Below are 96,400 nucleotides of genomic sequence, written 5' to 3'. Positions count from 1 at the left end.
CCGGGGGCCGGAAGCGAGTGGGCCGGTCACGGAACCTGGGCCGGGCAGGACGGACCGGGGGCCGGGGACGAGCGGGCCGGGCACCGGGCCGGAACCGGGGAGGACGGACACGGGACCTGGGCCGCGCAGGCCGGGGGCGGGACGGCTGGAGCCTGGGGTGTCTCCGGGGCAGCAGGCCCGCGCGAGGGGCCCGGGCAGGGGCGGCAGGGGGCCGGTGACACGATGCGGCCCGGATACGACGCCGGGACCGGACGGGCCGAGAAGCGAGGTGAGGGGGCACCGCGGGGTGCGGAGACCGGGCCGTACGCACCCGGTACGCCGTACCGGCCGCCCGACCCCGGCACCAATCCCTACCTCCGGGTTCCGGACGAGCTGCGCGAGCCGCAGGACGCACGGCCCCCAGGAGAGGAACGGCCCTGCGGCCCTGCGCCCGGGCCCGAGCAGGACGCCGGCCGGGACGACGAGCCACCCGCCCCGGGCGACGTCTACAGCGCCCCCACCGTCGTACGGCCGGTCGGGCCGCCCCCGCGTGGCCCGCGGCAGGCGCCCGGGCCGCGGAACGGGAACGGGCCGCCCGCACGCCCGGACGACGGTCCGCCGCCTCCCCCGCCGCCACCGCCGCCGAGACCGCGGGGCGGGAGGTGACCGGTGAAGGCGCCGGGCACCGTACCGGTACGCAGGATTCACTTCATCCACGCGACATCCGCTGTTCGCTGTCCGCCAGACGGACCTCGGGGGCAACGGGTCGCGCACGCCGGATACGGTGGAACCACCATGAGCGCTTCACAGACCTCGTCTTCCGACGTCCCCGCCGACGTCCCCACCCTCCTTGTGAAGATCTTCGGCAAGGACAGGCCGGGCATCACCGCCGGCCTCTTCGACACCCTCGCCGCCTACTCCGTCGACGTCGTCGACATCGAGCAGGTCGTCACCCGTGGCCGGATGGTGCTGTGCGCGCTCGTGACCGAGCCGCCGCCGGGCATCGAGGGAGATCTGCGGGCGACCGTCCACAGCTGGGCCGAGTCGATGAAGATGCAGGCGGAGATCATCTCCGGCCTCGGCGACAACCGGCCGCGCGGCCTGGGCCGCTCCCTGGTCACCGTGCTCGGGCATCCGCTCACCGCCGAGGCGACGGCCGCGATCGCCGCGCGGATCACGAAGACCGGCGGCAACATCGACCGTATCTTCCGGCTCGCCAAATACCCCGTGACCGCCGTCGAGTTCGCCGTCTCCGGCGTGGAGACCGAGCCGCTGCGCACCGCCCTGGTGACCGATGCCGCCCGGCTCGGTATCGACGTGGCGGTCGTCGCCGCCGGGCTGTACCGGCGTGCGCAGCGCCTGGTCGTCATGGACGTCGACTCGACGCTCATCCAGGACGAGGTCATCGAGCTGTTCGCGGCGCACGCCGGCTGCGAGGACAAGGTCGCCGAGGTGACGACGGCCGCGATGCGCGGGGAACTGGACTTCGAGCAGTCCCTGCACGCGCGCGTGGCGCTGCTGGAGGGGCTGGACGCCTCGGTCGTGGACAAGGTGCGCAGCGAGGTGCGGCTGACGCCGGGCGCCCGCACTCTGATCCGTACGCTGAAGCGGCTCGGCTACCAAGTGGGCGTCGTGTCGGGTGGATTCACCCAGGTCACGGACGATCTGAAGGAGCGGCTCGGGTTGGACTTCGCCCACGCCAACACCCTGGAGATCGTCGACGGCAGGCTGACGGGCAAGGTCACCGGCGAGATCGTCGACCGCGCGGGCAAGGCCAGGCTGCTGCGCCGGTTCGCGGCGGAGGCGGGTGTGCCGCTGTCGCAGACGGTGGCGATCGGTGACGGGGCCAACGATCTGGACATGCTGAACGCGGCGGGGCTCGGGGTCGCCTTCAACGCCAAGCCGGTGGTGCGCGAGGCCGCGCACGCCGCGGTGAACTTCCCGTTCCTGGACACGGTCCTGTACCTGCTGGGCGTCACGCGTGAGGAGGTCGAGGCGGCGGACATCCTCGACGTCGGCTGATCCACCCGCTCGCCACCTCGATCCGACCAGGTGGGGCCCGGCGCCGCACCGGCGCCGGGCCCCACTGTCACGTGGTCAGGCGGAGGCCGTCACTCGGCCGGTGCCCAGTAGTCCCGCAGCGTGGCCACGCCCGGCTCGAGGCTCTTCCACGTGCCGCCGAACGACAGCACGGCGAAGGCGGCGGCCGGGAAGCCGCGCCGGGTCATACGCTCCCTGGCGTCGTCCTCGCCCGAGCCCGCCAGGACGTCGGCGAGTCCCTGGATGCCCGGGTTGTGCCCGATCATGAGGACGTTCTGCGCGTCGTCGGGGGTCTCGTTGAGGAGTGCGATCAGCTCGCCCGGCGAGGCCTCGTAGATCCGCTCCTCGTAGACGGTTTTCGGCCGCTGCGGGAACTCCTGGACGGCGAGCTTCCATGTCTCCCGGGTCCGGACCGCGGTGGAGCACAGCGCCAGGTCGAAGGCGATACCGGTGTCGGTCAGCCTGCGCCCGGCCTCGGCCGCGTCCATGCGGCCCCGGTCGGCGAGGGGACGCTCGTGGTCGGTGACCTGTGGCCAGTCGGCTTTCGCATGGCGGAAGAGGACAATCCTGCGGGATTCTGCGACGCTCATGAGATCCAGCTTCGCATGAAACACGCCACCTGGCGCAGGGAGTTGACCACCGGCCTCCACCGTGATCAGCGGGCTGTCAGCTGCTGGATACGCTCGAAGAGGTGGGTGATCACCGGCTCACCGGCGGCCGCGTGCGCCTCGGACGGGTTCAGGATGAGGGCGAGCAGTGCGGTGAAGGCGAGCACCGGCAGGGCGAGAGCCCACCAGGGCAGCCGGCCGGCGGCACCGGCCCGGGTCGCCGGGTGGGGCCGGGTGTGCGTAGGGGCCGACATGGGTGCCTCCGCTCTTCGAGTGGTCGGTGACCGTCTCGCGGTCACACACTGAAGCTACGGAATCAGCGGCCACCGGCCCATCCGGTGATCCACCCACTCGACCCTGACCCTCGCCCCCTAGGGGACAGGGGGGTTACCCCCACCACGGGCCGCGCGAGCGCCGGTCACGGCGAGGCGATGGTCGCGATGACGGCGATGACGATGAAGATCGCGAAGAAGGCGCCGAAGACGAGCAGCATCTTCTTCTGACCGTGCTGGGGATTCGGGTCGAGCACTGGCATGGGGAAAGTGTCCCACCCCCCGTGCGTGCCGGACGCCCCGGGGTGTCCCCTCCCCGGGGGACGGATCAGCGGGCCGCCTCGTCCTCCACCGTGCGGTCGCGGCCGGCCAGGAAACCGACGGCCATCTGCGGGATCATCAGGGCGCTCATCAGCGCGATCGGCAGGCCCCAGCCGCCGCTGTGCTGGTAGAGGACGCCCACCAGGAGCGGTCCGGGGATGGAGATCAAATAGCCGGTGCTCTGCGCGAACGCCGACAGCTGGACCACGCCCGGCCCGGTCCTGGCCCGCATGCCGACCATGGTCAGGGCGAGCGGGAAGGCGCAGTTGGCGACGCCGAGCAGCAGGGCCCAGGCCCAGGCCCCGGCTGCGGGCGCGAGGTACAGCCCCGCATAGCCGGCGAGCCCGCACAGGCCCAGCGCGAGCACGATCGGGCCCTGGTGGGGCAGCCGGGTGGCCAGGCGGGGTATGACGAACGCGAGGGGCACGCCCATCACCATGGTGACCGCCAGCAGCAGCCCCGCGGTGCCGGCGGGCACACCGGCGTCCCGGAAGATCTGCGCCATCCAGCCCATGGTGATGTAGGCGGCGGTGGCCTGGAGCCCGAAGAAGACGGCCAGTGCCCAGGCGGTGCGGCTGCGTGTCATCCGCAGCCGGGGCGCCTCCACGCGCGCGTGCTCCGCGGAGGCCGGGGCCGGGCCCTGCGCGGGCGTCGCCGACTCCGCGGCGCTCTCCCCCGGCCCGGGCGGCGTGATGCGGCCCCGGACGAAGGGCAGCCACGGCAGGACGGCCGCCACGGCGAGCCCCGCCCACAGGGCCAGGCCGGTCTGCCAGCGGCCGCCGAGGGCGTCGGTCAGGGGCACCGTGACGGCGGCCGCGAGGGCCGTGCCGAGGGCGAGGGCCATCGAGTACAGGCCGGTCATGGACCCCACACGGTCGGGGAAGAACCGCTTGACGATGACCGGCATCAGGACGTTGCTGACCGCGATGCCCATGAGGGCCAGGGCGCTCCCGGCCAGGAAGCCGGGCGTGCCGCCCGCGAACGGGCGCAGCAGCAGGCCGGTGGCGATGGCGGCCATGCCGGCGCACACCACCGCGCCGGGTCCGAAGCGGCGGGCGAGCCGCGGGGCCGTGACGCCGAAGACGGCGAAGCACAGCGGCGGCACCGAGGTGAGCAGCCCGGCGACGCTGCCGCTCATGCCGAGCCCGTCGCGGACCTCCTCCAGGAGGGCGCCGAGGCTGGTGATGGCGGGACGGAGGTTCAGCGCGGACAGCACGATGCCGAGGACGAGCAGTCGCATCGTCCACGCGCGCGGGCAGGCGCCACCCGGCGTCCCGGGCTCGTGCGCGGCCGGGCTGCGTACGGTCGGGGGTGTCGTCGTCCGGGTTTCCTCACGAGGCATGAGACCCATCATAGAATCATAGGATGATTGACTGTCCACTCCCCGGCTGCCCACGGGCGCCCCGGTCGTGCGAAGGTGTGCCATGCCCCTGAGCCATCCCCGTCGCTCGGCCCTGTCCGAGCAGGTCATCGCCGCGCTGCGGGCCCAGATCACCTCGGGCGAGTGGCCGGTCGGCTCGCGGATCCCGACCGAGCCGGAACTGGTCGAGCAGCTCGGTGTCGCCCGTAACACGGTCCGTGAAGCCGTACGCGCCCTGTCGCACAACGGTCTGCTGGACATCCGCCAGGGCTCCGGCACGTACGTGGTGGCGACGAGCGAGCTGGCGGGCGTGATGCAGCGGCGGTTCGCCGAGGCCGACCCCCGGCACATCGCCGAGCTGCGCTCCACGCTGGAGTCGGCCGCCGCCCGGCTGGCCGCCGGACGTCGTACGGAGAAGGACCTCAAGCAGCTCGACGCGCTGCTGCGGCGGCGCGAGGAGGCCTGGGGATCGGGCGACAAGGAGGCGTTCGTGGCCGCGGACGCGACCTTCCACCTGGCCGTCGTGTCGGCCTCCCACAACGACGTCATGACGGCCATGTACGCGGACCTCGGCGAGGTACTGCGGGACTGGCTGCGCGAGGACGTCGGCGAGAGGCTGACGCCGGAGACCTACATGGACCACGGGCGGCTGCTGGAGGCGATCCGCGCGGGCGAGGCGGACACGGCCGCCACGGAGGCCGCCCGCTACCCCTTCCTGTGCCGCCCGGGCAGGATCAGCTCACCCGCCGGTGACTGACCCACACGTCGCCGACCTCTTTCCAGCACCGTCCCGTCAGCCGCACGGTCTGCGCGGGACCTGCCTCGATCGGTGAGCTGTCGGTGTCGATGTCCCACCAGCGGGCGCACTCCACGTGCAGGCTCACACGGTCGGGCTCCGGGTAGGGATTGTGGCAGTACGCGGTCGCCGCGGAGCCGGTCACACGGATCCGGCACGCGGCGCCGAAGAGATCCGCGGACTCGCGCTCGCCGACGGGCACGCGCGCGTGGGGCACCGCCTCGTACGCCAGGACCAGCACGAGCGCGACGGCGAGGGACACTGAGGCCGTTCGGCGGGACAAGCGCACAAGGGGACCTCCTCGGCCGTGCTGGGGAGGGGCTCGCGTGGTGAACGCGTACTCAAAGAGTGCCTGGTCGCGAGGCCCGCCCGCCCGGCCGGCAGAGCCGAACGGGTGACGCCCCGTCCCCCGCGCGCTGCGGGGGACGGGGCGTCGGGGAGTGCGGGAGATCAGGCTCCGATGGCGTGCAGACCGCCGTCCACGTGGACGATCTCGCCGGTGGTCTTCGGGAACCAGTCGCTCAGCAGGGCGACGACACCGCGGCCGGCCGGCTCGGGGTCCTTCAGGTCCCACTCCAGCGGGGAGCGGTCGTCCCACACGGAGGCCAGCTCGCTGAAGCCCGGGATGGACTTGGCGGCCATGGAACCGAGCGGACCCGCCGAGACGAGGTTGCAGCGGATGTTCTGCTTGCCCAGGTCGCGGGCCATGTAGCGGCTGGTGGCCTCCAGGGCCGCCTTGGCCGGGCCCATCCAGTCGTACTGCGGCCAGGCGAACTGCGCGTCGAACGTCAGACCGACGACCGAGCCGCCGTTCTGCATCAGCGGCAGGCAGGCCATGGTCAGCGACTTCAGGGAGTACGCCGAGACGTGCATGGCCGTGGCGACCGACTCGAACGGCGTGTTGAGGAAGTTGCCGCCCAGGGCGTCCTGGGGGGCGAAGCCGATGGAGTGCACGACACCGTCGAGAGTGCCGAGCTCCTCGCCGACGACGTCGGCCAGCCGCGCGAGGTGCTCGTCGTTGGTGACGTCGAGCTCGATGACCTTGGTGGGCTTAGGGAGCTTCCTGGCGATGCGCTCGGTCAGCGTGGGCCGCGGGAAGGCGGTGAGGATGACCTCGGCGCCCTGCTCCTGCGCCAGCTTGGCGGTGTGGAAGGCGATGGACGCCTCCGTCAGCACACCGGTGATCAGGACGCGCTTGCCCTCGAGAATTCCGCTCATGGTGATCAGTGACCCATTCCCAGTCCGCCGTCTACGGGGATGACGGCTCCAGTGATGTACGAGGCGTCGTCGGAGGCGAGGAACCGCACCGTCGCGGCGACCTCCTCGGGCTGGGCGTACCGGCCGAGCGGGACCTGCTTCACGATGTTCTCGCGCTGCTCGTCGGTGAGCGCCTTGGTCATGTCCGTGTCGACGAAGCCGGGTGCGACGACGTTGAAGGTGAGGTTGCGCGAGCCCAGCTCACGGGCGAGGGAGCGCGCGAAGCCGACCAGGGCGGCCTTGGAGGCGGCGTAGTTCGCCTGGCCGGGGCCGCCGTACAGACCCACGACCGACGAGATGAGGACCACGCGGCCCTTCTTGGCCCGCAGCATGCCGCGGTTGGCGCGCTTGACGACCCGGAAGGTGCCCGTGAGGTTGGTGTCGATGACCGAGGTGAAGTCCTCCTCGGACATGCGCATCAGGAGCTGGTCCTTGGTGATGCCGGCGTTGGCGACGAGTACCTCGACGGGGCCGTGCGCCTCCTCGATCTCCTTGTAGGCCTGCTCCACCTGCTCGGCGTCGGTGATGTCGCACTTGACGGCCAGGCAGCCCAGGTCCGTCAGGGCGGCCGGCGGCTCACCCGAGCGGTATGTGATGGCGACCTTGTCGCCGGCATCGGCGAAAGCGCGGGCGATGGCGAGGCCGATGCCCCGGTTGCCTCCGGTGACGAGAACCGAGCGGCTCAACGGATCACCCTTTCGATAGCGGTCTTGGTACTCCGCCCGGGCGCCTGGACGACAGGCGGTGATGACAGGCGGCTTCCTCGAAAACCTATCGGTCCGGGCAGGCCCGCGGACAATCGGGCACCGACAGTGGCGTAGGGGACTACCTGTCGGGTCCCTACAGAAAGCCGCGAACCCGGCTCGGAAACTCGTGGCCCGCGCGAGGGATGGGCGACATGATCGGAGCAGTCACGACGCATGGCAACCACGGTCACCTCGACAGAAAGAGACGGCGGTGCCTCATACCATCGACGAGGCCTTCACGGCCCTCCCCCTACGCCCCCTCGCCGACGCGGCCCTCGCACGCGCGCGTGCGCTGGGCGCCGAGCACGCGGACTTCCGGTTCGAGCGGGTGCGGGGCGCCTCCTGGCGATTCCGGGACGCCAAACCCGCCGGGTCGTCGGACACCACCGACCTCGGGTACGCGGTGCGGGTGGTGCACGGCGGTACGTGGGGCTTCGCTTCCGGCGTGGACCTCACCCTGGACGCCGCCGCCAGGGTCGCCGGGCAGGCGGTGGCCATGGCGAAGCTCTCCGCCCAGGTGATCAAGGCGGCGGGGTCGGATGAGCGCGTGGAGCTGGCCGCCGAGCCGGTGCACGCGGACAGGACGTGGATCTCGTCGTACGAGATCGACCCCTTCTCCGTTCCCGACGAGGAGAAGGCCGGGCTGATCGCGGAGTGGAGCGCGCGGCTGCTGGCGGCCGACGGGGTCGACCACGTGGACTCCTCGCTTCTGACCGTCCACGAGAACAAGTTCTACGCCGACACCGCCGGAACCGTGACCACGCAGCAGCGGGTGCGGCTGCACCCGGTGTTCAACGCGGTGTCGGTGGACGAGTCGAGCGGAGAGTTCGACTCCATGCGCACCCTCGCGCCACCGGTGGGACGCGGCTGGGAGTATCTGACGGGCACGGGCTGGGACTGGGAGGGCGAGCTGGAGCGGATTCCGGAGCTGCTCGCCGAGAAGATGCGCGCGCCGAGCGTGCGCCCGGGCCTGTACGACCTGGTCGTCGACCCGTCCAACCTGTGGCTGACCATCCACGAGTCGATCGGGCACGCCACCGAGCTGGACCGGGCGCTCGGCTACGAGGCCGCCTACGCCGGCACCTCCTTCGCCACGTTCGACCAGCTGGGCAAGCTGCGCTACGGCTCCGAGCTGATGAACGTCACCGGGGACCGCACCGCCGAGCACGGCCTGGCCACCATCGGGTACGACGACGAGGGCGTCGCCGGCCAGTCCTGGGACCTGGTCAAGGACGGCACGCTCGTCGGCTACCAGCTGGACCGGCGGATCGCGAAGCTGACCGGTTTCGAACGGTCCAACGGCTGCGCCTACGCCGACTCCCCCGGGCACGTGCCGGTGCAGCGCATGGCCAACGTGTCGCTGCAGCCGGACCCGGCGGGGATGTCGACCGAGGACCTGATCGGCGGCGTGGAGCGCGGCATCTACGTCGTCGGCGACCGTTCCTGGTCGATCGACATGCAGCGCTACAACTTCCAGTTCACCGGGCAGCGCTTCTACCGCATCGAGAACGGGCGGCTCGCCGGGCAGCTGCGCGATGTCGCCTACCAGGCGACGACCACCGACTTCTGGGGGTCGATGTCCGCGGTGGGCGGGCCGCAGACCTATGTGCTCGGCGGTGCCTTCAACTGCGGCAAGGCCCAGCCGGGCCAGGTCGCGGCCGTCTCGCACGGCTGCCCCTCGGCCCTCTTCAAGGGCGTCAACATTCTGAACACCACGCAGGAGGCCGGTCGATGAGCCCTCGTACCAGCAAGCCGCACGAGGTGGTCGAGCGGGCCCTGGAGCTCTCGCGGGCGGACGGCTGTGTCGTCATCGCCGACGAGCAGTCCACCGCCAACCTGCGCTGGGCGGGCAACGCGCTGACCACGAACGGCGTCACGCGCGGGCGCACGCTCACCGTCGTCGCCACCGTCGACGGCAAGGAGGGCACCGCCTCCGGGGTCGTCTCACGCTCCGCCGTCACCCCCGACGAGCTGGAGCCTCTGGTGCGGGCCGCCGAGGCCGCCGCGCGCGGCGCCGGCCCCGCCGAGGACGCGCAGCCGCTGGTCACCGGTGTGACGCAGTCGCCGGAGTTCACGGAGGCACCCGTCGAGACCTCCTCCGCCGTGTTCGCCGACTTCGCTCCGGCGCTCGGCGAGGCCTTCGCCCGCGCGCGTGCCGGCGGCCGGGAGCTGTACGGCTTCGCCAACCACGAGCTGGTGTCCTCGTACGTCGGCACGTCCACGGGGCTGCGGCTGCGGCACGACCAGCCGAACGGGACGCTGGAGCTGAACGCCAAGTCGCCGGACCGGACCCGGTCCGCGTGGGCCGGCCGCTCCACGCGGGACTTCAAGGACGTCGACCCGGCGGCCCTGGACGCGGAGCTGGCGGTGCGCCTGGGGTGGGCCGAGCGGCGCGTGGAGCTGCCCGCCGGGCGCTACGAGACGCTGCTGCCGCCGACGGCCGTGGCGGACCTGCTGATCTACCAGATGTGGTCGGCGTCGGGCCGGGACGCGGTCGAGGGCCGCACCGTCTTCTCCAAACCGGGCGGGGGCACGCGGGTCGGTGAGAGGCTGACCGACCTGCCGCTGACCCTGCGCAGCGACCCGAACGAGCCGGGCCTGGAGTCGGCGCCCTTCGTGATCGCGCACTCCTCCGGGGGCGACCAGTCGGTGTTCGACAACGGGCTGCCGCTCGCGCCCACCGAGTGGATGCGCGAGGGCGTGCTGCAGCACCTGACGACCAGCCGGCACAGCGCGGGCCTGACCGGCCTGCCGGTGGCGCCGGGCATCGACAACATCGTCCTGGACGGCGGCGAGGACCGTTCCCTGGAGGAGATGGTCGCGAACACCGGGCGCGGGCTGCTGCTGACCTGCCTGTGGTACATCCGCGAGGTCGACCCGGCGACACTGCTGCTGACCGGTCTGACCCGGGACGGCGTCTACCTGGTCGAGAACGGCGAGGTGACGGGCGAGGTGAACAACTTCCGGTTCAACGAGTCGCCGGTCGGGGTGCTGGGCCGGGCCACGGAGGCCGGGCGGACGGAGAAGACACTGCCCCGGGAGTGGAGCGACTGGTTCACCAGGGCGGCGATGCCCGCGCTGCGCGTCCCCGATTTCAATATGAGCTCTGTCAGTCAGGGCGTATAACCTCGTAGGCGGCTGTCACCCGACTGCCCGAGGATCATCCGAGGAGATACGAGAACCGTGACGGACATCGTCGACGAGCTGAAGTGGCGCGGGCTGTTCGCCCTGTCCACCGACGAGGACGCTTTGCGCAAGGCGCTCGCGGACGGTCCCGTCACGTTCTATTGCGGCTTCGACCCGACCGCGCCGTCGCTGCACGTGGGGCATCTGGTGCAGGTGCTCACCGTGCGCCGGCTCCAGCAGGCCGGTCACCGGCCGCTGGCGCTGGTCGGCGGTGCCACGGGCCTGATCGGCGATCCGCGCCCGACCGCGGAGCGCACGCTGAACGACCCGGAGACGGTCACCGGCTGGGTCGCCAAGCTGCGCGCCCAGATCGAGCCCTTCCTGGACTTCGAGGGCGAGAACGCGGCCGTCATGGTCAACAACCTCGACTGGACGGAGAACCTCTCCGCGATCGAGTTCCTCCGCGACATCGGCAAGCACTTCCGTGTCAACAAGATGCTGACGAAGGACTCCGTGGCCCGGCGCCTGGAGTCCTCCGAGGGCATCAGCTACACGGAGTTCAGCTACCAGCTCCTGCAGGGCATGGACTTCCTGCAGCTCTACCGGCGCTACGGCTGCACGCTCCAGCAGGGCGGCAGCGACCAGTGGGGCAACCTCACGGCGGGTCTGGACCTGATCCACCGCCTGGAGCCCGACGCCACCGCGCACGCGCTGGCCACGCCGCTGATGACCAAGGCGGACGGCACCAAGTTCGGCAAGACCGAGGGCGGCGCCGTCTGGCTCGACCCGGAGATGACGACGCCGTACGCGTTCTACCAGTTCTGGCTGAACGTGGACGACCGGGACATCTCCCGGTACATGCGCATCCTGTCCTTCCGCTCCCGCGAGGAGCTGGAGGAGCTGGAGCGGCAGACCGAGGAGCGTCCGCAGGCCCGGGCCGCGCAGCGGGCGCTGGCCGAGGAGCTGACGACGCTGGTGCACGGCGCCGACCAGACGGCCGCCGTCATCGCCGCGTCCAAGGCCCTCTTCGGGCAGGGCGACCTGACGGAGCTCGACGCCCGGACGCTGGCCGCGGCCCTCTCGGAGGTGCCGCACATCCAGGTCGCCGAGCTCGGTCCGACCGTGGACCTGTTCGCCGAGGTCGGTCTGGTGGCGAGCAAATCGGCCGCGCGCCGCACGGTCAAGGAGGGCGGCGCCTACGTGAACAACGTCAAGGTGACCGGCGAGGACGCCGTCCCCGCCAAGGAGGACCTGCTGCACGGCCGCTGGCTGGTACTGCGCCGGGGCAAGAAGAACCTGGCAGCCGTCGAGGTCACGGGCGGCTGAACATCCCGGTGAGGGGGTGGTCTCCGGTCTCGGAGGCCGCCCCCTTCGCCGTACCGGTCATGCCCTGCGTTGTTCTCCCCTGGCGGCGGTCCAGGCCCTGTCGCCCAGGCCGACCAGGATGATCGCCATCACCAGCTGGAAGACGTGCCGCCACCAGTCGATCCCCGATGTGGCGTCGACACCGGCCGCCCGAGCGATGGCGTTGCCGGCGATGCCGCCGATGATGCCCAGGATGACGGTCAGCCACAGGGGGAGGTGCTGCTTGCCCGGGATGATCGCCTTCGCGAGCAGGCCGAGCACCAGTCCCACGATGATCGCCCACAACCAGCCCATCACTGCCTCCTCGCACGGCTCGACGTGAGCACTACGGCCAGTGTCGGCCCAGGTGCCCTACGCCGCATGCCGACGGGCGCCGTACGCGGGACGGCGCAGACGCCTCGTCCGGGCGGTGCGCGCCCCGCTCTCGTGGCCCTGCCGGCCGCGGCGTAACGTAAGAGCTGTCCCGGCCGGGTTCCCCGGTCGGCCGGGGACGGCTACGGGGCGGGGAGAGTCCGAACGGGCGGATGGTGGAATGCGATGCGGAAGCAGCATGGCGGCGGCAACGTCCAGGTTTTCCGGATCACCGGCGCCCGGACGGGACTCCAGGAGGACGTGCGCGGGCGGCAGCGCCGGTACGTGATCTCGATGACGGTCCGCACGATCTCCGTGATCCTCGCGGCCACCCTGTGGAACGTCGAACGGCACGTCGCCATCGTGGCGTTGGTGCTCGGGCTGGTGCTGCCGTACATCGCGGTGGTGATCGCCAACGCGGGGCGTGAGAATGCGCCGTCTCTGCCGTCGACGTTCGTCGTGACGCATACGCGTCCCATGATCGGCCCGCCGGGCGCGGGTGACGGGTCGGGGGAATCGGTTGCGGAAGATGCCGTGCCCGGGCCGGGGGCGGGCGCGCGGGGCGAATCGCACGAGCGGTAGATACGCCCCGGGGCGATTCCGCGGGAGATCGCGGCGCAGTGGCAAGGGAAGTCAGCTTCCCGCCAAGCTCAAGAAAAGCTCAGATCAATCATGTTGTTCCAGTGCCGGGGCCGGGGTTACCCGTGACATACTTCGTACGCGCTCCGCATCCCCCGTCGGAGCGACGGACCGACGCCGGGCAGCTCCCCCCGTGGCTGCTCGGCGTCGCCTTTTCTGTGTGCTGTGGTGAGACGAACCTGTGAGTGACGAGACGCCCATCTGTTCCGCGAAGGGCTGCCGTGCCGACGCCGTGTGGGTGCTGGCGTGGAACAACCCGAAGATCCATACGCCGGAGCGGCGCAAGACCTGGCTGGCCTGTGAGGAGCATCGCGAGCATCTGTCGCAGTTCCTCGGGGTGCGGGGGTTCTTGAAGGACGTGGTCCTTCTCGAGGACTGGGAAGCGCAGGACGCCTAACCCCCGATGGCCGACATCGGCCGGTCCGGCTGTACGAACGTCGGGTCGTCCAGGCCCGCTCCCGCCTTCTTGCCCCACATCGCCAGGCGCCAGATGCGGGCGATCTCCTCGTCCGGGGCGCCGGAGCGCAGCGCGGCGCGCAGGTCCGTCTCCTCCTGGGCGAACAGACAGGTGCGGACCTGTCCGTCGGCCGTGAGGCGGGTGCGGTCGCACGCCGAGCAGAAGGGGCGCGTGACGGAGGCGATGACACCCACCACGTGCGGGCCGCCGTCCACCAGCCAGCGCTCGGCCGGGGCCGAACCGCGCTTCTCCTCGCCCTCGGCGGTCAGCTCGAAGCGGGTGCGCAGGGAGGCCAGGATGTCGCCGGCCGTGATCATGCCGTCGCGCTTCCAGCCGTGCTGGGCGTCGAGCGGCATCTGCTCGATGAAGCGCAGCTCGTAGTCGTGCTGCACGGCCCAGGCCAGCAGGTCGGGGGCCTCGTCGTCGTTGAGCCCCGGCATCAGGACCGAGTTGACCTTGACCGGGGTCAGGCCGGCGTCGCGGGCGGCGTACAGGCCCTCGATGACGTCCTTGTGGCGGTCGCGGCGGGTGAGGGTCTTGAAGACGTCAGGGCGGAGCGTGTCCAGGGAGACGTTGACCCGGTCCAGGCCCGCCTCCTTCAGGGCCGCGGCCGTGCGCTTGAGGCCGATGCCGTTGGTGGTCAGCGACATCTGGGGGCGCTTGTCCAGGGCCGCGACGCGCTCGACGATGCCGACCAGGCCCGGGCGCAGCAGCGGCTCGCCGCCGGTGAAGCGCACTTCCTCGATCCCGAGGGACGTGACCGCGATGTCGATCAGGCGCACGATCTCGTCGTCGGTGAGCAGATCGGGCTTGGCCAGCCACTGCAGGCCCTCTTCGGGCATGCAGTACGTACAGCGCAGGTTGCACCGGTCGGTCAGTGAGACCCTCAGGTCGGTGGCCACCCGGCCGTAGGTGTCGATGAGCACGTGGGCCCCCTCCCTCGTCGCGGATCGTGCGTGCGGCACTGTTTCTCCGACACCCGCGAGCCTACGTGACTGCACCGGCAACGCCACAGGCCCGATCCCACGACGCGGGACGCGGCCGGGCCGCAGGAACCTGGAGGTTCCTACGACACGGCCGCGCGGGAGGGGTCGTACTCAGTGGGCTCCGGTGCCGGTCAGGGACCGGACCTCCAGCTCCGCGTACTTCTTGGCGTCGGGCTCCTCCTTGGACAGGACCGTGCCGAGCCAGCCCATGAGGAAGCCGAACGGGATGGAGATGATGCCCGGGTTCTTCAGCGGGAACCAGGCGAAGTCGACCTCGGGGAACATCGCCTTGGGGTCGCCGGAGACGACGGGCGAGAACAGCACCAGGCCGACGGCGACGATGAGACCGCCGTAGATCGACCAGAGCGCACCCTGGGTGGTGAAGCGCTTCCAGAACAGGCTGTAGAGGATCGTGGGCAGGTTGGCGGAGGCGGCGACCGCGAAGGCGAGGGCGACCAGGCCGGCCACGTTCAGGTCGCGGGCCAGGGCGCCCAGGCCGATGGAGACGACACCGATGAAGACGGTCGCCCAGCGGGCCGCGCGGACCTCCTCGGCGCCCGAGGCCTTCCCCTTGCGGATGACGTTGGCGTAGATGTCGTGCGCGAAGGAGGACGACGAGGCGAGGGTGAGGCCGGCGACGACGGCGAGGATCGTCGCGAAGGCCACCGCCGAGATCGTGGCGAGCAGGATCGCGCCCCAGGTCGAGTCGACGCCGCCCAGGTGCAGGGCGAGCAGGGGTGCCGCCGTGTTGCCGGACGGGTTGGAGGCGATGATCTCCTCCTGCGAAATGAGCGCGGCGGCGCCGAAGCCGAGCGCGATCGTCATCAGGTAGAAGCCGCCGATGATGCCGATCGCCCAGTTCACGGACTTACGGGCGGCCTTGGCGTCGGGCACCGTGTAGAAGCGGATCAGGATGTGCGGCAGGCCGGCGGTGCCCAGCACCAGGGCGATGCCCAGGGAGATGAAGTCCAGCTTGGAGGTGCCGGTCGCGCCGTACTGCAGGCCGGGCTCCAGGAAGGCGGCGCCCTTGCCGCTGTTCTCGGCGGCGGTGCCCAGCAGGTCGGAGATGTTGAAGTCGAACTTCAGCAGCACCAGGAAGGTGATCAGGATGGTGCCGCCGATGAGCAGCACGGCCTTGACCATCTGGACCCAGGTGGTGCCCTTCATGCCGCCGATGGAGACGTAGACGATCATCAGAATGCCGACGAGGGCGACGATGAGGATCTTGCCGGCGTCGGAGGTGATGCCGAGCAGCAGGGAGACGAGGACGCCCGCACCGGCCATCTGCGCGAGCAGGTAGAAGATCGACACGACGATCGTGGAGGTGCCGGCGGCGGTGCGCACGGGGCGCTGGCGCATGCGGTACGCGAGGACGTCGCCCATGGTGTAGCGGCCGGAGTTGCGCAGCGGCTCGGCGACCAGGAGCAGGGCGACGAGCCAGGCGACCAGGAAGCCGATGGAGTACAGGAAGCCGTCGTAGCCGAAGATGGCGATCGCGCCCGCGATGCCGAGGAACGAGGCGGCGGACATGTAGTCGCCGGAGACGGCGAGGCCGTTCTGGAAGGCGCTGAACTGGCGGCCGCCGGCGTAGAAGTCGGCGGCGTCCTTGGTCTGGCGGCCCGCCCAGATGGTGATGCCGAGGGTGGCGAGGACGAACAGCGCGAACAGGGTGATGATCAGCGGTCGGTGCTCGCTGGCCTCGTTCGCGGCGAGGAAGTGCTGCTGGGCGAGGACTGTCTGCGGTACGGAGCTCATGCGCCGCCCTCCATCCGGGTCTTGATGGCCTCGGCCTTGGGGTCGAGCTTCGCGGCGGCGTGCCGCGAGTACCACCAGGCGATGAGGAACGTGGTGACGAACTGGGCGACGCCGAGGACGAAGGCGACGTTGATGTTGCCGAACAGCTTGGTGCCCATGAAGCCGCCCGCGTAGTTCGAGAGCAGGACGTACAGCAGGTACCAGGCGATGAAGCCGACGGTCAGCGGGAAGGCGAAGGAGCGGTAGGAGCGGCGCAGTTCACCGAACTCCGCGCTCTCGTGCACCTCGGCGAACTCCTCGGGTGAGGGGAGCCTGTGTTGCTCTTTCGAGGGGGGCGGTGCGTCGGTGGCCACGAAAGTCTCCTCGCAAGGACGGCAGCGGTTGTGAACGTGGGCGGAGGCGGGTGTCCTCGCGCTCCTTGTTCAACGTCACGGCGGCGCGTGAGAACCGGTTCAAACGCCCGGCGTTGTTTCCGAAGTCGTTTCGGCAAAGCGTTGCTGGCCAGCGAGAGGGCGGGATAGCTTCGCACTGCACCACCACGTCATGTACCTGCCCGGGCACCACCTGTGCCCCGGGCCGGTTTCGTTTCCGGAGATGTGGAGACCCCATGTCGCACTCGCGTTCCAGACGCCGGCTCGCTCTCGCCGTGCCCGTCGTGCTGTCCCTGACGGCCTCACTGGGCTTCCTGCCCGCCGCCGCGTCGGCGGCCCCGCAGGCGGAGTCGGCCGTCCGGACGGACGACGCGCCGAAGCTGGCGTACGTCGTCAACACCAAGGCGGACCGCCACACGATCGCCTCGGTGAGGAAGGCGATCGGGAAGGCCGACGGCTCGGTCGTGGCCACCTACGCGCGTATAGGCGTGCTCGTCGTCCACTCCTCCAACCCCGACTTCGCGAAGACGATCCGCACGGCGCGCGGGGTCCAGTCCGCGGGCGCGACGCGGACCACGCCGCTGGCCCCCGCGGGGACGAAGGAGGAGGGCGCGGTCGAGTACCTGACGGGCGCCCAGGCGAAGCGCACCGAGGCCGCCTCGGCGACGACGCCCGAGAGCGAGCCCCTCGAGGCCGACCAGTGGGACCTGCGCGCGATCGGCGCCGACCAGGCCGCGCGGATCAACCCGGGCAGCCGCAAGGTGACCGTCGCCGTGATCGACACCGGCGTGGACGACACCCACCCCGACATAGCCCCGAACTTCTCCGCCTCCCAGTCCGCCAACTGCGCGGGCGGCAAGCCCGACACCAGCGAGGGCGCCTGGCGGCCGTACACCGCCGACGACTACCACGGCACGCACGTCGCGGGTGAGATAGCCGCCGCCCGCAACGGCGTGGGCGTGGCGGGTGTCGCTCCCGGTGTGAAGGTGTCCAGTATCAATGTGACCGACCGGGCGAACGGCCTCTTCTACCCGGAGAGCGTCGTGTGCGCGTTCGTGTTCGCCGCCGACCACGGCGTGGAGATCACGAACAACAGCTACTACGTCGACCCGTGGCTCTACAACTGCATGGACGACCCGGACCAGCGGGCCATCGTCGACGCGGTCAACCGGGCGCAGCTGTACGCCCAGAAGAAGGGCACGCTGAACGTCGCCGCGGCGGGCAACTCCAACCACGACCTGGACTCGGACGCGATCGTCGACGACTCCAGCCCGGACGACTCCACCGCCGTCGAGCGCACCATCGACCCGCACGAGTGCTTCGACGTGCCGAACCAGCTGCCGGGTGTCGTCACGGTGAGCTCGACGGGCGTCGACAGCGTCAAGTCGTACTTCTCGACGTACGGCGAGGGTGTCGTGGACGTCGCCGCGCCCGGTGGCGACCGCCGCTACCAGATCCCGGACACGCCGTCCAAGGACGGCCGCATCCTCTCCACCCTGCCGAACGGCACGTGGGGCTTCCTGCAGGGCACCTCGATGGCCTCGCCGCACGCCTCGGGCGTCGCCGCGCTGCTGAAGTCCAAGCACCCCGGGGCGTCTCCGGCCCAGCTGCAGGCGCTGCTGAAGGCCCAGGCCGACGAGACCGCCTGCCCCACCTCCTACGACCAGGACGGCGACGGCACGCAGGACGCGGTCTGCAAGGGCGGCAAGCGCCTCAACGGCTTCTACGGCCACGGCATCGTCAACGCGCTGCGCGCGGTCAAGTGACCCGGCCCGCCACCGAGACCTCCGCACCATCAGCTCGTACCGTGAACGAACTGGAGACACCATGACTGCGCCGTACGCGCGCTACCGTCGCGCCGTCGCGATCCCGGCCGGGATGGCCGTGGCCACGGCCCTCGCCTTCCTGCCGAACACCGCGGCCACGGCCGCCGAGGACGCCCCGGCCCCCACCGCGGCCGAGGCGACCCCGCTCAGCTACGTCGTCAACGTCAAGCCGGGGCACGGCACTTCCGCGCACGTGAAGAAGGCCGTCGCCAAGGCGGGCGGCACCATCGTGACGTCGTACGACCAGATCGGCGTGATCGTCGTCCACTCCTCGAACCCCGACTTCGCCAAGACGATCCGCACGGTGCGCGGCGTGCAGTCGGCGGGAGCCACCCGCACCGCGCCGCTGCCCTCGGCGTCGACGGGCGACCTGGGTGCGCCGAAGGTGCTGAGCGCGGCCGAGGTCGCCGCGGCCGATGCCCCGGCCGGACAGGACCCGCTGCAGCCCCAGCAGTGGGACCTGCCCGCCATCAAGGCGGACAAGGCCCACGAGAAGACGCTGGGCAGCAAGAAGGTCACGGTCGCCGTGATCGACACCGGTGTGGACGACACCCACCCCGACATCGCGCCCAACTTCGACCGCAAGGCGTCGGTCAACTGCGTGTCGGGCAAGCCGGACACGGCCGACGGCGCCTGGCGGCCGAGCGCCGAGGAGAGCCCGCACGGCACCCACGTCGCCGGTGAGATAGCCGCCGCCAAGAACGGCGTCGGCATGACCGGTGTCGCGCCCGGGGTGAAGGTCTCCGGCATCAAGGTGTCCACCACGGCCGGCTTCTTCTACACGGAGGCCGTGGTCTGCGGCTTCGTGTGGGCGGCCGAGCACGGGGTCGACGTGACGAACAACAGCTATTACACGGACCCCTGGTACTTCAACTGCAAGAACGACCCGGACCAGAAGGCTCTCGTGGAGGCCGTCACCCGGGCCTCGCGGTACGCGGAGAAGAGGGGCGCGGTCAACGTCGCCGCGGCCGGCAACGAGAACTACGACCTCGCCTCCGACGAGATCACCGACCCGTCGTCCCCGAACGACAGCACGCCGGGCGACCGGGTCGTCGACCCCTCGAAGTGCCTCGACATCCCGACCCAGCTGCCGGGTGTCGTCACGGTCGCCTCGACGGGCGCGAAGGGCATCAAGTCGTCGTTCTCGAACTACGGTCTGGGCGTGGCGGACATAGCCGCCCCGGGCGGTGACTCGACCGCCTACCAGAAGCCGGAGGCGCCGGCCACGAGCGGCCTCATCCTGGGCACGCTGCCCGGCGGCAAGTGGGGCTACATGGCCGGTACGTCGATGGCGTCCCCGCACGTCGCGGGTGTCGCCGCCCTCATCAAGTCGACGCACCCGCACGCCTCTCCGGCCCTGGTGAAGGCCCTGCTGTACGCGGAGGCCGACGCCACGCCGTGCACGGACCCGTACGACATCAACGGCGACGGCAAGGTCGACGCGGTGTGCGAGGGCTCCAAGAACCGCAACGGTTTCTACGGCTGGGGCATCGCGGACGCGCTGGACGCGGTGACCAAGTAGAGCTCGTGTGAAGGAAACCCGGGCCGGGCGGGGACTCCCGCCCGGCCCGCTTCGCGTCTGCGGCAGGATTCCTTGTCATGGACGTGTACGAGAATCCGGCGACCTGGACGGCCCGGCCCGTGCGGCCGCGGTGGCAGTTGGCCCTGCGGTTCGCGGGGAGTGTGGTGTGGTTCCCCGTGGTGTGTGTGATGTGGGCGGCTGTGCTGGCCGTCTTTCTCGTACTGAGCCTGTTCGCCGATGCCATCACGCCCTTCAGCGACTCCTTCGAGGGCCGTTTCCTCAAGGCCATGGAGAAGGCGCTCGACGGAGTCATGCGGCTGGCCTCCTGGTGCGTGTCCTGGCCGGAGCTGCGCCATGAGGGCGACATCGCGTACTACAGGGCGCGCGTGGAGAAGGCGGTGGGCAAGTGGACCGCCCGGGCCTCGGCGCCGGCCCGGCCGAAGAAGCCGAAGCCGCCTGTGGAGTGTGCGATACCCCTGCGGGACTACCGAGGAGTCGGCGGGTGGTACGTCGCGGAAGTCGCGCTCGCGCAGGGCTGGGAGCTGAGGCCGACGGACGAGGACAAGGAGGTGCGGCTGTGGTGGTCGGCCGCATCCCGGGTCGGCTGACTTTCGGCTGACTTGCCCGGCCGTGTGAAGGTTGGTGAAGATCCTGGGGTGACCCAGACACAACCCCCGCTCGGGCCGGCCGACCGGCACGGGTCCGTGCGGCGCAGCGGTGCGGGCCGGGCCGTCGCCGTCCTGGTGCTCGTGGCGCTGGCCGCGCTGATCCCGCTGCTCGGCCCGTCCGCCGCGCTGCACGGCACCGGGGAGGCCGAAGCGCCCGGCGCCGGCGGCACAGCCCTGCTGCGCACGGTGCTGTTCGCGGCGCTGTGCATACCCGTCGGCGAACTGTTCGTGAACCGCCTGGCGCGGTCGTCGCCCGGCACGCAGAGCCCCCGCCCTGCCCTGCCCCGCAGCTGGTCCCCGCTCGCGGCCGGTGCCGGCTTCCTGGCCGCCCTCGGGCTCGCCGCGGTCGTGGCCACCGGCAATCTCCTGCCGGGCGCGGGGGCGGACATCGACCTCGGGGGGCTCTACGCCTCCCGGGACGGCAAGCTCGCCCTGCTGGAGGTCAACGCGTTCCTGGTGGCGGGGCTGTGCGCCGCGTCGCGCCGGCCGGTCGCACAGGTCTGGCCGCTGGCCGCCGTGGTCGTCGCCGAGGCGCTGCGCGCACACCCCGCGACCGAGCACACTGCGCTGACCGGCACCGGGCTGACGCTCGTTCATCTGACCTGCGCGGCACTGTGGGCGGGCGGCCTGCTGCACGCGCTGCGCGTCCTGCGGCTGTGGTCCGGCCGGCGCGATCCGGCGGCGGGCGCCGCCCTGCTGGGTCTCTACGCGCGCGTGGCGGTCGTCCTGCTCGCCGCCATCACGGCGACGGGTGTGTGCAGTTCCCTGCGCCGGATGCCGCCGGAGACGATCCTGGGGCAGCTGACCGGGACGGCGTACGGGCGTGCGCTGCTCGCCAAGGTGCTGCTCGTGGCGGTCGCCGCCGCCCTCGCGGTGTGGGCCCGGCGGCGGCTGCGCCGGGCTGCCGACCCGCTGACCGCGTGTGCTCCGGCCCGGGCGGAGGTCGGCGCCCTGGGCCTGGCGGTCGCGGTGTCCGGGGTCCTGACGGCGCTTCCGCTACCCATCCGCTGGTGACGCCGGTGCGTCCGAGGCCTCGGGGAAGAACGTCTCAGACCGCGCGCATCTCGCCGTACGTGGCGGCCGGTGCCCTGCGCGCGTCGAGCGCCCCGAGTGTGCCGACCGTCAGCAGGGTCTGCGCCGCGATGTACGTGAGCATGATCCAGAGGTCCGGCGCGGGCGGCTGCGGCCACTCGGCCACACCGGTGGCGATGAGCGTGTCGGACAGCAGGAACAGCGCCCCGCCGAGCCCGGTGAAGAGACCGAGCCGGATGGCGGACCGGTAGGCCATGGCGGTGAGCAGGAGGCTGTAACCGGCGACGGGCACGCGCAGGTCCGCGGGCAGGTCCGGCCACAGCAGCGCGACGGTCGTCACGAGGGCGGTGGCGTAGCCGAGGGCCAGGGCGCCCGCACGCGCGCGTGGGACCGCGTTCCGGCTGCCGTACGCCGAGAAGAGCACGAGGTAGCAGACGTGGCCCGCCGCGAAGGACGCCATCCCCGCCAGGAAGGCCGGCTCGGCGTCCGACAGCAGCAGGACGTCCCCGCCCCAGCCGAACAGCAGGGCGGCCAGGAGTGGCCGGGGCGCCTTGCGCAGGGCCGCCCACAGAGCCAGGAGCGGCATCAGCAGGGGCTTGGTGACGGTGTGGCCGGCGTCGGCACCGGTCGCGAGGCAGACGAGGTCGACGGCTGCGGCGAGGCCGAAGGCGGCCAGGAGGAGACGCGAGGGGTTCACGCCGGCGTGCCCTTCCCGGCCGGGGCGGTCCCGGCGTCGGCGACCGGCACGGCCTCGGCGAACGGAGCCGGTGCGGAAGCCGCCGGTTTGGGCCCCCAGCCCGGTCCGCGGAACACGCGTCCCGCGCGCTCACTCCAACTGCGGGCCGCCCGCAGGTCCTTGGCGATGGCCACGTACTCGTGCGTGGCCACCTTGAGCAGGTTGTACGTGGTGATGTTCTTGGTGAGCCCGTACCGGGGCCGCTCGGTCTCGGCGACGAACGACCCGAACAGCCGGTCCCAGACGATGAGGATGCCGCCGAAGTTGCGGTCCAGATAGCCGCCCTGGGAGGCGTGGTGGACGCGGTGGTGGGAGGGGGTGTTGAAGACGAACTCGAACCAGCGGGGCATCTTGTCGATGCGCTCGGTGTGGATCCAGAACTGGTAGACGAGGTTCGCCGAGGAGCAGAACGCGAGCGCCGCGGGATGCACGCCGACGGCGACGAGGGGGACGTAGAACGGCCACACGGTCAGGGACGTCCATGGCTGGCGCAGCGCGGTGGTGAGGTTGAACTTCCGGCTGGAGTGGTGGACGACGTGGCAGGCCCACAGGATGCGGATCACGTGGTGGCCGCGGTGGGACCAGTAGTAGAAGAAGTCCTGCCCGAGCAGCATCAGCGGGACGGTCCACCACAGCACCGGCACGCGTAGCGGCGTGAGTTCGTAGAGGGCGGTGTAGATCGCCAGAATCGGGATCTTCCACACGAAGTCGAAGACGAGGCTGCCGAGCCCCATGCCCACGCTCGTCGCGGCGTCCTTCGCCTCGTAGCCCTCCGCGTCCTCGTCGGGATGGAGGCGGTAACTCACCATCTCGACCACGGTGAGCAGCACAAAGGCGGGGACGGACCACAGCACGACATCGGGCAGGTTCGGCATGCAAGCACCGTAGGACCGGCGGCCCGCCCCGGCCAGACGTTGTTACCCACAAGTATTACCGACGGTACGCGCTTGCTTCTTGGTGATCTCCGCCAATCCGGCACGAGGCGGATTCAGACCTCGCGGGACGGGACGCCCGGCTGATCGACTGAGGACCGATCAGGCGTACCCTCCTCGAACGGACAAGCCGGACAACCGGCCTGAGGGGTTGTCGGCAGAGCCCGGGCCGCCCACCTGGCGGACGGCGGTGTCAGTCACGGCCCGTATCCTCAATGACCATGCTGGAAGACCTGACGACCGCAGTGTTCTCGGCCACGCCGTGGCCGACCGCGTATCCCAAGGGGTACGCGGTCGTTGACGTGGAGACCACGGGCCTGGCCCGGGACGACCGCATCATCTCCGCGGCGGTCTACCGGCTGGACGAGCGCGGCGAGGTCGAGGACCACTGGTACACGACGGTCAACCCCGAGCGCGACCCGGGCCCCGTGTGGATCCACGGACTGACGAGCGAGGCACTCGAAGGGGCGCCCCTCTTCCCCGACATCGCCGAGGAGTTCACGGCCCGGCTCGCGGGGCGGGTGCTCGTCGCGCACAACGCCGTCTTCGACTGGCAGATGATCGCCCGGGAGTACGCGCGTGCCGAGCGCGAGGCCCCGGTGCGGCAGCGGCTGTGCACCATCGCACTCTCCAAGGAACTCGGGCTGCCGCTGCCCAACCACAAGCTGGAGTCCCTCGCGGCGCACTTCGGCGTCGTCCAGCAGCGGGCGCACCACGCCCTGGACGACGCGCGTGTACTGGCGGAGGCGTTCCGGCCGAGCCTGCGGGCGGCGGCGGCGAACAACGTACGGCTGCCGCTGCACGAGTGCCGGCCGCTGACGGAGTGGACCGACCGTCCCGCCACGCCCCGCATCGGGCAGCAGGCGGGCCCCGGAGGCTACGGCGGTTACCGGCCGAGCAGTTGGCGCCCCTCCCGCAAGCGCCCCGCCTGCCCCTACCCCAACCCCGGGCGCTACGAGGCGGGCGGGCGGCTCAAGCAGGGCATGCGGGTCGCCTTCTCCGGTGACACCTCCACCGAGCGGGACCTGCTGGAGGACCGTGCGACCGAGGCCGGGCTGCACGTGGCCACGAGCCTGTCCCGCCTCACGAGCCTGCTCGTCACCAACGACCCGGACTCGGGCACCTCCAAGGTCGTCAAGGCCCGGCAGTTCGGCACGCCGGTCGTGGACGAGGCGGCCTTCGGGCAGCTCCTCGCGGATGTGGAGCCGGCGTCGGAAGGGTGAGCCGCGCCGCAGGGGCGGCGGCCCGCGCCGCCGGAGTGGCCCGCCTCGCGGAGTGACCGTACGGACGGGTGATTGCCGGGCGACTCGCCCGGCGCCCGCTCGCTCGCGCGGGGACGACGGCTCACCCTGTGGCGCATGGCGACCTGTGAGGTATGTGGCAATCAGTACGGAATGACCTTCGAGGTGCACGCGCAGGGCGCGGTGCACGTCTTCGACTGCTTCTCCTGCGCGATCCACCGCATGGCCCCCATCTGCGAGCACTGCCGGGTGCAGATCATCGGCCAGGGCGTCGAGGTGGAGGGCCACTGGTACTGCGGCGCCCACTGCGCCCGCGCGGAGGGAAAGGCAGGAATTGTCGACAAGGTCTGAACCCGTACCCGACCGAATGCACCCCACGACCGAGTTGTACGGTCGTGGGGTGTACCGCTTCCTGATGTCCCGGCAGTGGGTGATCCTCACGCTGATCGCCCTGCTCCTCATCCCCACGATGATCAGGCTGGGCATCTGGCAGATGCACCGCTACGAGGAGCGCACCGCCCGGAATCAGCTGGTCACCGACGCGCTGGCGGCCGATCCGGTGCCCGTGGAGCAGCTGACCGCACCCGGGCACACCGTCACCAGCGCCGAGCGCTACCGCACGGTGACCGCGAAGGGCCGTTTCGACACGGAGGACGAGGTCGTCGTCCGGCGCCGTACCAACTCCGACGACGAGGTCGGCTACCACGTCCTGACCCCGTTCGTCCTGGACGACGGCAAGGTGCTGCTGGTCAACCGGGGCTGGATCCCCTCCGACGGCCCGAGCCAGACGACGTTCCCGAAGGTTCCCGCACCGCCGAGCGGCGAGGTCACCGTCAAGGGGCGGCTGATGCCCGACGAGACGACGGCGGCGAGCGGCATCAAGAACCTCCAGGGTCTGCCGGACCGGCAGATCATGCTGATCAACAGCGAACAGCAGGCCCGGCGCCTGGACGCCCGGGTGCTGGGCGGCTACATCGCCCAGACCGCCCCCGAGCCCCGGGGTGACCTCCCCGAGCTGCTGGGCAATCCCGGCAAGGAGGACGCGGCGCTGAACTACGCGTACGCCGTCCAGTGGTGGCTCTTCTCCGCGGCCGTCCCGGTCGGCTGGGTGGTCCTGGCCCGTCGCGAAGCCCGGGAGCGGGCGCAGAAGGCAGCCGAGGAATCCGGCACGACGGAGGCCGAGCCGGCGGCGGTCTAGACGCGGGCAGCGTGGATCCGGCCGCCTCGGCAGCCCGCCGCGCCCCGGTCGGCGACGGCACGTCACTCCCCCGGCCCCCGCCCTGATTGCCGCGGCGACTTGCCGGGAACCCGCACTGGGTGCCCAGCATCGAGGACTACGCGCTCATCGGCGACGAACAGACCGCGGCCCTGGTCGGTACGGACGGATCCGTCGACTGGCTGTGCCTGCCCCGCTTCGACTCGGCCGCATGCTTCGCGAGACTGCTCGGTGACGAGGACAACGGCTTCTGGCGCCTCGCCCCCGTGGGGGCGGACCGCTGCACCCGCCGCGCCTACCGCCGCGACACCCTCGTCCTGGACACCGAGTGGGAGACCGGGCAAGGGGCGGTCCGCGTCACCGATCTGATGCCCCAGCGCGACCGCGCCCCCGACCTGGTCCGCGTCGTCGAGGGCCTCGCGGGCGAGGTGACGCTGCACAGCGTCCTCAAGCTGCGCTTCGACTACGGTTCGATCATCCCCTGGGTGCGCAAGGCCGACGGCCACCGCGTCGCCGTCGCCGGCCCGGACTCGGCCTGGCTGCGCAGCGAGCCGGAGGTGACCAGCTGGGGCGAGGACTTCGGCACGCACGCCGAGTTCACCGTCAAGAAGGGGGAAAAGGTCGCCTTCGTCCTGACCTGGCACCCCTCCCACGAACCGCGCCCGCCGCTCGTCGACCCGTACGATGCACTCCGCCACAGTGTGGAGGACTGGCGGGCCTGGGTGTCGCGCTGCCGCTACGACGGCCCGTACCGGGACGCCGTCGTCCGCTCCCTGATCACTCTCAAGGCGCTCACCTACGCCCCCACGGGCGGCATCGTCGCCGCCCCCACCACCTCGCTGCCCGAGGAACCGGGCGGGGTGCGCAACTGGGACTACCGCTACTGCTGGCTGCGCGACTCCACCCTCACCTTGAACGCGCTGCTCGCAGCGGGCTACCAGGACGAGGCGGAGGCCTGGCGGAACTGGCTGCTGCGCGCGGTCGCGGGTGACCCGGCGGACCTGCAGATCATGTACGGCCTGGCGGGCGAACGCCGGCTGCCCGAGTTCGAACTGCCCTGGCTCTCCGGCTTCGTCGATTCCGCCCCCGTACGTGTCGGCAACGACGCCGTGAACCAGCTCCAGCTGGACGTCTACGGCGAGGTCATGGACTCCCTGTCGCTCGCCCGCGAGTCGGGCCTGTCCCCGCAGCCGGACGTGTGGGCGCTGCAGACGGCCCTGATGGACTTCCTGCGCACCCACTGGCAGCAGCCGGACGAGGGGCTGTGGGAGGTGCGCGGCGGCCGGCGGCAGTTCGTGCACTCGAAGGTGATGGTGTGGGTGGCCGCCGACCGTGCCGTACGCACCCTGGAGCGGCATCCGGAGCTGGACGGGGACCTGGACGGCTGGCGGGCACTGCGCGACGAGGTGCACGAGGAGGTGTGCGAGAAGGGCTACGACGCCGAGCGCAACACCTTCACGCAGTCCTACGGCTCACGCGAACTGGACGCCGCGCTGCTGCTCATCCCCCGCGTCGGATTCCTGCCGCCGGACGATCCGCGGGTGATCGGCACGATCGACGCGGTCCGCGCCGAGCTGGCCCACGGCGGCTTCCTGCGCCGCTACAGCACGGACGACGCCGAGGTCGACGGGCTGCCCGGCGGCGAGGGCGCCTTCCTGGTGTGCTCGTTCTGGCTCGCGGACGCCCTGTACATGACGGGCCGCACGAAGGAGGCCCGGGAGCTGTTCGAGCGGCTGGCGGGACTCGCCAACGACGTCGGGCTGCTGTCCGAGGAGTTCGACCCGCTGACCGGCCGGCACCTCGGCAACTTCCCCCAGGCCTTCAGTCACATCGGGCTGGTGAACACCGCCCTCGCCCTGTTCGGTGAGGACGGGGCAGGATAGGGACCATGGATCTTGGACTGAAGGACCGGGTGTACGTCGTCACCGGGGCCACCCGTGGCCTCGGCAACGCCACCGCGCGCGAGCTCGTCGCGGACGGGGCGAAGGTGGTCGTCTCGGGGCGTGACGAGAAGAGTGTCGCCGAGGCGGCGGCCGAGCTGGGACCGAACGCGGTCGGGGTGGCCGTCGACAACGCCGACCCGGAGGCGGCGGCCCGGCTGATCGGGGCCGCCCGGGAGCACTTCGGCCGTTTCAACGGTGTCCTCGTCAGCGTGGGCGGGCCGCCGGCCGGGTTCGTCGCGGACAACACGGACGAGCAGTGGCAGACGGCGTTCGAGTCCGTGTTCCTCGGTGCGGTACGGCTGGCCCGCGCCGCGGCCGCCGAGATGGAGGCCGGGGGCGTCATCGGGTTCGTGCTGTCCGGGTCCGTGTACGAACCGATCCCGGGGCTGACCATCTCCAACGGGCTGCGGCCGGGACTCGCGGGATTCGCCAAGTCGCTGTCCGACGAACTGGGGCCACGGGGCATCCGCGTGGTCGGTGTCCTGCCCGGGCGCATCGACACCGACCGGGTACGGCAGCTGGACGCGCTGTCGGCGGACCCCGAAGCGACCCGGGCCGCGTCGGAGTCGCGGATTCCGCTGCGGCGGTACGGGACCCCGGAGGAGTTCGGGCGGGTGGCGGCGTTCTTGCTGTCGCCGGCCGCTTCCTACCTGACCGGTGTGATGGTGCCCGTCGACGGGGGCGCACGCCACGGGTTCTGACCATTGCCGCCCGCGCGTCACGGGGCCGCCCGCGCCCACGCGTGTGGAGCGGCACCTCGGTCAGCCCCGCGCCCCTCGCGGCGCGCCCCGGGAGTGCGTCGTCAATTCACTCTCTCCGCGCCGTGCTTGACGCCCCGTAGGCGTACCTCCGCCGGAAGGGACCCGAGACCCGCCGATGTCTTCGCGTGGGCCAGGGCGCCGGTCGTGAAGTCGGTCAAGGCCGTCCCCGGGTCCACGTGCGGCTCCAGTGCGAGACGTACGTGGGCCTCCGGCGTGCTGCGGCGGCCCCTCAGGCGGGCGTGCGCCGCGTCCACACCGTCGACGTGGGCCGCCTCCTGGGTGAGGACGTCCTCCAGGGCCCTGCCCCGCAGCAGCGCGCCGTCGCCGTCACCGGTGTCGACGAGCACCTCGGCGAGGCGGCGCCGGCGCAGGACCGCGACGAGCCACCACAGGGCGAGCAGCAACAGGACGGCGAGAGCGGCGATCACCACCGGCCACCACCAGCCCTCGTCACTCCAGCGGGTGCGCTCGGCGTCGCTCAGCAGCACGTCGTGCTTGCTGTCGTGGATCCACCACGAGGGCACCGGCGCGCCCAGGCCGACGGCCAGGACGGAGCCGCCGAGCACCAGCAGGATCAGGCCCACCAGGCCGAGGAACACACGGTTGACGATCCTGAGCACCTTCGCTCACCCCTTCCGGCCGGGCCGCCGGACGCGCACCGACAGCGCGGGCGGCCGGGACAGCCCCAGTCCCCCGACCGCGTCGGCGAGCACGCCGTCCAGATCGGTCTTCACGTCGTCCACTTCCCGGAAGTGGGCCGTGGCGCGCACGTCGGCCCGCCGCCGGCGGACCCGTACCCGTGCCGACTGCACGCCGGCCACCTCCATGGCCCGGTCCCGCAGCGCGGTGGCGGCGGCGTCCCGGTGCAGTCCGGCACGGACCTCGGTGTGGGTGCGCCGCATCGGGAGGACGTCCCGCAGGCCGGGTGTGGCCGCCAGGATCAGCAGCCAGAGACCCAGGACGGCGGCGACCCCGGCGCCGACGAGCACCCAGGTGTCGTCGAGGGGCCGTTCGGCGAGTTGCTCCGCCAGTTCCCGTCGCCAGTACATGCCGGGCCGGCCGGCGCGCACGGAGACGATGTCGTAGAGGAAGAGCCCGGTCAGACCCACGAGCAGCAGGGCGACGATGCTCGCGGGGACGCGGCGCGCCGACCAGAAGCGGCCCTCGCGGCCGCCGTCGGCCCCGGATCCGGGCGGTGGCTCGTGGGCGTCCGAGGCGTCGGACCGGTCGGGTCCGTCGCCTTTCCTCGTCTCCTGCCCGTTCGTCCCGTGCTCGTCGAGGACGGGCAGGCGCTGTGTGGTGCCCTCGGGCGGCTGTGCGCCCTGGGGTTCGCTCATCGCGTCCTCCCCTGTGCCCCGCCGGACCCGGCGGCCAGGTGCAGCCGCTCCACCTGGACGACGACCTCCGGCACCTGCATGCCCACCAGGTCTCCCACCCGCTCGACCACATGGCGGCGCACCGTGCGGCAGCGGGCGCCGATGTCGCTGGGGTAGTCGAGTTCCACGTGGACCCGGACGTGGGCGACGTCGTGGTGGACGACGACGGACGCGGAGGGCCGGCCGGCGCCGGGCGGCAGGGTGCCGACGGCCTCGCGTGCCGCCTGCGAGGCGATCTTCGCGACGACCCGGTCGGCGATCCGCGTTCCGCCGCGCTCGCCCGGCGGGACGACGCTCAGGGGTCTGTCGAGCTCACCGGCCCCCGTACTCACGGGCGTCACCGCCGCCGTTCACGGACACGGAAGAAGTCGCCGAAGTCCATGTCCCCGTCCAGGAACCGGCCGACGACGAAGCCGACGGCGCCCAGCGCCGCCACCAGCACGAAGGCACCGAATCCGCCGAAATATCCGGCGAAGGCCAGCGCCATGCCGGCGATCATGCCGACCACGGCCATGCTCATGCGCTCCTCAGCTCCTCAGCCGCTGTGTTGTCCGATGGCCCGTGCCTCACTGGATCCGGCGCTCCGGTTCCTCTTCCTCCTCGTCCGGCAGCTTCACATCGCTCACCGCGATGTTGACCTCGACGACTTCGAGGCCGGTCATCCGCTCGACGGCGGTGATGACGTTCTCCCGTACGCCCCGCGCCACGTCGGCGATCGACACGCCGTACTCCACGACGATCTCCAGGTCGAGGGCGGCCTGTACCTCACCGACCTCGGCCTTCACCCCGCGCGTCACCGACTTGGCGCCGCCGGGCACCCGGTCGCGCACGGCACCGAAGGTCCGGGACATGCCGCTGCCCATGGCGTGCACGCCGTCGACGTCACGTGCGGCCAGCCCGGCGATCTTCTCCACGACGCCGTCCGCGATGGTCGTCCGGCCCCGGGAGCCCGGGTCTCCCCCCTCGCGCTTGACCAGCGGGCTCCTGCGTGCCGCCGGCGTGTCGGACTCCCCGCCCCGGGTCTCGGTCGTGTCAGTCATCGCCGTACGTCCCTTCGGTCGTCGTCCTTGGACCACCGTAAGCACGGTTACGCGGGAGCGCGCCTCTGATGCGGCAGGCTGGTGTAATGACGGCCGACCGATGGGCGCAGGTAGTGAGACATCAGCTGGGAATCGGCAGGCTTCTGCCGTTGGGTGACGCGCGCGACGGCGCGTGGATCGCGGAGCGGGCCGCGGAGGAGGTGCTGAGGCGTGCGGCGTGGGACGCGCCGGGTGTGCGCCTCGGCATGCTCCGGATCGCGGTCGCCGACACGGCGGACACCGCCGAGCCGGCCGTACCGGCTCCGCCGAGTGCGCTGCCGCCCGGGCCGATGCGGGTGACGGCGGAGTTCGGCGCGACGGCCTCGCAGCCCCTGCCGGCGACGGCGACCCTGCTGCGGGAGACGCTGGCGACCGCGGCGGAACAGCGGCTGGGCCTGACGGTGACCGAGGTGGACCTGCGGGTGACGGGGCTGCTGGACGAGGGCGAGGAGGGGCCTGCGGAGCGCACCCCGGGCTCTCCCGAACTGCCGGTCGCCGCGCAGGCCAAGGGCTCCGACGAGGCCCGGGCGGCCGCCGCCGCGCTCGGCGTCCCGGGTGTGCTCCATCTGACCGGCACGCTGGGCCACCCGGTGCACATCGAGCTGCTGTTCCCCGAGGGTGCAGCGCTGCCCCACCGCCATGTGCGGCTGGAGTTGGCGGTGGGCTCGGACCGGCGGACCCGGGACGTGGCCCGCGAGGTCCGGACGATGGTCAGGCGGACGCTGTCGGATCACCCGACGGTGGCGGTCGTGGTGAGCGCGATCGGCTGACCGCGTTTCAGGCTCCCACCCGGCCGTGCCGCGCCGATGCGAGCGCGATTCGGCCGACCGCGTTTCAGGCCCCGCCGTGGCGCCTCGCGGGCGCCAAGGCGGCGGCTCGGGTCGCGTTCGGCGGGCTCAGTCCTCGATGCCCGCGAGGTCCCGCAGCCTGCGGGCCTGGGACTGGCGCTCGGCCGCGCGCTGCTCCTCGAAGGTGCGGTCCTGGGCGCCGCGCAGCAGGGCCTTGGTCTCGATGACCGCGTCGCGGGGCGCGGCGAGCACGGCCGAGACGAGGTCGCGGACCGTGTCGTCCAGCTGGCCGGCGGGCACGGCAAGGCTGGCCAGACCGGTGTTCACGGCCTCCTCGGCCGTGACGAAGCGCCCGGTCACGCAGATCTCCAGCGCGCGGGCGTATCCGACGAGTCCCACCAGCGGGTGCGTGCCCGTCAGGTCGGGCACGAGTCCGAGGCTGGTCTCGCGCATGGCGAACTGCACGTCGTCGGCGACGACGCGCAGGTCGCAGGCGAGGGCGAGCTGGAAGCCCGCCCCGATGGCATGTCCCTGGACAGCGGCGACGGAGACGATGTCGCTGCGCCGCCACCAGGTGAACGCCTCCTGGTATTCGGCGATGGTCGCGTCCAACTCGGCGTCGGCGCCGCGTGCGAGGTCGATGAACGACGGTTCGCCGTCGAAGCCCTCGGGCGTGAACGCCTGTCGGTCGAGTCCGGCCGAGAAGGACTTGCCCTCGGCCCGCAGCACCACGACGCGGACGGAGCCCGGCAACTGCCGCCCGGCCTCGGTCAATGCCCGCCACAGAGCGGGGCTCTGCGCGTTGCGCTTGTCCGGGTTGGTCAGCGTCACCGTGGCGATCGCGTCGTCGACGGTGAGCCGTACGCCGTCCTTGTCGAGTACGGGAACGAGGTCCTTGTCGGGCGAAGCCATGGAACGCCTCCGATGTGTGCGGTCAGCTAAGTGACTGCACAGTAACCACCCGGCCGATCAGTCGACCGACCGGGTGGCCACCATCGAAGCCGAGGGGCCACCCGGGGTCAGGCCGTGGCCTTTTTGCCCCGGGTCGCCCCGCCACGCCCTCGCAGCGTGACGCCCGACTCACTGAGCATGCGGTGCACAAAGCCATACGAGCGGCCGGTTTCCTCGGCCAACGCCCGGATGCTCGCACCGGCGTCGTACTTCTTCTTCAGGTCTGCCGCGAGCTTGTCGCGCGCGGCGCCGGTCACCCGGCTGCCCTTCTTCAGAGTCTCGGCCACCCGTGCCTCCTCATGGGAAGTGCGCTCTGGTCTCCTCATGATCACCCCTCCGGGCCTTCCTGGCCACCCATTCGGCAAGGTCCGTGAGACAAGGTTGTGACGACGGGAGCACCTCCCCACATGCGGAATGCGGAATTCCGATGAGTGCTGTCCGTACGGCCGAACGGATGGTGGAGGAAAAGGCCAGGTCAGAAAGGCGGCGCGGTCGAGCCCGGAAGAATCGGGGGCTCGGCCGCGAAATCGATGTAGGACACACCTCGGTACGAGGAGATCTCACACAGATGATGGATCACCGTTGGGCCGAATGATCCATACGCCGTTGATCACGCATTCGATCAAGCGCCGCTGCCGCTCAGGCCAGGGCGACGAGATCCGCGTAGTCGGCGCCCCACAGGTCCTCGACACCGTCCGGCAGCAGGATGATCCGTTCCGGCTGGAGCGCCTCGACCGCGCCCTCGTCGTGCGTGACCAGGACGACCGCGCCCTTGTAGGTGCGCAGCGCGCCGAGGATCTCCTCGCGGCTGGCCGGGTCGAGGTTGTTGGTCGGCTCGTCGAGGAGCAGCACGTTGGCCGACGACACCACGAGGGTGGCCAGCGCGAGACGCGTCTTCTCGCCGCCGGAGAGCACCCCGGCCGGCTTGTCGACGTCGTCGCCGGAGAACAGGAACGAGCCGAGCGTCTTGCGGACCTCGACCAGGTCCAGGTCGGGGGCGGCCGAGCGCATGTTCTCCAGGACCGTGCGCTCGGGGTCGAGGGTCTCGTGCTCCTGGGCGTAGTAGCCGAGCTTGAGGCCGTGGCCCTGGATGACCTTGCCGGTGTCGGGCTCCTCCGCCCCGCCCAGGAGGCGGAGCAGGGTGGTCTTGCCGGCGCCGTTGAGGCCGAGGATGACGACGCGCGAGCCCTTGTCGATGGCCAGATCGACGTCGGTGAAGATCTCCAGCGATCCGTAGGACTTCGACAGGCCCTCGGCCATCAGCGGGGTCTTGCCGCACGGGGAGGGCTCGGGGAAGCGCAGCTTGGCGACCTTGTCGGACTTCCGCTCGGCCTCCAGGCCGGCCAACAGCTTGTCCGCCCGGCGGGCCATGTTCTGCGCGGCGACGGTCTTGGTGGCCTTGGCCCGCATCTTGTCGGCCTGCGAATGCAGCGCGGAGGCCTTCTTCTCGGCGTTCTGCCGCTCGCGCTTGCGGCGCTTCTCGTCGGCCTCGCGCTGCTGCTGGTACAGCCTCCAGCCCATGTTGTAGATGTCGATCTGGGCGCGGTTGGCGTCCAGGTAGAACACCTTGTTGACGACCGTCTCGACGAGGTCGACGTCGTGGGAGATGACGATGAAGCCGCCGCGGTAGGTCTTCAGGTAGTCGCGCAGCCAGACGATCGAGTCGGCGTCGAGGTGGTTGGTGGGCTCGTCGAGCAGCAGGGTGTCCGCGTCGGAGAACAGGATGCGGGCCAGCTCGATACGGCGGCGCTGACCACCGGAGAGGGTGTGCAGGGGCTGGCTCAGCACCCGGTCGGGCAGGTTCAGCGCGGCGGCGATGGTGGCGGCCTCGGCCTCGGCGGCGTACCCGCCCTTGGTGAGGAACTCCGTCTCCTGGCGCTCGTACTGCTTGAGCGCCTTCTCCCGGGTGGCGCCCTGGCCGTTGGCGATGCGCTGCTCGTTGTCGCGCATCTTGCGGATCAGGACGTCCAGGCCGCGCGCGGAGAGGATGCGGTCGCGGGCCAGGACGTCGAGGTCGCCGGTGCGGGGGTCCTGCGGGAGGTAGCCGACCTCGCCGGAGCGGGTGATGCTGCCGCCGGCGGGCATGCCCTCGCCCGCCAGGCACTTGGTGAGGGTGGTCTTCCCCGCGCCGTTGCGGCCGACCAGGCCGATGCGGTCGCCTTTGGCGATGCGGAACGAGGCGTTTTCGATGAGGACGCGGGCACCGGCACGCAGCTCGATACCGGAGGCGGAGATCACGGACAGACTCCAGGGCGGATACGGGGGCGGGATGGACGAATCAGGGGGTGCCGCACGTAGCGCGCCGTTGGAAGGGCGGTGGCGGGCGACGGGCGGGCGTTCCCGCCGTCTAATGCGCGAGGAGAATGGCCATGGGGGACAGTCTAACGGGGGCGTGCAACCACTTTTTCTGTGTGCGGGTGTTCGATCACCGGCGGCCGGACGCGGGGCCGTCGCCGGGGGCCGGTGGAACACTGAGGGCGAGAGCCCCGCGAGACACGAGGAGGTGATCGCCATGGCAGGCACGTCCGGCGGGCGTCCCAGCGTCTACCCGACGCTGTTGTACGCGGACGCCAAGGCGGCGATCCGGCAGCTCACGGAGGCCTTCGGCTTCACGGAGCTGTCGGTGTACGAGGGCGAGGACGGCTCGGTGCTGCACGCCGAGCTGGCGCAGGGCCACGGCGCGGTGATGGTCGGCAGCAAGGGCCGGGGCGGCCTGTTCGACACGGCGATGAAGAACGCGGGCACCACGGGGGTGTACGTGGTGGTGGACGACGTCGACGGGCATCACCGCCACGCCGTGGAGCACGGCGTGGAGGTGCTGATGCCCCCGACGGACCAGGACTACGGTTCGCGGGACTACATGGCCCGCGACCTCGAGGGCAATGTGTGGAGCTTCGGGACGTACGCGCCGGAGATCACGACGGGCTGACGTCCCGCTGCCTCCCGCTGCCCCGGCTCCTCTAGCCGCCGCCGGTGTGCACCTGGAAGGCGGCCCGGCGGACCGCCTTGGCCAGGGCCGGGTCGGGGTGTGCGGCGGCGAGGGCGACCAGCACCTGCACGGTGCGCGGGTGCCCCACGGCGCGTACCTCGTCCAGGAGCCTCGGCACGGTCGGCTGCACCGCCGACTCCAGGTGGCGCACCAGCAGCGGCGCCTCACCGTGGTCGGCGACGGCGGCGGCGGTGTCCACCCACAGCCATGTGGCCTCCTCGCGGGTGAGGACCTCGTGGGCGTCCTCGGGGTCGGCGCCGTCGTGCTCGGCCAGCCACAGCAGCGCGTACGGCCTGAGCGTGGGCTCGTCCAGCGCGCCGCGGACGTCCGGCTCGGCGGGGGCGCCGACCACGCGCAGCGCCTCGAAGGCGAGGCCGCGCAGCAGGGCGTCCTCACCGCGGGCGGCATCGAGGAGTTCGGTGACGGCGCTGCCGACCGGGCGGGCGGCGAGCCAGGCGCGGTACTCGGCGCGCGCCGCGTTCGGGCGCAGCTGGGCGCAGCCGCGGAGCATGTCCTCGGCGGCCTGCTCGATGTTCCCGGCGGGGCTCTGCGCGGCGACGCAGATCTGCTCCAGTTTGACCCAGACGGCCCAGCTGCCGAGCGGGGTGAGGGTGGCCTGGCCGTCGCCGTAGGTGAGGGCGCCGACGGAGGCGAGGGCGCGCAGGGCCCAGTCGAGCAGCGGGGCGAGCGGGGCGTCGGTGTGCTCCGGTTCGGCCTGCGGCTCGGGCTGGGGGCCGTAGGGGATCTCGCAGCGGGCGGTCCGCAGCTCGGTGACCCGCTGCTCCAGCAGGTCCAGGAGCTGCTCCACGGGGACGGGCCCGGCGGACAGCTGGAGGAAGGAGAGCGCCTGCGGCATGGCCGAGACGACCTCGGCGACGGCGGCGGGCTCGTGCCGGGCCGGCTCGGGGTGGGCGAGCGACCAGGCGTCGAAGAGCGCGACCCAGCCGCGCAGCACGGCACTGTCGTCGCGGTTCCAGGCGCGCAGCCGCCACCCGGGGCGGGCGCTGTCGCCGTGCACCTCGACGAGGCCGGCGAGACGCGCTGTGTCCCAGTCGGCTCTGACCTGAGCCGCGGTCAGGCCCAGATCGCGGGCGGCCCGTTCGGCGGTCGCGTCGGAGAGGGTGGCTTTGCCGTCGTCGGTGGCGCTGTCCCGGCCGGGGCCGAGCGCGGCGTCCGCCCAGCGGGCGACGCGGGCCGCGCCGGCAAGGCCTGAGCGAGCCATTCTGGCCAGCTCCGCCGGTGCCGGGGTGCCCTCCGGGGGGCGCGGCGCGGGGCGGCGCGAGCGCCGCTGGTTCATCGCTGGAGGGGCGGCGGCCAGGGGTCGCGGGCGGACGAGTCGAAGCCTGGAGTCGCGCGGGATACGGGACGTCACGGGGGCAGTCTTCCGGTTGACGGTCCGAAAACCCAAACGGAATGTCACGGCGGGCGACGGGGATGGCCAACGCACCGGCTCCCGGGAGTGGTCGAGGGCCGGGAACCGGCCAGTGGTACGACGCTAAACGGAATCGTGGCGACCGGTCCGCGAGGAGCGGGAGGACATGTGGTTGCGAGAGGGCGAAGGGGGGCTGAACGCAGGGTGCACGCAAGTCCGCCGGACGAGGCGCGGCGGCGGGCGCCCCGGAGGCGTCACACCAGGGGCGTCAGGAAGCGCCGCAGCGCCTCCTCGTAGCCGTCCGGGTCGGCGTTCCACATGGCGCCGTGCGGAGCGTCGGCGACGGTGCGCAGGGCGACCAGGTCGGGGCGGGCGGCGGCGAGCCGGCGCGACGGCTGCCAGGGGGCCACGGTGTCACCCGGCCCGTGGAGGACGAGCGCCGGGACGCGCAGCCCGTCGGCCGGGGCCGTGCCCGCGGCGCGGTCGCCGCTCAGACCGGTGCGGCCCTGGGCGGCGCGGACCGCGAGGGGCAGCAGCGGGCCCGGGGTGCGGCGGGCCGAGGCGAGGGCGCGCAGGGTGGTCTCCCAGCTGAGCACCGGGGAGTCCAGGACGAGCCCGCTGACACGGTCGCGCAGCTCCGAGTGCGCTGCGGCGTGCAGGGCCATGGTGGCGCCGGTGGACCAGCCGTGCAGGACGACCTGCCGGGCCCCGTGGCGCACGGCGTGGCGGATCGCCGCGTCGACGTCGCGCCACTCGTTCTGGCCGAGGTGGTTCAGGCCGTCGGGCGGGCGCGGCGCGCCCAGATCGCCGCGGTAGGCCAGGGCGAGCACCGGGAAGTGGCTGCGGTGCAGGAACCCCATGACGTTCAGGGCCAGTTCCCGGGTGGTGCCCAGGCCGTGCACGGCGATCACCCAGGTGGTCCGCTTGCCCGGCACGAACCACGCGGGCAGGGCGCCGAGTTCGCCGGGGACGTCGACGTCGGCGTGTTCGAGTCCGAGGGCCGTGCCGGGGTCGCCGACATGCACGTTCGGCGTGAGCCACACCTTGTCCCCGGACCTCAGCGTGCCGTGCGTGACGCTCTCCAGGCGGCGCACGACGGTGTCGGCGGGGTGCTGGACGCCGGTCAGGACGGGGCCGACGACGGCATGGGAGCCGTCGCCGGAGAGGCCGTAACGGCCGGGGCGCAGGGCGGCGAGGTCCCGGGTGAGGCGGATCTGCCCGGCGGCGGTGCCGTGCACGGTGAGCCGGGGTTCGGTGGGCAGGGGCCTGCCGGGGGGCGCCTTGAGCGCGGCGTCGCTGGCGAGCCGGCCGGCGGCCACCGCGGCGGCACCGGCCCCGATCACGGCGGTGACGGCAGCGGCCGTCGCTTTGGCAGTGCGCACGGCTCCAGTGTCCCGGCGGACGGCGCGGGCGACCAGTGGGAGGGAGCCGGGGGTGAGCTCCGCGGCCGGGTGCCGGAGCGGACCGGGGCGTGGGGACGGCTCAGCCGCGCTGGCCGTAGCCGCGCAGGCGCTCCTCCACCTCCGTCAGCTGCTCCCGGGACAGCAGGCTCGGGGTCAGTCCGGGCACCGAGGAGGCGGTGAGCCACAGGCGGCACATCCACTCCAGCTGGGCGGTGCGGTCGTACGCCTGGGCGAGGGTGCTTCCGTGGGTGAGGGTGCCATGGTTCTGGAGGAGGCACCCGGAGCGGCCGGAGAGGGCCCGGAGCGTGTTCTCGGCCAACTCGTCGCTGCCGTAGGGGGCGTACGGGGCGACCCGGACGGGGCCGCCGAGCGCGGCGGCCATGTAGTGGATCAGCGGGAGCTCGGTCACGAGCGTCGAGACGGCCGTCGCGTGCACGGCGTGGGTGTGCACGACGGCCAGTGCGCCGGTCGTGCGATAGACGGCGAGGTGCATGGGCAGCTCGCTGGTCGGGACGAGGGTGCCGAGGACCTGCCGGCCGTCGAGGTCGACGCCGGTCACGTCGTCGGGCGTCAGCCGGTCGTAGGGGACGCCGGACGGCGTGACCAGGACGGTGTCCCCGACGCGCACCGAGACGTTGCCGGACGTGCCGACGACGAGTCCGTCGGAGACCGTCCGGCGGGCCGTCGTGACGAGGTCGTCCCAGGCGCGGGCCTCCTCGGGTCGCGCGGCCCCGCGGCGTGACTCCCCCGGACCCACGCTCCCCAGTCCCTCGGCGCGCCCCAGCCCCTGTGCGCTCCCCCGCACCCCCGTGCTCCCCCGCACGTCCGCCGTGCTCCGCTCGTCGCCCCGCTGCTCAGCCATGCCGCGATCCTGCCAGGCGGCGCCTCGGTGCGCCGCGGAAGCGGGGTATTTCGTACACAACGACGGCGGCGCCCCCGGCGGGTGACCGGTGCCTCTTCGACGGGTCACCCGAAGGGGTGAAGTGGCTCGCCCCCGGTAGCCGGCCCCCGGGCCCAGGAGGGCCGGTACGGGGCGGAATGCCGGCCCCCTGTTGCGGTCACCCCTGCGCCCCTCCCAGTTCATCTTCCGTTCACCCAGGTTCCCTACGTTCATCGAGCCAACAACCTCGAACGATTGCCTGGGTAAATGGAAAGCTTCTCGCTGATCCTCGCGATTGTGGTGGTAACCGCACTCGCGTTCGATTTCACGAACGGTTTCCACGACACCGCGAACGCGATGGCCACCACCATTTCCACGGGCGCCATGAAGCCCAAGGTTGCGGTGGCCATGTCCGCGGTCCTCAACCTGGTCGGCGCCTTCCTGTCCGTCGAAGTCGCCAACACGATCTCCAAAGGCCTCGTCGACGAGGCCGGCATCCGTCCCGAGGTCATCTTCGCCGCCCTGGTCGGCGCGATCCTCTGGAACCTGCTGACCTGGCTGGTGGGTCTGCCCTCCAGCTCCTCCCACGCCCTCATGGGCGGTCTGATCGGCGCCACGATCGCCTCGGCGGGCGTCGGCGCGGTCCACGGGGACGTGCTGGTCACCAAGGTGCTGATCCCGGCGATCGCCGCCCCGCTGGTCGCGGGCATCGCGGCGATGCTCGCCACGCGGCTGACCTACGCCCTCGGCAGCAAGGCCGAGGACAAGGCGTCCAAGAAGGGCTACCGGGCCGGCCAGATCGCCTCCGCGGGCCTGGTCTCGCTGGCCCACGGCACCAACGACGCGCAGAAGACCATGGGTGTCATCACCCTCGCCCTGGTCGCCGGCGGCGCCGTCGCGCCCGACTCGGACCCGCCCATGTGGGTCATCCTCTCGGCGGGTCTCGCCATCGCGCTCGGCACCTACCTGGGCGGCTGGCGCATCATCCGCACCATGGGCAAGGGACTGACCGACCTCCAGCCGCAGCAGGGCTTCGCCGCCCAGACCTCCGCGGCCACCGTCATCCTGGCCTCCTCGCACCTCGGTTTCTCCCTCTCCACGACGCACTCCGTGTCCGGTTCGGTGATGGGTGCCGGGCTCGGCCGCAAGGGCGGCGTGGTCCGCTGGTCCACCGCGACGCGGATGTTCGTCGCGTGGGGTCTGACGCTGCCGGCGGCGGCCCTGGTGGGCGCTCTCGCCGAGTACGTCACCGGCTTCGGCAGCTGGGGCACCGCCGTGGTGGCCGTCTTCCTCGTCGCCTCCAGCGCGGCGATCTGGAAGCTCTCGCGGCGTGAGGTCGTCGACCACACCAACGTCAACGACACCGAGGACACCGTGGAGGCGGAGCCTGCCGGTGTGGTGACCACGGCGATCGCCGCGGTGACACCGCCGCCGGCGGGAGGTGCGGCCACGGCGCCGGAGGACCCGGTCCCCTCGTTCCCGTCGCAGGCCACCGCCGAGCGCACGCCGACCACGACCACCACGGTCTGACCCGCCACCGGTTACAGGGAAGAGTTACTGAGATGAAGATCGACTGGGCGGCCCTCGGCTCCGTCTTCGGCGTCAGCCTTGTGGTCACCGTGGCCCTCGTCGGCCTGTTCACCCTCGGCATCACCGGCCTGTCGCGCCGCGAGCGGGCGGTGGCGCAGGGCGGGTCCGCGAGCCTCGCCGTCACCGGCGCGTACGCGTGCTTCGCGGCGTGTGCGGCGGCCGTGGGGTACGGGATCTATCTGATCGTGGCCTGACGGCCCGACCGATCGCACGTCGTGTCCGCCGGGCGGTACGGGACTTCGGTCCCGTGCCGCCCGGTCGTCATGTGAGGGCGGGGGCGATGTGGGGTTCTCCACACTCTCCCCGCGCAGGTCAACGGCAAGTTGACGGCGGTTCCCGGCCGTGGTGGACTGCCGGGGCCAGTACGGCGGCAGGAGAGGAAGCCGGTGCGAGTCCGGCGCGGTCCCGCCACTGTCACCGGGGTAGCGATCCCCGGGAGCCAGGAACTCTCACCGCCGGTCTCGTCGAACCAGGGCGTGGACACCCTGAGTGAGGACACACATCGCCATGCGCGGCTGCCGATCGAGGTTCAACACCCCACCCCTGCCCGCCCCCAAGGCCGGCTGAGCCCATGGGTGCCGGTCGCGTCTTCGCGTACGGCGCCGCCGCCGGTCTGATCGGTGACCTGCTGCTCGGTGATCCTCGCCGGGGGCATCCGGTCGCCGCGTTCGGACGGGCCGCGGGTGCCGTGGAACGGGTGCTGTGGCGGGACCACCGCGGGTGGGGCGCGCTGCACACCGCCGTGTGTGCCGGAGGGGCCGTCGCCCTCGGATCCGTCGCCGCGCGTGCCGTGCGGACCTCCCCCGTCGCCTCCGTCGCCCTGACCGGAGCCGCCACCTGGGCCGTCGTCGGGGGGACTTCACTCGCCCGGGAGGCGCGGACCATCGGGCGTGCCCTGGAGGCCGGGGACGTCGAAGCGGCCCGGGCACGGCTGCCGCACCTGTGCGGCCGGGACCCGCAGGCCCTCGGCGCCGACGGCATGGCCCGGGCCGTGGTCGAGTCCGTCGCCGAGAACACCTCCGACGCGGTGGTGGGGGCGCTGGTGTGGGGGGCCGTCGGCGGAGTGCCGGGGCTGCTCGGCTTCCGGGCCGTCAACACCCTGGACGCCATGGTCGGGCACAAGTCGGCCCGTTACCGCCGCTACGGATGGGCCTCCGCGCGGCTGGACGACCTCGCGGGGTGGCCGGGAGCGCGGCTGACCGCAGTGCTCGCCACCCTGGCCGGGCCGGACCCGCGGGGGGCCGTGCGGGCCTGGCGGACCGACGCGGCGAAGCATCCGAGTCCCAACGCCGGGCCCGTGGAGGCCTCGTTCGCGGGGGCGCTCGGGGTGCGGCTCGGCGGGACCCTCTCCTACGGCGGGCGGGTGGAGCACCGGCCCGTGCTGAACACGCAAGGGCGTGCCGTCGGCACGCACGACGTCGAACGGGCCGTGCGGCTGTCGAAGCGCGTCACCTGGCTCGCGCTCGGAGCGTGCGCCGGTCTGCGGTTGCTGATGAGCGCCCGGTCATCGAACAGGGGGACATGACATGAGCGGTGGGCTTCTCGTCGCCGGTACCACCTCCGACGCCGGCAAGAGCGTCGTGACCGCCGGGATCTGCCGGTGGCTGGTGCGCCAAGGCGTCAAGGTCGCGCCCTTCAAGGCGCAGAACATGTCCCTGAACTCCTTCGTGACGACGGAGGGGGCCGAGATCGGCCGGGCGCAGGCCATGCAGGCGCAGGCCTGCCGCATCGAGCCGACCGCGCTGATGAACCCGGTGCTGCTCAAGCCCGGTGGCGAGCAGAGCAGCCAGGTCGTGCTGCTGGGCAAGCCGGTCGGGGAGATGAGCGCGCGTGGCTACCACGGTGGCCGGCAGCAGCGGCTGCTCGGGACGGTGCTGGACTGTCTGGAGCAGTTGCGGGGCACGTATGACGCGGTGATCTGTGAGGGTGCCGGTTCTCCCGCCGAGATCAATCTGCGGCGGACGGACATCGTGAACATGGGGATCGCCCGGAACGCCGGGCTGCCCGTGCTCGTCGTCGGCGACATCGACCGGGGAGGGGTGTTCGCCTCGTTCTTCGGGACGGTGGCGCTGCTGTCGCCCGAGGACCAGGCCTGTGTAGCCGGGTTCCTCGTCAACAAGTTCCGCGGGGACGTCTCCCTGCTGGAGCCGGGTCTGGACATGCTGCACGGCCTCACGGGGCGCAAGACGTACGGCGTGCTGCCGTTCCGGCACGGGCTCGGGATCGACGAGGAGGACGGCCTCAGGGTCTCCCTGCGGGGGGCGGTGCGGGAGTCCGTCGTCGCGCCGCCGGTCGGCGAGGACGTGCTGCGCGTCGCGGTCTGCGCCGTGCCGCTGATGTCCAACTTCACCGACGTGGACGCGCTGGCCGCCGAACCGGGCGTCGTGGTGCGGTTCGTGGACCGGCCGGAGGAACTGGCCGACGCCGACCTCGTCGTCGTGCCCGGCACCCGCGGCACGGTCCGCGCGCTGGACTGGCTGCGGGAGCGCGGGCTCGCCGACGCCCTGGTCCGCAGGGCCGCCGAACAGCGGCCCGTGCTCGGTATCTGCGGCGGCTTCCAGATCCTCGGCGAGCACATCGAGGACGACGTGGAGAGCCGCAGGGGGCACGTCGACGGGCTCGGGATCCTGCCCGTGCGGGTGCGGTTCGCCCGCGAGAAGACCCTCACCAGACCGGCCGGCGAGGCCCTCGGGGAACACGTCGAGGGCTACGAGATCCACCACGGGGTCGCCGACGTCGTCGGCGGACAACCCTTCCTGGACGGCTGCCGGGTCGGCCAGACCTGGGGCACGCACTGGCACGGTTCGCTGGAGTCGGACGGCTTCCGGCGGGCCTTCCTGCGCGAGGTGGCGGCCGCCGCGGGCCGCCGCTTCGTGCCCGCGCCGGACACCTCGTTCGCCGCGCTGCGCGAGGAGCAGCTCGACCGGCTCGGCGACCTGATCGAACAGCACGCGGACACCGACGCGCTGTGGCGGCTCATCGAGTCCGGCGCGCCGCAAGGACTGCCCTTCATTCCACCGGGAGCACCCGCATGAGCACTGTGTTGTTGTTGTCGACCGCCGACACGGACCTGCTGGCGGCCCGGGCCGCCTCCGGTGCCGACTACCGGATCGGCAACCCGACCCGCGTGGACGTCCGGGAGGAGCTGCCGGCCCTGCTGGACGGGGCGTCCGTCGCCGTGGTCCGGCTGCTCGGCGGCAAGCGGGCCTGGGAGGACGGACTCGCCGCGCTGAAGGCCTCCGGCATCCCGACCGTGCTGCTCGGCGGTGAGACCGTGCCGGACGCGGAGCTGATGGCCGAGTCGTCCGTCCCGGCCGGTGTCGTCGCGGAGGCGCTGCGGTACCTCGTGGAGGGCGGGCCGGACAACCTCACCGAGCTCGCCCGCTTCCTCTCGGACACCGTGCTGCTGACGGGCGAGGGGTTCGACGAGCCGCGGAAGATGCCCGAGTACGGCGTCCACGGCGAGCGCGCCCGTGTGGAGGGCCGGCCGACCGTCGGCGTGCTCTTCTACCGGGCGCACGAACTGAGCGGCAACACCGCCTTCGTCGACACCCTGTGCGACGCCATCGAGGCGCGCGGCGCCAACGCGCTGCCCGTGTACTGCGGTTCGTTGCGCGGTGCGGACGCGGGCCTGTACGAGATCCTCGGGCAGGCGGACACCCTGGTCGCCACCGTCCTCGCCGCGGGCGGCACCCACGCCTCGCAGGCGTCGGCGGGCGGCGACGAGGAGGCCTGGGACATCGGCGCGCTCGCCGAGCTGGACATCCCCGTGCTGCAGGGCCTGTGCCTGACGTCCTCGCGGCAGGCCTGGGCCGACTCGGACGCCGCCCTGTCCCCCATGGACGCCGCGATGCAGGTGGCCATCCCGGAGTTCGACGGGCGGCTGATCACCGTGCCGTTCTCCTTCAAGGAGCAGGGCCCCGACGACGTGCCCGTCTACGTCGCCGACCCGGAGCGTGCGGGGCGCGTCGCCGGCATCGCCGTACGGCACGCGCGGTTGCGGCACAAGGAGAACGCCGAGAAGAAGCTGGCGCTGGTCTTCACCGCCTACCCGACCAAGCACTCGCGGGTCGGCAACGCGGTCGGGCTGGACACCCCGGCGTCGGCGGTGCGGGTGCTGGACGCGCTGCGGGACGCCGGGTACGTCGTCGAGGGGCATCCGGACGAGGGTGACGAGCTGATCCACCGGCTCATCAACGCCGGTGGGCACGACGTGGAGTGGCTGACGGAGGAGCAGCTGGCCGCCGCGCCCGCGCGGGTGCCGCTGGCGGACTACCGGGCGTGGTTCGAGAAGCTCGACCCGGAGCTGAAGGACGCCATGACCGAGGCGTGGGGCGAGCCGCCGGGCAGTCTCTACGTCGACGGCGACGACATCGTGCTGGCGTCCCTGCAGTTCGGGAACGTCGTCGTGATGATCCAGCCGCCGCGCGGCTTCGGCGAGAACCCGATCGCGATCTACCACGACCCGGACATGCCGCCGTCCCACCACTACATGGCGGCCTACAGGTGGCTGGAGAACAGTTTCGGCGCCGACGCCATCGTGCACATGGGCAAGCACGGCACCATGGAGTGGCTGCCCGGCAAGGGCCTCGGGCTCAGCGGGGGCTGCGCCCCGGACGCGGTCCTCGGGGACCTGCCGCTGATCTACCCGTTCATCGTCAACGACCCGGGCGAGGGCACCCAGGCCAAACGGCGCGGGCACGCCACGGTCGTCGACCACCTCGTGCCGCCGATGGCCCGCGCCGACACCTATGGCGACCTGGCCAAGCTGGAGCAGCTCCTCGACGAGTACGCCCTCGTCTCCGACCTGGACCCGGCGAAGGCCCCGACCGTGCGCGCCCAGATCTGGACGCTGGTCAAGGCGGCCGAGCTCCACCACGACCTGCACGTCGACGAGCAGCCGGACGACGCGGAGTTCGACGAGTTCGTCATGCACATCGACGGCTATCTGTGCGAGATCAAGGACGTGCAGATCCGCGACGGACTGCACATCCTGGGCGGCGGTCCGGTCGGTGAGCCGCGCGTCAACCTGGTGCTGGCCGTGCTGCGCGCCTCGCAGGTGTGGGGCGGTCAGGCCAACGCGCTGCCGGGCCTGAGGGCGTCGCTGGCGCGGCACTTCGGGCTGGTGGAGAAGGAGCTGCTGGCCGAGCCGGGCGCTCCGGTGAAGGTGCCGGTGGAGCTGACGGACCTGGTGGACGGCCCGGCCCGCAGCGCCGCCGACGCGATCGACCTGCTGGAGCAGCTGTGCCGGCGGATCGCCGAGGGCATGGAGGAGCGCGGCTGGGCGGTTGCCGAGAGCGCGCCGCTGGTCCGGGAGGTCCTCGGCACCGAACTCCCCGACGCGGTCGCCGTGCTGGAGTTCGCCTGCACCGAGGTCGTGCCCCGGCTGGAGAAGACCACCGATGAGATCGGGCACATCCTGCGGGCGCTGAGGGGCGGTTACGTCCCGGCAGGGCCCTCCGGTTCGCCGACCCGCGGGCTGGTCAACGTCCTGCCGACGGGCCGCAACTTCTACTCCGTCGACCCCAAGGCCATTCCGTCCCGGCTGAGCTGGGAGGTCGGGCAGTCGCTCGCGGACTCGCTGGTGCAGCGGTATCTGCAGGACACCGGCGAGTACCCGACGTCCGTCGGCCTGACGGTGTGGGGCACCTCGGCGATGCGCACCCAGGGCGACGACATCGCCGAGATCCTGGCGCTGCTGGGCTGCCGACCGGTGTGGGACGACGCCTCGCGGCGTGTGACCGGGTTCGAGGTGGTCCCGCTGGCGGAGCTCGGCCGGCCGCGCATCGACGTCACGGTCCGCATCTCGGGCTTCTTCCGGGACGCGTTCCCGCACGTCGTGGGGCTGATCGACGACGCGGTGCGCACGGTGGCCGAGCTGGACGAGCCGGCCGAGTCCAACTACGTCCGGGCCCACGCCGACCAGGACACGGCCGAGCACGGCGACCGCCGCCGGGCCACGGCCCGCATCTTCGGCTCCAAGCCGGGGGCGTACGGGGCGGGTCTGCTGCCGCTGATCGACGCCCGCAACTGGCGCTCCGACGCGGACCTCGCCGAGGTGTACGCGGTGTGGGGCGGCTACGCCTACGGGCGGGGGCTCGACGGGCGGGCCGCGCGCGGGGACATGGAGACGGCGTTCAAGCGGATCGCCGTCGCCGCGAAGAACGTCGACACCCGTGAGCACGACCTGGTCGACGCCGACGACTACTTCCAGTACCACGGCGGCATGGTCGCCATGGTGCGGCACCTCACGGGCGAGAGCCCCGAGGCGTACGTCGGCGACTCGGCCACCCCCGACCAGGTGAAGACCCGCACGCTCGGCGAGGAGACGCACCGTGTGTTCCGGGCCCGGGTGGTCAACCCGCGCTGGATGGCGGCCATGCGGCGGCACGGCTACAAGGGCGCCTTCGAGATGGCGGCGACCGTGGACTACCTGTTCGGGTACGACGCCACGGCCGGGGTCGTGGACGACTGGATGTACGAGAAGCTCAGCGCCGAGTACGTCTTCGACCCGGAGAACCGGGACTTCATGAAGAAGTCCAACCCCTGGGCGCTGCGCGGCATCACCGAGCGGCTGCTGGAGGCCGCCGACCGCGGACTGTGGGCCGAGCCGGACGCGGAGACGCTGGAGCGCCTGCGCGCGACCTATCTGGAACTCGAAGGCGACTTGGAGGGCGACGACAAGTGACCACCCCCTTTCCGTTCACGGCCGTCGTCGGTCAGGACGACCTGCGGCTCGCGCTGCTGCTGAACGCGGTGTCCCCGGCGGTCGGCGGTGTGCTGGTGCGCGGCGAGAAGGGCACGGCCAAGTCGACGGCGGTGCGTGCGCTGTCGGCGCTGCTGCCCGAGGTGCCGGTCGTCCCCGGCTGCCGTTTCTCGTGCGACCCCGCCTCCCCCGACCCGGGGTGCCCGGACGGGCCCCACGAGACCGGCGGCGGTGCCGAGCGGCCCGCCCGCATGGTCGAACTGCCCGTCGGCGCCTCCGAGGACCGGCTCGTGGGCGCGCTGGACATCGAGCGGGCCCTGTCGGAGGGCGTGAAGGCCTTCGAGCCGGGCCTGCTGGCCGACGCGCACCGCGGGATCCTCTACGTCGACGAGGTCAACCTCCTCCACGACCATCTGGTCGACCTGCTGCTGGACGCGGCCGCGATGGGCGCCTCGTACGTCGAGCGCGAGGGCGTCTCCGTACGGCACGCCGCCCGTTTCCTGCTGGTGGGCACCATGAACCCCGAGGAGGGCGAGCTGCGGCCGCAGTTGCTCGACCGGTTCGGGCTGACCGTCGAGGTCGCGGCCTCGCGGGAGCCGGACCAGCGGGTGGAGGTCGTCAAGCGGCGACTGGCCTACGACGACGACCCGGCCGCCTTCGCCGCGCGCTGGGCCGACGACGAGGCCGACGTACGGGCGCGGATCGTCGCCGCGCGGGAGCTGCTGCCGTCCGTGCGGCTGGGCGACGGGGCGCTGCGGCAGATCGCGGCGACCTGCGCGGCGTTCGAGGTGGACGGCATGCGCGCCGACATCGTGATGGCGCGGACCGCCACCGCGCTGGCCGCCTGGGCCGGGCGCACGGACGTACTCGCGGAGGACGTCCGGCAGGCGGCGCTGCTCGCGCTGCCGCACCGGCGGCGGCGCAACCCCTTCGACGCGCCGGGGCTTGACGAGGACAAGCTCGACGAGACCCTGGAGGAGTTCGGCGGCTCGGACGACGACGATCCGGATCCGGACCCCGGCCCGGACGGGCCCGGCGGGGGCGGCGGACAGCCGGAACCCGACGACGCGCCCCAGGGCGACGGCGACACCGCGGCCCGGCCCGAGGCCGGCGAGGGCGGTCAGCCGCAGCCGTCGGGCGCCGGCGAGCAGTCGGCCGTACGGGCGTCGGAGCCGTTCCGCACCAAGGTGCTGAGCGTGCCCGGGATCGGCGAAGGTGCCGCCGGGCGGCGTTCGCGGGCGCGGACCGAGCACGGCCGGACGACCGGGGCCCGGCGGCCGCGGGGCGCGCTCACCAGGCTGCACCTGGCGGCGACCGTGCAGGCGGCGGCACCGCACCAGCGGGCCCGCGGCCGGTCCGGGCCGGGCCTGGTGGTGCGCCGGGACGATCTGCGGCAGGCCACCCGCGAGGGGCGCGAGGGCAATCTCGTGCTGTTCGTCGTGGACGCCTCCGGGTCGATGGCGGCACGGCAGCGCATGAGCGCCGTGAAGGGCGCCGTGCTGTCGCTGCTGCTGGACGCCTACCAGCGGCGCGACAAGGTGGGTCTGGTGACCTTCCGCGGCACGGACGCGGAGGTGGCGCTGCCGCCGACCTCGTCGGTGGACGCGGCGGCGGCCCGGCTGGAGACGCTGCCGACCGGCGGGCGTACGCCGCTCGCGGCGGGACTGCTGCGGGCGCACGACGTGCTGCGCGTGGAACGGCTGCGCGATCCGGCGCGGCGGCCGCTGGTCGTGCTGGTCACGGACGGGCGCGCCACCGGGGGCCCCGAGCCGGTCGCCCTGGCCGGGCGTGCGGCGCGGCTGTTCGCGGCCGACGGTCTCGCCTCGGTCGTCGTGGACTGCGAGTCGGGGCCGGTGCGGCTCGGGCTCGCCGGGCAGCTCGCGGGTGAACTGGGCGGTACCGCCGTGACATTGGACGAGCTGCGTGCGGACAGCATCGCCGGGCTCGTGAAGGACGTGCAGAGGAGGGCCGCGTAATGCCGCAGGGACAGCCGAGTGTGGTGCCGGACGACGGACTGACGACCCGGCAGCGCCGGAACCGGCCGCTGGTCGTCGTCCACACGGGCGTCGGCAAGGGCAAGTCCACCGCCGCCTTCGGTCTCGCGCTGCGGGCCTGGAACCAGGGCTGGCCGATCGGGGTGTTCCAGTTCGTCAAGTCGGCGAAGTGGAAAGTCGGCGAGGAGAACGCGCTGCGGGTGCTGGGCGCCTCAGGCGAGGGCGGGTCCGTCGACTGGCACAAGATGGGCGAGGGCTGGTCGTGGGTGCAGCGCGATCAGCAGATGGACAACGAGGAGAAGGCCCGGGAGGGCTGGGAGCAGGTCAAGCGGGACCTGGCTGCCGAGACGTACAAGCTGTACGTGCTCGACGAGTTCGCCTACCCGATGCACTGGGGCTGGGTCGACACGGACGAGGTGATCTCCGTGCTGCGGGACCGGCCCGGGACCCAGCACGTCGTCATCACCGGGCGGAACGCGCCCGGGAAGCTCGTGGACTTCGCCGACCTCGTGACCGACATGTCGAAGGTCAAGCACCCCATGGACGCGGGCCAGAAGGGCCAGAGGGGCATCGAGTGGTGAGTGCTTCCGTCCCACGGCTGGTCGTCGCCGCGCCCTCCTCGGGCAGCGGCAAGACCACCGTTGCCACGGGGTTGATGGCCGCGTTCGCCGCGCGGGGGCTCGCCGTGTCCCCGCACAAGGTCGGACCGGACTACATCGACCCCGGGTACCACGCGCTCGCGACCGGGCGGGTGGGACGGAACCTCGACGCCTACCTGTGCGGGCCCGAGCTGGTCGGGCCGCTGTTCCTGCACGGGGCGCGAGGGTGTGACATCGCCGTCGTCGAGGGTGTGATGGGGCTGTACGACGGGGCCGCGGGCGAGGGGGAACTCGCGTCCACCGCTCATGTCGCGAAGCTGCTCGGGGCGCCGGTGGTGCTGGTCGTGGACGCGTCGTCGCAGTCCCGGTCGGTGGCGGCGCTGGTGCACGGGTTCGCTTCCTGGGACCCGGAGGTGCGGGTCGGAGGCGTGATCCTGAACAAGGTCGCCTCCGACCGGCACGAGGAGTTGCTGCGGGAGGCGTTGGAGCAGGCGGGGGTGCCGGTGCTGGGGGTGTTGCGGCGGGCTGCCCAGGTGGCTACGCCGTCACGGCATCTCGGGCTTGTTCCTGTCGCCGAACGGCAGGAAGCGGCGGTCGAGGCGGTTGCCGCGATGGCTGCGCAGGTCTTGGACGGGTGTGACCTGGAGGCGCTGGAGGCGCTGGCACGTGCAGCCGGTGCCGTGCCAGGGGGCTCCGCCCCTTGGACCCCCGCCTCGCCCACCCACCACCCGACACGGCCGGATGAAGCGGATCAGCAGCGTGCGCCCGTTGTCGCCGTCGCCGGTGGGGCCGCCTTCACCTTCTCCTACGCCGAACACACCGAACTGCTCGCCGCCGCCGGGGCCGAGGTCGTCACCTTCGACCCCCTGCGGGACGAGGAACTGCCCGAGGGGACCGCCGGGTTGGTGATCGGGGGCGGGTTCCCCGAGGTGTACGCCGCCGAGCTGTCCGCCAACCAACCCCTGCGCAAGGCCGTTGCGGAGCTGGCGGCGAGCGGCGCTCCCGTGGCCGCCGAGTGTGCCGGGCTGCTGTATCTGTGCCGGGAGCTGGACGGGCTGCCGATGTGCGGGGTGCTGGACGCCTCGGCACGGATGACCGAGCGGCTCACGCTGGGCTACCGGGACGCCGTGGCCGTGGACGACAGCGTGCTCGCGGCGGCCGGGACGCGGATGCGGGGGCACGAGTTCCACCGGACCGTCGTGGAGCCCGGCTCGGGGGCGCAGCCCGCCTGGGGAGTCCGCAATCCCCGGCCGCGGCTCGAAGGTTTTGTACAGCGCGGTGTGCACGCGAGTTATCTGCACACGCACTGGGCGTCCGAGCCCGGTGTCGCCCGTCGGTTCGTGGAGAGGTGCCGGACGTCATGAGCAGCAGGCTGATCGGGGTCGGGGTCGGGCCCGGGGATCCGGAACTGGTGACCGTCAAGGGCGTCAACGCCCTGCGGGAAGCCGAGGTCGTGGTGGTGCCCGTGATGGCCGCGCCCGACGGGAAGGACGGCGGGGAGCGTGGCAGGGCCGAGGCGACCGTGCTGCACTACGTGCCCGAGGAGAAGGTCGTCCGGGTCGTGTTCGCGCTGAACGAGCGCAGCGACCGGGCCCGGCGCGAGGCGGCCTGGGACGCGGCCGGCGAGCGGGTCGCCGACCTGCTGCGGCGGCACCCGTCGGTGGCCTTCGCGACCATCGGCGACCCCAACGTGTACTCGACGTTCACCTACCTCGCCCAGACCATCGCCGAGCTCGTGCCGGGGACCGTCGTCGAGACGGTGCCCGGCATCACCGCCATGCAGGACCTCGCCGCCCGGTCGGGTGCCGTGCTGACCGAGGGGACCGAGCCGCTCACGCTTGTGCCCGTCACCGCCGGGTCGGCCGTGCTCAAGGACGCGCTGGCGGGGCCCGGGACCGTGGTCGCCTACAAGTTCGGGCGGCAGGCGCACGAGGTCGCCGAGGCGCTGCGGGAGACCGGGCGGCTCGGGGACGCCGTGTGGGGCTCGGCGCTCGGCCTGCCGGAGGAGTCCGTACGCCGGGCCGCCGAGCTCGACGAGGCGCCCCTGCCCTACCTGTCGACGCTCATCGCACCCGCCCGGCGCGAGGGCGGGCGGGGCGGAAAGCTCTGACCCGCCCGTCCCCCGCCGACCCTCCCCCGTTCCACCCCCTGTACGAGAGGACCCATCCCATGGCCGACGCCCCCGCCGGCAAAGTGACCTTCGTCGGTGCCGGCCCCGGCGCCGCCGACCTGCTGACGTTCCGCGCCGCGCGCGCCATCGCCGAGGCCGACGTCGTGATCTGGGCGGCCAGCCTGGTCCAGGAGGAGGTCCTGGAGCACGCCCGCGAGGACGCGGAGATCCTCGACTCGGCGACCATGTCCCTGGAGGACGTCGTCGCCGTATACGAGCGGGCCCGCGGCGAGGGGCTGAAGGTGGCCAGGATCCATTCCGGCGACCCGGCCCTGTGGGGCGGCACGCAGGAGCAGGTCGACCGGTGTGCCGAGATCGGCATCGCGACCGAGATCGTGCCCGGGGTGTCCTCCTTCTCGGCCGTCGCGGCCCTCGCGCAGCGCGAGCTGACCATCCCGGAGGTCGCGCAGTCGGTCGTGCTGACCCGGCTCGGCGGCGGCAAGACGCCCATGCCGCCCGGCGAGGAGGTCCGGGAGTTCGCCAAGCACGGCACCACCATGGCGGTGTTCCTCTCCGCCGCCCGCAGCGGGCAGCTGGTGCGGGAGCTGCTGGAGGGCGGCTACCCGACGACGACGCCGGTCGTGGTGGCCTACCAGGCGACCTGGCCGGAGGAACTGGTCGTGAGGTGCACCATCGGCACGCTGGAGGAGACGGTCAAGGAACACAAGCTCTGGAAGCACACCCTGTTCCTGGTCGGCCCGGCGCTCGACGCGCACGGCACGCGCTCGCACCTGTACCACCCGGGTCACTTCCACGGCTACCGCAAGGCCGACCCGGAGGCCCGGCGGGCGCTGCGCGAGCGGGGGGCGAGTACGTGATCACGGTGGTCGGCACGGGGACGGGGGCGGCGCCTTGTGACGACGTCCTCGCCGGTGCCGGGCTGGTCGTGGGCGGGCGTCGGCATCTCGACGCCGTACGGCTGCCGGAGACGGCGGAGCGGGTCGTGCTCGGGCCTCTGGCGCCGGCCCTCGACACCATCGGCGAGTACGTCGGCAAGGACCGTCCGGTCGTGGTGCTGGCCTCCGGCGACCCCGGGTTCTTCGGGATCGTGCGGGTGCTGGCCGAGCGGTTCGGGCCGGGGCGGCTGGACGTGCGGCCCGGGGTGTCGTCCGTCGCGGCCGCGTTCGCGCGGATCGGGCTGCCGTGGGACGACGCCGTGGTGGTGAGCGCCCATGGGCGGGAGCTGCGGACGGCCGTCCACGTGTGCCGGGCGCAGCCGAAGACGGCCGTGCTGACCGGGCCGGGCGCGGGTCCGGCGGAGCTGGGTGCCGCGCTGCGGGACGCCGCGCGGGTGCTGGTCGTGGCCTCCGGGCTCGGCTCGGACGCGGAGCGCGTGGAGCGGGTGACGCCCGCCGAGGCCGCCGCCCGGGACTGGGGTACGGCGGTGAACGTGGTGCTGTGCCTGGACGAGGCGCGGGCGCTCGGCCCCGTGCGGACGGTCGCGGGGCCCGGGGAGCGGCCGGCCGGCTGGGCCCTGGAGGAGGCGGAGTTCGCCCACCGGGACTCGATGATCACCAAGTTCGAGGTGCGCGCGCTGGCCCTGGCCCGGCTGGGGCCGCGCCCGGGTGACCTGGTGTGGGACGTGGGCGCGGGCTCGGGGTCCGTGGCCGTGGAGTGCGCGCGGCTGGGTGCGGCCGTGACCGCGGTGGAGAAGACCCCCGACGGGGTGGAGCGGGTCCGTGCCAACGCCGCCGCGCACGGTGTGGACGTGCACGTGGTGCGCGGCGCGGCACCGGACGCGCTGACGGAACTCGCCGAGGAACCCGACGCCGTGTTCGTGGGGGGCGGCGGGCGTGAACTGCCCGCGATCGTCGCCGCGTGCGCGCGGCGTGCCCGGCGCACGGTGGTCGTCGCCATGGCGGCGCTCGACCGGGTGCCGGCCGCACGCGAGGCCCTGACGAGCGCCGGTCTCACCTGCGACGGCGTGCTGCTGCAGTCGTCGCGGCTCGCGCCGCTGCCCGGGGACGTGACCCGGCTCGCGGCGACCAACCCCGTTTTCCTGCTGTGGGGCGTCCGGCCTCCGGCAGCCATCGAAGAAGGAGTCGCTCAGTGATCGGCCTCATTTCCGCCACGGCGGCGGGAGCGGCGGCGCGGGACCGGCTGGCCGCCGCGTGGCCGGACCGCACCCGTGTGTACGAAGGTCCCGTCGGGGACGCCGTACGGACCGCGTTCGCGCAGTGCGAGCAGCTCGTGTGCTTCCTGGCGACGGGGGCGGTGGTGCGGCTGGTGGCGCCGCTGCTGTCCGGCAAGACCGAGGACCCGGGCGTGGTGTGCGTCGACGAGAGCGGGCGGTTCGCCGTGTCCCTGCTGGGCGGGCACGCGGGCGGCGCCAACGAACTGGCCCGCGCGGTGGGCGAGGTGCTGGGTGCGGAGCCGGTGGTGACGACGGCCACGGACGCCGTGGACCTGCCCGGCCTGGACACCCTCGGCCTGCCCGTGGAGGGCGATGTCGCCGGGGTGTCGCGGGCGCTGCTGGACGGCGAGGCGGTGGCGCTGCGGGCCGAGGTGGCCTGGCCGCTGCCGCCGCTGCCGGTGACGGACGAGGGGGCGTACACGATCCGGCTCACCGACCGGCTCGTGGCGGCGGCCGAGCGCGAGGTCGTGCTGCGTCCGCCCACGCTGGTCGTCGGCGTCGGGGCGTCCAAGGGCGCCCCCACGGAGGAGGTCCTCGGGCTGGTCGAGGACGTCCTGCGGGAGGCCGGGCTGTCCGGAGCCTCCGTCGCCGAACTCGCCACCGTCGACGCCAAGGCCGAGGAGACCGGCATCGTCGAGGCCGCGCGGCGGCTCGGGGTGCCCCTGGTGACGTACTCCGCCGAGGAGCTGGCCGGGGTGGACGTGCCCAACCCGTCCGACGCGCCGCTGGCCGCCGTCGGCACCCCGTCCGTGGCGGAGGCGGCCGCGCTCGTGGGCGGGGGCGAACTGCTCGTCCCCAAGCGGAAGTCGGCCGCGAGCCCGGCCATGGCGACCTGTGCCGTAGTACGGCGGCCGGGGCGCGGGCGGCTCGCGGTGGTCGGGCTCGGGCCCGGTGCCCGGGACCTGCTGACGCCGCGCGCACAGGCCGAACTGCGGCGCGCTTCCGTGCTCGTGGGGCTCGACCAGTACGTCGACCAGATCCGTGATCTGCTGCGGCCCGGCACCCGGATCCTGGAGTCGGGGCTGGGCGCCGAGGAGGAACGGGCGCGCACGGCGGTCGAGGAGGCCCGCAAGGGGCAGGCCGTCGCGCTGATCGGCAGCGGCGACGCGGGCGTCTACGCCATGGCCTCCCCCGCCCTGGCCGAGGCCTCCGACGACATCGACGTGGTCGGTGTGCCCGGCGTGACGGCGGCGCTCGCGGCCGGTGCCATCCTGGGCGCCCCGCTGGGCCACGACCACGTGTCGATCAGCCTGTCCGACCTGCACACGCCGTGGGAGGTCATCGAGCGGCGGGTGCGGGCGGCGGCCGAGGCGGACATCGTGGTCACCTTCTACAACCCCCGTTCGCGCGGCCGCGACTGGCAGCTCCCCAAGGCGCTGGGCATCCTCGCCGAGCACCGGGCCCCGGGGACGCCGGTCGGTGTCGTGCGCAACGCCTCACGGCCGGACGAGTCCAGCCGGCTCACCACACTGGGCGCCCTCGACCCGGCGACGGTCGACATGATGACGGTCGTGACCGTGGGCAACACCGCGACCCGGGACATCGCGGGGCGCATGGTGACGCCGCGCGGCTACCGCTGGCAGACCGCGCAGGAGGGGGCCGAGTGAACCGCGTCGTCCATCCCATCGAGGTGGAGTCCTACCGGCGCCTGCGCGCCCGGCTGGACACCTCGCACTTCCCGCCGCTGACCCGTGCGGTCGTCGAGCGCGTCATCCACTCCGCCGCCGACCTCGACTACGCCACGGACCTCGTCATGGACGAGGCGGCCCTGGAGAAGGCGCACGCGGCGCTGCACGCCGGGGCGCCCGTGGTCGTGGACGTGGAGATGGTCGGCGCCGGGATCACCCGGCGCGAGACGGTCTGCCGCCTGAAGGACGCCGAGTCCGGGCCCGGTCTGACCCGGTCCGCGCACGCCATCCGGCTCGCCCACGAGCAGGTCGGCCCCGGCGCCCTCTGGGTGATCGGCAACGCGCCGACCGCGCTGGAGGAGCTGCTGACGCTCGACGCCGACCCCGCGCTCGTCATCGGACTGCCCGTCGGCTTCGTCGGCGCCGTCGAGTCGAAGGCCGCGCTGCGCGAGAGCGGACTGCCCGCCGTGAGCAACGTGTCCGAGAAGGGCGGGTCGGCGGTCGCCGCCGCCGCGCTCAACGCCCTGCTGTACCACCCCACTTCCGCCGAGGAGAAACTGTGACCACCCCGCCCGCCCTGCTCATCGCCGGCCACGGCACCCGGGACGACGCCGGAGCCGAGGCGTTCCGCGACTTCGTACGGCGGCTGGGGGCCCGCCACCCCGAACTGCCCGTCGCGGGCGGCTTCATCGAGCTGTCCCCGCCGCCCCTGGGCGAGGCCGTCACCGAACTCGTCGAGCAGGGCGTACGGCGCTTCGCCGCCGTCCCGCTGATGCTGGTGTCCGCCGGGCACGCCAAGGGCGACATCCCGGCGGCCCTGGCCCGCGAGAAGGAGCGGCACCCGGGCATCTCCTACACCTACGGGCGTCCGCTCGGCCCGCACCCGGCGCTGCTGAACGTGCTGGAGCGGCGGCTGGACGAGGCCCTGGGGTCCGCGGGCCGCACGCCGGGTGACCGTTCCGACGTGACGGTGCTGCTGGTGGGGCGCGGCTCCACGGACCCGGACGCCAACGCCGAGGTGCACAAGGCGGCCCGGCTGCTGTGGGAGGGGCGCGGCTACGCGGGCGTGGAGACGGCGTTCGTGTCGCTGGCGGCACCGGACGTGCCGAGCGGTCTTGACCGCTGTGTGCGGCTGGGCGCCCGCCGGATCGTGGTCCTGCCCTACTTCCTGTTCACGGGCATCCTGCCGGACCGGGTGCGGCACCAGACGGAGGGCTGGGCGGCCGCGCACCCGGAGGTCGAGGTGCTGTCGGCCGACGTCATCGGGCCGGAGCCGGAGCTGCTGGACCTGGTGTGGGAGCGGTACGAGGAGGCCGTCAAGGGCGATCTGCGGATGAACTGCGACTCGTGCGTGTACCGCATCGCGCTGCCGGGCTTCGAGGACAAGGTGGGCATGCCGCAGCAGCCGCACTTCCACCCGGACGACGACGACCACCACCACGGTCACGGCCACGGGCACCACCACGGTGCTCACTCGCATGCGCACTGAGAGCGGGCACGATCTGCGTCACCACGGGGACGCGGAGGTCCGCGACGACGGCGGTTCGCTCGTCGACCTCGCCGTGAACGTCCGCGCGGACACGCCGCCCGCCTGGCTGCGGGAGCACATCGCCGCGTCCGTGGGCGGGTTGGCGGCCTACCCGGACGGGCGGGCCGCGCGGGCTGCGGTGGCCGCGCGGCACGGGCTGCCGGTGGAGCGGGTGCTGCTGACGGCGGGCGCGGCGGAGGCGTTCGTGCTGCTGGCGCGGGCGCTGAAGGTGCGGCGGCCGGTCGTCGTGCACCCGCAGTTCACGGAGCCGGAGGCGGCGCTGCGGGACGCCGGGCACACGGTCGGCCGGGTGCTGCTGCGTGAGGAGGACGGCTTCCGGCTCGACCCGGCGGCCGTCCCCGAGGACGCGGACCTCGTGGTGATCGGCAACCCCACGAACCCGACGTCGGTGCTGCACCCTGCGGACGCGATCGCCTCACTCGCCCGGCCCGGGCGGGTGCTGGTGGTGGACGAGGCGTTCATGGACGCCGTGCCGGGCGAGCGCGAGGCCCTGGCCGGGCGGGTCGACGTGCCGGGCCTCGTGGTGCTGCGCAGCCTGACCAAGACGTGGGGGCTGGCCGGGCTGCGGATCGGATACGTGCTGGCGGCGCCGGAGACGATCGAGGACCTCCAGCGGGCGCAGCCGCTGTGGCCGGTGTCGACGCCGGCGCTGGCCGCGGCCGAGGCGTGCGTGGGGCCGCGGGCGGTGGCGGAGGCGGCCCACGCGGCGCACCGCGTCGCCGCGGACCGCGCCCATCTGCTGACCGGCCTCGCCCGTTTCGCCCCGGCCGGGCTGCGGGTCGCCGGGCCCGCCGAGGGTCCCTTCGTCCTGATCCGCCTGCCCCGGGCGGCCACCGTCCGCCGACGGCTGCGCGATCTCGGCTGGGCGGTGCGCCGCGGGGACACGTTCCCCGGCCTGGACGAGGAGTGGCTGCGGCTGGCGGTACGGGACCGCAGGACGACCGACGGGTTCCTGGAGGCACTGGGGCGGGCGCTGGAGGATTGAGCTCGCCTCCCACCCCCTGCCTGCGGGGGGGTCAGCCGCGTCGGCGGGCCAGGACCAGCGCTCCCCCGCCCGCCGCGAGCAGGGCGATCGCGCCGGCCACGAGGTACGGCGTCGTCGAGCCGCCGCCGGTCTCGGCCAGGCCGGCCTCGGCGGGCTCTCCCTGCGGCTTGACGTCGGCCGGTGCGGCGGAGGGCTCGGCCGGGGGCCGTGCGGCGGGCTCGGCCTTCGGCGTGCGGCAGGTCGCCTCGGCCAGGGTGAGCGTGCCGTCGACCTCGGCCACGTTCAGCTTCGACGGGTTGAGGGACACCGTGAGTTCGAGGGCTGTGGCGGCGGCGTCCCGGGTGGTGGTCCGGGTCCGGGCGAGGTCCAGCCGCACCTCGCCGACGCCCGGCACCTCGATGTCCGTCGGTCCGCCGGCGGTCAGGGCCACCCGCTTGCCCAGCACGGTCACCGAGCCGGGCAGACCGGTCGTGGCGGCCGGCATCTCGCCGACCGCGCAGGTGGCCTTGGCGGTGACCTGGTCGACCTCGATGACCGACAGCAGCGGCAGCCCGGGGACGTGCAAACGGGCGTGGGCCAGGGTGCTGCTGCCCTCGGCCTCGGTGGCGGACGTCGTGGCTCTCGCCTCGGCCACCTTCGCGCTGAGCACGTTGAAGGGCCGGCCGCCGTCCACCGCGTCGAGAGTGGCCGTCAGTGAGGTCCTGTCCGCGCTGCGCGGCGCCCGGACGTCGTTGAGGGAGACGGCGAGGGGGACGTTCACCGACTTGTTCAGCAGGGAGACGTCCAGGCCGGTGCGCAGCACGACGGCGCTCGCGCGACCGTGGTCGCCGGTGGCGTGCGCCGGGCTCACGCCGGTCAGGGCCACGGGCCCGGCGGCGAGGGCCGTGGCGGTCGCCACGGTCGCCAGACGGCGGGCGGGCATGCGGAAGGAAGGGCTGTTCACGGTGGGGACTCCAGGGGAGACAGGCTCGGGACCCGGAAAGAATCGCCGCGCCGCGCACGCGACGTCAGCGATCTGACGCCGCTTCACTCCAACGTGGAGGGCCCGTGAATCCATTCGATTCCAGCGGCACAGGCGTTCCCCGCCGTCATCCCCGGGAGGGGCGGCTCCGCGATCGCCGCCCGGGCACGGGCCCTACCCGACCACGCGCCCGTTCAGCACCACCCGGCGCGGTGACGTCAGCACCCGTACGTCGGCCCGTGGGTCCTCGTCGTAGACGACGAGGTCGGCCGGGGCGCCCTCGTCCAGGCCGGGGCGGCCGAGCCAGGTGCGGGCGGTCCAGGTGCCCGCGGCGAGGGCCTCGACGGGCGGGATCCCCGCGGTGACGAGCTCGCCCACCTCGGCCGCGGCCAGACCGTGGGCGAGGCCGCCGCCGGCGTCGGTGCCGACGAAGACCTGGATACCGGCGTCGTAGGCGTTGCGCACGGTGTCGTAGCGGCGTTCGTGGAGCCGTCGCATATGGGCCGACCAGCGGGGGAACTTGCTCTCGCCGCCGTCGGCGAGCTGCGGGAAGGTCGCGATGTTGACCAGGGTCGGGACGATGGCGACGCCGCGCCGCGCGAACAGCGGGATGAGGTCCTCGGTGAGGCCGGTGGCGTGCTCGATGCAGTCGATGCCCGCCTCGACGAGGTCCTGGAGGGAGTCCTCCGAGAAGCAGTGCGCGGTCACGCGCGCTCCCAGCCGGTGGGCTTCGGCGATCGCCGCCTCGACGGCCCCACGGGGCCAGCAGGCCGAGAGGTCGCCGAGGTCGCGGTCGATCCAGTCGCCGACCAGCTTGACCCAGCCGTCGCCGCGGCGGGCCTCCTGGGCGACGTAGGCGACCAGATCCTCCGGCTCGATCTCCCAGGCGTAGTTGCGGATGTACCGGCGGGTGCGGGCGATGTGCCGTCCGGCGCGGATGATCTTCGGCAGGTCCTCGCGGTCGTCGATCCAGCGGGTGTCGGAGGGCGAACCGGCGTCGCGGATGAGCAGGGTGCCCGCGTCCCGGTCGGTCAGGGCCTGCTTCTCGGCCACGTCCGCGGGGACCGGGCCGTGCCGGTCGAGTCCGACGTGGCAGTGCGCGTCGACGAGGCCGGGCAGGGCCCAGCCGACGACCGTGCGGATGTCGCGGGCCCCGGCGGGACGGTCGTAGGAGACGCGGCCGTCGACCACCCACAGCTCGTCCCGGACGTCCTCCGGCCCGACGAGCACCCGCCCCTTCACGTGCAGCACCACCTGATCGCTCATGCACCGCACCTTAATCAGCCGGCCGCGGCACATCGACGGGGGCCGGTGCGCACGGCACTCGCCGCGCGGCGGGCCGGGGGCGGCCGGTTACCCTCGATGCGGCCGAACCTGCTGTGAGTGAAGAGAGCATTGCCGTGACGCATCCGTTTCTGGACCTGGCGCCGCTCGGCGCGGACCGCTTCGCCGCGATCGAGGACCGTGTGGCGCGGCTGCTGAGCACCGGGCAGGACGTCGTGATCATGCAGGGCGAGGCGCTGCTGCCGCTGGAGGGCGCCATCCGTGCCACGGCCGGTCCGGGCACGACGGCGCTGAACGTCATCACGGGACCGTACGGCCAGACCTTCGGCGACTGGCTGCGGGACTGCGGGGCGACGGTGATCGACCTGGCGGTGCCCTTCCACACGGCGGTCACGGCCGAGCAGATCCGGCAGGCCTTCGCCGAGCACCCGGAGATCGACTTCGTGTCCCTGGTGCACGCGGAGGCGGCGACGGGCAACACCAACCCGGTCGCGGAGATCGGCGAGGTCGTGCGGGCGCACGGGGCGCTGTTCTACCTGGACGCCGTGGCGTCGATCGGGGCCGAGCCGGTGCTGCCGGACGCGTGGGGTGTGGACCTGTGCGTGATCGGGGCGCAGAAGGCGATGGGGGGTCCGGCGGGGGTCTCGGCGGTGTCGGTGAGCGAGCGGGCCTGGGCGCGGATGGCGGCCAACCCGAAGGCGCCGCGCCGGTCGTACCTGTCGCTCCTCGACTGGAAGGAGCGCTGGATCGACGGCGGCCGCAAGGCGCTGCTGCACGCGCCGGCGCAGCTGGAGATGCTGGCGCTGGAGGCCTGCGTGGAGCGGATCGAGGCGGCCGGTCTCGACGCGGTGATGGCCCGGCACGCCTCCGCCGCGGCGGCCACCCGGGCCGGGTCGGTCGCGCTCGGCGGCGGTCTGGAGCCGTACGTGTACGAGGCGCGGGACGCGGCGCCCGTCGCCACGACGCTGCGGGCGCCGTCCCAGGTGGTGGCGTCGGAGCTGGTACGGCGGGCGCTGGAGGCGGACCCGGCGGTGCCGCTGGCCGCCGGCGGGGGTGCCCTGGCCAAGGAGATGATCCGGGTCAACCACTACGGCGCGGACGCGACGCCGGGGGCGGTGCGGGCGAGTCTGGCGGCCCTGGGCGCCGCGCTGTCCGAGCAGGGGCTGCCGGTGGATGTGCAGGGCGCGCTGCGCGCCGCCGAGGAGGCGTGGCGGTAGCCGTCGGCCCGGTCGCACCCGGGGCACCGTTGTCGGTGCCCCGTGCCATGCTCCCCGTATGACCACCAACACACCGTCCGACACCCCTGTCCTCCCCGACGGCCGCCCCGTCCCCCGCCTCACGGGCGACGAGCGGGCCATGCTCGAGAGCTGGCTGGACTTCCACCGGGCCACGCTGGAGCTGAAGTGCGCGGGGCTGGACGACACACAGGTGCGGATCGCCGCGGCCGAGCCGTCGTCACTGACCCTGCTCGGGCTGGTGCAGCACCTTGCCGAGGTCGAGCGGAACTGGTTCCAGCGGGTGGCGTGCGGACTCGACGTGCCGCCGGTGTACGAGGACGCGACCGGCTATGCGCTGGATCCGGCGCGCGGGCCGGACGAGGCGCTCGGGATCTGGCGGCGGGAGATCGCGCGGGGGCGGCAGCTGTGCGCCGGGCTGCCGCTGGACCACGTCGGGCGGGTGGCCGAGGGGCCGGTGCCCGGGATGGAGGTCAGCCTGCGCTGGGTGCTCATCCACATGATCGAGGAGTACGCGCGGCACAACGGCCACGCCGATCTCCTGCGGGAGCGCATCGACGGAGTGACCGGGGCCTGAATTGCACGTGCATTCCGTGAGACCCCATATGTAAGCTGGCACACAATTAAGAATTCCCTCAAGAAAAGCTTCCCGTATTCTTCTGCCCGCTTTTCCCAGTCCTAAACGCGCAGATTTTGAGGACACTCGGAGGGGAAATTCTGGCAGGTTTCGCGCGGCTTACACGGCTGTGACGCGTTACACACTGTGACCGCTTTGCCCGGTATTACCCGGGCAATATCGGGCAATCCACCCCCTCTATGCATGATCCCTCGCGCTCGCGCGATAACACAGACGAGGGCCATATGTAACCCCGATCGGCGATGCAATTTTGAATTTCGCTGGGTAAGTTCAATTTGCATGACCGCCGTACAAGCAGATCCGCAAATCGACCGCCCCACCGTGGCCGACGGAGCCGCACTCTGGCGGATGGCGAAGGACTCGAAGGTTCTCGACCTGAACTCGTCCTACAGCTATCTGCTGTGGTGCCGGGACTTCGCCGCCACCTCGGCCGTCGCCCGTGACGAGCAGGGCGAGCCGATGGGTTTCATCACCGGGTACGTGCGGCCGGACAGCCCGCGCACCCTGCTGGTCTGGCAGGTGGCGGTGGACGAGGCCCACCGCGGGCGCGGACTGGCAGCCGCGCTGCTCGACGGCCTGGTCGCGCGGACCGTGGCCGACCTCGGGGTGACGACGGTGGAGACCACCATCACCCCGGACAACACCGCCTCGGAGCGCCTGTTCACGTCGTTCGCCGAGCGTCACGGCGCGCGGCTGGAGCGCGAGGTGCTGTTCGAGACGGCCGTGTTCCCCGACGGGCCGCACGACCCCGAGGTCCTGTACCGCATCGGCCCGCTGCCCCACTGAGACTTCCCTCCCCACCCCACTCCCGTCCCACAGACTTCCCCCACGCACCGAGGAGCGATTCGCCGTGACCATCACCCAGCCCGACCTGAGCGTCTTCGAGACCGTCGAGTCCGAGGTGCGCAGCTACTGCCGCGGCTGGCCCACCGTCTTCGACCGTGCGGTGGGCAGCCGCATGTACGACGAGGACGGCCATGAGTACCTCGACTTCTTCGCCGGAGCCGGGTCACTGAACTACGGGCACAACAACCCGGTCCTGAAACGCGCGCTGATCGACTACCTGGAGCGCGACGGCGTCACGCACGGGCTCGACATGTCGACCACGGCCAAGCGCACGTTCCTGGAGGCCTTCCAGAACCTGCTGCTGCGCCCGCGCGACCTGCCGTACAAGGTCATGTTCCCCGGCCCGACCGGCACCAACGCCGTGGAGTCCGCGCTGAAGCTGGCGCGGAAGGTGAAGGGCCGCGAGGCGATCGTGTCGTTCACCAACGCCTTCCACGGCATGTCGCTGGGCTCGCTGGCCGTGACCGGCAACGCCTTCAAGCGGGCCGGCGCCGGCATCCCGCTGGTGCACGGCACGCCCATGCCGTTCGACAACTACTTCGACGGCACGGTCGAGGACTTCCTGTGGTTCGAGCGGCTGCTGGAGGACCAGGGGTCCGGGCTGAACAAGCCGGCCGCCGTGATCGTCGAGACCGTGCAGGGCGAGGGCGGCATCAACGTGGCCCGGCCCGAGTGGCTGCGCGCCCTGTCCGAGCTGTGCGAACGGCAGGACATGCTGCTGATCGTCGACGACATCCAGATGGGCTGCGGTCGCACCGGCGCGTTCTTCTCCTTCGAAGAGGCGGGCATCACGCCCGACATCGTCACCGTCTCCAAGTCGATCAGCGGCTACGGCCTGCCCATGTCGCTGTGCCTGTTCAAGCCCGAGCTCGACATCTGGGAGCCCGGCGAGCACAACGGCACCTTCCGCGGCAACAACCCCGCGTTCGTCACGGCCACCGCGGCCCTGGAGACCTACTGGGCCGACGGCTCCGCGATGGAGAAGCAGACCCGCAAGCGCGGCGAGCAGGTCGAGCAGGCGATGATCTCCATCACCGAGGAGAACCTGGCCGACGTGAAGGAGTACCGCGGCCGCGGCCTGGTGTGGGGCCTGGAGTTCCACGACAAGGCCCGCGCCGGCAAGGTCGCCAAGCGCGCCTTCGAGCTCGGACTGCTCATCGAGACGTCCGGCCCGGAGAGCGAGGTCGTGAAGCTGCTCCCGGCGCTCACCATCACGCCCGAGGAGCTGGACGAGGGCCTGAGCACGCTGGCCCGCGCCGTCCGCGAGACCGCCTGACACCGAACCGAGCACCACTCACCTAGGAGGCATCGCAGCACCGTGATTGTCCGTTCGTTCAAGGAGATCGAAGGTACCGACCGGCACGTGAAGGCGGCGTCCGGTACGTGGGAGAGCAAGCGCATCGTCCTCGCCAAGGAGAAAGTCGGTTTCTCCCTGCACGAGACGGTCCTCTACGCGGGTACGGAGACGTCGATGTGGTACGCGAACCACATCGAGGCCGTCGTCTGCGTGGAGGGCGAGGCCGAGCTGACCGACCACGAGACCGGGCTGACGCACACGATCACGCCCGGCACGATGTACCTCCTGGACGGGCACGAGAGGCACACGCTGCGGGTCAAGCAGGACTTCCGCTGCCTCTGCGTGTTCAACCCGCCCGTGACCGGACGGGAGGACCACGACGAGAACGGCGTCTACCCGCTGCTCACCGAGGAGGTGTGACGTTTCCATGACCGCCACCACCGACACCACCACCGGTATCCCGGACCTCTATCCCAGTCGCGGTGCCGCCGAGGCACTGACCCCGCGCCAGGACCCGGTCGTCTGGGGCGCACCCGACGCCCCGGGCCCGATCGTCCCGGCCGACCTGCTCTCCTTCGAGCGCGACGGCTTCCTGGCCATCGACGAGCTCATCAGCGACGACGAGGTCGCCGTCTACCGGAACGAGCTGAACCGGCTGGTGAACGACCCGGACATGCGGGCCGACGAGCGGTCGATCGTCGAGCCGAAGTCCAAGGAGATCCGCACGGTCTTCGAGGTGCACAAGATCAGCGAGGTGTTCGCCCGGCTGGTCCGCGACGAGCGGGTGGTCGGACGGGCGCGGCAGATCCTCGGCTCGGACGTGTACGTCCACCAGTCGCGGATCAACGTCAAGCCGGGGTTCGGCGCCAGTGGCTTCTACTGGCACTCGGACTTCGAGACGTGGCACGCCGAGGACGGTCTGCCGCGGATGCGCACGGTGTCGGTCTCGATCGCGCTGACCGAGAACTACGACACCAACGGCGGACTCATGATCATGCCGGGGTCGCACAAGACGTTCCTCGGGTGTGCGGGTGAGACGCCGAAGGACAACTACAAGAAGTCGCTGCAGATGCAGGACGCGGGCACGCCGTCGGACGAGGCGCTGACGCAGATGGCCGCGCAGCACGGCATCAAGCTGTTCACCGGCAAGGCCGGTTCGGCGACCTGGTTCGACTGCAACGCCATGCACGGTTCGGGCGACAACATCACGCCGTTCCCGCGCAGCAACGTGTTCATCGTGTTCAACAGCGTGGAGAACACGGCGGTGGAACCGTTCGCGGCCCCGGTCCGGCGCCCGGAGTTCATTGGGGCGCGGGACTTCACGCCGGTGCGGTGACCGTCGTCAGCGGTTGCCGCTGACGTGACCGCCTCGGCGGTCGGATGACTGCGTGACAGAGCTACCGGGTGGGGCCTCCTCGTGTGGGACGGGAGGCCCCGCCCGGTTCTGTCATGCCGCGAGCACCCGCAGGAGCCGGTCCACGTCCGCGGGCGTGTTGTAGAGGTGGAACGCGGCCCGCAGGTTCCCGGACCGGTCGGACACCTCGATGCCCTGGCGGCTCAGTTCGCCCTGCCGGTGGCCGAGCCCCGGCACCGACACGATCGCCGAGCCGGGCGAGGCGATCGGCTCGTGACCCAGCTCCGCGAGCCCCGCACGGAAGCGGTCGGCGAGGCCGACGTCGTGGGCGTGCACGACGTCGACGCCGATCTCCTCCAGCAGTTCCAGGGAGGCGCGCAGTCCCGCGTAGCTGAAGAGGGCGGGGCTGACGTCGAAGCGCCGCGCGGAGTGGGCTAGTTCCTCGACGGGGCCGTAGCAGCTGTCCCAGGGCCGTTCCCCGGCGACCCAGCCGGCGAGCAGCGGGGTGAGCCCGCCGAAGTCCCGCGGGGCGACGAAGAACGCGGCTCCGTGCGGGCCGAAGAGCCACTTGAATCCGACGGAAGCGACGTAATCGTCGGCGTCGGCCTCCAGCGGCAGCCAGCCGGCCGACTGGGAGGCGTCGACGTAGGTGCGGGCGCCGTGCGCCCGGGCCGCCTCGCGTACCGCGGGCAGGTCGGCGAGACGGCCGTCGGCGGACTGGGCGGCGCTGACCGCGACGAGCGCGGTGCCGGGTCGGACGGACTCGGCGAGCCTCTCCAGGGGCACGGCACGCACCTTGAGGTCGCCGCGGGCGTGGAACGGGTTCACCAGGGAGGAGAAGTCGGCCTCCGCCGTGAGGACCTCGGAGCCGGCGGGCAGCGAGGCGGCGATCAGCCCGCCGTACTCGGCGACCGACGCACCGGTCGCGACCCGCTCGGCCGGAACGCCGGCCAGCCGGGCGAAGGACGCGCGGGCCGCCTCCACGTCCTCGTACAGGGGACCCAGGGGCATGCCCTCGGCACGCATCCGCACCGCCTGCTGTACGGCGCCGACGGTACGGGCGGGCAGAAGCCCGTTGCTCGCGGTGTTGAGGTAGGTGTTCTTCGGGGTGAACTCGGCACGGACGAGGTTCTCGAAGGTCTCCATGGAACCACTCTGCGTCCCCTGGATCTCCCCGTCCATTGCCGATTCCTGCGTGATGTCGCTAAGGAACGCTTATGGATGCGCTCCGAGCTGGCCTTTTCAGTGCTGGGGCACAGCGCAGCCGTCCGGGCCACAGGCGTCCGCGTCCTCGCCGCCGTCGACGATCGTCAGGGGCGCGTGCTCGCCGTACGCCTGGGTCAGGGCCCGGGAGAAGACCTCGGCGGGCTGGGCGCCGGAGACGCCGTACTTCCGGTCGAGCACGAAGAACGGCACGCCGTTCGCCCCGAGCCGCGCGGCCTCGCGCTCGTCGGCGCGGACCTCGTCGGCGTACGCGTCCGGGTCGGCGAGCACCGCGCGCACGGCCTCCGCGTCCAGGCCGGCGGCCGCGGCGAGCTCCACGAGCCGCTCGTCGTCGTTGAAGACGGAGCGCTCCTCGGCGAAGTTGGCCCGGTAGAGCAGGTCGAGCAGCTGCGCCTGGCGGCCCTCCTCCTTGGCGAGGTGAAGCAGGCGGTGCATGTCGAAGGTGCTGCCGTGATCCCGGCCGCGGGTGCGGTAGTCGAGGCCTTCGGCGGCGGCCTGGGACCCGAGGTTGTCCTCTCCGGCCTCGGCCTGCGCGGCACTCATCCCGTACTTCCTGGTGAGCATCGTGATCACGGGCTGGATGTCGTCCTTGGCGCGGCCGGGGTCCAGCTCGAAGGAGCGGTGCACCACCTCGACGTCGTCGCGGTGCGGGAAGTCCCGCAGCGCCTTGTCGAAGCGGGCCTTGCCCACGTAGCACCAGGGGCAGGCGATGTCGCTCCAGATCTCGACGCGCATGTCTCGGCTCTCTCCAGGTCGTACCGTGCGGAGACTCCCTCCGCCGGATCGATGAACGTTCAATCAGTGGCGTTCATTCCCCGGGGACGACGAACCGCATCCGCAGATGGTGATCCCCCGGCCCGACCGGCTCCGGGATCCATCCCTGCCGCCGGTAGAACCCCTGGGCCCGGGCGTTGCCGACGTGCACGTCGAGCACGGCCGTACGCCTGCCGTCGGCCTGCCACTCCTCTACACACGCAGCGTGCAGCGCGCTGCCGGCTCCGAGGCGCCAGTGGCCGGGGTCGACATGGAACTGGAAGAGCTTCACCGTCTCCGCCGGGGCGTCCTCGGGGGTGCGGAAGGAGGCCAGGCCGATGAGGCGGCCCGCCTCCGCCACGCACAGCACCCGCCCGTCCGGCCGGGTGAGGGCACCGCGCCAGGCCTCGGTCCAGTCGGTGCCGTCCCGCGGCACCCCGTCGGGGTAGTACGTCGCCCGGGCCCGCGCGTGCAGCGCGACGACGTCCGCCAGCTCGGCGGGCAGGACGGTACGGATCACACGGCCTGGCGTCACTCGGTCCCTGATCATGGAGATGACGACGTGCCCGGGCCGGGGGCGGTTCCCGGGACGGGCTCAGCTGCCGTCCCGCAGATCGTTCGGCCAGGACGGCCTGAACTCGATGTGGTCGTACGTCACCACGCAGCCCTCCCCCATCGGGCACTGGGCCATGAAGCCGACCAGGGCCGCGTCCGTCTCCTTCTCGTCGCCGAGGGTGAACAGCCGGACGAAGGTCCAGCGTTCGCCGTCGCGCGAGGCGTGGAAGGCGAAGGCGCGGCCGGTGCGGCTCACCCGCAGCCATACGGAACTGCCGTCCACGGTGAAGGAGTTGGCGTCGTCGGAGTGGCCCCGGGTGACCACCGTGCAGACGGTGGGGACGTCCGGGGAGTACTCCAGGCAGAGCTTGGCCCAGGCCCGCTCCCCCACGTGGACGTAGAGCACCCCGGCGTCGAAAGCCGCACCGAACCCGACGGTGACCTTGGCGATCAGCTGGAAGTCGCCCTCCGGCGCCCCGAGCAGCCGGGGCGCGTCGGAAGCGGGGTCAAGACCCTCACCGGTGGGCGGCACGAACCGGTCCTGCCGCGCCCCGGCCCACCCGGTGAGCACACCGTCCTCGTACGACCAGTGACCATCGGGCCCGTACGTGCGCAGGCCGAAGGGAAGTTCAGGAAATTCCAGATCCATTCGACCAAGTGTTTCAGGTCGCACCCTCAGGGGCGCGGGGAACGGCGCGATCAGCCACGACGGAACCGGCAGCCCGCAGTCCACCGCACCCCTACGGCGTCAACGCTCCAAACGCCCGTTGAACCTGCGAGGCAGGCCCAGCGGGTTCTCGTCCCGCAGCTCCGCGGGCAGCAACGCGGACGGCGCGTTCTGATAGGCAACCGGCCGCATCCACCGCTCGATGGCCGTACCACCCACCGACGTGGACGTCGACGTCGTCGCCGGGTAAGGCCCACCGTGATGCTGCGCGGGCGCGACGGCGACCCCCGTCGGCCAGCCGTTCACCAGCACGCGCCCGGCCAGCGGCGTCAGCTCCGCGAGGATCTCCGCGCCGCGGCCCTGGCCCGCCGCCTCCTCCTCGGACAGCTGCACCGTCGCCGTGAGGTTGCCGGGCAGCCGCGACAGCACCGCCTTCACCTCGGTGTCGTCCTCGTAGCGGGCCACCACGGTGACCGGCCCGAAGCACTCCTCCAGGAGCAGGTCGTGCTCGCCCTCGGCGGCCAGCCTGCTCGCCGGCACCGTGAGGAAGCCCGCGCTGACGGTGTGCTCGCCGCCCGCGCCCGGGGTGACCGGGGAGTCGACGTCGGGCAGCCCGGCCCGCTCGGCCACGCCGGCGACGAAGTTGTCGCGCATGCGGTGGTCGAGCAGGACGCCGGCGTCGGTGTCGCTGACGGCGTCCGTCAGGGACTTCAGCAGTGCGTCGCCCGCGGCACCGGCCGGCGCGAGGACGAGGCCCGGCTTCACACAGAACTGGCCGACGCCCAGCGTCATGGAACCGGCGAGACCGGCACCGATGGCCTCGGCCCGCTCGGCGGCGGCGGCCTCGGTGACCACGACCGGGTTCAGGGAGCCCAGCTCACCGTGGAAGGGGATCGGGACCGGGCGGGCCGCCGCGGCGTCGAAGAGCGCCCGGCCGCCGCGCACGGAGCCGGTGAAGCCTGCCGCCGCGACCAGCGGGTGCTTGATCAGCTCGACACCCGCCTCGAAGCCGTGGACCAGGCCCACGACGCCGTCGGGGATGCCGTGCCGGGCGGCGGCCCGGCGCAGCACCTTGGCGACGTACTCGGACAGGGCCGGGTGGTCGGGGTGGGACTTGACGACGACCGGGCAGCCGGCCGCGAGGGCGCTCGCGGTGTCACCGCCCGCGACCGAGAAGGCGAAGGGGAAGTTCGACGCCGAGTAGACGGCGACGACGCCCAGCGGCACCTTGTAGCGGCGCAGGTCCGGGATCGGCGGGGTCGCGGTGTCGTCGGGGTGGTTGATGACGACGTCGAGGAAGGCGCCCTCGTCGACGATGTCGGCGAAGGCGCGCAGCTGGTAGCAGGTGCGGGCGAGCTCGCCGGTCAGCCGGACCGGGCCGAGCGCGGTCTCGGCGTCGGCGGTCTCGACGAGAGACTCCTCGGCCGCCTTGAGCTCGTCGGCGGCGGTGCGCAGGAAGGCCGCGCGGACCGCGCGGTCGGCCAGGGCGCCGCGGGCCTCGTGCGCGGCCCGGACGGCGGCGTCCACCTCCTGGGCTGTGGCCTCCACCGCAACCTGTTCACGCTGCTTCCCGGTTCGGGGGTCGACACTCCAGACTGGTGCTGCTGCCACCGCGGGTCCCTCCACACATGTCATGCCGCAGTATTGGGTCATCCACCAGGGGCGTTCGATATACTGAACGCTGTCTCTGGTGATGAATATGCTGTTGGAGACTATTTCCCGTCCAACGAAGGGGTCAAGGGCGATGTCGGCTGGCGAGTCGGGCGGCGGGGCGCAGGTCAAGTCCGCGGTGCGAACGGTTGAACTGCTCGAATACTTCGCCGGACGCCCCGGCATGCACTCCCTCGCGGCGGTCCAGGAGGCCGTCGGATATCCCAAGTCCAGCCTCTACATGTTGTTGCGCACCCTGGTCGAGCTGGGCTGGGTGGAGACCGACGCGACGGGCACGCGGTACGGCATCGGGGTGCGGGCCCTGCTGGTGGGCACGTCGTACATCGACGGTGACGAGGTCGTCGCCGCGGCCCGCCCGACACTGGACCGGCTCTCGGACGACACGACCGAGACGATCCACCTCGCCCGCCTCGACGGCACGAACGTCGTGTACCTGGCCACCCGCCAGTCGCAGCACTACCTGCGCCCCTTCACCCGGGTCGGCCGCCGGCTGCCCGCGCACTCCACGTCCCTCGGCAAGGCGCTGCTGAGCACGTACTCCGACGAGCAGGTCCGCAAGATGCTCCCGGAGACGCTGCCCGCGCTGACCGAGCACACCATCACCGACCGGGAGAAGCTCATCGAGGAACTGCGCCAGGTGCGGGAGCAGGGCTTCGCGGTCGACCGCGAGGAGAACACGCTGGGGCTGCGCTGCTTCGGCGTGGCGATCCCGTACCGCACCCCGGCGCGGGACGCGATCAGCTGCTCGGTGCCGGTGGCACGGCTGACCCCCGCCCACGAGCAGCTGGTGAAGGACGCCCTCTTCGACGCGCGGGACCGGCTGACACTGGCCACCCGTAGGCTCTGAGGCATGAATGTCGAGCTGCGCGCGGTCCACGACAGCGATCTGCCGGTCTTCTTCCGGCAGATGAACGACCCCGAGTCGCTGACCATGGCGGCCTTCACCCCGGAGGATCCGGCCGACCGGGCCGCCTTCGACACCCGGTGGTCCCGGATGCGCTCCTCGCCCGACGTCGTCGTCCGTACGGTCCTGGCCGACGGGGACGTGGTCGGCAGCGCGGGGGCGTACGGGGAGCCGGGCGAGCGCGAGGTGACGTACTGGGTCGACCGCGCGTACTGGGGCAAGGGCATCGCCACCCAGGCGCTGCGGGCGCTGCTCACCGAGGTGCCCGAGCGCCCGCTGTACGCGCGCGCGGCGTCGGACAACAAGGGGTCGCTGCGCGTGCTGGAGAAGTGCGGGTTCCGGGCGGTCGCGGCGGCCCGGGGGTACGCCCCGGCCAGGGGCGCCGAGATCGACGAGACGGTGCTCGTCCTGGAGGGCTGAGACGCTCCCCTGCGCCCGCGTGCCGGAATTCTGAACGCCGGATGAGAAAACCGGCCCGCGGATGAGAAAACAGGACGGACAGGAACGATCCGCCCGGTGTGGTTCGTCCTCCTGTTCGCAATGAACAAGACGATCAGGCGCGCCTCGGTCTTCTCCATGCTCCTGGTGTTGGCTCTGCTGGTCAGGGCGACCTGGGTGCAGTTCTACGAAGGCCAGGCGCTGGCAGACGACAAGGACAACCGGCGGAACGCGATCGAGACGTACTCGGCGCCGCTCGGGAACATCATCGTGGGCGGCCGGTCGGTCACCGGCTCGACGCCGACGAAGACGGGCGACCTGAAGTACAAGCGGACGTACACGGACGGCCCGCTGTACGCGGCGGTGACGGGTTTCGCGTCGCAGGCGTACGCCCCGACTCAGCTGGAGGGCATCTACACCGATCTGCTGAACGGCACGGACAGCCGGCTCAAGTCCGTGATGGACACGCTGACCAACCAGCGGGCCGAGCCGGGCAACGTGGTGACGACCATCGACCCCGACGTGCAGAAGGCCGCCTACCACGCGCTCGGTGACAAGAAGGGCGGTGCCGTCGCCATCGACCCGAAGACCGGGAAGATCCTCGCGGTCGTGTCGACGCCGTCGTACGACCCCTCCTCGCTGACCGACGCCAACACCGCGGGCGCGGCCTGGGAGAAGCTCACCAAGGACCCGGAGAAGCCGCTGGTGAACCGTGCGCTGCGGCAGCCGCTGCCGCCCGGTTCGACGTTCAAGCTGGTGGTGGCGGCGGCCGCGCTGGAGGACGGGCTGTACTCGTCGGTGGACGAGAAGACGGACAGCCCGGACCCGTACACGCTGCCGGGCACCAGCCGGGACCTGACCAACGAGAACCCGAACGCGCCCTGCACGAACGCGACCATCCGTACGGCGCTGGAGTACTCCTGCAACAACGTCTTCGCCAAGATGGCCGTGAAGCTCGGCCAGGACAAGGTGAAGGCGATGGCCGACAAGTTCGGCTTCGACGACGACAAGCTGGACGTGCCGGTGCGGGCCTACACGAGCGTGTACCCGTCGGACATGTACCCGTCGCAGACGGCCCTGACGGGCATCGGCCAGTTCGACGTCACGGCCACCCCGCTGCAGATGGCCATGGTCTCGGCGGCCCTTGCCAACGGCGGCAAGCTGGTGTCGCCGCACATGGTCTCGCAGATCACCGACAGCGGTGGTGATGTGCTGCAGGACTACGACGACGACGCAGGCACGAAGGAGATCGTCAGCTCCTCGACCGCCCGGCAGCTGCAGTCGGCGATGGAGACGGTCGTGAACAAGGGCACGGGCACGAACGCCCGCATCCCGGGCGCGACCGTCGGCGGCAAGACGGGCACGGCCCAGCACGGCGAGAACAACAGCCAGGTGCCGTACGCCTGGTTCACCTCGTACGGCAAGTCCGACTCGTCGGGCAAGGAGGTCGCCGTGGCGGTCGTCGTGGAGCAGTCGAACGCGGCCCGCTCGGAGGTCAGCGGCAACGGCCTGGCGGCGCCCGTCGCCAAGGCGATGATGCAAGCGGCGCTCGAGGACTGAACCCCGGCCGCCGGTAAACCGTCTTCACGGACGAGACGGGCCGCCCCCTTCCCCCCGGGGGCGGCCCGTCCTCATGTCAGCGCGGGGCCCGGTGTCACTTCGCTCCCAGGAGCTGCTCGATCGGGTCGATGGCGAAGTACACGAGGAACAGCGCCGAGGTCCCCCACAGCAGCCAGTGCACCTCCCTGGCCTTGCCGAGCACGGTCTTGATGACGACGTAGGCGAGGAAACCGGCGCCGATGCCGTTGGTGATGGAGTAGGTGAACGGCATCACCGCGATGGTGAGGAACGCCGGGATGGCGATGTCGTAGCGGTCCCAGTCGATGTGCTTGACCTGGGTCATCATCAGGAAGCCGACGGCGACCAGAGCCGGGGCGGCCGCCTGCAGCGGGACGATGGTGAGCAGCGGGGTCAGGAACAGCGCGAGACCGAACAGGCCGCCGGTGACGAGGTTGGAGAAGCCGGTGCGCGAGCCCTCGCCGACACCGGCCGCGGACTCGATGTAGGAGGTCGCCGAGGAGGCGGAGGCAGCGCCGCCCGCGACCGCGGCCGCACCGTCGATGAGCAGCACCCGGCCGAGGTTCGGGACCTTGCCCTCCTCGTCGAGCAGGCCGGCCTCGGCGCTGATGCCGACGACCGTGCCCATGGTGTCGAAGAAGTCGGACAGGATCAGCGTGAAGATCAGCAGGACGACGGTGATGACGCCGACGCCGGGGGCGCTGAAGGCACCGAGCAGGTCGAAGTGGCCGATGAGTCCGAAGTCGGGGGCGTCGACGAGCTTGTCGGGCCAGGCGGGGGTGGTCAGACCCCAGGACTTGATGTCGGCGAGGGAGTTGATCACCACCGCCAGCGCGGTCATGGTGACGATGCTGATCAGGATGGCGCCCTTGACCTTGCGGGCGAGCAGTCCGATCGTCAGCAGCACCCCGAGGCAGAAGACCAGCATCGGCCAGCCGGCGAGGGTGCCGGTGCCGCCCAGCTGAACGGGCACGGTGGTGTTCGCGGCGTCCGGGATGCGGCTGACGAACCCGGCGTCGACGAAGCCGATGAAGGCGATGAACAGGCCGATGCCGACGCTGATCGCCTGCTTCAGCGGCTGGGGTATCGCGTGCATGACGGCCTCGCGCAGTCCGGTCACCACCAGCACGCAGATCAGCAGGCCTTCGAGGACGATCAGGCCCATCGCGTCGTCCCAGCTCATCAGCGGGGCGATCTGGAAGGCGACCACGGCGTTCAGACCGAGTCCGGCGGCGAGCGCGAGGGGCAAGTTGCCGCCCACGCCCATGACGATCGTCATGACCGCGGCCACCAGGGCGGTGGCGGTGGTGAGTTGGACGGCGTCCAGCTGGTGCCCGAACTTGTCCTTCGCGCTGCCCAGGATGATGGGATTCAGGACGAGGATGTAGGCCATCGTGAAGAAGGTGGCGAAGCCGCCGCGGATCTCCCGGCCGAAGGTCGAGCCCCGCTCGGAGATCCGGAAGAACCGGTCGACGCCGTTCGACGGCGGTGCCGTGACGGGTGGCCGCTCGGTGACCTGCTGGGGTTCGGACATGGCGCGTGCTCCTCGGTGCCTGGGTGATCGGTGTGCGGATGCTGGCCGGATTGTGCCCGGGTCGGACCCGGTTCAGGTTTTCGCCGTGTTACGGATTCCGGGTGCGGCCGGCCATACGCTGTTCGAAGCCCCGTACGAACTGTTCGACGATCGCTGCTACGCTTCCCGGTCTCGTCCGGGCCTCCCCCGGATGGTCACATGTCAACTACATGACACCCACAGGGCGCCCCGTCCGGGAGCGCCCGTAGCCGCTGGGAGGAGAGGTCGCCCGTGGGCACGGTCGTCGACGACGCCGCCTCCGTGGAGTTCCACGCCTTCTTCGAGCGTCATTACGCCGAACTGTCCCGCCTCGCCCACCTGCTGACCGGCGAGTCGGACAGTGCGGACGACCTGGCGGCGGACGCGTTGCTCGCGATGTGGCACCGCTGGGACCGGGTGCGCGCGGCCGACCATCCGGCGGCGTACGCGCGCGGTGTGGTCGCCAACCTGGCCCGTACCCGCATCCGCAGCGCGGTGCGCGAGCGGCGGCGCATCGCCCTGTTCTGGTCGCAGCGCGAGGAGAACACCGAGAACCCGGACGTCGCGGGCGTGGTCGATGTGCGGGAGGCGTTGCGCAGGCTGCCGTTCCGCAAGCGGGCCTGCGTGGTGCTGCGGCACGCGTTCGACCTGTCGGAGAAGGACACCGCGCAGGCGCTCGGTGTCTCGGTGGGTACGGTGAAGAGCCAGACCTCGAAGGGCATGGCCGAACTCCAGCGGCTCCTGGGGACACAGGGCGTACCGCAGCGGATGCACGCGACGCTGGGCACTCCCCGCTGCTCGCCGGCCGTGGAGGGCGTGCGCACCGGCGAGGGCGGAGGGAGGGACCGATGAGCATGCGGCGGGACGTGCACGAGGAGGTGCGCGCCCGGTTGCACGAGGCGGCCGGGGCGCACGAGCCCGACCGGGAGCGCATGCTGGCCCGGATCGAGCGCGGCATGGCCGGTCCGGCCGGTTCCGGCCATCGGACGACGCGTCCGCCGGTCTTCGGCTGGATGCGGGTGGCGGGGGCGACCGCCGCGGTCGCCGGTGTCCTGGCGGTGGGCGGTTATGCGGTGGCGTCCGCGGTGAAGGAGGAGACCGCCCCGCGCCAGCGGGAAGTGGCGACGTCCGCGACCCCGGATCCCACGCCTTCCCCGGAGGCGACGAGCCGGGCCCCCGCACCCCCGGTGCCGGTGAGACCGGCACCGAGCCGGCCGTCCGAGCGCCGTGAGTCCGGGCCCCCGCCGTCGGGAACACCGAGCGCCCCGGCCACCGGGCGGCCGCGCACCGCGGCCGAGGACGGCCCGCTGTGGTCGGACGGCTCGGTCGACCCGCACAGCAACGACTTCTGGGCGCAGAGCGACGTCACGCTCAGGACCCGCGAGCAACTGACCGCGCTGACCGTGCGGCTGGAGGTCGCCCAGACCGGCGGCGTCTCCGATGCGGGTGCCTGGCGCTCCCTGCCCGAGGACGACTTCACCTTCGCGGTCGCCGAGCGGGAGGGGTTCCTCGTCTACACCTGGACCCTCAAGGAGGGCCGCACGGTCCCCGTGGGCGAGTGGGTGTTCGCCGGCCAGTTCGGCCACGCCCGCGGCGGCCGCGACGCGAGCACGGACCGCTACACGGTGACGGCCACGGCCGGTTCGCGGCAGCTGTCGGTGGGCGGTGGTTTCGCCGCCGTGGACGACGGCGACGGCGCCTCGTGAAAATTCACCGAAGAGGCGGCAACCCTTTCCTCACCGGTGGCGACCATGAGGCGCAAGGCCACCCCCACCTGAGGAATCGGTACATGACTGCACCGGCAGAACAGCGCGTCCGCCATCGCCGCAGCGCCACCAAGCGGCGGACGGTGATCGCCGCGGTGTCGGCCTTCGGCATCACGGGCGCGGCGATGGTCACCACGTCGATGCTGTCGACGGCGGGCGCGGCGTCCTCCTGGCCCACCGCCAAGGGAAAGACCCCCGTGTCCGAGACCATCCCGGTCTCCGGTGTGCGCGACGGCGGGATGAGGATGTTCTACGGCACCGGCCCACTCGGCCAGGACAACCAGGACGAGGGCCAGGACCCGATCTTCGAGCTGGCTGACGGGGCCGTCCTCAAGAACGTCGTCATCGGCACCCCGGCGGCCGACGGCGTGCACTGCAAGGGCAGTTGCACCCTGCAGAACGTGTGGTGGACGGACGTCGGCGAGGACGCGGCCAGCTTCAAGGGCACGTCCTCGTCCGCGGTGTACAAGGTGATCGGCGGCGGCGCGAGGAACGCCGACGACAAGGTGCTGCAGTTCAACGGGGCAGGCACGCTGAACGTCTCGGGCTTCCAGGTGGGACACGCCGGCAAGCTGGTCCGCTCCTGCGGCAACTGCAAGACGCAGTACAAGCGCACGATCGTGCTCAGCGACATCGACGTGACCGCCCCGATGAACTCCATCGTCGGGGTGAACGCCAACTACGGCGACACGGCGACGCTGTCGAAGGTCCGCGTCCACGGTGACGGCAAGAAGAAGATCAAGACGTGTGTGCGCTTCGAGGGCAACAACACCGGCAAGGAACCCAAGGAGCTGACGCCGCCCGGCCCGGACGGCAAGAGCTGCAGGTTCGGGGCTTCCGACATCAGCTACCAGTAGGTCCTTGCCCCCAGTGACTCCGGTTGGTCCTCGTCCCCCCTTGGACCGACCGGGACGCCGGGTGTCCGGCCCCCCAGCCGGACGTCCGGCACCTCGGCCCTCCGGAGCCCCCCTCCGGACGGCCGGACGGCACCGGCCGAGCCCCCCTCGGCCGGTCGGCAGGACGCCCCCGTCGCTTCGCACCGACGGGGGCGTCGCTGTACCGGCGACGACGCTCCGGTAGCGCGAAAGTTTCGGAAACGCCGACCTCACGCACACCCGTTGACGCCCTGCGCCCCGCCGGTGACACTCCGAGGGCTGTTATCCAACAGAATCCCCCACACTCCGACAGGAAGTGTCATGCGCCCCCGCATCGCCCGCACGCTCCTGCTCCCCTTCCTGGCCCTGACCGGCCTCCTCCTGACCCTCCTCGCGGCGCCGCCCAGCACCGCAGATCCCGGAGCCCCGCCCGTGAAGCACAGCCCGTACGCCGGCTACCTCTTCGCCTACTTCACCGGTGAGGGCACCGCCGACGGCGAGCAGATCCGCTACGCCCTCAGCCGCGGCAACGACCCGCTGCACTGGCGTGAGCTGAACGCCGGCAAGCCGGTGCTGACGTCCACGACCGGCGAGAAGGGCCTGCGCGATCCGTTCGTCATCCGCTCCCCCGAGGGCGACAAGTTCTACCTGATCGCCACCGACCTGCGGATGTACCAGAACTCCAGCGGCAGCTGGGACGACGTCCAGCGGCACGGCAGCAAGTCGATCATGGTCTGGGAGTCCACGGACCTCGTCCACTGGACCGACCAGCGCCTGGTGAAGGTCTCGCCCGACAGCGCGGGCAACACCTGGGCCCCGGAGGCCTACTGGGACGACGAGCTCGGTGCGTACGTCGTCTTCTGGGCGTCGAAGCTCTACGCCGACGACGACCCGGACCACAAGGGCGACACGTACAACAAGATGCTGTACGCGACCACGAAGGACTTCCGCACCTTCAGCAAGCCGAAGGTCTGGAACGACCCGGGCTACTCGGTGATCGACTCCACGGTCGTGAAGTACAAGGACGAGTACTACCGCTACACCAAGGACGAGCGCGACCCCGGCTCCTCCAGCCCCTGCTCGAAGTTCATCACCGGCGAGAAGTCGACCTCGCTGACATCCACGAAGTACGACCTCGTGGCCGACTGCATCGGCAAGGGCGCCATGGACCGCGGTGAGGGCCCGACGGTGTTCAAGTCGAACACCGAGAAGAAGTGGTACCTGTTCATCGACGAGTACGGCGGCCGCGGCTACGTGCCCTTCGAGACCACCGACCTCGCCTCCGGCAAGTGGACCCCGTCGACGGACTACCAGCTTCCGGCGAGCCCCCGGCACGGCACGGTGCTCCCGGTGACGCAGCAGGAGTACGACCGCCTGCTGGCCGCCTACCCCTCCACCCCCACCTCGGTCGTGGACGCGACGGCGAAGCACCAGAAGGGCTACGCGATCGTCACGGACAGTGCCTCGAAGGTCGTCCTGCCCATGAAGCCGGACGCCGACCTGCGGGGACTCGCCCCGAAGCTGTGGGCCGGTGAGGGAGCGAAGCTCAGCCCGAAGTCCGGCACCCGGCGCGACTTCCGCACACCGCAGAAGTACACGGTCACGGCCGCCGACGGCACCAGGCGCACCTGGACGGTCGAGGCGGTGCCCACCCGCAGTCCGGTGCTGCCCGGCCTGAACGCCGACCCCGACGTGCACTACCTGGACGGCCGTTACTGGATCTACCCGACGACGGACGGCTTCCAGGGCTGGAGCGGCACGAAATTCAAGGCGTACTCGTCGAAGGACCTGGTGAACTGGAAGGACCACGGCGTCATCCTCGACCTCGGTCCCGACGTGAGCTGGGCCGACAAGAACGCCTGGGCACCCGCGATCGCCGAACGCAACGGCAAGTTCTACTACTACTTCTGCGCCGAGCAGCAGATCGGCGTGGCGGTGGCCGACTCCCCCGCCGGCCCCTTCAAGGACGCACTCGGCAAGCCGCTGGTCGCCAAGGGCGGTTCGCTCAAGGGCCAGATGATCGACCCGGCGGTCTTCACGGACGACGACGGCCAGGCCTACCTGTACTGGGGCAACGGCCACGGGTACGTCGTGCCGCTGAACGACGACATGGTGTCCTTCGACGCCTCGAAGGTGAAGGACATCACCCCGGACGACTTCCGCGAGGGCTCCTTCGTGATCAAGCGGAAGGGCACGTACTACTTCATGTGGTCGGAGGACGACACCCGCAGCGAGAACTACCACGTGGCGTACGCGACGGGACCGACCCCGCTCGGCCCGTGGACCAAGCGCGGGACGATCCTTCAGAAGCGGCCCGAGTACGGCATCCTCGGCACCGGCCACCACTCGGTGGTGAACACCCCCGGCACCGACGACTGGTACATGGTCTACCACCGCTTCGCCCTGGGCGGCCCCGGCCTGCCCGGCGGCGACGGCATGCACCGCGAGACGACCGTCGACCGCATGGAGTTCGCGGCCGACGGCAGCATCAAGCCGGTGGTGCCGACGCTGGAAGGGATCAAGCCGGTCAGGCGCTGACGCCCGCTCACACCCGGAGTCCCAGTCGTTGCCGGACGACACCACCGACGAGCCCTTGCTCACCGGCCCGCCGCCCTTGCTCACGGCGAGGTTCCTGAGCCGGGGGGATGGTCCGGGGGCCGGGCCGGGCGCACCTCGTGGTGTGCGCCCGGCCCGGACGGTTCTCGGGGGCGTCAGCAGATGCGGCCGGCGCCCGCACGGTGGTCGACGATTCCGGGGACGGCCTTCGCCGGGTCGACCTTGGTCCGCAGGGTCGGCGTCCAGCCGGCGTCGGACTGGAGGGTCTCCTCGGGGATCTCCGCGTTGTGCACGGCGATCAGGTCGGTCTTCTTGCCGTTGACGTAGTTGTCCGCGGCGGTGACCGGGGCCTCCATCCACTTCTTGAGGATCTTCGCCGGGCTGATCCCCTTCGGCAGCGTGAAGGCGTTGTGCTCGGCGACGAGCCGGGACTCCTTGCCGATGCCGAAGCTGTAGACGTAGTCCTGGCCGGCCACGAAGTGGTTGTTGTACGAGTCGACCTGCCCGAAGCGGACGCGCGGAGCGCGTTCGACGACGTTCCGGAAGAGATTGTGGTGGAGCGTCACCTTGAGCTTGCCCCGGTCGCCCACGGCCGTCGACTCGCTGTCGCTGTTGCCGATCATGAGCGTCTTGTCGTGGTCGGTGAAGACGTTCCAGGAGGCGGTGACGTGGTTGGATCCCCGGACGATGTCCAGTTCGCCGTCGTGCTGCTGGTACAGCGCGCCGAAGTACGTCGGTGCCTCGCTGTCGGGGTGGCCGCCGTCGGTGAAGGTGTTGTGGTCCAGCCAGACGTGGGTGGAGCCGTAGACGACGGCGGTGTCGTACTCGGAGTTCCAGGCACCCGTGGAGGTGTCGGTCGGGTCCCACTGCGGGAAGCAGTCGAGCGGACTCTCGAAGGTGAGGTTGCGGACGATGACGTTGTCCACGCCCTTGATCTGGAGGCTGGCGCCCTTGAAGCCCGCGTTCTTCCCGACCCCGATGATGGTGGTGTTGGCGGGCACATCAGCCTTGATGGTCCGGTCCTGGTTGTCGGCGGAGGCGCGGCGCAGTCCCTCGGGGCTGTCGGCCGGCTCTCCGCTCAGGTCCTTGTCCCGCCCCCACGTCTCGGGGGCGTACTTCTTCAGATAGGCGTCGGAGTCGTAACCGGGCGCGGCGAAGGCGTCGCACCCTTCGGAGACGGCGTCGACGGTCCCCTTCACTTTGATGATCTTCGGCGCGCTGCCGCCCGCGGCGAGGGCGGCCTTGAACTGGGCCCAGGTGGTCACGGTGTACACGTGCGCGGCGTCGGCGGCGGACCCGCCGGTGGTCCCGGTACCGTACGACCCCCACCCGTCCTTGGCCCCGAGCGTCTGCCGGGCCGCATCGCGAGAGTCGGCCTGCGCGGTGGTGCCGGTGAGGGACAGCGCCAGTGCGGTGCAGCCGGCGAGGACGGCGATCTTCCGAGTCGTGGCATGCTCATGCCATCTGCGTGGGTGCATGGTGCGGATCTCCTTTTTCCAGGGACGGGGCTGTTACGCGGCGGCCTTCGGCCAGGTGATCCAGGACTCGGGGATCGTCTCGTCCAGCCGGCGCACCTCACTCGGCGTCAGCACCTTGCTGCGCAGCAGTTCCCGCGCCACGAGCCGCGCCACGGCGATCGCGCCGGGGGGGTTGAAGTGGGTGTTGTCCTGCTCGGTCGCGGTCCAGTTGAAGTACTTCTTCGATTCCTCTGCCCCGAGCCTCTGCCACAGCGCGATCGACAACGCCTGGATGTCGAGCAGGGTCACCTGCTCCTCCTTGGCGAGCGCCCGCATCGCCGCCGGGTAGTCGCGGTGCGTCGGCAGTGCCTTGCCGGCCGCGTCGAACTTGCGCCGCTCGACGGACGTGGCCAGCACGGGCCGCGCCCCACGGGCCCGGGCCCCGTCGATGTACTGCCGCAGGTACTGCTGGTACGTCGACCAGGGCTCGGTGTACCGCGTGGGGTCCTCCGTCTTCTCGTCGTTGTGGCCGAACTGGATGAGCAGGAAGTCGTCCGGCTGGATCTGCCGGAGGATGACGGCGAGCCGCCCCTCGTCGATGAAGCTCTTGGAACTGCGGCCGTTGACGGCATGGTTGGCCACCGGCCGGTCCTTGTGGAGGAAGAACGGCAGCGCCATCCCCCACCCGGTCTCGGGCGCCGCGTCGGCGTACTTCTGTGCGGCGGTGGAGTCACCGGCGATGTAGAGGGCCCGGGCGCGGCGGCCGGTGGCCTGTGCGGTACCGGTCGTGGCGAACGCGAGGGGAACGGTGGCGACAGCGGCCGCGGTGACTTGTCTACGGCTCAGTGACACGACAAACCCTTCTTTCAACGGGCCCGACGCGGGCCCACAGGGGCGCTGGGGGGGGAGGGTGTTTCTCGTTCGGGGTGCCGCCGCGAGTGCGACCGGCCCGGGACGGCCTGCGGCCCGCATGACGCGCAGACCGTCCCCGGGTGGGACCGGCGGCCTCAGCCCTTCTGCTGGTCCCACTCCGCCTGGGCCTCGTTGAGCTGGTCGGCCATCTTGTCCAGGAACTCCTTGGCGCTCATGTCACCGAGCAGGACCTTCTGGAAGGCGGGCTCGTTGTCGGCCTTGGAGATGGTGTTCCAGTCCGGCAGGTAGTACGGCAGCTGGACGATGGTGGTGGAACCGTCGTTGAGAGCCCCCGCGGCGAGCTTGGTCGGCTCGGCCTTGGAGATCCAGGCGTCCTTGGCCGCGTCCGTGTTCGACGGGATGGCGCCGGCCGACTCGTTCCACTTGGAGTTGGACGCGTGCGAGGCGGCGAACTCGATGAACTTCCAGGCGGCCTCCTTGTTCTTGGAACTCTTGAACAGGCCGAGACCGTCGACCGGGTTGGAGACCTGCACACGCTTGCCGCCGGGACCGGTGGGCTGCGGGATGCCGCGGAACTTGCCGGTGCCGAGCGCCTTCACGTGGTCCTGGTAGGAGCCCAGGTTGTGGTTGAGCATCCCGATCGTGCCGGAGTCCCACTGCGCGACCATCTTGGTGAAGTCGTTGTTGAGGTCGGCGGCCGGAGTGACCTTCTTGTACAGCGCCGCGTACTTCTCCAGTGCCGCCACGTTCTTGGGGTCGTTGACCGTGGTCTTCTCACCACTGGAGTCCCAGAAGGACGTGATGCCGGACTGCCCGTACATCGCGTCCAGTGCCTGGGCGATGGAGCCGGCGCCGCCGCGGATCGTGTAGCCGAACTCGTTCTTCCTGGCGTCGGTGAGCTTCTCGGCGGCGGCGTAGAACTTCTCCCAGGTGGTGGGCGCGTCCAGGCCGGCCTTCCGGAACAGGTCGGTCCGGTAGTAGAGGGTGCCGTTGTTCGCGGAGGTCGGGACCGAGTACAGCGCGTCGCCGCCGCCGGCGGACTTCAGCGACTCGACCATGCCCTCGTTGAGCTTGCCCTTGAGCGAGGACTTGCCCAGCCGGCCGTCCAGGGGATCCAGCGCGTTCTGGGCGGCGAACCCGGCGGCCATCGCCGCGCCGACACCCCCGACGTCCGGCAGGCCCCCGCCCTGGATGGCGGTGTCGACCTTGGACTGGTACTCGGTGGCGGAGATACCGACGTACTCGACCTTGACGGACGGGTTCGCCTTCTCGAAGTCGGCGATGATCTGCTTCCAGATGTCCGTGCGGACACCGCCGTTGTTGTCCCAGAAGACGATCTTTCCCTTGCCGCTGCCCTCGGCCCCCTTGTCCCCACCGGCGCCACTGCCGTCGTCACCACAGGCGGTCGCGGTCAGGGCGAGGACGGAGCCCAGGGCGACGGCGGTGGCGGCGCGCCTGCTTCTGCGGATGCTGCTCTTCATCGGTCGGCTCTCTCTTCTGGATCAAACGGAAGATGTGAAGTCGTGGGGGTCAGTGGCGTGTGTGGGGCGCCCAGTCGTCGTCGCCCTTGAGGTAGGCGGTGACGGTGTGCGTCCTCGCGTCCTGGTCGCTCATCTGCGGCCGGTCCGGGGTCACGGCGGCCCCCGGCCCGTAGTTCCGGTACTCCGTGAGGCGCGCGTCCTTCCACGAGAAGCCGCTCATGTCGGTCCATGGCGAGGACTTGATCGCGGCGGGCAGCCGGGTGTCGCGGATCAGCACCTGCGCCACCGCGTTCGGCTCACCGCCCGGATGCCAGGGCCGGCCCAGGTGGAAGCTCCCGTCCGGGGCGTCGCTCACGATCTTCGAGCGGGTGATCAGGAACCCGTACGGGTTGCCCGTCCAGGTCGAAGCGGCGGTGACCCACCCGTTGTTGGTGGTCGACCCGCGGCTGAGCGCCTTGATGACGGACCGTTCGATCACGGTCGTCGCCCGCCCGTAGATGAAGTCGACGTCGCCCTCGATGTACGAGTCGCGGACGTACACCCGGCTGAGCACGTTCAGCTTGGGGCTGTCGGTCATCAGGGTGTCCTGGTTTCCCAGGAAGGCGGTGTTCTCGAAGACGATCCGGTCACCGGTCGTCTTCATGGCGAGGGCCTGCTCGCCCTTCAGCTCTACCGATGCCTCGTCGAAGTCGTTGCTGAAGGTGAGGTTGCGGGCGGTGACGTCGTCGGCGGCGATCCGGACCGTGGCGCTTCCGGTCGAGCCTCCGTACTCGGCGGGCGTGTCGAAGACGATGACCGTGTCGGAGCGGTCCCGCCCGGTGCCCCGCAGCTCGATGTTCGGCTTGCCGGCCGGGATGAACACCTTCTCGCGGTAGGTGCCCGGCGCGACGGCGATCGTCACCGGGACGTCGTTGCCGTCGGGGACGGCGCCGACGGCGGCCTGCACGGTCGGGTAGGCACCCGGGACGTGGAGGGTCACTCCGAGCCGCTGCTGCGGACCGGAGAACTTCTTCACCCGGGCGGGGACGGCCCGGGCGGGGTCGAGCCGGTAGTCGTAGAAGTCCCGCGGGGCGAAGGCGGCGCCCCATTCGTCGGTCCGCCCGCTCGTCTTCCTCAGGATCGACCCCCGCTCCACCAACTCGGCGGTGGCGTCGGCCTGGTAAGGGTGCTGGACCCGGTCGTAGTAACTGTTCTCGATGACCATCTTGGTGCGGCCCCGGGACCAGTTCCCGTACGTCCACACGGGGTCGCCGTCGGCCACCTGTGCGGAGACGTAGTTGTTGTAGAGGTGCGCGTAGGCGCAGTTGTCCGCCGAGGGATTGCGCTGCTTCGTTCCGTTGAACCAGTTGTGGTCGACGGTGATCTGGGTCTGGACGTTGGACGTCCAGCCGATCCCGAAGGCCTTGTTGTGGTTGCTGAACTGGTTGTAGGAGACGGTGACGTACTGACTGTCCTTGCGGATGTCGAGCAGACCGTCGCCCATGTGGGTGAAGCGGTTGTGGTCGATCCAGACGTGGTGGACGGCGTCCATCTGGATGGCGTCGAAGTCGCTGGTCTTGCCGTCCCAGTCGCCCTCGACGTAGGAGTCGCGGATCGTCAGGTTGCGGATGATGACGTTGTGTGTGCCGGGGTTCAGGTGCAGCTCGCCATGGACGATCTCGCCCGTGTCGCCGACACCGATGATCGTCTTGTTCGACGCCACGACGATGTCCGAGCCGAACGGCGCGACGGCGACCGATCCCGCCACCCGGATGACGTACGGCTCTTCGGCGGCCGCGTACTTCGCCAGTGAGGCCTGGTCGGTGACCGTGACGACCTTGCCCCCGGCCCCGCCCGTGGTGCCTCCGGCCAGCGAGGCGAAGCCGTGGGCCTCGTCGGTCCAGCGGATGGCGGCCGGTGCGGACTTCGCGGTGGGGGCGGGTCCGGCGGCCGCCGACTCCCCGGTCGCGCCCAGTCCCAGGGCGGCGACCAGACCGGCAACGGCGGCCAGGGCGAACCCCGGTCTGGGCAAGCGCTTGCTACGGAGGTGCGTCATTGCGGCTCCCAACAGGCGTGAGGGGCTTACACAAATGCGGTGGACTACAGGTCGGTGATCCGGAACTGCGTGAACGTGGCGGCGCCCGCATGCCCCGGCCCGACAGGCGCCGAGGCGAAGAGGCCGAGCAGGGCGCCGACCCAGCGCCATGGGGTGGCTGCGAAGACGGGACCCGAGGGGACCGGTCCGTCGCCGAGGTCGCAGGAGAAGCGGCAGCGGGCTCCGACGCCGATCTCGACGCGGAGCCTGACGCGCCCCTGGGGTGCGAGGCACGGATGGGCCGCCTCGCGCTCCCGCTCCGCGACCCCCTCGGCGAACCGGTGCACGAGGTGGACCGTGCCGTCGGCCCCTCGTTGGAGGCCGATCCAGCTGAACGCGTCCCCCAGGACCGCGAGTCCGGCGCGCGCTCCCGGCTCCTCACTGTGCAGGCGCAGCTCCGCCTCGACGGCGGACGGGACGCCGGGCAGCCGCTGGGTGAGGAGGTTCGGGAGTTTGCGCAGGTCGTGGGTGTCCGTCGAGCGGACGCAGGTGAGCCGCAGTCCGTCCCCGGAGTGGTGGGTGGCCCAGCCGTCCCTGAGGTTGGCCGTCCACTGCCATTGGCGGCCGTACCGTCCGCCGGGGAAATCGTCGTCGGTGGCGGGGGCGGCGGGCGGCTGCGGCGGCAGGTCGGGGCGGCGGTGTTCGGTGACGGGGGCGCCGTCGCCCCCGAGCACCGGCCAGCCGTCCGCGTCCCAGCGCATCGGCTGGAGGTGGACGACCCTGCCGTACGCGCCGCGCTGCTGGAAGTGCAGGAACCAGTCCTCGCCGGACGGGGTGCGCACCCAGCCGCCCTGGTGGGGGCCGTTGACGTCGGTGTCCTTCTGCTCCAGGACGATCCGCTCCTCGTACGGCCCGAAGAAGCCGCGCGAGCGGAAGGCGCCCTGCCAGCCGGTCTCGACGCCGCCGGCGGGGGCGAGGATCCAGAACCAGCCGTCGTGCCGGTAGAGCTTGGGGCCTTCGAGAGTGAACCAGCCGGGTATGCGGTCGCCGTCGACGATCACCTTGCCCTCGTCGAGGAGGCCGGTGCCGTCGGGGCGCATGCGGTGGCCGGTGAGGCGGTTCTTGACGCCCGAGCGGGACTTCGCCCAGGCGTGGACCAGATACGCCTCGCCGGTCTCCTCGTCCCACAGGGGGCAGGGATCGATCAGCCCCTTGCCCGCCTTCAGCAGGTGCGGCCGAGTCCAGGGGCCCCTGATCTGCGGGGCGTTGATCTGGAAGACGCCCTGGTCGGGGTCGCCCCAGAAGATCCAGAAACGCTCGTCGTGATACCGGAGGGACGGGGCCCAGACGCCGCAGTCGTGCCTCGGCGTTGCGAACTCCCCGGCAGGTTCCAGGCGGTCGAGGGCGTGGCCGACCAGGGTCCAGTTGACCAGGTCCCGGGAGTGCAGCAGCGGCAGGCCGGGGACGCGGCCGAAGCTGGAGGCGGTCAGATAGAAGTCGTCACCGACACGGACGACGTCCGGATCGGACCAGTCGGCGTTCAGGATCGGATTGCGGTAGGTCTCGGAGGTCACGGACTCACCGCCTTGCGGACGAGGGCCGCCGCGGCGTCCCGGTCGAGACGGCCGTCGGCGACGACGGTGACCACCCGGCGCACCACACTCCCGCCCGGCGGGACGGGTATCCGTTCGTCGTGGGCCAGCGAGGAGCCGACGCCCGGGTACTCCTCGGTGCGCACGAACCACGGGTCGTGCCGGGTCTGTTCGGTGGCACCGGCGAAGACCAGCGTCCAGGTGCCGCCCCGCAGGGCGAGCCAGTCGGCGGGGCGGCCGTGGACCCGGTCCTCCCCGTCGGCTCCGGCCGTGAGGACCTCCGGCGCGGAGGACTCCTTGCGGGCCCGCCAGAAGAAGCCGCCGTAGGCCGCGCCCGGGCGTCCGTTGGTCGCCGGGCTGCCGATCGACAGGGGGCTCCCGGTGACGTTGGTGAGGGAGAACGTGAGGTCCAGCGCCCAGGCCCGGTCGGTGAGTTCGGTGGCCGCCACGGTACGGCGTTCGCGCAGCAGTTCACCGCCCGCTGCCACCCAGCGCAGTTCCTCGACGAAGCCGTCCGGGTCGCGCAGCTGGAAGGCGACGTGCCGCTGGGAGCCGTGGTTGTCGAGCTCGGTCGGGCCCTGGTCGCGGACGTAGGTGCGTCCGCCCCAGAAGTTGAACCCCTCGACGTCGGGAACGGCGACACCGACGCCGAGGTGGTGTGCGTGGTCGACCGGGGCCAGTTCGGTCACGGCCGTACCGGACAGGGTGGTGACGGGGTGCAGGTAGGGGCGGGGGGAGAGCCGGGCCGGCAGTTCGGGCCGGGTGACGTACCGGCCCACCGGCCGGCCCGCGACGCGCAGGACCGCTGTGCCGTTGCTGGTCATGGGGTGCTCACCTCGTTCGACAGGTGCGCCCATGGGGCGCCGAGTTCGGAGTAGAGGGAGAGGGTGTCGGCGGCGGCCGCGACGAGCCCGTCGACGCCGGGCACCACACGGCGGTTCTCTTCGGGGATCCGGTGCCAGGCGGAGTCCGGCAGGGGCGCCGGGTCGGGTGCGGTGCGAATGGCCTCGACGACCTTCATGAAGGCGCCGGTCTCGTCCGGCGGGACCAGCAGGTCCGCGCCGGTGGTGAGGTGGTCGACGAGGTTCTCCAGCAGGTCGGTGCGGTTGTGCTCGGACTCCTGCGGGCCGTGTCCCGCGCGCTGGAGCAGCACGCGGTCCTGCTTGTACCAGAAGGTGATCCGTCCGGTGCTGCCGTGCACGAGCACATACGGTTCGTCCGCCTCCTCGGCGCACAGGGTCGCGGCGACCGTGACCGGGTGGCCCTGCGCGGTGGTGATCCGGACGCAGGAGGTGTCGTCGGACTCGATGGCGTTGGCGCGCAGCAGTTCGGTCTCGATGCCGGTGACGTCCTCGGCGCGGGTGCTGCCGCCCAGGGCGAGGGCGGTGGCGACGGCGTGGGCGAGGGGGTTGGTCAGCGCGCCGTCGATCACGTCGACGCCGTGCAACCGCCGCTTTCCCGCCCACGGCGCCCGACGGAAGTAGTCCTCGTCGCGCACCCAGGCTCCGGCGCCGCCGAGCCCGATGAGCTTGCCGATCGCGCCCTCCTCGATCAGTTCGCGGATGGCCTTCAGGGCGTGTGAGCCCAGCGACTGGAAGCCGATCTGGCAGACGACTCCGGCCGCGGCGACGCCCTCGGCCATCCGGCGGAACTCGGCGTAGGAGGGGGCGGGCGGCTTCTCCAGGAGCAGGTGCACACCGCGTTCGGCTGCCGTGAGGGCGAGGTCGGTGTGGGTGGGGATAGGGGTGCAGATCACAGCGATCCGCGCGCCGGTGGAGTCCAGCAGGGCACCGAAGTCGGCGGACTGCTCGGGCGTGCCGAGGTCGCCGAGCTCCTCCTCGGTCAGCGGCGTCAGCTCGCAGACGCCGACGAGTCGTACGAGGCCCTGCTGCTGGAGCCGGCGGATGTTCTCGACGTGCCAGCGGCCGTGGCCCCTGGCACCGGCGAGGACGACAGGCAGTGGTGTGTTCATGGCGTCGATCATGCGGCCGGTCACCGGATCCTCCCCGCCCCCGCGCCGCGGGCCACCGCCCGGTCGGCCTCCCGGGCGCTGTCGATCCGCCCGTGCAGGGTGGGCGTCCAGCCGACGTCGGCCGTCAGGTCGCGCTCACTGCCCGAGTTGTAGGCGTTGTATATCGCGAGCAGGTCGACCGGGAAGCCGTCGAAGAGCGTGCCGCTCTGGTGCAGGGCGCTGCCGTTCCAGCTTTTGACCAGGTCGGCGACCTCCACGTGGCCGGGCGTGTGGAAGGCGTTGTTCTCGGCGTACATCCGGGACTCGGTGGAGACGCCGAGCGAGTAGCGGTAGTCGTCGCCGGAGATGTCGTAGCGGTTGTTGTAGACGTGAACCTGGCCGAAGCGGACGCGCGGGGCGCGCTGGACGACGGACTCGAAGGCGTTGTGGTGCAGGGTGACGCGGAGCTTGTCGCGGTCGCCGGTGGCGGTGTCGCCGCTGCCGATGAGCATCGCCTTGTCGTGGCCGGTGAAGCGGCTCCAGGACACCGTGACCAGGTCGGAGCCGTTCGTGATGTCCAGCAGGCCGTCGTGGCGCAGGTAGTTGCGGGCGAAGTAGGTCGGTTCCTTCGCGTCCGGGTGGCCCTTGTCGCTCAGGGTCACGTGGTCCACCCACACATGGGTTGCCCCGGTCAGCCAGATGTTGTCGTACGCCGTCTTCCAGTCACCGAGGCCGCCGGTATTGGGCTGCCAGACGGGGAAGCAGTCGTAGGCGTCGCGCACGTCGAGGTTGCGGATGATCACGTTGTCCGCGTTCTTGACCTGGAGGCTCGCGCCCTTGAGGACGGCCGAGTCGCCGAGGCCGACGATCGTGGTGTTGGAGCCGACGGGCAGCACTATCCGCTCGGCCTGCCGTGCGGCCGAGGCCCGGCGGGCCTCCTCCTGGGGGCCGCTGGGCTTGGCGGATCCCCAGGTGCGGGGGTCGTAGGCGGCGAGGTACTTCTTCAGGTGGTAGCCGCCGGTGGTGTAGTCGGCGCAGTCCAGCCGGTCGCCGTCGTCGTCGGTGTCGGCGTCGATCGTCCCGGCGATCTTGATGATCTTCGGGGTGTCGCTGCCGCCGTCGAGGGCGCGGACGAGTCCGGCCCGGTCGGTGACGGTGAAGACGTGGGCGGCGTCGGCCGCCGCTCCTCCCGTGGTACCCGCGCCCTCGGCGGCCCAGCCGTCGTTCGCCGGGAGGGTGTCACGGCCGATGTCGCGGGCCTCGGCCTGAGCGGGGATGCTCAGGACTCCCAGCATGAGGCCCGCCAGGGCCACCTGGAGCGATCTCATCCCTTCACCGCCCCCGCGCTGAACCCGGTGATCAGCCACTTCTGGATGAAGGCGAACACGATCACCACCGGGACGGCCGCGATGATGCCGCCCGCGGCGAGCGCGCCCAGGTCGACGCTGTCGGCGCTCATCAGGCTGTTCAGGCCGACCGGGATCGTCTGCTTGTCCTGGTTGTTGAGGAACATCAGGGCGAACAGGAAGTGGTTCCAGGAGTGGACGAAGGCGAAGGAGCCGACCGCGATCAGGCCGGGCCGCAGCAACGGCAGCACCACGATCCGGAAGGCCGTCATGCGGTTGCAGCCGTCGACCCAGGCCGCCTCCTCGAGGGTGTAGGGCACGTTCTTGATGAAGTTGCTGATCAGGATCATCGACAGCGGCAGCTGGAAGACCGTCTCGGCGAGGATGACGCTGCCGAGTGAGTTGATCATCTGAAGTTCGGCGAAGATCTCGAACAGCGGGACCAGCAGCAGCGCGCCCGGCACGAACTGGGAGCACAGCAGGGCCAGCATGAACGCCCGCTTGACCTTGAAGTCGAACCGGGCGAGGGCGTAGCCGCCTGCCAGCGCGACGAGCGTGGTCATGAGCAGGGTGGCGACGCCGACGAGCACGCTGTTGGTGAAGTAGGTGCCGAAACTGCGGTCCGTCCAGACCTTCTCGAAGTGGTCGAAGGTGATCGGCCAGGGCACGAGCGAGGTCGAGCCGGCCGGGCGCAGCGAGAAGAGCAGGATCCAGTAGAAGGGGATGAGGGTGAAGATCAGGTAGATGCCCAGGGGCAGGTAGATCTGCCAGCGGGGTGCCTCGTCCCAGGCTCGCTTGCCCTGGGCGGGGTGCGGGGGTTCGGGGGCGGCGGGCACGGGGACGGGCGCCGTCTTGGTGGCTTCTTTGACGCTCACTTGCTCTCGCCTCCGAACTTGCTCAGGCGCAGGTAGACCATCGAGCAGAAGAGCAGGATCACGAACGCCACCGTGGTCAGGGCCGACGCGTAGCCGAAGTTGTGGGCGTCGACGGATGTGTTGGCGATGTACAGCGGCAGCGTGGTCGTCTCGCCCGCCGGGCCGCCGCCGGTCAGGGTGTAGAGCAGGTCGACGTTGTTGAACTCCCAGACCGCGCGCAGCAGCGTGGACAGGATGATGGCGTCCTTCAGGTGCGGCAGCGTGATGTGCCAGAACTGCTTGATGCGGCTCGCGCCGTCGACCTCGGCGGCCTCGTAGAGGTCCTTGGAGACGGACTGGAGGTCGGCGAGGATGAGGATCGCGAAGAACGGCACGCCCCGCCACAGATCAGCCACGACCGCCGCCGGGAACACCGTCGAGGTGTCCGACAGCCAGCTGGTGCCGTAGGAGCCGATGCCCAGGTCCGCGAGGTAACGGGTGATGCCCGTCTGGGAGTTGTAGAGCAGCACCCAGATCGCGGAGGTCAGCACGCCGGATACGGCCCACGGGGAGAAAACCAGGGCGCGTCCCAGGCCCCGGCCCACGAAGGTCTGGTTGACGATGAGGGCGAGCGCGAGGCCGAACAGCAGCTGGAGACCGACCTCGACGACGACCCACTTGGCGCTGAAGACCAGGGTGTCCCAGAAGACCGGGTCCTCGGTGAAGGCGTGGACGAAGTTGTCGAAGCCCGCGTAGCCGTTCCGCCACGGCTTGGTGGGGTTGTAGTTCTGCAGGCTGTAGTAGAAGACACTGATGACCGGGTAGGCGATGAACCCCAGCATCAGCAGGGCGGCCGGCGCGATCAGCAGGTACGGGAGCCTGCGCGGCGTGGCGGAGGCCCGGCGCCGCCGGGGTGGCGCGGGCGGTTTCGCCACGGCTGCGGCTTGGGCCATGACAGGGTCTCCGTTCTCGGTACGGTCGTACGGGAAGCGCTTTCTCGATGTGCGGGAGTCCGCCTGGAAGTGCGCGGTACGGGTTGCCTCTTGCTGTGTGCGTGGCGAGTGCGGATGCGGTGTGGCTGGTCGCGCAGTTCCCCGCGCCCCTGGAGTGGCGCCCGTCAACCGGCGTAGGGATCGGGGGCCTTGCCCGGGCGGGCCAGGAACTCGAAGTCGCAGCCGGTGTCGGCCTGCGTGATCTGGTCGTTGTAGAGCGCGCCGTAGCCGCGTTCGTAGCGGGTGGGCGGAGGCGTCCAGTCCGCCCTGCGCCGCTCCAGCTCCTCGTCGTCCACGTGGAGGTGGAGGGTGCGGGCCTCGACGTCGAGGGTGATGCTGTCGCCGGTGCGGACCAGGGCGAGCGGGCCGCCCACGTAGGACTCGGGGGCCACGTGGAGCGCGCAGGCGCCGTAACTCGTGCCGCTCATCCGGGCGTCGGAGATCCGGACCATGTCCCGCACGCCCTGCTTGAGCAGGTGGTGGGGGATGGGGAGCATGCCGTACTCGGGCATGCCCGGGCCACCCTTGGGGCCGGCGTTGCGCAGCACCAGGACGCTGTCCGCGGTGATGTTCAACTCCGGGTCGTCGATGGTGCGCTGCATGGTCTTGTAGTCGTCGAAGACGACGGCGGGACCGGTGTGCTTGAGCAGGTGCCGCTCGGCGGCGATGTGCTTGATGACCGCGCCGTCCGGGCAGAGGTTGCCGCGCAGTACGGCGACTCCGCCCTCGGCGGCGACCGGGTTGTCGCGGGTACGGATGACGTCGTCGTCGTGGACGGCGGCGCCCTCGATCTGCTCTCCCAGGGTGCCGTTGACGGTGGGCCGTTCCAGGTGCAGCAGGTCGGTGATCCGGGAGAGGAAGGCGGGCAGACCACCGGCGAAGTGGAAGTCCTCCATGAGGTACGTCTGTCCGCCGGGCCGGACGTTGGCGAGCACCGGCACGGTGCGGGCGATGCGGTCGAAGTCGTCGAGGGTGAGCTCGACCCGGCAGCGTCCCGCCATCGCGATCAGGTGGATGACGGCGTTGGTGGAGCCGCCGAGCCCGAGGACCGTGGTGACGGCGTCCTCGAAGGCCTCGCGGGTGAGGATCCCCGACGGCTTGAGCCCGGTCCAGGCGAGCTCCACGGCACGGCGCCCGGAGGCGGCGGCCATCCGCTCGTGCCCGGAGTCGACGGCCGGGATCGAGGAGGCACCCGGCAGCGTCATGCCGAGGGCTTCCGCCGCCGCGGTCATGGTCGACGCGGTCCCCATGGTCATGCAGTGACCGGGCGACCGGGCCAGCCCGCCCTGCAGCTCCCGCAGTGCGCAGTCGGTCAGGTTGCCGGCGCGGTGCTCGTCCCAGTACTTCCACATGTCGGTGCCGGACCCGAGGGTCTCCCCGCGCCAGTGGCCGGGCAGCATCGGCCCCGCGGGCACGAAGAGGGACGGTACGTCTGCGGAGGCCGCGCCCATGAGCAGCGCGGGCGTCGACTTGTCGCAACCGCCGAGCAGCACCGCCGCGTCGACCGGGTAGGACCGCAGCAACTCCTCCGTCTCCATGGAGAGGAGGTTGCGGTAGAGCATCGGGGTCGGCTTCTGGTACGTCTCGGAGAGTGTGGCGACCGGGAACTCCAGCGGGAATCCGCCGGCCTGCCACACGCCCCGCTTGACCGCCTCGGCGCGCTCGCGCAGGTGGACGTGGCAGGGGTTGATGTCGGACCAGGTGTTCAGGACGGCGATCACCGGGCGGCCCCGGTACTCCTCCGCCTCGTAACCGAGCTGGCGCATCCGGGCGTTGTGCGACCAGGTGCGCAACTGCCCCTCGGCGCCGTACCACTGGTGGCTCCGGAGCTCCTCGGGACGCAGTCTGCCGGTCATATCGACCACCCCGCGGCGATCGCGGCGACCTCGGCGCGCTCGCTCTCGGGCAGCGCCCGGCTCGGCGGGCGGACCTCGCGGCGGCACAGCCCGAGGGAGGCGAGGGCCTCCTTGACGACGGTGACGTTGTCGGCGGAGCCGTTCGCGGCACGCAGTTCCTCGAAGCGGCGGATCTGCTCCCAGACCTTCATGGCGGCCCGGTAGTCGCCGGAGCGCAGCGCCTCGATCATGTTCCGGGAGACGGCCGGGGCGACGTTCACCAGCCCGGAGGTGAAACCGGTGGCTCCGGCGGAGAAGTAGGAGGGGGCGTAGGGCTCGGCGAGCCCGGCCACCCACACGAACCGCTCCAGACCGGCGTCCCGGGCGAACGCGGCGAACCTGGCCGCGTCGGGCACTGCGTACTTCACGCCGATGACGTTCGGGCAGGCGTCGGCCAGTTCGGCGAGCCGGGCCCCGGTGAGCTGCGCGTTGCGGATGTACGGGACGACACCCAGCTCGGGTACGGCCTCGGCGACGGCACGGTGGTAGTCGACCCAGCCGGCCTGCGAGACGTAGGGGTGGACGGGCTGGTGGACCATCACCATCTGCGCGCCGAGTTCGCGGGCGTGCCGGGCGCAGGCGACGGCGGTCGGGACGTCGTGTCCCACTCCGACCAGCACCACGGCCCGCTCGCCGGCCTCGTCGATCGTCAGCTCCGTGACGAGACGGCGCTCTTCGGGGGTCAGGGCGTAGAACTCGCCGGTGTTGCCGTTCGGAGTGAGGGTGGTGACGCCGCCGTCGAGCAGGCGGCGGAGCAGGGCCCGGTGGGTGTCCTGTGCGACGGAGCCGTCCTCGGCGAACGGGGTCACCGGGATCGCCACCACGTCGGCCAGGGCCGCCCGCTGGGTCTCGAACGCCACGCTGCTCATTGCTGACCTTCCTGTTCCAGACCTGCCTCGGGGAAAGCGCGCCGCACGAAGCTCGCGATGTGGGCGTGCAGGGCGCGCGCCGCGCCGTCGGCGTCGCCGTCGAGGGCGAGCCGCAGGATCTCCCGGTGCTCGCCCGCCTCCCGCTCCCAGGAGGGCGAGGCGGCCCAGGCCACGGCGGAGACCAGGGCGGCCTGGTCGCGGACCTCGTCGAGCATCCGCCCGAGCAGCGGGTTGCCGCACGGCAGGTACAGGGCCCGGTGGAACTCCCGGTTGGCGAGGGAGCGTTCGGCGGTGTCGGTGGCGGCGTCGGCCCGGGTCAGCGCCTCGCGGGCGACGTCCAGGGAGGCTCCGCGCTGCACGGCCCGCCGCAGCGCCTCGGGCTCCAGCAGCAGCCGTACGTCGTAGACCTCGCGCGCCATGTCCG

At 71.8% G+C, this 96,400-nt stretch carries 91 protein-coding genes, 1 pseudogene and 1 riboswitch (1 of these 93 only partly in view); of the genes and pseudogenes, 47 read left to right on the top strand and 45 right to left on the bottom strand.

Features of this window, described 5'->3' with window-relative positions; translation table 11 throughout:
• Positions 1-645, top strand: a pseudogene (locus tag ADK65_RS39280) (hypothetical protein); the annotation flags it as partial.
• A gap of 129 nt (positions 646-774) precedes the next feature.
• Positions 775-2,001 (top strand): phosphoserine phosphatase SerB, encoded by a 1,227-nt coding sequence (serB, locus tag ADK65_RS15910; protein ID WP_053670794.1) that lies wholly within the window; start codon positions 775-777, stop codon positions 1,999-2,001.
• A gap of 89 nt (positions 2,002-2,090) precedes the next feature.
• Here serB and ADK65_RS15905 read toward each other — a convergent pair whose 3' ends face one another.
• The 4 genes from ADK65_RS15905 to ADK65_RS15895 all read right to left on the bottom strand — a co-directional run bounded on the left by ADK65_RS15905 (position 2,091) and on the right by ADK65_RS15895 (position 4,574).
• Positions 2,091-2,609 carry a SixA phosphatase family protein gene (locus ADK65_RS15905; protein ID WP_053670793.1) on the bottom strand — a complete coding sequence of 173 codons (519 nt, stop codon included), beginning with the start codon at positions 2,607-2,609 and terminating at the stop codon, positions 2,091-2,093.
• Between the two features lie 65 nt (positions 2,610-2,674).
• Complete coding sequence (locus tag ADK65_RS15900) at positions 2,675-2,881, bottom strand: hypothetical protein (RefSeq protein WP_053670792.1); 207 nt, start codon at positions 2,879-2,881, stop codon at positions 2,675-2,677.
• A 164-nt stretch (positions 2,882-3,045) separates the two neighbouring features.
• The gene (locus ADK65_RS39605) at positions 3,046-3,162 is read right to left on the bottom strand and encodes an SGM_5486 family transporter-associated protein (protein ID WP_097215821.1); all 117 of its coding nucleotides are present in this window, start codon (positions 3,160-3,162) and stop codon (positions 3,046-3,048) included.
• Between the two features lie 65 nt (positions 3,163-3,227).
• Positions 3,228-4,574: a CynX/NimT family MFS transporter gene (locus tag ADK65_RS15895; RefSeq protein WP_053670791.1), complete on the bottom strand. Its 1,347-nt coding sequence runs from the start codon at positions 4,572-4,574 to the stop codon at positions 3,228-3,230.
• A 70-nt stretch (positions 4,575-4,644) separates the two neighbouring features.
• Between ADK65_RS15895 and ADK65_RS15890 the strand changes: the two genes are divergently transcribed.
• On the top strand, positions 4,645-5,337 hold the full coding sequence (locus tag ADK65_RS15890) for a FadR/GntR family transcriptional regulator (RefSeq protein ID WP_053670790.1): 693 nt from the start codon (positions 4,645-4,647) through the stop codon (positions 5,335-5,337).
• Here the strand turns inward: ADK65_RS15890 and ADK65_RS15885 are convergent.
• The 3 genes from ADK65_RS15885 to fabG all read right to left on the bottom strand — a co-directional run bounded on the left by ADK65_RS15885 (position 5,315) and on the right by fabG (position 7,319).
• Positions 5,315-5,665, bottom strand: a complete 351-nt coding sequence (locus tag ADK65_RS15885; protein ID WP_053670789.1) for a hypothetical protein — start codon at positions 5,663-5,665, stop codon at positions 5,315-5,317. The two genes, ADK65_RS15890 and ADK65_RS15885, sit on opposite strands and share 23 nt — an antisense overlap.
• 161 nt (positions 5,666-5,826) lie before the next feature.
• Positions 5,827-6,594 carry an enoyl-ACP reductase FabI gene (fabI, locus tag ADK65_RS15880; protein ID WP_053670788.1) on the bottom strand — a complete coding sequence of 256 codons (768 nt, stop codon included), beginning with the start codon at positions 6,592-6,594 and terminating at the stop codon, positions 5,827-5,829.
• Positions 6,595-6,599: 5 nt separating this feature from the next.
• A complete protein-coding gene (fabG, locus tag ADK65_RS15875) occupies positions 6,600-7,319 on the bottom strand; it encodes a 3-oxoacyl-[acyl-carrier-protein] reductase (protein ID WP_053670787.1) in 720 nt (239 codons plus the stop codon).
• A 271-nt stretch (positions 7,320-7,590) separates the two neighbouring features.
• On the opposite strand from fabG, the gene ADK65_RS15870 reads away from it, so the two are divergent.
• From ADK65_RS15870 to tyrS, 3 genes are read left to right on the top strand one after another with little or no spacing between them, the layout of a single operon-like run.
• Positions 7,591-9,114: a TldD/PmbA family protein gene (locus ADK65_RS15870; protein ID WP_053670786.1), complete on the top strand. Its 1,524-nt coding sequence runs from the start codon at positions 7,591-7,593 to the stop codon at positions 9,112-9,114.
• Positions 9,111-10,505 (top strand): metallopeptidase TldD-related protein, encoded by a 1,395-nt coding sequence (locus tag ADK65_RS15865; RefSeq protein WP_053670785.1) that lies wholly within the window; start codon positions 9,111-9,113, stop codon positions 10,503-10,505. The genes ADK65_RS15870 and ADK65_RS15865 overlap by 4 nt, the downstream gene beginning before the upstream one ends.
• A gap of 57 nt (positions 10,506-10,562) precedes the next feature.
• A complete protein-coding gene (tyrS, locus tag ADK65_RS15860; protein WP_053670784.1) occupies positions 10,563-11,831 on the top strand; it encodes a tyrosine--tRNA ligase in 1,269 nt (422 codons plus the stop codon).
• A 57-nt stretch (positions 11,832-11,888) separates the two neighbouring features.
• On the opposite strand, the gene ADK65_RS15855 is transcribed toward tyrS, so the two are convergent.
• A complete protein-coding gene (locus ADK65_RS15855; protein WP_053670783.1) occupies positions 11,889-12,164 on the bottom strand; it encodes a GlsB/YeaQ/YmgE family stress response membrane protein in 276 nt (91 codons plus the stop codon).
• A 243-nt stretch (positions 12,165-12,407) separates the two neighbouring features.
• Here ADK65_RS15855 and ADK65_RS15850 point away from each other — a divergent pair, with 243 nt between their 5' ends.
• Together ADK65_RS15850 and ADK65_RS15845 are read left to right on the top strand one after the other, a co-directional pair.
• Positions 12,408-12,803 carry a DUF3099 domain-containing protein gene (locus ADK65_RS15850; protein ID WP_053670782.1) on the top strand — a complete coding sequence of 132 codons (396 nt, stop codon included), beginning with the start codon at positions 12,408-12,410 and terminating at the stop codon, positions 12,801-12,803.
• Positions 12,804-13,041: 238 nt separating this feature from the next.
• On the top strand, positions 13,042-13,257 hold the full coding sequence (locus tag ADK65_RS15845) for a hypothetical protein (protein ID WP_053670781.1): 216 nt from the start codon (positions 13,042-13,044) through the stop codon (positions 13,255-13,257).
• Here the strand turns inward: ADK65_RS15845 and moaA are convergent.
• The 3 genes from moaA to ADK65_RS15830 all read right to left on the bottom strand — a co-directional run bounded on the left by moaA (position 13,254) and on the right by ADK65_RS15830 (position 16,411).
• Complete coding sequence (gene moaA / locus ADK65_RS15840) at positions 13,254-14,243, bottom strand: GTP 3',8-cyclase MoaA (RefSeq protein ID WP_053670780.1); 990 nt, start codon at positions 14,241-14,243, stop codon at positions 13,254-13,256. The two genes, ADK65_RS15845 and moaA, sit on opposite strands and share 4 nt — an antisense overlap.
• A 171-nt stretch (positions 14,244-14,414) precedes the next feature.
• Complete coding sequence (locus ADK65_RS15835) at positions 14,415-16,058, bottom strand: cation acetate symporter (RefSeq protein ID WP_053670779.1); 1,644 nt, start codon at positions 16,056-16,058, stop codon at positions 14,415-14,417.
• Positions 16,055-16,411: a DUF485 domain-containing protein gene (locus tag ADK65_RS15830; RefSeq protein WP_053670778.1), complete on the bottom strand. Its 357-nt coding sequence runs from the start codon at positions 16,409-16,411 to the stop codon at positions 16,055-16,057. Before ADK65_RS15830 ends, ADK65_RS15835 begins: the two co-directional genes overlap by 4 nt.
• 254 nt (positions 16,412-16,665) lie before the next feature.
• On the opposite strand from ADK65_RS15830, the gene ADK65_RS15825 reads away from it, so the two are divergent.
• The 4 genes from ADK65_RS15825 (at position 16,666) to ADK65_RS15810 (ending at position 21,459) form a co-directional block, all read left to right on the top strand.
• Positions 16,666-18,195 carry a S8 family peptidase gene (locus tag ADK65_RS15825; RefSeq protein ID WP_053670777.1) on the top strand — a complete coding sequence of 510 codons (1,530 nt, stop codon included), beginning with the start codon at positions 16,666-16,668 and terminating at the stop codon, positions 18,193-18,195.
• Between the two features lie 61 nt (positions 18,196-18,256).
• Positions 18,257-19,777 carry a S8 family peptidase gene (locus ADK65_RS15820; protein ID WP_053670776.1) on the top strand — a complete coding sequence of 507 codons (1,521 nt, stop codon included), beginning with the start codon at positions 18,257-18,259 and terminating at the stop codon, positions 19,775-19,777.
• A gap of 77 nt (positions 19,778-19,854) precedes the next feature.
• Positions 19,855-20,385: a hypothetical protein gene (locus tag ADK65_RS15815; RefSeq protein WP_053670775.1), complete on the top strand. Its 531-nt coding sequence runs from the start codon at positions 19,855-19,857 to the stop codon at positions 20,383-20,385.
• A 48-nt stretch (positions 20,386-20,433) separates the two neighbouring features.
• Positions 20,434-21,459: a CopD family protein gene (locus ADK65_RS15810; protein WP_053670774.1), complete on the top strand. Its 1,026-nt coding sequence runs from the start codon at positions 20,434-20,436 to the stop codon at positions 21,457-21,459.
• Positions 21,460-21,493: 34 nt separating this feature from the next.
• Here the strand turns inward: ADK65_RS15810 and ADK65_RS15805 are convergent, their stop codons facing one another.
• Together ADK65_RS15805 and ADK65_RS15800 are read right to left on the bottom strand one after the other, a co-directional pair.
• Positions 21,494-22,174, bottom strand: a complete 681-nt coding sequence (locus ADK65_RS15805; protein WP_053670773.1) for a lysoplasmalogenase — start codon at positions 22,172-22,174, stop codon at positions 21,494-21,496.
• On the bottom strand, positions 22,171-23,088 hold the full coding sequence (locus ADK65_RS15800; protein WP_053670772.1) for a sterol desaturase family protein: 918 nt from the start codon (positions 23,086-23,088) through the stop codon (positions 22,171-22,173). Before ADK65_RS15800 ends, ADK65_RS15805 begins: the two co-directional genes overlap by 4 nt.
• Before the next feature lie 278 nt (positions 23,089-23,366).
• On the opposite strand from ADK65_RS15800, the gene ADK65_RS15795 reads away from it, so the two are divergent.
• The 5 genes from ADK65_RS15795 (at position 23,367) to ADK65_RS15775 (ending at position 28,246) form a co-directional block, all read left to right on the top strand.
• Positions 23,367-24,368: a DEDDh family exonuclease gene (locus tag ADK65_RS15795; protein ID WP_053670805.1), complete on the top strand. Its 1,002-nt coding sequence runs from the start codon at positions 23,367-23,369 to the stop codon at positions 24,366-24,368.
• Positions 24,369-24,503: 135 nt separating this feature from the next.
• Positions 24,504-24,737, top strand: coding sequence for a hypothetical protein (locus tag ADK65_RS15790; RefSeq protein WP_078615365.1), 234 nt, complete (start codon positions 24,504-24,506; stop codon positions 24,735-24,737).
• Between the two features lie 49 nt (positions 24,738-24,786).
• On the top strand, positions 24,787-25,584 hold the full coding sequence (locus ADK65_RS15785) for an SURF1 family protein (RefSeq protein WP_199825642.1): 798 nt from the start codon (positions 24,787-24,789) through the stop codon (positions 25,582-25,584).
• A 119-nt stretch (positions 25,585-25,703) separates the two neighbouring features.
• Positions 25,704-27,485, top strand: coding sequence for a glycoside hydrolase family 15 protein (locus ADK65_RS15780; protein ID WP_053670770.1), 1,782 nt, complete (start codon positions 25,704-25,706; stop codon positions 27,483-27,485).
• A 5-nt stretch (positions 27,486-27,490) separates the two neighbouring features.
• The gene (locus ADK65_RS15775) at positions 27,491-28,246 is read left to right on the top strand and encodes an SDR family oxidoreductase (protein WP_053670769.1); all 756 of its coding nucleotides are present in this window, start codon (positions 27,491-27,493) and stop codon (positions 28,244-28,246) included.
• Positions 28,247-28,347: 101 nt separating this feature from the next.
• Here ADK65_RS15775 and amaP read toward each other — a convergent pair whose 3' ends face one another.
• From amaP to ADK65_RS15750, 5 genes are read right to left on the bottom strand one after another with little or no spacing between them, the layout of a single operon-like run.
• On the bottom strand, positions 28,348-28,926 hold the full coding sequence (gene amaP, locus ADK65_RS15770; RefSeq protein ID WP_053670768.1) for an alkaline shock response membrane anchor protein AmaP: 579 nt from the start codon (positions 28,924-28,926) through the stop codon (positions 28,348-28,350).
• A 6-nt stretch (positions 28,927-28,932) separates the two neighbouring features.
• A complete protein-coding gene (locus tag ADK65_RS15765; protein WP_053670767.1) occupies positions 28,933-29,643 on the bottom strand; it encodes a DUF6286 domain-containing protein in 711 nt (236 codons plus the stop codon).
• Positions 29,640-30,023 (bottom strand): hypothetical protein, encoded by a 384-nt coding sequence (locus ADK65_RS15760; protein ID WP_053670766.1) that lies wholly within the window; start codon positions 30,021-30,023, stop codon positions 29,640-29,642. The genes ADK65_RS15765 and ADK65_RS15760 overlap by 4 nt, the downstream gene beginning before the upstream one ends.
• Complete coding sequence (locus tag ADK65_RS15755) at positions 30,020-30,202, bottom strand: hypothetical protein (RefSeq protein WP_033310926.1); 183 nt, start codon at positions 30,200-30,202, stop codon at positions 30,020-30,022. The genes ADK65_RS15760 and ADK65_RS15755 overlap by 4 nt, the downstream gene beginning before the upstream one ends.
• A gap of 46 nt (positions 30,203-30,248) precedes the next feature.
• Positions 30,249-30,722 (bottom strand): Asp23/Gls24 family envelope stress response protein, encoded by a 474-nt coding sequence (locus ADK65_RS15750; RefSeq protein WP_053670765.1) that lies wholly within the window; start codon positions 30,720-30,722, stop codon positions 30,249-30,251.
• 86 nt (positions 30,723-30,808) lie between these two features.
• Between ADK65_RS15750 and ADK65_RS15745 the strand changes: the two genes are divergently transcribed.
• A complete protein-coding gene (locus ADK65_RS15745; RefSeq protein WP_053670764.1) occupies positions 30,809-31,531 on the top strand; it encodes a hypothetical protein in 723 nt (240 codons plus the stop codon).
• 126 nt (positions 31,532-31,657) lie between these two features.
• Here the strand turns inward: ADK65_RS15745 and ADK65_RS15740 are convergent, their stop codons facing one another.
• The 3 genes from ADK65_RS15740 to ADK65_RS15730 form a co-directional block, all read right to left on the bottom strand.
• A complete protein-coding gene (locus ADK65_RS15740) occupies positions 31,658-32,461 on the bottom strand; it encodes an enoyl-CoA hydratase/isomerase family protein (protein WP_053670763.1) in 804 nt (267 codons plus the stop codon).
• A gap of 107 nt (positions 32,462-32,568) precedes the next feature.
• On the bottom strand, positions 32,569-32,787 hold the full coding sequence (locus ADK65_RS15735) for a helix-turn-helix domain-containing protein (protein ID WP_010037790.1): 219 nt from the start codon (positions 32,785-32,787) through the stop codon (positions 32,569-32,571).
• Between the two features lie 352 nt (positions 32,788-33,139).
• Positions 33,140-34,738, bottom strand: coding sequence for an ABC-F family ATP-binding cassette domain-containing protein (locus tag ADK65_RS15730; protein ID WP_053670762.1), 1,599 nt, complete (start codon positions 34,736-34,738; stop codon positions 33,140-33,142).
• A gap of 274 nt (positions 34,739-35,012) precedes the next feature.
• Here ADK65_RS15730 and ADK65_RS15725 point away from each other — a divergent pair, with 274 nt between their 5' ends.
• Entirely contained in the window at positions 35,013-35,429 is a 417-nt protein-coding gene (locus ADK65_RS15725; protein WP_053670761.1) for a VOC family protein, read from the top strand.
• Positions 35,430-35,460: 31 nt separating this feature from the next.
• Here the strand turns inward: ADK65_RS15725 and ADK65_RS15720 are convergent, their stop codons facing one another.
• The 3 genes from ADK65_RS15720 to ADK65_RS15710 all read right to left on the bottom strand — a co-directional run bounded on the left by ADK65_RS15720 (position 35,461) and on the right by ADK65_RS15710 (position 39,126).
• Positions 35,461-36,861, bottom strand: coding sequence for a hypothetical protein (locus ADK65_RS15720; protein WP_199825641.1), 1,401 nt, complete (start codon positions 36,859-36,861; stop codon positions 35,461-35,463).
• A gap of 254 nt (positions 36,862-37,115) precedes the next feature.
• Positions 37,116-38,243 carry an alpha/beta hydrolase family protein gene (locus tag ADK65_RS15715; RefSeq protein WP_053670759.1) on the bottom strand — a complete coding sequence of 376 codons (1,128 nt, stop codon included), beginning with the start codon at positions 38,241-38,243 and terminating at the stop codon, positions 37,116-37,118.
• Positions 38,244-38,343: 100 nt separating this feature from the next.
• Positions 38,344-39,126, bottom strand: coding sequence for a class II aldolase/adducin family protein (locus ADK65_RS15710; RefSeq protein WP_078955987.1), 783 nt, complete (start codon positions 39,124-39,126; stop codon positions 38,344-38,346).
• A 285-nt stretch (positions 39,127-39,411) separates the two neighbouring features.
• On the opposite strand from ADK65_RS15710, the gene ADK65_RS15705 reads away from it, so the two are divergent.
• The 15 genes from ADK65_RS15705 to cobC all read left to right on the top strand — a co-directional run bounded on the left by ADK65_RS15705 (position 39,412) and on the right by cobC (position 58,499).
• Positions 39,412-40,674 (top strand): inorganic phosphate transporter, encoded by a 1,263-nt coding sequence (locus ADK65_RS15705; protein ID WP_053670758.1) that lies wholly within the window; start codon positions 39,412-39,414, stop codon positions 40,672-40,674.
• 32 nt (positions 40,675-40,706) lie between these two features.
• Positions 40,707-40,928, top strand: a complete 222-nt coding sequence (locus ADK65_RS15700) for a hypothetical protein (RefSeq protein WP_053670757.1) — start codon at positions 40,707-40,709, stop codon at positions 40,926-40,928.
• A gap of 181 nt (positions 40,929-41,109) precedes the next feature.
• Positions 41,110-41,183: riboswitch (cobalamin riboswitch) on the top strand.
• Between the two features lie 122 nt (positions 41,184-41,305).
• Positions 41,306-42,259 carry a cobalamin biosynthesis protein gene (locus ADK65_RS15695; protein WP_053670756.1) on the top strand — a complete coding sequence of 318 codons (954 nt, stop codon included), beginning with the start codon at positions 41,306-41,308 and terminating at the stop codon, positions 42,257-42,259.
• Position 42,260: 1 nt separating this feature from the next.
• Positions 42,261-43,769 (top strand): cobyric acid synthase, encoded by a 1,509-nt coding sequence (locus tag ADK65_RS15690; protein WP_053670755.1) that lies wholly within the window; start codon positions 42,261-42,263, stop codon positions 43,767-43,769.
• The gene (cobN, locus tag ADK65_RS15685) at positions 43,766-47,422 is read left to right on the top strand and encodes a cobaltochelatase subunit CobN (protein WP_053670754.1); all 3,657 of its coding nucleotides are present in this window, start codon (positions 43,766-43,768) and stop codon (positions 47,420-47,422) included. Before ADK65_RS15690 ends, cobN begins: the two co-directional genes overlap by 4 nt.
• Positions 47,419-49,416, top strand: coding sequence for a putative cobaltochelatase (locus ADK65_RS15680; RefSeq protein WP_053670753.1), 1,998 nt, complete (start codon positions 47,419-47,421; stop codon positions 49,414-49,416). Before cobN ends, ADK65_RS15680 begins: the two co-directional genes overlap by 4 nt.
• A complete protein-coding gene (gene cobO / locus ADK65_RS15675) occupies positions 49,416-50,015 on the top strand; it encodes a cob(I)yrinic acid a,c-diamide adenosyltransferase (protein WP_053670752.1) in 600 nt (199 codons plus the stop codon). The genes ADK65_RS15680 and cobO overlap by 1 nt, the downstream gene beginning before the upstream one ends.
• Complete coding sequence (locus ADK65_RS15670; protein ID WP_053670803.1) at positions 50,012-51,397, top strand: cobyrinate a,c-diamide synthase; 1,386 nt, start codon at positions 50,012-50,014, stop codon at positions 51,395-51,397. Before cobO ends, ADK65_RS15670 begins: the two co-directional genes overlap by 4 nt.
• Positions 51,394-52,143, top strand: a complete 750-nt coding sequence (gene cobI, locus ADK65_RS15665) for a precorrin-2 C(20)-methyltransferase (protein WP_053670802.1) — start codon at positions 51,394-51,396, stop codon at positions 52,141-52,143. Before ADK65_RS15670 ends, cobI begins: the two co-directional genes overlap by 4 nt.
• A gap of 59 nt (positions 52,144-52,202) precedes the next feature.
• Positions 52,203-53,021, top strand: a complete 819-nt coding sequence (cobM, locus tag ADK65_RS15660) for a precorrin-4 C(11)-methyltransferase (RefSeq protein ID WP_053670751.1) — start codon at positions 52,203-52,205, stop codon at positions 53,019-53,021.
• Positions 53,018-54,256, top strand: a complete 1,239-nt coding sequence (locus tag ADK65_RS15655; protein WP_053670750.1) for a bifunctional cobalt-precorrin-7 (C(5))-methyltransferase/cobalt-precorrin-6B (C(15))-methyltransferase — start codon at positions 53,018-53,020, stop codon at positions 54,254-54,256. Before cobM ends, ADK65_RS15655 begins: the two co-directional genes overlap by 4 nt.
• Positions 54,253-55,944, top strand: a complete 1,692-nt coding sequence (gene cobJ / locus ADK65_RS15650) for a precorrin-3B C(17)-methyltransferase (RefSeq protein ID WP_053670749.1) — start codon at positions 54,253-54,255, stop codon at positions 55,942-55,944. Before ADK65_RS15655 ends, cobJ begins: the two co-directional genes overlap by 4 nt.
• A complete protein-coding gene (locus ADK65_RS15645; RefSeq protein ID WP_053670748.1) occupies positions 55,941-56,528 on the top strand; it encodes a precorrin-8X methylmutase in 588 nt (195 codons plus the stop codon). Before cobJ ends, ADK65_RS15645 begins: the two co-directional genes overlap by 4 nt.
• Complete coding sequence (locus ADK65_RS15640; RefSeq protein ID WP_053670747.1) at positions 56,525-57,454, top strand: sirohydrochlorin chelatase; 930 nt, start codon at positions 56,525-56,527, stop codon at positions 57,452-57,454. The genes ADK65_RS15645 and ADK65_RS15640 overlap by 4 nt, the downstream gene beginning before the upstream one ends.
• A complete protein-coding gene (gene cobC, locus ADK65_RS15635; RefSeq protein WP_053670746.1) occupies positions 57,444-58,499 on the top strand; it encodes an Rv2231c family pyridoxal phosphate-dependent protein CobC in 1,056 nt (351 codons plus the stop codon). The genes ADK65_RS15640 and cobC overlap by 11 nt, the downstream gene beginning before the upstream one ends.
• Positions 58,500-58,530: 31 nt before the next feature.
• Here the strand turns inward: cobC and ADK65_RS15630 are convergent, their stop codons facing one another.
• Both ADK65_RS15630 and ADK65_RS15625 read right to left on the bottom strand, forming a co-directional pair.
• Positions 58,531-59,442, bottom strand: coding sequence for an SCO1860 family LAETG-anchored protein (locus ADK65_RS15630; protein ID WP_053670745.1), 912 nt, complete (start codon positions 59,440-59,442; stop codon positions 58,531-58,533).
• 192 nt (positions 59,443-59,634) lie between these two features.
• Positions 59,635-60,726, bottom strand: a complete 1,092-nt coding sequence (locus tag ADK65_RS15625; protein ID WP_053670744.1) for an amidohydrolase family protein — start codon at positions 60,724-60,726, stop codon at positions 59,635-59,637.
• Positions 60,727-60,860: 134 nt separating this feature from the next.
• Between ADK65_RS15625 and ADK65_RS15620 the strand changes: the two genes are divergently transcribed.
• The 6 genes from ADK65_RS15620 to thpD all read left to right on the top strand — a co-directional run bounded on the left by ADK65_RS15620 (position 60,861) and on the right by thpD (position 66,095).
• Positions 60,861-61,961, top strand: coding sequence for a pyridoxal-phosphate-dependent aminotransferase family protein (locus tag ADK65_RS15620; protein ID WP_053670743.1), 1,101 nt, complete (start codon positions 60,861-60,863; stop codon positions 61,959-61,961).
• 58 nt (positions 61,962-62,019) lie between these two features.
• Positions 62,020-62,556, top strand: a complete 537-nt coding sequence (locus tag ADK65_RS15615; protein ID WP_053670742.1) for a DinB family protein — start codon at positions 62,020-62,022, stop codon at positions 62,554-62,556.
• Positions 62,557-62,895: 339 nt separating this feature from the next.
• Positions 62,896-63,402, top strand: a complete 507-nt coding sequence (gene ectA, locus ADK65_RS15610; protein WP_053670741.1) for a diaminobutyrate acetyltransferase — start codon at positions 62,896-62,898, stop codon at positions 63,400-63,402.
• 64 nt (positions 63,403-63,466) lie between these two features.
• Positions 63,467-64,738, top strand: coding sequence for a diaminobutyrate--2-oxoglutarate transaminase (gene ectB, locus ADK65_RS15605; RefSeq protein WP_053670740.1), 1,272 nt, complete (start codon positions 63,467-63,469; stop codon positions 64,736-64,738).
• A 42-nt stretch (positions 64,739-64,780) separates the two neighbouring features.
• A complete protein-coding gene (locus tag ADK65_RS15600; RefSeq protein ID WP_053670739.1) occupies positions 64,781-65,179 on the top strand; it encodes an ectoine synthase in 399 nt (132 codons plus the stop codon).
• 7 nt (positions 65,180-65,186) lie between these two features.
• Positions 65,187-66,095, top strand: a complete 909-nt coding sequence (thpD, locus tag ADK65_RS15595; protein ID WP_053670738.1) for an ectoine hydroxylase — start codon at positions 65,187-65,189, stop codon at positions 66,093-66,095.
• A 111-nt stretch (positions 66,096-66,206) separates the two neighbouring features.
• On the opposite strand, the gene ADK65_RS15590 is transcribed toward thpD, so the two are convergent.
• From ADK65_RS15590 to ADK65_RS15570, 5 genes are all read right to left on the bottom strand, one after another.
• Positions 66,207-67,259 (bottom strand): aminotransferase class V-fold PLP-dependent enzyme, encoded by a 1,053-nt coding sequence (locus ADK65_RS15590; RefSeq protein ID WP_078955989.1) that lies wholly within the window; start codon positions 67,257-67,259, stop codon positions 66,207-66,209.
• Positions 67,260-67,355: 96 nt separating this feature from the next.
• Positions 67,356-68,072, bottom strand: coding sequence for a DsbA family oxidoreductase (locus tag ADK65_RS15585; RefSeq protein WP_053670736.1), 717 nt, complete (start codon positions 68,070-68,072; stop codon positions 67,356-67,358).
• A 73-nt stretch (positions 68,073-68,145) separates the two neighbouring features.
• Complete coding sequence (locus ADK65_RS15580; RefSeq protein ID WP_199825640.1) at positions 68,146-68,640, bottom strand: GNAT family N-acetyltransferase; 495 nt, start codon at positions 68,638-68,640, stop codon at positions 68,146-68,148.
• A gap of 45 nt (positions 68,641-68,685) precedes the next feature.
• Positions 68,686-69,294 (bottom strand): DUF1349 domain-containing protein, encoded by a 609-nt coding sequence (locus tag ADK65_RS15575; RefSeq protein ID WP_053670734.1) that lies wholly within the window; start codon positions 69,292-69,294, stop codon positions 68,686-68,688.
• Between the two features lie 99 nt (positions 69,295-69,393).
• Positions 69,394-70,923, bottom strand: coding sequence for an aldehyde dehydrogenase (NADP(+)) (locus ADK65_RS15570; protein ID WP_078955985.1), 1,530 nt, complete (start codon positions 70,921-70,923; stop codon positions 69,394-69,396).
• A gap of 133 nt (positions 70,924-71,056) precedes the next feature.
• Here ADK65_RS15570 and ADK65_RS15565 point away from each other — a divergent pair, with 133 nt between their 5' ends.
• From ADK65_RS15565 to ADK65_RS15555, 3 genes are all read left to right on the top strand, one after another.
• Positions 71,057-71,830 carry an IclR family transcriptional regulator gene (locus ADK65_RS15565; protein WP_053670732.1) on the top strand — a complete coding sequence of 258 codons (774 nt, stop codon included), beginning with the start codon at positions 71,057-71,059 and terminating at the stop codon, positions 71,828-71,830.
• Positions 71,831-71,833: 3 nt separating this feature from the next.
• Positions 71,834-72,307 (top strand): GNAT family N-acetyltransferase, encoded by a 474-nt coding sequence (locus ADK65_RS15560; protein WP_053670731.1) that lies wholly within the window; start codon positions 71,834-71,836, stop codon positions 72,305-72,307.
• A gap of 120 nt (positions 72,308-72,427) precedes the next feature.
• Positions 72,428-73,885, top strand: a complete 1,458-nt coding sequence (locus ADK65_RS15555) for a peptidoglycan D,D-transpeptidase FtsI family protein (protein ID WP_053670801.1) — start codon at positions 72,428-72,430, stop codon at positions 73,883-73,885.
• A 94-nt stretch (positions 73,886-73,979) separates the two neighbouring features.
• On the opposite strand, the gene ADK65_RS15550 is transcribed toward ADK65_RS15555, so the two are convergent.
• A complete protein-coding gene (locus ADK65_RS15550; protein ID WP_053670730.1) occupies positions 73,980-75,437 on the bottom strand; it encodes an NCS2 family permease in 1,458 nt (485 codons plus the stop codon).
• Positions 75,438-75,707: 270 nt separating this feature from the next.
• Between ADK65_RS15550 and ADK65_RS15545 the strand changes: the two genes are divergently transcribed.
• The 4 genes from ADK65_RS15545 to ADK65_RS15530 all read left to right on the top strand — a co-directional run bounded on the left by ADK65_RS15545 (position 75,708) and on the right by ADK65_RS15530 (position 80,634).
• A complete protein-coding gene (locus ADK65_RS15545; protein ID WP_053670729.1) occupies positions 75,708-76,307 on the top strand; it encodes a SigE family RNA polymerase sigma factor in 600 nt (199 codons plus the stop codon).
• Positions 76,304-77,161 carry a hypothetical protein gene (locus ADK65_RS15540; RefSeq protein ID WP_053670728.1) on the top strand — a complete coding sequence of 286 codons (858 nt, stop codon included), beginning with the start codon at positions 76,304-76,306 and terminating at the stop codon, positions 77,159-77,161. Before ADK65_RS15545 ends, ADK65_RS15540 begins: the two co-directional genes overlap by 4 nt.
• An 83-nt stretch (positions 77,162-77,244) precedes the next feature.
• Positions 77,245-78,078, top strand: a complete 834-nt coding sequence (locus ADK65_RS15535) for a pectate lyase (protein WP_053670727.1) — start codon at positions 77,245-77,247, stop codon at positions 78,076-78,078.
• A 339-nt stretch (positions 78,079-78,417) separates the two neighbouring features.
• On the top strand, positions 78,418-80,634 hold the full coding sequence (locus tag ADK65_RS15530) for a family 43 glycosylhydrolase (RefSeq protein WP_053670726.1): 2,217 nt from the start codon (positions 78,418-78,420) through the stop codon (positions 80,632-80,634).
• Between the two features lie 173 nt (positions 80,635-80,807).
• On the opposite strand, the gene ADK65_RS15525 is transcribed toward ADK65_RS15530, so the two are convergent.
• The 13 genes from ADK65_RS15525 to ADK65_RS15465 all read right to left on the bottom strand — a co-directional run.
• The gene (locus ADK65_RS15525) at positions 80,808-82,130 is read right to left on the bottom strand and encodes a pectate lyase family protein (RefSeq protein ID WP_053670725.1); all 1,323 of its coding nucleotides are present in this window, start codon (positions 82,128-82,130) and stop codon (positions 80,808-80,810) included.
• A gap of 33 nt (positions 82,131-82,163) precedes the next feature.
• Positions 82,164-82,961, bottom strand: coding sequence for a rhamnogalacturonan acetylesterase (locus tag ADK65_RS15520; RefSeq protein ID WP_053670724.1), 798 nt, complete (start codon positions 82,959-82,961; stop codon positions 82,164-82,166).
• Between the two features lie 155 nt (positions 82,962-83,116).
• Positions 83,117-84,463: an ABC transporter substrate-binding protein gene (locus ADK65_RS15515; RefSeq protein ID WP_053670723.1), complete on the bottom strand. Its 1,347-nt coding sequence runs from the start codon at positions 84,461-84,463 to the stop codon at positions 83,117-83,119.
• A 49-nt stretch (positions 84,464-84,512) separates the two neighbouring features.
• Positions 84,513-86,498 carry a pectinesterase family protein gene (locus tag ADK65_RS15510; protein ID WP_053670722.1) on the bottom strand — a complete coding sequence of 662 codons (1,986 nt, stop codon included), beginning with the start codon at positions 86,496-86,498 and terminating at the stop codon, positions 84,513-84,515.
• Between the two features lie 44 nt (positions 86,499-86,542).
• Entirely contained in the window at positions 86,543-88,051 is a 1,509-nt protein-coding gene (locus ADK65_RS15505) for a glycoside hydrolase 43 family protein (protein WP_053670721.1), read from the bottom strand.
• Entirely contained in the window at positions 88,048-88,893 is an 846-nt protein-coding gene (locus ADK65_RS15500) for a PmoA family protein (RefSeq protein ID WP_053670720.1), read from the bottom strand. Before ADK65_RS15500 ends, ADK65_RS15505 begins: the two co-directional genes overlap by 4 nt.
• The gene (locus tag ADK65_RS15495; RefSeq protein WP_053670800.1) at positions 88,890-90,041 is read right to left on the bottom strand and encodes a Gfo/Idh/MocA family protein; all 1,152 of its coding nucleotides are present in this window, start codon (positions 90,039-90,041) and stop codon (positions 88,890-88,892) included. The genes ADK65_RS15500 and ADK65_RS15495 overlap by 4 nt, the downstream gene beginning before the upstream one ends.
• A 20-nt stretch (positions 90,042-90,061) precedes the next feature.
• Entirely contained in the window at positions 90,062-91,348 is a 1,287-nt protein-coding gene (locus ADK65_RS15490) for a pectate lyase family protein (RefSeq protein WP_053670719.1), read from the bottom strand.
• Positions 91,345-92,241 (bottom strand): carbohydrate ABC transporter permease, encoded by an 897-nt coding sequence (locus tag ADK65_RS15485; RefSeq protein ID WP_053670718.1) that lies wholly within the window; start codon positions 92,239-92,241, stop codon positions 91,345-91,347. The genes ADK65_RS15490 and ADK65_RS15485 overlap by 4 nt, the downstream gene beginning before the upstream one ends.
• The gene (locus tag ADK65_RS15480; protein WP_053670717.1) at positions 92,238-93,173 is read right to left on the bottom strand and encodes a carbohydrate ABC transporter permease; all 936 of its coding nucleotides are present in this window, start codon (positions 93,171-93,173) and stop codon (positions 92,238-92,240) included. The genes ADK65_RS15485 and ADK65_RS15480 overlap by 4 nt, the downstream gene beginning before the upstream one ends.
• 164 nt (positions 93,174-93,337) lie before the next feature.
• Positions 93,338-95,068, bottom strand: a complete 1,731-nt coding sequence (gene araD / locus ADK65_RS15475; RefSeq protein ID WP_053670716.1) for an L-arabinonate dehydratase — start codon at positions 95,066-95,068, stop codon at positions 93,338-93,340.
• On the bottom strand, positions 95,065-95,976 hold the full coding sequence (locus tag ADK65_RS15470) for a dihydrodipicolinate synthase family protein (protein WP_053670715.1): 912 nt from the start codon (positions 95,974-95,976) through the stop codon (positions 95,065-95,067). Before ADK65_RS15470 ends, araD begins: the two co-directional genes overlap by 4 nt.
• A protein-coding gene (locus tag ADK65_RS15465) for a GntR family transcriptional regulator (protein WP_053670714.1) crosses the window boundary here: on the bottom strand, positions 95,973-96,400 show its 3' portion. It continues 232 nt past the right edge of the window; 428 of the gene's 660 nt are visible here — the last part of the coding sequence; its start codon lies off the right edge, out of view; it ends in the stop codon at positions 95,973-95,975. The genes ADK65_RS15470 and ADK65_RS15465 overlap by 4 nt, the downstream gene beginning before the upstream one ends.

The sequence above is a fragment of the Streptomyces sp. NRRL B-1140 genome (genome assembly GCF_001280065.1).
Taxonomy (GTDB): Bacteria; Actinomycetota; Actinomycetes; order Streptomycetales; family Streptomycetaceae; genus Streptomyces.
This window is presented reverse-complemented; position numbering and strand designations above follow the sequence as displayed.

What these genes read in the sequence shown, in the direction of transcription:
- serB (WP_053670794.1), top strand. Translation starts at nt 775, where the DNA reads ATGAGCGCTTCACAGACCTCGTCTTCCGACGTCCCCGCCGACGTCCCC.
- ADK65_RS15905 (WP_053670793.1), bottom strand. Translation starts at nt 2,609, where the DNA reads ATGAGCGTCGCAGAATCCCGCAGGATTGTCCTCTTCCGCCATGCGAAA.
- ADK65_RS15900 (WP_053670792.1), bottom strand. Translation starts at nt 2,881, where the DNA reads ATGTCGGCCCCTACGCACACCCGGCCCCACCCGGCGACCCGGGCCGGT.
- ADK65_RS39605 (WP_097215821.1), bottom strand. Translation starts at nt 3,162, where the DNA reads ATGCCAGTGCTCGACCCGAATCCCCAGCACGGTCAGAAGAAGATGCTG.
- ADK65_RS15895 (WP_053670791.1), bottom strand. Translation starts at nt 4,574, where the DNA reads ATGATGGGTCTCATGCCTCGTGAGGAAACCCGGACGACGACACCCCCG.
- ADK65_RS15890 (WP_053670790.1), top strand. Translation starts at nt 4,645, where the DNA reads ATGCCCCTGAGCCATCCCCGTCGCTCGGCCCTGTCCGAGCAGGTCATC.
- fabI (WP_053670788.1), bottom strand. Translation starts at nt 6,594, where the DNA reads ATGAGCGGAATTCTCGAGGGCAAGCGCGTCCTGATCACCGGTGTGCTG.
- ADK65_RS15865 (WP_053670785.1), top strand. Translation starts at nt 9,111, where the DNA reads ATGAGCCCTCGTACCAGCAAGCCGCACGAGGTGGTCGAGCGGGCCCTG.
- ADK65_RS15855 (WP_053670783.1), bottom strand. Translation starts at nt 12,164, where the DNA reads ATGGGCTGGTTGTGGGCGATCATCGTGGGACTGGTGCTCGGCCTGCTC.
- ADK65_RS15850 (WP_053670782.1), top strand. Translation starts at nt 12,408, where the DNA reads ATGCGGAAGCAGCATGGCGGCGGCAACGTCCAGGTTTTCCGGATCACC.
- ADK65_RS15835 (WP_053670779.1), bottom strand. Translation starts at nt 16,058, where the DNA reads ATGAGCTCCGTACCGCAGACAGTCCTCGCCCAGCAGCACTTCCTCGCC.
- ADK65_RS15825 (WP_053670777.1), top strand. Translation starts at nt 16,666, where the DNA reads ATGTCGCACTCGCGTTCCAGACGCCGGCTCGCTCTCGCCGTGCCCGTC.
- ADK65_RS15820 (WP_053670776.1), top strand. Translation starts at nt 18,257, where the DNA reads ATGACTGCGCCGTACGCGCGCTACCGTCGCGCCGTCGCGATCCCGGCC.
- ADK65_RS15815 (WP_053670775.1), top strand. Translation starts at nt 19,855, where the DNA reads ATGGACGTGTACGAGAATCCGGCGACCTGGACGGCCCGGCCCGTGCGG.
- ADK65_RS15800 (WP_053670772.1), bottom strand. Translation starts at nt 23,088, where the DNA reads ATGCCGAACCTGCCCGATGTCGTGCTGTGGTCCGTCCCCGCCTTTGTG.
- ADK65_RS15795 (WP_053670805.1), top strand. Translation starts at nt 23,367, where the DNA reads ATGCTGGAAGACCTGACGACCGCAGTGTTCTCGGCCACGCCGTGGCCG.
- ADK65_RS15790 (WP_078615365.1), top strand. Translation starts at nt 24,504, where the DNA reads ATGGCGACCTGTGAGGTATGTGGCAATCAGTACGGAATGACCTTCGAG.
- ADK65_RS15775 (WP_053670769.1), top strand. Translation starts at nt 27,491, where the DNA reads ATGGATCTTGGACTGAAGGACCGGGTGTACGTCGTCACCGGGGCCACC.
- ADK65_RS15765 (WP_053670767.1), bottom strand. Translation starts at nt 29,643, where the DNA reads ATGAGCGAACCCCAGGGCGCACAGCCGCCCGAGGGCACCACACAGCGC.
- ADK65_RS15755 (WP_033310926.1), bottom strand. Translation starts at nt 30,202, where the DNA reads ATGAGCATGGCCGTGGTCGGCATGATCGCCGGCATGGCGCTGGCCTTC.
- ADK65_RS15750 (WP_053670765.1), bottom strand. Translation starts at nt 30,722, where the DNA reads ATGACTGACACGACCGAGACCCGGGGCGGGGAGTCCGACACGCCGGCG.
- ADK65_RS15745 (WP_053670764.1), top strand. Translation starts at nt 30,809, where the DNA reads ATGACGGCCGACCGATGGGCGCAGGTAGTGAGACATCAGCTGGGAATC.
- ADK65_RS15740 (WP_053670763.1), bottom strand. Translation starts at nt 32,461, where the DNA reads ATGGCTTCGCCCGACAAGGACCTCGTTCCCGTACTCGACAAGGACGGC.
- ADK65_RS15725 (WP_053670761.1), top strand. Translation starts at nt 35,013, where the DNA reads ATGGCAGGCACGTCCGGCGGGCGTCCCAGCGTCTACCCGACGCTGTTG.
- ADK65_RS15710 (WP_078955987.1), bottom strand. Translation starts at nt 39,126, where the DNA reads ATGGCTGAGCAGCGGGGCGACGAGCGGAGCACGGCGGACGTGCGGGGG.
- ADK65_RS15705 (WP_053670758.1), top strand. Translation starts at nt 39,412, where the DNA reads ATGGAAAGCTTCTCGCTGATCCTCGCGATTGTGGTGGTAACCGCACTC.
- ADK65_RS15700 (WP_053670757.1), top strand. Translation starts at nt 40,707, where the DNA reads ATGAAGATCGACTGGGCGGCCCTCGGCTCCGTCTTCGGCGTCAGCCTT.
- ADK65_RS15695 (WP_053670756.1), top strand. Translation starts at nt 41,306, where the DNA reads ATGGGTGCCGGTCGCGTCTTCGCGTACGGCGCCGCCGCCGGTCTGATC.
- ADK65_RS15690 (WP_053670755.1), top strand. Translation starts at nt 42,261, where the DNA reads ATGAGCGGTGGGCTTCTCGTCGCCGGTACCACCTCCGACGCCGGCAAG.
- cobN (WP_053670754.1), top strand. Translation starts at nt 43,766, where the DNA reads ATGAGCACTGTGTTGTTGTTGTCGACCGCCGACACGGACCTGCTGGCG.
- cobO (WP_053670752.1), top strand. Translation starts at nt 49,416, where the DNA reads ATGCCGCAGGGACAGCCGAGTGTGGTGCCGGACGACGGACTGACGACC.
- cobI (WP_053670802.1), top strand. Translation starts at nt 51,394, where the DNA reads ATGAGCAGCAGGCTGATCGGGGTCGGGGTCGGGCCCGGGGATCCGGAA.
- cobM (WP_053670751.1), top strand. Translation starts at nt 52,203, where the DNA reads ATGGCCGACGCCCCCGCCGGCAAAGTGACCTTCGTCGGTGCCGGCCCC.
- cobC (WP_053670746.1), top strand. Translation starts at nt 57,444, where the DNA reads ATGCGCACTGAGAGCGGGCACGATCTGCGTCACCACGGGGACGCGGAG.
- ADK65_RS15625 (WP_053670744.1), bottom strand. Translation starts at nt 60,726, where the DNA reads ATGAGCGATCAGGTGGTGCTGCACGTGAAGGGGCGGGTGCTCGTCGGG.
- ADK65_RS15615 (WP_053670742.1), top strand. Translation starts at nt 62,020, where the DNA reads ATGACCACCAACACACCGTCCGACACCCCTGTCCTCCCCGACGGCCGC.
- ectA (WP_053670741.1), top strand. Translation starts at nt 62,896, where the DNA reads ATGACCGCCGTACAAGCAGATCCGCAAATCGACCGCCCCACCGTGGCC.
- thpD (WP_053670738.1), top strand. Translation starts at nt 65,187, where the DNA reads ATGACCGCCACCACCGACACCACCACCGGTATCCCGGACCTCTATCCC.
- ADK65_RS15590 (WP_078955989.1), bottom strand. Translation starts at nt 67,259, where the DNA reads ATGGAGACCTTCGAGAACCTCGTCCGTGCCGAGTTCACCCCGAAGAAC.
- ADK65_RS15585 (WP_053670736.1), bottom strand. Translation starts at nt 68,072, where the DNA reads ATGCGCGTCGAGATCTGGAGCGACATCGCCTGCCCCTGGTGCTACGTG.
- ADK65_RS15580 (WP_199825640.1), bottom strand. Translation starts at nt 68,640, where the DNA reads ATGATCAGGGACCGAGTGACGCCAGGCCGTGTGATCCGTACCGTCCTG.
- ADK65_RS15575 (WP_053670734.1), bottom strand. Translation starts at nt 69,294, where the DNA reads ATGGATCTGGAATTTCCTGAACTTCCCTTCGGCCTGCGCACGTACGGG.
- ADK65_RS15565 (WP_053670732.1), top strand. Translation starts at nt 71,057, where the DNA reads ATGTCGGCTGGCGAGTCGGGCGGCGGGGCGCAGGTCAAGTCCGCGGTG.
- ADK65_RS15560 (WP_053670731.1), top strand. Translation starts at nt 71,834, where the DNA reads ATGAATGTCGAGCTGCGCGCGGTCCACGACAGCGATCTGCCGGTCTTC.
- ADK65_RS15555 (WP_053670801.1), top strand. Translation starts at nt 72,428, where the DNA reads ATGAACAAGACGATCAGGCGCGCCTCGGTCTTCTCCATGCTCCTGGTG.
- ADK65_RS15550 (WP_053670730.1), bottom strand. Translation starts at nt 75,437, where the DNA reads ATGTCCGAACCCCAGCAGGTCACCGAGCGGCCACCCGTCACGGCACCG.
- ADK65_RS15540 (WP_053670728.1), top strand. Translation starts at nt 76,304, where the DNA reads ATGAGCATGCGGCGGGACGTGCACGAGGAGGTGCGCGCCCGGTTGCAC.
- ADK65_RS15535 (WP_053670727.1), top strand. Translation starts at nt 77,245, where the DNA reads ATGACTGCACCGGCAGAACAGCGCGTCCGCCATCGCCGCAGCGCCACC.
- ADK65_RS15530 (WP_053670726.1), top strand. Translation starts at nt 78,418, where the DNA reads ATGCGCCCCCGCATCGCCCGCACGCTCCTGCTCCCCTTCCTGGCCCTG.
- ADK65_RS15525 (WP_053670725.1), bottom strand. Translation starts at nt 82,130, where the DNA reads ATGCACCCACGCAGATGGCATGAGCATGCCACGACTCGGAAGATCGCC.
- ADK65_RS15515 (WP_053670723.1), bottom strand. Translation starts at nt 84,463, where the DNA reads ATGAAGAGCAGCATCCGCAGAAGCAGGCGCGCCGCCACCGCCGTCGCC.
- ADK65_RS15510 (WP_053670722.1), bottom strand. Translation starts at nt 86,498, where the DNA reads ATGACGCACCTCCGTAGCAAGCGCTTGCCCAGACCGGGGTTCGCCCTG.
- ADK65_RS15500 (WP_053670720.1), bottom strand. Translation starts at nt 88,893, where the DNA reads ATGACCAGCAACGGCACAGCGGTCCTGCGCGTCGCGGGCCGGCCGGTG.
- ADK65_RS15495 (WP_053670800.1), bottom strand. Translation starts at nt 90,041, where the DNA reads ATGAACACACCACTGCCTGTCGTCCTCGCCGGTGCCAGGGGCCACGGC.
- ADK65_RS15490 (WP_053670719.1), bottom strand. Translation starts at nt 91,348, where the DNA reads ATGAGATCGCTCCAGGTGGCCCTGGCGGGCCTCATGCTGGGAGTCCTG.
- ADK65_RS15480 (WP_053670717.1), bottom strand. Translation starts at nt 93,173, where the DNA reads ATGGCCCAAGCCGCAGCCGTGGCGAAACCGCCCGCGCCACCCCGGCGG.
- araD (WP_053670716.1), bottom strand. Translation starts at nt 95,068, where the DNA reads ATGACCGGCAGACTGCGTCCCGAGGAGCTCCGGAGCCACCAGTGGTAC.
- ADK65_RS15470 (WP_053670715.1), bottom strand. Translation starts at nt 95,976, where the DNA reads ATGAGCAGCGTGGCGTTCGAGACCCAGCGGGCGGCCCTGGCCGACGTG.